We start from the raw sequence: 115,343 nt of genomic DNA, 5'->3' as shown, positions 1-115,343 counted from the left end.
CCACGAAAATAACCGACTCAAGGAAAGTGTTATCGCGAATTAGGTCTGCCTCAGGCGACAATTGAAGCGTAACTTTCTCAGTTGGAACTTTCTGTAGATCACTCGGGTTTGATACGCGAAAAGGTTTGTACTGAACGTCTTGTCTTGGTGATGGATCAAGAATTTCGCGTGAACGAAACCATGGAAGATTGCGCCCAACCTTATAATCCAATGGGATATCGCAAAACCACATAATCTGAGCATCTTCATTGAGCTTTTTGGCGATCTTGGAGGTGCGAGTCGCAATCTCAATTTTGTCACCCTTGGTCAAAACTTGCCCACGTCCAGATAGGGATTTAATGCTGCGATAGTCCCACTTTCCGCCATCGACCTCTATCAGGAAAGAGGGCTTAAAAGTGGTTTTTGTTTGAACAACCTTGTTTTGTGTAACATTGACCTCATAGGTGTCGACAGAAAGCACTTGCATGCCATCAGGCAAACCCCAAAGCGCATCAACGATCACTACTGGATTCCCGGGCTTTGCATATGCCCATGCCGAAGCCTTTGCAGGAAGGAAGGCGTGGAAAAGAAAAATAAACTTTTCCCTTTCAACGCCCTGTTTCTCAAACTGTGAAATAGTTCTGCTGCACCACCTTATAGCGTCTTCAGCGCCTATTGTATCCGTACGAGGAAGATTAAATTTCCCGGTATTGTCTTTGATGCAATCTGTTCTGACAACGAGGCGGTTTCCCGTAAGCGCCTTCATCTCAGTAACCAATTTGTCGAGTTCTTTTTTATTTCTTATTGCAGAAACAACTCTCATTGGCTCAAGGGGGTAAATCCGTGGTGGTTGTATACCATCGTCTTCAAAATCAAAATCAGACAGATTCTTTAGCTTTGGCCATTTTGTCCTCGAACCAATCGTATATGGTCGAATGTCGTTAGCGGCCTCCAAGTTTAAATCGGCAGGAGCTTTCAACTTAAGGTCCTTTTTGGGATCAAGTCCAATATCCAATTGAGGCCACTCGAAATCGATCTGCATCAGGAAAAGCGTGCTTTCGTGCACGAGCCACTCGAGGTGGCAGCGCTCCGCAAACTCACCCACGAGGAAATGACCGACGGATCTCAAAGGTTGATGAGGGATTTGACTGCCGCATTTCAGAGGGATGGTTGGATCAGGTGACGTCGTAAATTTTGAGTTGATTCCTTTGGAGGGTGCCCATTGCGGTAGCTCTAACTCGTATGACCACTGGTTAATTGTTGGGCTAACGCGATGTTCGTTTGAAAGATGCCCTGCGTAGTCGGCCTTGACATACTTTTGCACGACAATGCCGAGATCAGCTTCACCATCAACGGTACTAGCATCTTCATAGAGTTTCCCAAGCTCATTGATGAGATTTAGAAAGTTCCATCCGCTCTTCAAAATGCGAGATCTAAATTTTCCTCTATCTTGCAGGGTTTCAGAGCTGCCACTGGAGCGAAGTATAACAGCTTCGAACGAACGCAACTCTAACCAAGAGCGTAGTTTCTTTATCTCTGAATTTGAGCCGAGATCGGCCCTGTTTCGCCATGATTTGTGAACTTCTATTGAAAGGGCTGTAAAATCTAGTCGCCAGGCTGGAGGTAAGAACGCCAATCCGGCGGCTTTCACTCCATACTTCTTTGTAATTTTGGAATGTGACTTGAAGTTTTTTTCACTTGGCGGCGTCGGGTCGATCAGCATTGTTAACTTTTATCCAGAGTGCCGAATACATTCTTCGCAAGATTTTGAAGCGCGGCCAAAATATTGTCTGAGAAGTAGCCGAAAACAAAACCGAAACCCAATAGCACGTAGTAGTCATCGAAGCTCTCATTCCTCAAGAATGGTATAACGCCAGAGGTTAAAAGAAAACCTGTGAAGAGTGAGACCATTGCTGAATTGAGTGGCACAATAATCCGCCACAGACACCTATCTACATTCCAAATGCCCTTTGCTACCGAGTGATACATCCACTTGAGGTCGAATACCGTACCCCCAACAAAACCAGCGAGTGCCAGTGCGACCCATTTGGCCTTATCTTCAGCAACATGGACGCCAAACAATGAACTGTAGATAAAACCTTCCCGTGTATTTTCTTCAGGTTTTTCGATGACGGCTTCGATCAGGAAATAACTGGCGGTCATCAGGTAAAGAATGAGCAGTAAAAATTCCACGATAATCTGGAACCAAGCGCGTCCCTGATAACGTGAATTCCATTCTCCGGTGTTTCGCCCATCGTCGTAGTCTGGCAGATCTTCGTCTTCGTCAGCCATTTGCACCTACGGCTTTTATTGTAACTGCAACGTTATCAATGAAGTCATTGGACCTGTAATCCCATTGATCGCTATTCCCAGTTTCACGAGCGATGATTTTTCTAAAGAACTGCGAACTTGGGCAATCAATCTCTTTGTATGCGGCGGTATCACCGGACGATACAAACCAATATTCGCTTTCTGCAAGATCAGCTCGAGGAATTCTGTCTGCGACCGGATACTTCCATCCGCCCGGCGACTCAGCTTGCGCAGCTTGTAAAAGATCAAAGCCCATCGGAGCAATGTGAAGGTGCGCCTGATCGACGCCGCATGAAACTGGCGAGCCTTTCAATCCACCATGCTCGAAAGAGTACGCCTTTCCAAACTTCGCCTCAATTTTACAGGTTATGCGGGTTACCAGATCCTTCAATTCAGCAAACATGGATTGCGGCACGTCTGCCATGCGCGGTGTCGGAAACTTCGGCACAATAAGCACCCATCCAGGGACAATTGATCCCTTTGTTGGAAGAACAGCGAAATTCTGCGTCTCTTCAATGGTTGTGTCATAGAGTGCAGTTGTCGATCTCTGCCCCGGCAGAAAGAGCCAATGAAAATTGTGACCTTGGTCAGGTTGTGTGTCCATGAGGGCCAATGCTGTCATATCTTGAGGTTATTTGATCGAACCATACCACATATCGGTAGGTTGTGATAGCTTGCTCGAAGCTCACACGTAGGAACGAAATACCAGCAAATTTCCTTTGTATCAACCTGCTATGTTGAGAAGTGGAGGTCCGTACTGTGCAGCGATGAATCGCCCCGGCCTCACCGGAGACTTATGGCTTCATTTCACGCGACCATATCGCCATTACTTCACATGTTGTGCACAAGCGACTGCACCAAGGCTAAGAACGCTCGACTCTCATCCCCGGCGGCCCTTATCGTGCCTTGGGGAATCAAAAATGATCGATCAGGAAGAAATCAAAGCGAATGCGATTAAATTCGATATTCATCATTCGAATGTCGAGCGAGACTACGTTTTCGGATGGCTGCTCAAGTCCATTTTTGAGAACGATTATCTACGGTCGAGGCTCGTATTCAAAGGTGGCAACTGCCTGCGCAAAGCCTTCTATCCAGACACCCGCTTTTCAGCCGACCTCGATTTTTCGGTCAGCGACGCCATAGACGCCGAGAAAATGGGAGAACAGATTAATGGTGCCTGCCGGAAAGCCCAAGCCTCCTGCGGCGTCGAATTCCGGATTGACCGCAACACTTTCACGGCGGGGCCTGTGGTGGACAGCGCCCGACGTTCATACAAGGGCCGCGTGTATTTCACCGACTTCTTTGGCAACCAAGACGATTTGACGATCAGCGTTAAATTGGACGTGACGGACTTTGACCGCCTCCATCTTCCCGCTTCCAAGCGTCAGCTTATCCACCCTTACTCGGATGCCTCCGCCTGTAGTGTGGAACTGAATTGCATGGCGCTGGAGGAGGTCGTCGCCAACAAGCTAAAATGCCTGATGCAACGCAGGCACTCACACGACCTTTTCGATCTCGTGTACTCGACCTTCATCGACCGCTCAATCGAGCTGGATCGCGGTTTGGTCCTGCGCACCTTTCTGAACAAAACTATTTTCAGCGCCAGCCCTGGCGCGGCCAAGGGCATTTTGCTCGGCATTCCGATGGCCTTCTTCGCCGGTGTTTGGGAGAAATATATTCGTTGCCCTAAATCGACCCGCTTCAGCTTCGACCGGGCTGTGGAAGGGTTCAAAGACAGCATTGAACACCTGTTCGACGGCGTGAGCGGCGGTGGTTGGGGCGAGCAGCTCTATTTCGGTGGAGAGCATCGGCACATGATCCTGGAAGCAGGAGCCGAGCGCAGGCTGATGAAGCTCACCTATCACGGAGTTGAACGGATCATCGAGCCGTACTCACTCGCCTACAAGCAAGCGGCAGGGAAACCCGCGCGCGAATATTTCTACGCTTATGATACAACAGGCGGACAAAGCAGAGGGCCGAGCATCAAGGCATTTCTCAACACGGGCGTTGAGGCGCTGTCGCTCACCGACGAAAAATTCGAGCCGCGCTATGAAATCGAGCTTTCTAAAGCTGGAGAAGAGGCAAGGAATGCCTATTTTGGCAAAGACTTCAGCGCGGCACAGGCTGGAGGCACTGCTCGCTCCCCCAAGACGCGTATCGGAAGAATGCCAAAGGCGACGGTGTTCCGAGGCTATGAGAAGACTTACAAGGTTCAATGCCCGTACTGCCAAAAGACGTTTACGCGTAAAACGCAATCGCTTGACCTGAACGAGCACAAGTCGCCAGACGGGTATCAATGCGGCGGGCGGCGCGGCTTTCGAGTTTTCTGAGCTCTGACTTTCCCGCCCAAAGATCCACAAAGCGGCCAATGTGACGTGCAGGCATCCGTGCTCGCCACACATTGACCGAATGGCCGCTCCGGGGTGGTGCGTGGCCTGGGCGTCAAACGAGCGCACTATTCACTTACCATAAGATCACTTATGGTTTCGGGGCGATCTGCCATCCGCAAAGACGCCGCGCAGCTCTCGGTGAACTGATCTACCCTCGAATGAGCATTGCGCCCCGCGGGACGTGGACGTTGCACGAGCCGGGGGGCGGCTGGTGCCCAGCTGGTCGATCAGGGTACCAGATGCGGCACCCGCCCGGCGGAGGGTAGTGTCCGGCCGGGATATCTGCCCCGCGATAGCGCCGCACAGTTTCGCGACTTCGGCTGTATGGTTCCGGCAGGAACTCGTTTATCACCCCGTTGACCGCTCCGCGCAGGATGCGGTCTTCGGTTCTCTCATCGGCGAACACCGACCCTCCGGCGAGCAGCGAAATGGCCAACGTGGTGCACACCCGCAGTTTCCGACATCCCTTGAACATGGTGACCTCCCACTCAGCTCTGCTGGCACGGCTCAAGGATAATCGAATAACGTCCGTGACGCCACGCGCGTTCCGAAGGCGCGCCGACGGCGGCCGGATCTTGCCCATGAATGTCGTCCAAGGGCTCGATCCGGCCAACCGTGGTCCACGGTCACCAAGCCGCCGAAACAAGTATGAAGGCACCCCAGATCATGAGGCCGCCTCCAGCCAGCTTGGCGATGCGGTCACCAAACGGTGTTAGCTTCTCAATAGCAACGAAGGCGGCAAGACCCACGATCCAGTAGAGGTTCATGATCCCGCCCACGAAGAGCAGCGCCATTAAGAACCAGCAGCACCCAAGACAATACAACCCGTGTTCAAGGCCCATTCTGAAAGCCCCGACTGCGCCGGATCGCCTCCTCATTGTGATGAACCTGGCGGGTGAGCGGCAGTGGTCGAGACACGCTTGCTTGAGGGACGAAAACTGAAAGAGGCCCGCCAGAATAAGGACAATCGCGCCTGGCACAGTATCTGTCAGCGTCATCATCGTGGCGGAGACGATGCCCATCGCTTCGAGCGCCCACTGGGATCCAGCAGCGACGAGACTGAAAGCGGCCCAAGTTGAAAGATAACCGACCAGGAAAATTGCAGAAATCAGGGGGACGCGGTCAGCATCGGAGCCCCGCCGCAGAAGTGCCGAATACAGGAGCACTGTAGGTGAGACGCTGGGCAGCATCATCGCGACCATCATCACCCACCACATGAAGAAGATGAGGATGGCATACCCCAGCGACCAAGCCCCTGGAGCGTGTGACCCAGGCATATCTCGCATACCGCGCATGGCAGTCATCTGGAACGCGCTCATGCTCATCCCGACGCCAAAAAACGTGTAAAGGGCGGCGAGGAGGAACAAGACCCCTATAAGCGACACTAGGACGGCTCTGTCGCGCCGTAGCAAGCGCTCGGTGACACCCGAAATGTTCATGGCATCGAACGGCTGTTACGCCGCTTCGAGAACACCCTGGCCGGACAGGTGGATTTCGACCATGTGAACATGGGTGTCCAAGTTGTTCTTGAGGTCGATCTTTCCGCTGGTCCTGGTCGTTCCCTTTGCCATCTCCGCAACGCGGAACTCGAAGCCATTAGGCAGGTTTATCCGCGCCCTATGCTCAGCTCCGGTGATAGGGTTGGTGATCGGAGTAGCCTCTGTCTCGAAGACATCGCTCACCCTTGCGCGGCCCTTGCGCGTCTCCATGTCCATCTCGATCTCGATGGGTTTGTAGAGCGTTTCTAACTTGTTTGGGGACATCGCGGAGAATACCCACCACATCGTGGCCATATCCTCTGTGTCCTCTCCGGTCATGATCTTGTAGAGCGCCTCGCGTTGCTCGGCCGTTGCGCCCTCATCAATCACGATTTGCATGGTTCCCTGCCCCTCGTGGATCGGACCCGGCCAATGCACCACCAAGGCCGAGCGAGTTCCGCTCAGGTCAACGTTGCCGTAGTGGCCGGAGTCGAACTCGAACGCCGCAACGGCCTCGCAGTTGCCTTGCGTCGGTAGCGCCATGAACTGGCAGGGGCATCCGGTTGCGCAGTTGCAGTTGGCAAGTTCACGGCCATGAAGTTCCCATAGTGTCATCTTGGTCTCCCCCGGTTTGACGTCTGTGAGGGTGTTAACATAACACAGAATGGGCCGCCGCGCGACCGACCATATTGTTCCTTCAGACGTCACGACTGGGCGCGATCGGGTCATCCGAAGGCGGATCGGGCCCGCTTCGCACCGGCAGCAACGGCTGTCATTCGATCTCGAAAAGGGTCCCACTTCTTCTTACAAATTCACTCCGTCCAGAATCTCCAGGCCTTTGATTTCAAAGGCCGCAGCAGGGATATGGGACGGCAAGGAAGAACCGGGCGGCTTGGGTCCCGGTTCCGGACGCCTTCAGCCCCGTCTCACGGCCTCTTGAACGCCGCTTTCAAAGCCCGTTAAACCCTATTTTAATGGGGTTTGGTGCGTTTCGGCCTTCGGCGTGCCCGAACGCCTGAAAATGCTGTCCCCCCGCCATTCTCGGCCCGATTTAATGTTCCACTGCAAACTTCGCGCAGACACCTTGGAATCGCTCAGCAATCGCGAAATCCTCCTTATTTCATTGCCTCATTCGGCGTCTTCCCGGCTCATTTTGGGTCTTCCGAAATCACTGCAATAATGAATGTCATCCAACAGTTGTTGTAGCGTGACATTCTATTTTGCAGTGAATTACACTGTATATTGCAGCAACCGATTTTTGAAACTGCGGGTCAGGGGGCAGTCGAAACTGACCTCTCCATTACGTCGCTGAACCAGATTGCATGAGCGTGAAAATGCTGCCGTTCGAGCCTGGCGCAGAAAACGGCTGGATTAAGCCCAAAATGTCTGATGCTGCATTAAGAGCGAATGTCCGGTCTTGGAGCTTCAATTTTTCGGAAGGCGTTCTGATAGGTTTAGACCACCTTCGATGACGCCCCAAAGGCATCGACCGGATCCTATAGGAACGAAATGGACGCTTCATCCGACCGTTCGGCGAGCGCGGGCTCGACCAATCGCTGCTCCGACATCGTCTGCCTGAGCGGAATTCACAGTTCTCACATATCCCTCGATTCCATCGAGAACGTAATCGTTTTCGAAATTTAGCGCGATTTGATTGTAGAATTCCTGAATTCTGTCCGGAGTGATGACCAGCTTGCCTCTCGAGAGACGTATATTGAACGAGACGATTTCAGTCTCTGCCAAGGTCATCTTGTCCTCCGACACTGGAAAGCCACAAGATCGAAAGCATTCGACAAGCTCGTTCGATAGAGCCAATAGAGCGTCCCTGTCGTTCGCATGTGAGAGTATTATGTCATCGACGTAGACGCTGACACGGAACTCTTTCGGGATCTTTCTCAAGAACGCTCCGCACGGCGACCAGTCGAGACACAGGGACGCCAGCACGGGCGATTGTGTAAAACCATATGGCAGGGAAAACCCGTCTTCAGTCTTGACGACTGAATGCGCCGCAGCCTCGTTCGCATCATCAAACGAAAAACCAATCCTCTTCAAAGACTTGATAATTCTGTTTTTCCGGATGCGGTAGAAAAACCGGTTTATGTCCAAATGAGATAAATAGGAATTATCGAGATGGCGCGCGATTGCTGAGACGTGACCGCCGTTCCGGTGATGGAAAAAAATCCTAGGCGGGGTCCAGAGAGAGTATATGCGCCTCGTAAGATCAAGCCCCATATTCCGAAATGCTGGAGCCTGATGATACGCAAACTTATTATCCCCGAGTGGGATTTTATGGATGTAGTTTTTCACTACGGAAAAGCCGGTAGTTAAGTGCTAGGCCCACGAGAGCGTAGACTGTCTGGCCCAACTTAATGAGCACGAGAGCAGTCAACGCAATTTCGCGGACCAGGCGGACATAAAGCGTAGTTTTCTTCATGATCGTCTCCTCACTCCCGGCAACCCAGCGAACACCATTGCGCCCAGCCTTAACCAATTTCAGGGATCCCCAGCATCACGCCAAGATTATCCCGATGTATGTCGATGTGTAACACAATGTATGGCACACAGAGCAACCGAGGAGACCCCTTAAGCCGAGATCAAGATTAACCTAGGATAGTGTGACCGCATCTTCAAGCTCTGCGTGCCATCACGGGACGCGAGGTGAACCGGATTTTTCAGAACGGATTATAGGCGTTTCGCGACTACAGCCTCTCGGAAAGGGCAGAGCTTCGGCACGCCCTGACAAACGGCAGCTTCGTCCGCACTACCGACCTTCCTTCAGCGTGCAGCGAAAGTCCGCAAGGTATCAAAACTGACTGCCCTTCGACTGCACGGCTGGCCGGTTTTTCAACGACCGTTAAACACCCCGTTAAACACCCCCCCTCAACTCCCCCCGAAACTCGAGATCAGGAGCTCGCCGCGCTGGCCCCGGCTGTCGTTCTTTGTGCCGATGGTGTAGGTGGTGGAAACCTCTTCCATGTGGAACCCGGAAAAGACCTGGCGGATCTGGGGCACGTCGTTGATCGACAGGATCGCCTTGCCCCTGATCCGCGCCATCAGCGTCGCCAGCCGCTCGAAGTCCGCGCGCGCGAACATGGCCTTGCCGTAGTCGTTCTCGCTGCCCCAATAGGGCGGGTCGAGGTAGAAGAGCGTGCCGGGGCCAGCGCGGCGAGCTCCTGATCTCGAGTTTCGGCGGGAGTTGAGGGGGGGTGTTTAACGGGGTGTTTAAGGGCGCGCGAAAACCCGCAGTTTCAAAAATCGGTTGCTGCAATATACAGTGTAATTCACTGCAAAATAGAATGTCACGCTACACACGCTACAAAGTTTGTAAACCTACACCGGCCTTTGCAATAGTTCTGAAATGATCCATAATTAAACATACGTTCAATTCGACGAACAGGAGTCGCCCGATGGATTTTGCCCTCACCGAGGAACAGACCGCCATTTTCGACATGGCCCATGCCTTCGGGCAGGACAGGATTGCGCCGCATGCCCGTGAGTGGGAGCGCGCGGGCACGATCCCAAAGGATCTGTGGCCCGAGATCGCGGCGCTCGGTTTTGGCGGGCTCTACGTCAGCGAAGCGGCGGGCGGGTCGGGCCTGACCCGGCTCGACGCCACGCTGGTGTTCGAGGCGCTCAGCATGGCCTGCCCCTCGGTGGCGGCGTTCCTGTCGATCCACAACATGTGCGCCAAGATGATCGACAAATTCGGCAGCGCAGAGATGAAGGCGCGCGTCCTGCCCCGCGCCATGACGATGGAAACCGTGCTCTCCTATTGCCTGACGGAACCGGGATCGGGTTCTGACGCCGCCGCCCTCAAGACCCGCGCCGAGCGCACCAACGAGGGCTACACGCTCAACGGCACCAAGGCGTTCATCTCGGGCGGCGGTTATTCGGATGCCTATGTGGTCATGGTCCGCACCGGCGAGGATGGTCCCAGGGGCATCTCGACCGTCTATGTCGAGAGCGGCACGCCTGGCCTCAGCTATGGCGGGCTGGAGGATAAAATGGGCTGGCGCAGCCAGCCGACGCGACAGGTGCAGTTTGACAATTGCAACATTTCCGCCGCCGATCTGGTCGGTGAAGAGGGCAAGGGTTTCACATATGCGATGAACGGTCTGGATGGCGGCCGCCTCAACATCGCCGCCTGTTCGCTGGGCGCGGCGCAGCAGGGATTGAACATGACCCTGCAATACATGTCCGAGCGCCGCGCCTTCGGCAAACCCATCGACCAGTTTCAGGCGCTGCAGTTCCGCCTCGCCGACATGGAGATCGAATTGCAGGCCGCGCGCACCTTTCTGCGGCAGGCGGCGTGGAAACTGGACAACGATGCCCCCGACGCCACCAAGTTCTGCGCCATGGCCAAGAAATTCGTGACCGAGACCGGCAGCCGCGTGGTCAACCAATGCCTGCAACTGCACGGCGGCTACGGCTATCTGGCGGATTACGGCATCGAGAAACTGGTGCGCGACCTGCGGGTGCATGAAATACTTGAGGGCACCAACGAGATCATGCGCCTGATCGTCGCCCGGCAGATGCTGGCGAACGCATGAGCACCGACATCCATATCCGCAAGGAGGGCCGCGCCGGGCGCATCACCCTCGACCGGCCCAAGGCGCTCAACGCGCTGTCCTACGACATGTGCGCCGCCATCGAAACCGCTCTCGACGACTGGCGCGGCGATGATGCCGTGGCCCTCGTGCTGATCGACGCGACCGGTGACAAGGCATTCTGCGCGGGCGGCGACATCCAGCAACTGTACGATACCGGTCGCGCCGGGGATTTCGCCTATGGTCAGCGATTCTGGGCCGACGAATACCGGCTCAATGCCAAGATCGCCGAATATCCCAAGCCCCGGGTCGCACTGATGCAGGGCTTTGTCATGGGGGGCGGCGTCGGGATCGCCTGCCACGGCTCGCACCGCATCGCCTGCGAAAGCACGCAAATTGCCATGCCCGAATGCGGCATCGGCCTCGTGCCGGATGTGGGCGGCTCGCTGCTGCTGGCGCGGGCACCGGGACGGTTGGGCGAATACTTGGGCAGCACCGGCGCGCGCATGGGGCCGGATGACGCGATTCATGCGGGTTTTGCAGATGCTTACGTGCCGCAATCAAAGTGGCCCGCGCTGACCGCCGCCCTTGTTGAAACCGGCGATCCGGGCGTCATCGCCGCGCAGACCGAAACGCCCCCGACAGGCGTGCTGAGGGAACTCGCCCCACGGATCGACGCGCTTTTCGCCGGCGAGACCCTGCGCGACATCGTCAACGCCCTACGCGTCGCGGACAGCGATTTCGCCCGCGACACGCTGAGGACCCTGCGCCGCAATTCGCCCCTGTCGATGGCCTGCGCGATCGAGATGGTCCACCGCCTGCGCGGACCCGCCGCCGATATCCGCCGCGCCCTTGGCGTCGAATACCGTTTCACCTATCGTGCCATGGAACACGGCGACTTTCTCGAAGGGATCCGCGCCGCGATCATCGACAAGGACAGAAACCCACAATGGAAACATGGGCTTGACAACCTGCCGGACATCACCGTCTCGCAGATGCTGCGCCCTCTGGGCCAGAACGCCCTGACGCTGGAGGAGGCATGACAATGAAAATCGGATTTATCGGGCTGGGCAACATGGGCGCGCCGATGGCCACCAACCTGGCCCGCGCGGGCCATGACGTGACCGGCTTTGACATGGCCGAGGTCGCCGTCGAGGGCGTGACCATGGCTCCGAGCGCGGCAGAGGCGGCCAAAGGTGCCGCGGTCGTCATCACCATGCTGCCCAATGGCGCGATCCTGCGCAAGGTGGCGGATCAGGTGATCCCCGTGATGAACAAGGGGGCGGTGCTGCTCGATTGCTCCACCGTCGATGTCACCAGCGCCCGGGACGTGGCCGCACAGGCGCAGGCGGCGGATCTGCTGGCGCTCGATGCGCCGGTGTCCGGCGGCGTCGGCGGCGCGACCGCGGGCACGCTCACCTTCATGGTGGGCGGCGACAGCGCGGGTTTCGACATCGCCAGACCGCTGTTCGACATCATGGGCCAAAAGGCGGTGCATTGCGGTCCCTCCGGCAATGGCCAGGCGGCCAAGATCTGCAACAACATGATCCTTGGCGTGACCATGATCGCCACCTGCGAGGCCTTTGCCCTGGCCGACAAGCTGGGGCTGGACCGTCAGGCGATGTTCGATGTGGTCTCCACCTCCTCGGGCTATTCATGGTCGATGAACGCCTATTGCCCGGCGCCGGGCGTCGGCCCCAAATCCCCGGCCGACAACGATTACAAACCCGGTTTTGCCGCCGATCTCATGCTCAAGGATCTGCGCCTCTCGCAACAGGCCGCCGAGGCGGCGGATGCCGACACGCCGATGGGCCGCGCGGCCTGTGATCTCTACGCGCGGTTCGTGGAGCAAGAGGACGGGGCGGGGCGCGATTTCTCGGCCATGCTGCCCCGGTTCGAGAGGCGCGGACGCGGCTGACGGAGAACGGGAAAAGGTCAGATCAGGAGTCGCTGGACGTTCCGGACCCCGAGGGAGGAGCAGACAGGACTCAGGCGGCAGACGTCTGATGCCCGCCACCCCCGCCGGGCACAGCAGAAGGGGTTGCGACCTCTCCCGGATGACATGTCATGGCAGTCATGTACCAAGAGCCGAACCAAAAGGTCCGGTCAGGATTCGCCGACCGTCGCAGATACCGGGAACGGAGCAGACGGCACTCAAAACCGCAGACCCCAACGTACCCCCCTACCAAGCATGGCGGGACGGTTATGACCTGTCATGAAAGACATGTCTTGGACGACATGTCATGACAGGCATGTGCCAGGGGCCGAACCAAAATATCCGGTCAGGATTCGCTGGACGGTCCGGGGGGCAAGCGGAAAAGGGCAGCACTCAAGCGGTGAACTTCTGGCGAGTCACTTCCCTGTCGGGCATGGCGGGGCGGCTATGACCTCCCCCCGATGACATGTCTTACATGACACGTCATGGCAGGCGGGTGCCAAGGATCGGGGCAGAAAGATCCCGACAAGCAACCAGCCCTCAAACGCCAGACTTCCAACACCCCTGCCCTCCATGAGGGGACCGGGGTTTGTCGGCGATGACAGGGCAGCGCATCACGCCACCCTGCCGGGGCAATCGGCCCTGCCGGATCGCGGATCAGTTCGCCTTGGGCAGGATCACCCGGTCGACCACATGGATCACGCCGTTGGACTGTTTCACATCGGCGATGGTGACATTGATCACCTGCCCGCGCTCATCCTCCAGCATGATCTTGTCACCCTTGTAGGTGGCCTTGAGCATGCAGCCACCCAGGGTCGGCACCACATGCATGCCGCCGTCATCGTCGATCATGCCCTTGATCGCCGCAGCCATCGCATCGGCACCGACGACGTGGCAGGTCAGGATCTGGGTCAGCTGTGCCTTGGCCTTGGGCTCGAGCAGCGCCTCGACCGCACCCTCATTGAGCATGCCAAAGGCCGCGTCGGTGGGCGCAAAGACGGTAAACGGCCCCTCGCCCTGCAACGTCTCGACAAGCCCCGCCGCCTTGACCGCCGCAACCAGCGTTTCGTGATCGGCGGAATTGACGGCGTTCTCGATGATATTCTTGTCCGCGAACATCGGCGCGCCGCCGACCATCGGGTTTTCGTTGGCGGCATAGGCGACCGCCGCGCTCAGGCCCAGTGCGGCGGTTGTGGCGAAAAATCTGTTGCGTGTCATGTCATGTCTCCTGTCAGGATTTTTTGCGCCCGTGGCCCTCCCGGCCTCGGGTCACAGGAAGACACGCCGCCACACCCCAATTAGTTTCACGGGAATTTTCCGCCTCAGATCCCGCGCACCGGCCCGGCGGCCAGCACTGCCCCGGTCGGCGCGCCGGTGGGCGAGCCGCCGGACGGCTCGTCCGAGATCGCCAGAACCGCACCGTCCACCCGGTCGCGCAGCGCCTCGGGTACGTCCAGCACCCCGCGCGCCTCCTCCGGCAGAACCCCCAGCGAGACCGGCGCCGCCTCACCGGCGATCAGCCACAGTTCCAGCGCCCGGCCCGGCGCCGCCGCCCCGGTCTCGCGTGCAACAAACAGCGTCCCGGTCGCGTCGTCATAGACCGCCTGCACGACCAGGCTGCCGTCCTCGGCGGCCAGATCCGCCAGATAGGGCGCGTCAACCGGCGCGACCGGGGCCTGCGGCCTGAATATCCCCAGACCAAAGACCAGCACCAGTGCCGCGACCCCCGCCGACACACCGCCCCACAGCCAGCCATGACCCGGCAGCCCCGTGCGCCTGCGTGCCGCACCAAACAGCTGCCCTTCGATCCCGGCCCAGACCCGTGCGGGCGGTTGCTGCGGCGCGATATCGCCGGTCATCGCGGCGAAATCCTCGGCCCATGCCGCATAGGCGTCGCGCAACTCGGGCTCGCGCACCAGCCGCGCCTCGAACGCCGCCGCCGCCTCTGGCGACAGCAACCCGAGGGCATATTCCCCCGCGAGGATCCGATCCTCGTCCCGGTCTGGCTGGTCCTGATCGCTCATCGCGTCAGACACTCCCTCAGTTTCAGCAGGCTGCGGCGCAGCCAGGTTCGCATCGTATTGAGCGGCACATCGAAACGCGCCGCAAGCTCGGCATAGGTCTCACCCTCCAGATAGGCCCGCCGGATCGCCTCGGCATGCGTCGCCGCCAGTTCGGCCAGACATGTCGCCAGCCGCGCCCGTTCCGAGGCCGCGATGGCCATGGCCTCAGGCCCCGCACCCGGATCGGCGATCCGCTCTTGCAACTCCGCTGGGCTGTCGGCCCGGCGCAGCTTGCGCAGCCGGTCCACGGCGGCATTGCGGGCAATGGTGATCAGCCAGGTCATCGGACTCAGGCCATTGACATTGTATCTGGCGGCATTGTGCCAGATCTTGACATAGATTTCCTGCAACACCTCTTCGGCCTCTGCGCGATCCCCCAAGACACGCAGCGCAACGCCAAAGAGTTTCGCCGAGGTGGCGGCATACAGAGCCCGAAACGCGGCCCGGTCCCCCGTACCCACCCGCAGAATAAGCGTTTCAATATCGTCGCGCGTTGTCATAGAGCCGCCGGGATCCTGTTTAACGCATACCCTAGCACAAGACAGCGATATGACCAGTCTCGCGCAGCTTTAAGGCCAGCCCATTCTTGCCCTTCCCCTTGCCCTTGAGCACGATATGTTGCACGACAGGCGCGATAACGACCCGATGGAAGGACCAAGGCGCAATGGCTGACGGAATGATGGACATCAACGCGAAACCGACCGAGGAAATCTCCGTCCGCGAAACCTTTGGCATAGACACCGACATGATCGTCAAGGGCTTTGCCTCCCGCACAGAACGCGTGCCGGAACTGGACAGCACCTATAAATTCGACCCCGACACGACGCTGGCCATCCTCGCGGGCTTTTCGCATAACCGCCGGGTGATGATCCAGGGCTATCACGGCACCGGCAAATCCACCCACATCGAACAGGTAGCGGTGCGCCTCAACTGGCCCTGCGTGCGCGTCAACCTCGACAGCCACATCAGCCGGATCGACCTGATCGGCAAGGACGCGATCAAGCTGCGCGACGGCAAGCAGGTGACCGAATTTCACGAGGGCATCCTGCCCTGGGCGCTGCGCAACCCCACGGCCATCGTGTTCGACGAATACGACGCGGGCCGCGCCGATGTGATGTTCGTGATCCAGCGCGTGCTCGAGGCGGACGGCAAGCTGACGCTCTTGGACCAGAACGAGGTGATCACCCCCAACCCCTATTTCCGCCTGTTCGCCACCGCCAACACCGTGGGTCTGGGTGACACGACCGGCCTCTATCACGGCACCCAGCAGATCAACCAGGGCCAGATGGACCGCTGGTCGCTGGTGGCGACGCTGAATTACCTCAGTCACGACGCGGAAACCGCCATCGTGCTGTCCAAGAACCCGCTCTACAACACCGCCGACGGGCGCAAGACGATCAGCCGCATGGTGACCGTTGCGGACCTCTCGCGCACCGCCTTCATGAACGGCGAACTCTCGACCGTCATGAGCCCCCGCACCGTGATCGCCTGGGCGCAAAACGCCACCATCTTCCGCAACGTGGGCTATGCCTTCCGGCTGACCTTCCTCAACAAGTGTGACGAGTTGGAACGCCAGACCGTCGCCGAATTCTACCAGCGCTGCTTTGACGAGGAACTGCCGGAAAGTGCTGCGAATGTGAGCGTGCGGTGAGCGTCAGGGGGCAGCTAGACCTCCGGCTTGAGCCTCGCCTCAAGCATTTCGACGCGCGTATCGAGATCGTGGGAATGACCGGCCATCAGCGTCATGATGTGGGCCACGCCGTCGATTCTGGCATCCACCTCGTCAAAGCGCGCGTCAACCCCGTCAAAACGCCCGGAAATCGCGTCGAAACCTTCCTGCATCTCGCGCCGCATCTCCTGCAACAGCTTGATCGTGTGGTTGTCCGGGGTGCCAGCCATGCGGTGTCTCCTGTTGACCTCAAGATATGCCCACCTCCGCATCATTGCAAATCCAAGGTTAAGAAACCGATAACCGCTTGCCTTGCCCGACCCATTGCCACAGGCTCTTGCCCATGACCAAACCCACCGACAACCCCGCCGATCCGTTCAAGAAGGCGCTCGCCAACGCCACCAAGGTGATGGCGGACGATTCCGACCTGACGATCAGCTATTCGGTGGACCCCAGCGGCATCTCGGGCGACAGCATCCGCCTGCCGCAGGTCTCCCGCCGGATGACCCGCGAAGAGGTGCTGCTCGCGCGCGGCACGGCGGATGCGCTGGCGCTGCGCCACAAATTCCACGACGCCGCCACCCATGCCCGCTACGCCCCGCCGGGCGAGATGGCGCGCGATCTCTACGAGGCGATGGAAACCGCGCGCTGCGAGGCGGTGGGCGCGCGCGACATGCCCGGAACCGCAACCAACATCGACGCGCGCATCGCGCAGGATGCCAGCCGTCTGGGCTATGAACAGATCACCTCCAGCGCCGACGCCCCCCTGCCCGCCGCCGCCGGCTATCTCATCCGCCACCTCGCCACCGGGCGCGACATGCCCAAGGGCGCACAGAACGTCATGGACCTCTGGCGCGGCTTCATCGAGGAACAGGCCGGCGGCACGCTCGAAAACCTGCAGGATACCCTCGCCGACCAGACCGCCTTTGCCAAATTCGCCCGCCGGATCATCGAGGATCTGGGCTATGGCGACCAGCTTGGCGACGATCCCGACAGCATGGACGACGAACAGGAGGACAACGCCGAAGAGGCGGGCGAGGAACAGGACGATCCCGACAGCAGCGGTCAGGACGACAGCGACGAGAACGAGGCCGAGGCCGAGGCCGATCCCGAACGCTCCCAGGACGAACAGCAGGACGCGGCCCAGGCCCAGGTCAGCATGGAGGACATGTCCGACGAGGACATGGAGAATGAGACCGAACTGCCCGAAGGCGAGGCCCCGCTCGAGCCGCCCGCGCCCCAGCCGATTTCCGACGCCGATCCCAATTACACCGTCTACAGCGCCGATTTCGACGAGGAAATCCGCGCCGAGGAACTCGCCGACCCGATCGAATTGGAACGCCTGCGCGCCTATCTCGACCAGCAGCTCGAACCCCTCAAGGGCGCGGTCTCGCGCCTCGCCAACAAGCTGCAACGCCGCCTTCAGGCACAGCAGAGCCGAAGCTGGGAATTCGACCGCGAAGAGGGCATTCTGGATGCGGGCCGCCTCGCGCGGGTCGTCGCCAACCCCACCACGCCACTCAGCTTCAAGGTGGAAAAGGACACCGAATTCCGCGATACGGTGGTGACGCTGCTCCTCGACAATTCCGGCTCCATGCGCGGTCGCCCCATCTCCATCGCCGCCATCTGCGCCGACGTTCTGGCCCGCACGCTGGAACGCTGCTCGGTCAAGGTGGAAATCCTCGGCTTCACCACCCGCGCCTGGAAAGGCGGGCAGAGCCGCGAGAAATGGCTGGCCGAGGGCCGCCCGCAACTGCCCGGCCGCCTCAACGACCTGCGCCACATCGTCTACAAATCCGCCGACGCGCCCATGCGCCGGACCCGCGACAATCTGGGACTGATGATGAAAGAGGGGCTGCTCAAGGAAAACATCGACGGCGAGGCGCTGGAATGGGCGCATCGCCGCATGGTCATGCGCAAGGAGGCCCGCAAGATCCTCATGGTGATCTCCGACGGTGCCCCGGTCGATGACAGCACGCTCAGCGTCAATCCGGCCAATTACCTCGAAAAACACCTGCGCGACGTGATCGCCATGGTCGAGCGCCGCCGCCAGGTGGAATTGCTGGCCATCGGCATCGGCCATGACGTCACGCGCTATTACGACCGCGCCGTGACCATCACCGACGCCGACCAACTGGCCGGTGCGATGACCGAACAGCTTGCTGCGCTCTTCGACAGCGACCCGCGCGCCCGCGCCCGCGTCATGGGCATCCGCCGCGCCAGTTGACCCGCGGGGCAGGCCGCGCTTTCATCTGGCCCGAAATACCTCGGGGGAGTCGCCGCTTGCGGCGACGGGGGCAGCGCCCCCATCCCGACCGCCCCACAGGAGACAGCATGTTTCAGTCCTTCACCGAGACCGCCCGCCCCGATCAGGGCCCGCCCCGCCTGGAACGGCTGCGCCGTGCCATGGCCGATGCCGGGATGGCAGGCTGGCTGGTGCCGCGCGCCGACGCGCATCAGGGCGAATATGTCGCGCCCTGCGACAATCGGCTGGCATGGCTCACCGGCTTTACCGGCTCGGCCGGGTTCTGCGCGGTGCTGGCGGATGCGGCGGGGGTCTTCGTCGACGGGCGCTACCGGGTGCAGGCCAGGGCGCAGGTGGATACGGATCACTTCACCCCCGTCGACTGGCCCGAAACCCGGCTTGGCGACTGGCTCAGGCGTCACCTTCCGGCCGGTGGAGAGGTCGGCTTTGATCCGTGGCTCTATACCCCCGAACAGATCGACAGCCTCGAAAGCGCACTCGTCGGCAGCCCGATCCGCCTGACGCCCGCCGACAATCTCATCGACAGGATCTGGCCCGACCGCCCCGCCCCGCCGCAGGGGCGGATCAGCCCCTGGCCCGACAGCCTCGCCGGGGCCTCGCATGCGCAAAAGCGCGACCGCCTCGCCGAAACCCTGCACGAGGCGGGCCAGCGGGCGGCGGTGATCACCCTGACCGATTCCATCGCCTGGCTGCTCAACATCCGCGGCCGCGACATCCCGCGAAACCCGGTGGCGCAGGGCTTTGCCATCCTGCACGATGACGGGCGCGTGGCGCTGTTTACCGACCCGGCCAAACTCGATGGTACCGCCCGCGCCCATCTGGGCAATGACGTGACCCTTGCCCCGCCCGCCGATTTCGGCACAGCGCTCGACACGCTCGACGGCCCGGTGCGGCTGGACAAGGCGACCCTGCCGCTCTGGGTGGTGCAGCGGCTGGATGCGGTGGGCATCCCGCGCGTCTGGGGCGAGGATCCCTGCATCCTGCCCAAGGCGCGCAAGACGGACCCCGAGATTGCCGCCACCCGCGCCGCCCATCTGCGCGACGGCGCGGCGATCTGCGAATTCCTGGCGTGGTTCGACGATCAGCCACCCGGCACGCTGACGGAAATCGACGTGGTGCGACGACTCGAAGCCTGCCGCGCCGCCACCGGCGGGCTGATCGACATCAGCTTCGACACCATCGCAGGCTCTGGCCCCAACGGCGCACTGCCGCATTACCGGGTGAGCGAGGCCAGCAACCGCACCCTCGCCGAAGGCGATCTTCTGGTGCTCGACAGCGGCGGGCAGTATCTCGACGGCACCACCGACATCACCCGCACGCTGCCCGTGGGCACGCCCGGCCCGGATGAACGCGCCGCCTTTACCCGCGTGCTGCAAGGCATGATCGCGATCTCGCGCCTGCGCTTTCCAAAGGGTCTTGCGGGGCGCGACCTTGATGCCATCGCGCGTTATCCCCTCTGGCTCGCCGATCAGGACTATGCCCATGGCACCGGCCACGGTGTCGGCGTACATCTGTGCGTGCACGAAGGCCCGCAGCGGCTCTCACGCCTCAGCGAGGTTCCGCTGGAACCGGGCATGATCCTGTCGAACGAGCCGGGCTATTACCGCGAGGGCGCCTTTGGCATCCGCATCGAGAACCTGATCGTGGTGTGCGACGCCATCCCCCTGCCCGGCGGTGACGAGACCGGAAAACTCTGCTTCGAGACGCTCACCTTCGCGCCCATCGACCGCCGGCTGATCGACGCGGCGCGGCTTGCCCCGCCCGAGCGCGACTGGCTCGACCGCTATCACGCCACCTGCCGCGACAAAATCGGGCCTCTGCTTTCCGGCCCGGCCCGGCTATGGTTGGACAAGGTGACGCAGCCGCTCTGACATATTCCTGTCAGGATACTGCGTCAGATCAGAACACAAGACGAAACGAGAGGGATGGATGATGGCGAGAATCACGATACGCAAGGCCCAGGGCACATGGACGGTGCGCGCCGGCGGGGCCGTTCTGGCCGAGAGCCGCAACGCGCTGGAACTGACCGAGGGCGATTATCCCTTCGTGATCTATTTCCCGCGCGAGGATATCGCCATGGCCTTTCTCGATGAGAGCCCGCAATCCAGTCACTGCCCCCACAAGGGCGATGCGCGATATTATTCCATCGTGACCAAGAGCCAGACACTCGAAAATGCAGCCTGGAGTTACGCGGCCCCCAAACAGGCGGTGGCCGGGATCAGGGACCACATCGCCTTTTACGCCAGCGACAACGTTACGGTAGAGCGGGTCTGAACCACCCGCCCGCGGCGCGCCCGCTCAGCTGTGCTCTTCCTCCGACACCGCTGCCAATGCGCGGTTATAGGCCTTGAGCGCATCGACATGAAACAGCGCGCCCTGCAATTCGGGCGGCTGATCCCCACCCGAGAGCGTCACCACCGGCAGGAACGGCGCGCCCGCGCGCTCGAAAACCGGCATCGCCGCCTCCAGCGTGGCGCTCGAATCGAGATATACGCCCTGCTCGATCAGCGACCAGCATTCTTCCTCGCGCGCGGCGCGCTCGTGATCGGGCGGGCGCATCAGCTTGGAAACCCGGAACATGCCCAGCAGATAATCCTGCGGCCCCGCCACCAGGCGGATCCCCCGCCGCATCAACTGCGCCAGAAAGAACGAGCGTTTCACCAGACGCGACCCCAGCGCCGTGGACATCGACACCGCCACCATCACCGCCAGCCCGGTCTGCCAGTCGCCGGTCAGTTCAAACACGATGAGCGTGGTCGAAATGGGCGCCCCCAGCACCGCCGCCGCGACCGCTCCCATGCCGGCCAGCGCATAGATCGTATCCGCCCCCGACACATCCGGAAACACCGCCGTCGCCACATAACCAAAGGCCAGCCCGGTCAGCGCACCGACCATCAGCGAGGGCGAGAACACGCCACCGCCCATCCGCCCGCCGATGGTGATCGCCACCGCCACCACCTTGAGCACGGCGAACACCACCGCCTCATGCCAGAGCAACTGCCCGGTCAGCGCCGCCGAGGTGGTCTCGTACCCCACGCCGATGATATGCGGGAACCAGATCGCGATGATCCCCAGCAACAGCCCCGCCCCGACCGGGCGCAGCCAGCGCGGCAGGTGCAACTGCACCTGCATGTGCCCCGCCACGTCCTCGGCCAGGAAAATCGCCCGCATCAGCGCCGCCGCCACCACGCCGCAGATCAGCCCGAGGATCAGAAAGGCCGGCAATTCCACGTAGAACTCCAGCGCGCTCGCAACCGGCAGGCTGAACTCGGTCACATCGCCGAATTCCAGCCGGTTGATCACCGTGCCGGCCACGCTCGCGATCACGATGGGCGCAAAGGCATGCACCGCGAAATGTCTCAGCACCACCTCCAGCGCAAAGAGCGCCCCGGCAATCGGCGCGTTGAACGAGGCCGAGACCGCCGCCGCCACCGCGCAGCCCAGCAGATCCCGCCCGGTCACCCCGTCGGCATTGATCTTGTCACTGACCCAGCTTGAAATCACCCCCGCCAGATGCACCACCGGCCCTTCACGCCCCGACGAGCCGCCCGAGCCCAGCGTGATCAGTGAGGCGGCGGCCGAGGCCAGCCCCTCGCGCCGCTCGACCCGCCCCTCATAGAGCGCCGCCCCCTCGATCACATCGGCGACCGCGCGCACCCGCCCGTCGGGCGTGAAGTGATGCAGGATCAGACCCACCACCAGACCGCCCGCCACCGGCACCAGCAGGATCCAGTACCACGGCAGGCTTTCGGCCAGACTATGCAGCTGTGCCACATCCTCGGTGCCATAGAGCACCCCCTGCAAGGACGTGATTCCCTTGCGAAAGAGCAGCGCCGCAAACCCCGCCGCGATCCCGATCAGCAGCGCGATCACCCAGAACTGGAACTGGCTCGGGCCGCGCTTGCGCAGCACCGCCCAGCCTTCGCGCAGGCCTTCCGCGGCGCTCGCGCGCATCTGGCCGAAAAAAGACTGTTCGTCTGCCTGCATCAACCTGTCAATCCTGGCGGCACCGCTATTTCGCATTCCGGCCGCTTGGCTTAGGGTGACCCCACACTCACGGATGAAAGTTTCCACATGGACACTCAGAACGCTATCGCCGAACTCCTTTCCTCTCTAGGCCAACGGGTAACGCGGTCCAAGTCCGATCTGGACCTGCACGCCCGCAGCGAGTCACATTTTTCCGCCGCGCCGCCCGATGCGGTGGTCTATCCCGAAACCACCGCAGAGGTGGCGCAGATCGTGGCGACCTGCGCGCGCCACCGCGTGCCGGTGGTGGGCTGGGGCACCGGCACCTCGCTCGAGGGTCAGGCGCAGGCGTTTCAGGGCGGCATCGTGGTCGATTTCTCGCGCATGAACCGTATCCTGAACGTCGCGCAGCAGGACATGACCGTGACCCTGCAACCGGGCGTCACCCGCGAGGCGCTGAACGACGAACTGCGCGCCACCGGCCTCTTCTTTCCGGTCGATCCGGGGGCCAATGCCTCGATCGGCGGCATGACCTCGACCCGCGCCAGCGGCACCACCGCCGTGCGCTACGGCACCATGCGCGACAACGTGCTGGCGCTCGAGGTCGTCACCGCCTCGGGCGAGGTGATCCGCACCGGCACACAGGCGCGCAAATCCTCCTCGGGCTACGACCTCACCGGACTGTTCGTGGGGGCCGAGGGCACGCTTGGCCTGATCACCGAACTTACCCTGCGCCTCCATGGCCAGCCCGAGGCGATCTCGGCCGCCGTCTGCGCCTTCGAGACGGTGGGCGATGCGGTGGCCTGCGTGATCGACACCATCCAATGCGGCGTGCCGATGGCCCGGATCGAACTGATGGACGTGGACAGCGTGCGCGCGGTCAACGCCTATGCCGGGATGAAACTGCCCGAGAAACCGCATCTGCTGCTCGAATTTCACGGCAGCCCCGCCGGCGTGACCGAACAGGCCGAGAGCTTTGGCGCGATTGCCGCCGATCACGCCGCCTCCGGCTTTGACTGGGCCACCAGGACAGAGGACCGCACCGCGCTCTGGACCATGCGCCACAATGCCTATTACGCCATCCTCGCCGCACGCCCCGGCGCGCGCGCCATTGTCACGGATATCTGCGTGCCGATCTCAAGGCTGGCGCAGGCGATCGAGGAAACCCGCACCGATCTGGCAGAGGCGGGCGTCGACGGGCCGATCCTCGGCCATGTCGGCGACGGCAATTTCCACGCCGTCCTGCTGGTCGATGACTCCGACCCCGCCGAGATCGAACGCGCCAAGGCCGCCTCCGACCGAATGGTCGCGCGATCCCTGGCGCTTGGCGGCACGGCGACGGGCGAACATGGCATCGGCGTGGGCAAACTCGATTACATGCAGCGCGAACACGGGGCTGGCTGGGCAGTCATGGGCGCGATCAAGCAGGCGCTCGACCCCGACAACATCATGAACCCCGGCAAACTGGTCCCGCCGCGCAACTGATCCCCCGCTTTCATCCGGCCCCAAAATGCCCGGCCTTATGTATCAGGCGCACCAACATCGTAACGGCGCGGATTCCGCATGTGAACCATGATGTTGTTTATGCAGAGCAAATCCGTGGACAGGGCCTTGCCGATAGTGAGCGCCAGAAGGCCGGAGATAGACGACACCATTGCCCGCACGCGCTGTAGGCAATGTCTGGCCAGGCTGCGGAAATGGGATTGGCGGGACGCTTTAAAATGACTTTGGAAGGCCAGCCTGTTTCAGGGTCTCGTTCGCTGTGTGCCTGGATTTGCTTCCATGATCGACCGTGAAATGGCGGCATGAAATTGGACTGTACCAGATCGCATGATCACCTTTTCCAGGGCGCACAAAATAGCAGCCGGCTTCCAACAGGAGTTTTACAAGTTCCTTATAGAAATCGGCCAATTGTCAGTGACATGGATTGGGAATAAGCGCCAGTTGATCTGACGTTATATGGACGGGTATCTCCGGCATTGATGTGTCTCCATCAAAGCCATTCAACTCGACAAGATCACCCACAGCGCCCAGAATTTTCTTTCTAAGCGCCTCAAAATTTTCAGCTTCGACAGCTAAACCAGCTATATCTGTGCTGGTCGCCACCCAAACCTGGGCCTCTTCGTCCCATTCTGCTCGCACGGTGATTGACACGTTTTTCATGTGCCCTCCTATGGAGATATGTTCCAGGACATATCTGGTACTTCTCTAATATGTCGTTAATGGGACGCGTGACAATAGCATATCTCACGCCCCCCCGCCGCCAATACCCTTTCCGGTTCCGGCTGACAGCCGCGCCCATCGCGTTCGCCACCAGACGGTTCGCGATAGCCAAGGCGGCGACCTGGCCTTCAAACTACCCCACGTGGTTCGCATACTGCCGCAGGTATCGCGGGCTGGTGCGTTCGATTCATCCGGCCTGACCAAGCCTCGGGGGCGCCGCCGCGCAGCGCACGACGGGGGCAGCGCCCCCTACCCCACCATCAGCGCCTCGGCGGCGGCGCGGGCCTCGGGGGTGATCCGCTCGCCCGACAGCATCCGCGCAATCTCGTCCACCCGGTCCGGCCCCCGCATGGGCCGCACGGTCGAGAGCGTCGCCTCGGCCTCGATCCGCTTTTCCACCCGCCAGTGATGCGCACCGCGTGCCGCCACCTGCGGCGAATGCGTCACCACCAGCACCTGCCCCCCCGCCGCCAGCTGCGCCAGCCTGCGCCCCACGGCATCCGCCGTAGCCCCGCCGACACCGCGGTCGATCTCGTCAAAGATCATCGTCAGACCGCTATCCGTCCCGGTCAGACAGACCTTGAGCGCCAGCAGGAACCGGCTCAACTCCCCGCCCGAGGCAATGCGGTTGAGCGGACCCGCGGGCGCGCCGGGATTGGTGGCGACGGTGAAACTCACCTCGTCATGCCCGCCCGGCCCCGGTTCGGCGGGGCGGATGCCGGTGGAAAACACCGCCCGCTCCATCCTGAGCGGGGCCAGTTCCGCCATCACCGCATTGTCAAGCCGCCCTGCCGCCTGCGCCCGCGCGGCGCTCAGCGCCCCGGCTGCCGCGGCATATTCACTCTCGGCCGCCTCCAGCGCCTGCCGCCGCGCGCGGAGATCCGCATCGCCCGCCTCCAGCGCCGCGATCTGCCCGCGCAGCCCCTCGGCAAAACCGCCCAGATCATCCGGCAGCACCCCGTGCTTGCGCGCCAGCCCCCGGATCGCAAACAGCCGCTCCTCGATGATCTCCAGCTCCAGCGGGTTGAAACTCAGCGCTTCCAGACAGCGATCGACACCGCGCCCGGCCTCGTCCAGTTCGACCAGCGCCCGGCCAAGCGCCGCAACCGGCTCGTCAAGCTGCCCCTCGGCCTTGTCCGCCACCCCCTCCAGCCAGCGCAGCGCATCACCCGCCGCCCCTTCGGCCCCCTGCGCTCCGATCGCCTGCGCCGCGCGGGCGATATCCTCGCGGATACGCTCGGCGGCCTGCATCAGACGCCGCCTTGTGTCCAGCTCCGCCTCCTCGCCGGGCTGCGGGTCCAGCGCATCCAGCTCCGCCACCGCGTGCCGCAGGAAATCCTCCTCGGCGCGCACCGCCGCCAGCGCCGCCTCGGCCTCGGCCAGCGCCTTGCGCCGCGCCGCCAGATCGCGCCAGGCCGCACGCACCGCATCCCGCATCCCGCCCAGATCGCCATAGGCATCCAGCATCTCGCGGTGCCCCTTGGGATCCAGCAGTCCGCGATCGTCCTGCTGCCCGTGCAACTCGACCAGCACCTCCGACAACTGCCGCAACACCTCGCCAGAGGCGCGCCGGTCATTGACCCAGGCGGTCTTGCGCCCGTCCACGGTATTGACCCGCCGCAGGATCAACTCGTCCCCCTCCGGCAGACCGGCCGCGCGCAAAACCTCGCGCGCCGGATGCCCCGTGGCCAGTTCGAACGCCGCCACCACCTCGCCCTGATCGGCCCCCTGCCGCACCAGATCGGCCCGCCCGCGCCAGCCCAGCACGAAACCCAGTGAATCCAGAAGAATGGATTTGCCCGCCCCGGTCTCGCCGGTCAGCACATTCAGGCCCGGCTGGAATTCCAGCTCCAGCCGGTCGATGATCAGCATGTCCCGGATTTCAAGCGCGCGCAGCATCAAGCCAACCCGTAGGGTGGGGTTTCACCCCACCATCCCCTATAGCCAGCGACCCTGAACAGTCTGACGGTAAACCTGCCGCAGCCAGTTGTCGCCCGCCGCCTCCAGCGTCAGCCCGCGCCCGGTCAACAGCTTGTAGCTGTCCTCGTACCAGTCGGTGCCACGGAAATTGTGCCCCAGAATCGCCCCCGCCGTGCGCGCCTCATCGGTCAGACCCAGCGACAGATAGGCCTCGACCAGACGGTGCAGCGCCTCGGCGGTGTGGGTCGTGGTCTGGAAATCCTCGACCACCACGCGGAAACGGTTGATCGCCGCCGGGAAATGGTCGCGCCTGAGGTAATAGCGCCCGATCTCCATCTCCTTCGACGCCAGATGGTCAAAGGCCAGATCGAACTTGAGAATGGCGGGATTCGCATACTCACTGTCGGGATAGCGCTCGATCACCTCGCGCAGCGCCTGCAACGCCTGAAACGTCAGCCCCTGATCGCGTCCGACCTCGTCGATCTGATCGTAATAGCTCAGCGCCAGCAGATACTGCGCATAGGCCGCATCCTCGTCAGCGGGATAAAAGTCGATAAAGCGTTGCGCCGCCGCGCGGCTTTCCTCATAGGACTTGTCCTGATGATGCGCAAAGGCCTGCATGATCACCGCGCGCTTGGCCAGTTCCGAATAGGGATAGAGCCGCTCGACCTCGGCAAAACTCTGGGCCGCCAGCTTGGGATTGCGCCGCGCCAGATCGTATTCCGCACGCTCGAAAATCTGCTGCGCGGTGTAATTCTCATAATTGACCGTGCCACGCTCGACGCTTTGCCTGTTGCCGCATCCGGCGACAGCCAATGCCACGACAACAGCGCCGACCAGCCTGGCCCGGGACTTGCCGATTCTCATGCGCGATCTCACCCCAAGTTACGTAAACGCGGGGACGCCGCCCCCGTCATCGCCATGGTCCTAGCACAGAAATTTCCGGTGCAAAACGTCTTTGGCACATTTCCCGGTGGCCGGATCAGGCAACCCTGGGAATTTCCGCCCGATGCACCCCGGCGCCGGGCAACCGCGCGGCGGTCTCGGGATCGCATTCGATGATTTCATAGGCCGAAGGATCGGCAAACAGCGCCCGCAAAAGATCATTTGTCAGGGCATGTCCGGCGCGTACCCCCTGATAGTGACCGAGAATCGGCAACCCGGCCAGCCCCAGATCGCCCAGCGCATCCAGCATCTTGTGGCGCACCGCCTCATCGGCATGGCGCAGTCCGCCGGGGCTCAGCACCTTTTCACCATCCACGACGACCGCGTTCTCCAGCGTCCCGCCAAGCGCAAGACCATTGGCGCGCATGTCATCCACATCCGCCTTGCGGCAGAAGGTCCGGCAATTCGACAATTCGCGCACGAAACTGCCGTTGGACATGTTGAGAATTTTTTTCTGCACCCCGATGGCGGCATCCTCGAATTCGATGGCGAACTCGATCCGCAGCGTCTCGTCCGGCGTCAGCCGCGCATGGGATTGCCCCTTGCGCACCTCGATCGGCCGCAGCACCCGCAGCGCGCGCACCGGCCTGCCCTGCCCGCGCGTGCCCTTGGCCAGGATGCCCTCCACGAACGGCACCGCGCTACCATCGAGAATCGGCACTTCGGGCCCGTCCACCTCGACAATCGCATTATGCACACCACAGCCTACCAGCGCGGCCATCACATGCTCGACGGTGCCGACCGACACGCCCGCGGCATTCACCAGCCGCGTGCAGAGCGGCGATTGCTCGACCCTGTCCCAGAGCGCAGGGATGACATTGTCGCGATCCGTCACATCGACGCGGCAAAACGCGATCCCCGCCCCGGCCTCTGCCGGGCGGATGGTCAGCCGGGCAACAGCGCCCGAGTGCAGGCCAACGCCGTCAAAACACACCGGATATGTGATGGTTCTCTGCAAACTTGCTTCCTGCCCTCGGAATGTTCACGCGCGTGACACAGACTGGGTGTAACGACCCGACATACACTTATTGTTAACTGGCCCTGATGTAAAAGCCGGGGCAGGAATGCTCAACTCAATCTTTGCAACCGATTGAAACATCGGCCCGCATGTCATGCGCGGTTTTTTGCCGAAACAGTTTTTGTGAGCTCAACCCATTGTTTCCCAAAAACAAAGGCCGCCACAAGGACGGCCTTTCCATGTCCATGTCCCAGAGAGATCAGTTCGCCTGACGGCGGAGGAACGCCGGAATCTCGATCTGTTCCTCGTCGTCATGCGCATGCGCCGGGGCCTGTTTCGACTGCGCGGCCTGCACCGGAGGCTGCTGCCGCACGGGGCGGGCAGCCGGGCGCTCGGCTTCAGCCGCGCCATGGCCGGTCATCCGGTTGATCAGCGAATTGATGCCAAAGCGCGGGCGATCATCGGTCATCGGCTGCGCGCGTTCCGCAGACTCCGGGCGGCGTTGCTGCGGCTGCGCAGGCACCCGGCCTACGGCGGCCTGCAGGCGCTGCAATGTTTCCGGCGAGGGCGTGCCCGGCGCGGGCGCACGCGGCGCGACAAAGCTTTCAAGCGTATCTTCTTCCTCGACATAGGCCGAGGCGGGCTCGAACTCTTCGACCCTGGGTTGATAGGCCGGTGGCGGCAGGTCGTCTGCAGCAGCCTCCTCGCCCTCAAACGCAAATCCCCGCCGGTCGGCGTCGTCATCCCGCACCGTATCCATCTCTTCAAAGAGCGACGGCTCCGGCTGCGCAGCCGCGACAGCGGCGGGCGCCTTGCGCTCTTCTGCAACCGGGGCAGCGTGCTGCAACGGCTGCGCCATCGACCGGCGCGGTACCGGGATCTCTCCCGCACCCTCGCTTGCGTCGATGCCGGTTGCCACGACACTCACCCGCATCGCGCCTTCCATCGCCGGGTCCAGCGTGCTGCCGACGATGATATTGGCGTCCGGGTCCACTTCCTCGCGGATGCGGTTGGCCGCCTCGTCCAGCTCGAACAGCGTCAGGTCATGCCCGCCGGTGATGTTGATCAGCACGCCCTTGGCGCCGCGCAGGCTGATTTCATCCAGGAGCGGGTTGGCAATCGCCTTCTCGGCGGCCTGAATGGCGCGATCCTCGCCACTGTCCTCGCCTGTGCCCATCATCGCCTTGCCCATCTCGTCCATGACGGCGCGCACATCGGCGAAATCCAGGTTGATCAGCCCCGGACGCACCATCAGGTCCGTCACGCCCTTGACACCCTGATAGAGCACATCGTCGGCCATGCTGAACGCCTCGGTAAAGGTGGTCTTTTCATTGGCCAGGCGAAACAGGTTCTGGTTGGGAATGATGATCAGCGTATCGACCATCTTCTGCAGCGCCTCGACGCCTTCCTCGGCCTGACGCATCCGTTTGGCGCCCTCGAACTGGAACGGCTTGGTCACGACCCCCACGGTCAGCACGCCCAGCTCCCGCGCCGCCTGCGCGATGATCGGCGCTGCCCCGGTGCCGGTCCCGCCGCCCATGCCCGCGGTGATGAAACACATATGCGCGCCCGCCAGATGATCGACGATCTGCTCGATGCTTTCCTCGGCCGCCGCCGCGCCGACAGCCGCGCGCGCACCCGCGCCCAGGCCCTCGGTGACCTTGACGCCCAGCTGGATGCGGTTCTCGGCCAGGCTCTGCCCCAAGGCCTGCGCATCGGTGTTGGCCACCACGAAATCCACACCGTCGAGCCGTTTCTCGATCATGTTGTTGACGGCATTGCCACCCGCCCCGCCAACACCGAAGACGGTGATCCGAGGCTTGAGGTCGTCATGTCCGGGAATTGAGAGATTCAATGTCATCGATCTGTCCGCCTGCTGTTGCGCCCACATTCGCGAGCCATTTTCCGCCTGATTTGTACCGATCTTACCGATGGTAAAGCCGATCGTCACCAAAAAAACACCGTTTGACCACTATATATGGCCAGATTTTCACCAGTATTCGCGGGATTTCGCCGATGACGCCACATCTTGCGGTCACCAGTTATCCCGAAACCACTTGACAGCGCGCCTGAGCGACCGCGCCGGATAGCGATCCGAAGGAATCTCGAAGTCCCACCACTCGTCCTGCGGATTCGCCGCAAACAGACACATGCCGACCGCGCTGGCGAAACCCGCCCCGGTCGCGGCCTGCGGCAATCCATGCACCCGCAAGGGACGACCCAGCCGGACCTGCTGTCCCAGGATCTTGCTCGCCAGCCCGTCAAGACCGGGAATCTGGCTGCCGCCGCCGGTCAGCACGATCTGCTGGCTGGGCAGATGATCGAACCCGGCGGCATCCAGCCGCGCGCGCACCTCCTCGAGGATTTCCTCGACGCGCGGGCGCATGATCCCGATCAGTTCCGCTCGGCTCACCTTGCGCCGGTCATGCTCGAAATCGCCGGTCTCGCCGCCGATCTCGATCATCTCGCGGTCGTCCATGCCGGTGGCCACCACACCGCCGTAAAAGGTCTTGATCCGCTCGGCGGTCGCGGCGGGCACCTGCAATCCCATCGAGATGTCGTTGGTCACATGCTCGCCACCCATGCGAACGGAATCCGCATAGATCATGTGCTTCTTGATAAAGATCGAAACGCCGGAGGTGCCACCGCCAAGATCGATGCAGGCGGCGCCCAGTTCTTGCTCGTCCTCGACCAGTGCCGCGATGCCGCTGACATAGGCAGAGCTGGCAACCCCCGCCAGTTCCAGATCGCAGCGCTTGACGCAATGGGCGAGGTTCTGGATCGCCACCGCGTCCACCGTCAGCATATGCATGTCGGTGGACAGAACCTGCCCCATCTGCCCGCGCGGATCAATCAGACCTGACCGGTGATCGAGCGTGAAATTCACCGGCTGCGCATGCAGCACCTCGCGCCCCTCGCCGTAATCGGGCACATCGCAGGCGCTCAGCACGCGGCTGACATCCTGCTCGCTGACCGTATGCCCCGCCAGTTCGACCTGACCGGCCAGCCCATAGCTGCGCGGCTCGGCCCCCGAGAAACAGGCAATCACATGATCGACGCGGATATTGGCCATCTTCTGCGCCGCCTGCACCGCCGTGCGAATGGCGCGCTCGGTCTCGGCCATCGCGTCGATCTCGCCAAACCGCACCCCGCGCGAGCGGGTGGTGGCGGCCCCGATCACGCGAAACCCCGCCTGCCCCGCCATCCGGCCTATCCCCTCGGCCTCGTTGAGCCGCGCGCTGCCGTCAAAGCGCAGCACCAGACAGGCGATCTTCGAGGTGCCCACATCCAGCACCGCCACCACGCCGCGCTGCATCGCCGCCCGCCGCATGTTGCGCATCGCCCGCTGGGATTCGTACAGTTCGATCATCGCTTCACTCTGCCCCCAAGGTCATGTTCGTGATCCGCCACCACTCTTCCATGGCATGTTCATTCAGCCGGATCGTCGGGCGGGCAGAGATGCGCATGTCGACCGCCGCCACGTCACGCTCCAGAATTTCCTGCGCCGCATTCAGCACGATCACCCGCTCCAGCGCGCGCACCGGCTCGGTCTCGGGCAACAGGATCCGCCTGCCATCGCCCAGCACCAGATCCCACCGCCGCTCACCCATCCGCACCAACCCGCGCAATTCGCGTCCCAGAGGGGCCGCCGCCTGCAATATCTCCAGCGCCTCGGCCACCCGCTGATCCGCGCCCTCGCCCGTCAGAACCGGCAGGTCGGCACGCGCCGCGCGATTTGCGGCCGCGCCGATGATCTCGCCCTCGATGTCGACCACGTTCAGCCCCTCGCGCGTCCGCCAGAGCGCCACCGGCACCCGTTCCGTGATTTCGGCGACCAGCACGCCGCCCTGCCGGATGCGCACCGTCGCGCGCGCCACGGCGGGCAAGCCCTCGATCATCACCCGGATCCCGTCGAGATCGAGATCGAAAGAACTTGCCGGCAGGTCATAGGGAAAGATCTCGCGGATATCCTCCTGCACGCCGGGGCTCGCCCCCTCGACCGCCAGCAGGTTGACCATGAATTCGGGCCGGGTCTCGATCTGGCGGCGGAACTCGGCGATTTGCCCGACCAGCGCGTCACGCCGCACCTGATCCGCCAGATATCCCGCGCACAGCCCCACCACGGCCAGCACCGGCAGCCCGACCCGGATGAGACGGCGATAAAGCGGCGTCAGCATCCAGCGGTGCAGCCGGTAACTCAACCGCGAGGGCGCGGGATCGGCACGCGGGATCATCGGTCGCATGAGGCATCCTCCACCATCCAGCGGCAAAGTTCGGGGAAACTGATCCCCACCGCCTGCGCCTGTTCGGGGCTGAGCGAGGTGGGCGTCATCCCCGGCTGGGTGTTGGTCTCCAGCAGGATCAGCCCCGCCAGCCCCCGCGCCTCGTCCCAGCGAAAATCGGTGCGGCTCACGCCACGACATCCCAGCACCCGGTGCGCCCGCAGCGCATAATCCATGCAGGCATCGAAAATCTCCTGCGGCAGATCGGCAGGGACCACATGACGCGATCCGCCGGGCTTGTACTTGGCGTCATAGTCATACCAGCCCTCGGTCAGGATATCGGTCACCGTCAGGCTGCGGTCGCCCATCACCGTCGTCGTCAGCTCGCGCCCCGGCGCATAGGTCTCGACCATGACGACATCGGGCATCTCGTCGGCCAGCGCGGGCGGCGCGTTCGCCGCCTCATGCACCAGGTAGACCCCGACCGAAGATCCCTCGTTATACGGCTTGACCACATAGGGCGGCGGCATCACGTGGCGCGCGCGCACCTCGTCGCGCCGCGCCAGCACGCTCTCCACCACCGGCAGACCGGCGGCGCGATAGGCCGCCTTGGTGCGCTCCTTGTCCATCGCCAGCGCCGAGGACAGCACGCCCGAATGGGTATAGGGCAGGCGCAGCCATTCCAGCATCCCCTGCACACAGCCATCCTCGCCCCAGCGGCCATGCAGGGCATTGAACACCACATCGGGCTGAATATCGGTCAGACGCACACACAGGTCCGTCGAGGCGTCCACCTCGACCACCTCAAACCCTGCCTCCCTCAATGCGGCGGCGCATCCGCGTCCTGACGACAGCGACACCTCGCGCTCCGCCGAGGGGCCACCCATGATCACCGCCACTTTCGGGGTTGCTCTGCTCGAACCAACCACCTCGTGCCTCAATGTCCCGGGCCTGTTTCGGCCCTGTTATCGTTGTCTTAGTTCTGGTCTGCCTGTGGGCTTGCGCCCGGGGCCGTTTCGCCGACCCTCATGATTTCCCACTGTAACTCTATTCCACTGTGTTGGAAAACCCTTTTTCGCACCTCCTCGCCCAATCCTTCCAGATCGGCGGCACTCGCCCCGCCGGTGTTGATCAGGAAATTCGGATGCTTCTCGCTCATCTGCGCGGCCCCGCGCCGCGCGCCGCGCAGACCCGCCTCGTCGATCACCTTCCACGCCTTGAGATCATGCACGTCATCGGCGCGCCCCGTGCTGCTGAACCCGGCAGGGTTGCGGAACGTGCTGCCCGCGCTGCGCTCGCGCGTGGGCTGCGTCTCGTCGCGCTTCTGCAACTGCGCGGCCATCCGCTCCTCCAGCGCCTCGGGATCGCCCGACACCCCATCGAACGTCGCCTCGACGATCACCCAGCCCTCGGGCAGATCGCTGTGCCGATAGGCGAAATTCAGCTCTTCGCGCCCCAGCGTCACCACCTCGCCGCCCCGCGTCACCGCCCGAGCGCTCACCAGATGATCCGCCACATAGCTGCCATAACAGCCCGCGTTCATCCGCACCGCCCCGCCAATCGCGCCCGGAATCGTGCGCAGGAATGTCAGGTCAACGCCCCCCGCCGCCGCCCGTCGCGCCACATGCGCGTCAAGGGCTGCGGCCCCCGCGATCACCCGGTTGCCCTCGACCCGGATCGCGTTGAACCCGCGCCCCAGCCGGATCACCACGGCCCGCAACCCGCCATCGCGCACGATGAGATTGCTGCCCACCCCCAGGGCAAAGACCTCGACCGCCGGATCGAGCGCCGCCAGAAACCCCGCCAGATCGTCGATATCCGCCGGCTGAAACAACCAGTCCGCAGGCCCGCCCACGCGCAGCCACGTGAGATCGGCAAGCGGTCGGTCAGGCGTCAGCGCGCCACGCGGTGTCGGCAGGTCGGTCATGCCAGTGCTTTTGCCCTGCGGCACAAGCAAGGTAAAGCCTGAACCGCCCCGTAGGCCGGGCTTCAGCCCGGCACTCCCCCTCACACCCCCAGGTAGCGATCCCGCACCCCGGCATCCAGCCCCTGAAACGCGCCCTCCCACACGGTGCGCCCCTTTTCCAGGATCACCGCCCGGTCCGCCACCTGCCCGAGCTCGCGCAGCGACTTGTCCACCACGATGAGCGACAGCCCGGCCTCCGCCTTGAGCCGCGCCAGCGCCGCCCAGATCTCGTGGCGCACCACCGGGGCCAGCCCCTCGGTCGCCTCGTCAAGGATCAGCAGCCGCGGGTTGGTCATCAGCGCCCGCCCGATCGCCAGCATCTGCTGCTCGCCGCCCGATAGCGTCGCCGCCCCCTGCCCCAGCCGCTCGCCCAGACGCGGGAAAAGCGCCGTTACCGCCGCCAGATCCCAATCGCCGGGCCGCGCCGCCGCGATCAGGTTCTCGCGGACGCTGAGATTTGCGAAACAGCGCCGCCCCTCGGGCACCAGCCCCAGCCCCAGCCGCGCCGCGCGATAACTCGGCAGCGGGCCAATATCCTGCCCGTCGAACGTGACCGTGCCGCCGCGATGCCGCAACAGGCGGCAGATCACCTTGATCGTGGTCGATTTGCCCATTCCGTTGCGCCCCATCAGCGCCAGAACCTCGCCTTCGTCCAGGCTCAGATCGACGTCGAACAGCGCCTGCGACGGCCCGTAAAAGGCGCTGATATCGTGCAGCGTCAGCAGGCTCATGGCAGCGCCTCGTCGCCCAGATAGGCCTCGCGCACCCGCGCATCGCGGCGGATCGCATCCGGCGCGCCGGTAGCAATCACCCGGCCATAGACCAGCACGCTCACCCGGTCGGCCAGCGCAAAGACCGCATCCATGTCATGCTCGACCAGCAGGATCGGCGCATGCTGCCGCAACCCGTCCAGAAACCGCGTCATCCGCGCCGATCCCTCGGCCCCCAGCCCGGCCATCGGCTCGTCCATCAGGAACGCCTTGGGGGCCTGCGTCAGCGCCACCGCCACCTCCAGTTGCCGCCGCTGCCCGTGCGACAGATCGCCCACCCGATGCGCCGCCACGTCCCAGAGCCCGACCCGGTCCAGCGCCTCGCGCGCCACCGCGCGCAGCGCGGAATCGCGCATCACGTCGCGGAAAAACCGCATCACCCGGCCGCGCGCCCCCAGCGCCCCCAGCACCGCGTTCTGCAACACCGTCATCTCCATCGCCAGCGACGAAATCTGAAACGTCCGCGCCAGCCCCGCCCGCGCCCGCGCGGCGGTATCCAGCGCCGTCACATCATGCCCGTCGAACCAGACGCTGCCTGCATCGGGTCGCAAACTCCCCGCGATCTGCCCGATCAGCGTCGATTTGCCCGCCCCGTTCGGACCGATCAGCGCGTGGATTTCGCCCCGCCGCAGCGTCAGGCTCACCTCCTCGCAGGCCGTTACCGCCCCGAACCGCTTGGTGATCCCGCGAATATCCAGCAACACCTCAGTCACGCCGCACCTCGCGCCCCACGACCAGACCGATGATCCCGCCCCGCGCAAACAGCACGACCCCCAGCAGCACGGCGCCCAGCCAGATATGCCAGAACTCGCTCAATCCGCCCAGAAAATGCTCCAGCAGGACAAACACCGCCGCCCCCACCACCGGCCCGTAGAGCCGCGCCACACCGCCCAGGATCACAAAGACGATGATCTCGCCGCTGGTCTGCCAGCTGAACATCACCGGGCTCACGAACCGGTTGAGATCGGCAAAAAGCGCCCCCGCCAGCCCGGTGATCATCCCCGAGAGCACAAAGGCCACCAGCCGCAGCCGATAGGGCGCGATCCCCACCGCCTCGACCCGCGCCGCATTCTGCCGCGCCGCCACCAGCGCCAGCCCAAAGGCCGAGCGCATCAGCCGCGCCATCGCCCAGAGCGCCAGCGCGAGGATAGCGTAACACAGCGCGAAAAACTGGATCGGATCCAGCGTATTCAGCCCCGGAAACCCGTTGCGCACATAGATCGACAGCCCGTCCTCGCCACCATAGGCGGGCCAACTGATCGCGAAGTAATAGAACATCTGCCCAAAGGCCAATGTGATCATGATGAAATAGACACCCGAGGTCCGCAACGAGAGCGCTCCGATCGCCAGCGCCGCCAGCCCGCTCGCGCCCATCGCCACCAGCCAGATCACCGGCATGGATTTGGTGCCCTCGATCAGCACCGGCCAGTCCGTCAGCGGCGTATAGCTCTGCGCATGGCTGGCCAGAACCCCCATCGCATAACCGCCGATGCCGAAAAACACCGCATGGCCCAGACTGACCAGCCCCCCCAGCCCCAGCGCCAGGTTAAGTCCGACCCCGGCCAGCGCCAGGATCGCCAGCCGCGTCGCCAGCGTGATCGTGAACGGCTCGTCCGCCACCCACGCCCAGAGCGGCACCGCCGCCAGCGCCAGCAGCACACAAGCGTTGAGCAGGGTCTCGGCGCGCATCTCAGGCCACCCCATAGAGGCCACGGGGCCGAAAGATCAGCACCAGCGCCATCAGGATATAGATCGCCATCGACGCCAGCGCCGATCCCACCGCCGTGGCCGCCGCAGGCGCCATCACCTGCGCAAAGGCAACGGGCAGCAGGAACCGCCCCATCGTATCGGTCAGCCCCACCAGCAGCGCCCCCACCAGCGCCCCCTTGATGGATCCGATGCCGCCAATCACGATGACGACAAAGGCCAGGATCAGCACCGGCTCGCCCATGCCCACCTGCACCGACTGAATCGCCCCGATCAGCGCCCCCGCCAGCCCCGCGAGCGCCGCGCCCAGCGCGAACACCACCGTGTAGAGCGCCGCGATATTGACACCCAGCGCGCCGATCATCTCGCGGTCCGCCTCGCCTGCGCGGATCTGAATCCCGATCCGGGTGCGCGCAATCAGCGCGAACAGCCCCGCCGCCACAATCAACCCCGCCACGATGATCGCAAGGCGGTAGAGCGGATACTGAATCCCTCCCGGCAGGCGCACCGGCCCCGACAGATAGGGCGGGATTTCCAGAAACAGCGGAAACGACCCGAACACCCAGCGCGTGCCCTCCGAAAACATCAGGATCAGCGCAAAGGTCGCCAGCACCTGATCCAGATGGTCCCGCGCATACAGCCTGCGGATCACCACGACCTCGACCAGCGCCCCCGCCGCCGCCGCCGCCGCCAGTGCGGCGATCAGCGCCAGCACGAACGACCCCGTCAGCCCCGCGACCCATGCGGCGGCAAAGGCCCCGATCATGTAGAGCGAGCCATGCGCCAGGTTGATCAGGCCCATGACCCCGAAAATCAGCGTCAGGCCCGCCGCCATCAGGAACAGCATGACGCCGAACTGCAAACCGTTCAGCATCTGTTCGATAAACAGGATCAGGGACATATGAGGGTCATCAGCGGCCGGGCCATGCGACAGGCCCGGCCAGTGATCCTACATCTTGCATTCGCCCACATAGGCGTCGACATGATCCTTCAATGCCACGCCGATGATCTTGTTGGTGTAAATGTCGCCTTCCTTGATCACCTCGCGCACATAGATGTCCTGGATCGGGTGATGGTTCGCCCCGAATGCGAAATCGCCGCGCGTGCTGTCGAAATCGGCGGCCCTCAGCGCCTCGCGGAACGCATCGGCGTCCGACGGCTCTGCCACCTCCAGCGCGCTCAGCAGCAGGTTCGCCGTGTCAAACCCCTGGCTTGCATAGAGCGAGGGCAGACGCCCGTATTTCTCCTGAAAACTGGCGACAAAGGCGACATTGGCCGGGTTGTCGATATCCTTGGACCATTGGCTCGTGTTGACCACCCCCAGCGCCGCATCGCCCACCGCCTGCAGGATGCCCTGATCGAAACTGAAGGCGGGGCCGACGACCGGCAGCCCGACACCGCTGTCGGCATATTGCTTGAGGAACGAAATCCCCATGCCGCCCGGCAGGAAGAAGAACACGGAGTCCGCCCCGCTGGCGCGGATCTGCGCGATCTCGGCGGCGTAATCGGTCTGACCCAGCTGCGTATAGATCTCGCCCGCCAGATCCCCCTTGAAGAACCGCTTGTAACCCGTCAGCGCATCCTGACCCGCCGGATAGTTGGGCGCGAGGATAAAGCTGTTCTTGTAGCCCGCATCATTGGCATAGGCGCCGGCCGCCTCGTGCAGGTTGTCGTTCTGCCAGGCGACGTTGAAATAGTTGGGATGACAGCCCTGCCCCGCCAGCGCCGACGGCCCGGCATTGGGCGAGAGATAGAACTTGCCCTGCGCTACCGCGCCCGGCACCACCGCCATCGCGAGGTTGGACCAGATGATGCCGGTCATCACATCGACCTTCTCTGACTGGATCATCTTGTCCGACAGTTGCACCGCGATATCGGGTTTTTGCTGATCGTCCTCGATCACCACCGTGACATCGGTGCGCCCCGACTGCTCCAGCGCCAGCATGAAACCGTCGCGCACGTCGATGCCCAGACCCGCACCGCCACCTGACAGGGTGGTGATCATGCCCACCTTGATCTCGGCCTGCGCACCAACCGCCGCAAGGCTCAGCGCACCCGCCATCGCCAATGTTCTGACTATCATTCCTTGTCTCCCTGATTTCGGGCGGTTTTCTCCAGCCCGGTTTATCCCTTGTCCCCCAGCGGACGACCGACAATCCATCCCACAGCTTTGCCAAAAGGTCCAGACGTCAGCGCCATGCCGCCCGCGTCTCATGAGTCGGCATGGCGCGCCATGAAACGCGCGGTCTCCGCCGCCTCCGGCGCATGGCCAGAGAAGGTCTCGACATAGGCGGGCATGCGCGCGATGCGAATGTCACGCGGTTCCGCCACCATCATCGAGATATAGCCGATCTGCGTGTAATAGAGCGTCAGCGCGCGGGTCTCGGCGTGCCCGGACGCATAGCCGAATCGCTCGAACATCTCGCGGATGGCGGCGATCCGCGCCTCGTCGGTGCGTTGCAGCTTGGCCTTGACCGCACCGTCGCCCAGCGCCCAGTTGCGGATCGCGAAATCCAGCCGGGAATCGAACAGTTCTCGCGTCAGCCAGCAATCGAAGACATTGTAGATCGCCTCGTTGATCGTCTCGGCATAGGCGCGGGTGCGGGCGACCAGATTGCCGGTGTTCTTCGCCTCCCACTTGTCCAGCAGGGCCGCCAGCAGCGCCTCACGATCCTTGAAATGCCAGTAAAAACTCGTGCGCGACAGGCCCAGCGCCTGCGCCAGCGGCATCACCTTGACCGCGTCCACACCTGCGGTGACCAGCACCTCGTAGGCGGCATTCAGCCACAGATCCTCGGATCCGCGGGCGGCGGGATCGGCGGCGGATTTCGGGCGCGGGGCGGTCTGTGCGTCTGTCATGACGCGATCTTAGCGGGTCTCAACAGCCTTGGCAAATATCTTGACATATTAGTTGATTTTATCGACACTAGTGTCAATAACCATCGCCGGACGCCACCCGGCCCCGCTCAGGACATGGCCAATGCCCCACGCCGCCCCCGCCGAACTCCCCGCCTCGATCACCCGCCGCGCCCGCGCCGGACGCACCGCCATGCAGGCGCGCCGGGGCGCATCCTCGGGCCGCGATGCAAACCCGCTGCATGTGCCCTACATCACGCGGGGCATCCCCACCCATGACCTGCTCTCGGACGAGGCGCTGGACGGCATCATCGCCACCGCCGACCGCATCCTTGCCGAAATCGGCATCGAATTCCGCGAAGACCCCGAAACCGTGCGCCTCTTCCAACAGGCGGGCGGCAAGGCGCGCGACCTGGGCGACGACCGCTGGAACCTGACGTTCGAGCCGGGACTGATCCGCGGCCTTCTGGCCACCGCCCCCGCCGAATTCACCCAGCACGCCCGCAACCCCGCCAGATCCGTCCGCATCGGCGGGCGCTCGATGGTCTTTGCCCCGGCCTATGGCTCGCCCTTCGTGATGGATCTCGACAAGGGACGCCGCTACGGCACCATCGAGGATTTCCGCAACCTCGTGAAACTGGCGCAATCCTCACCCTGGCTGCACCATTCGGGCGGCACGATCTGCGAACCCACCGACGTGCCGGTGAACAAGCGCCATCTCGACATGGTTCATGCCCATATCCGCTATTCCGACCGGGCCTTTCTTGGCTCGATCACCGCGCCGGAACGCGCCGAGGATTCCATCGAAATGTGCCGCATCCTCTTTGGCGCGGATTTCGTGGACCGAAACTGTGTCATCATGGGCAATTTCAACTCGACCTCGCCGCTGGTCTGGGACGGCGTCAGCACCCGCGGCATCCGCGCCTATGCCGCGGCAAACCAGGGCTCGATCCACCTGCCCTTTCTTCTGGGCGGCGCGGTGTCGCCGCTGACCATGCCGGGGGCCATCGCGCAGTGCCTCGCGGAATCCATGGTGGGCTGCGCGCTCACCCAACTGGTGCGCCCCGGCGCGCCCGCGATCCTCGGCAGCTTCCTGTCGTCGATGTCGCTGCGCACCGGCTCGCCCACCTTCGGCACGCCCGAACCGGCGCTCGGCTCTCTGGTGATGGGACAGATCGCGCGGCGGCTGAACATGCCGCTGCGCTGCGCGGGCAATTTCTCGACCTCCAAGCTGCCGGATGCACAGGCGATGACCCAGAGCATGATGTCGATGATGTCCGCCGTGAACTGCGGCGCGAATTTCATCTTGCATTCCGCCGGGTTTCTCGATGGTCTGCTGTCCATGTCCTACGAGAAGATGATGCTCGACATGGATCTCTGCGGCGCGCTGCACGCCTGGCTCAGGGGGCTTGAGGTCAACGAGGATACGCTCGCCTTCGAGGCCCTCGCCGAAAAGGGGCCGGGCGAGCATCTCTTCGGCTGCGCCCATACCCTGCGGCATTACCAGACCGCCTATTGGGACAGCGCGCTCGATGACAACGACACCCATGAGACCTGGTCAGAGGCGGGCGGCGTCGATGCCATGACCCGCGCCAACCGCGCCTGGAAAGAGACCCTCGCCACCTATGAGGCCCCGCCGCTCGACCCCGCCATCGACGGGGCGCTCTGCGATTTCATCGCCCGGCGCAAGGCCGCGATGCCCGATGCGTGGTATTGAAACGAACCTGACGAAAGGCCCCGCAATGTCGCGTGACCCGCTGCTGCAATCCTATCAACTCAAACACCTGACGCTGAAAAACCGGATCATGACCACCAGCCATGAACCGGCCTACCCCGAGGACGGCCTGCCCACCGACCGCTACCGCGCCTATCACGTCGAGCGGGCAAGGGGCGGTGTCGCGCTCACCATGACGGCGGGGTCAGCGGTGGTCAGCCGCGACAGCCCGCCCGCCTTCAACAACATCCTCGCCTACCGCGACGAGGTGGTGCCGTGGCTGCGCAAACTGGCCGACGAATGTCACGCCCACGGCTGCGCGGTGATGATCCAGCTCACCCACCTGGGCTGGCGCACCGGCTGGAACAAGGGCGACTGGCTACCCTCCCTCGCCCCCTCCGCCCTGCGCGAACCCGCGCACAAGGCCTTCCCCAAGGTGATGGAGGACTGGGACATCGCCCGGATCATCGCCGACTACGCCGATGCCGCCGAACGGATGCAGGCCGCAGGGCTGGACGGGATAGAGCTTGAGGCCTACGGCCACCTGATGGATGCCTTCTGGTCGCCGCGCCAGAACACGCTGGACGGGCCATATAACGGCGATCTCGACGCGCGGATGAAATTCTCGCTCGACGTGCTCCGCGTCATCCGCGCCCGCACCGGCCCCGATTTCATCGTCGGCCTGCGCTACACCGCCGACGATCTGGCGGTGAACGGCATCACCTCCGACGATGGCATCGCCATCGGCAAACGCCTGCGCGCGAGCGGCATGGTCGATTTCCTCAACGTGATCCGAGGCCGCGTCGATACCGACGCCACGCTCACCGACGTGATCCCGGTGCAGGGCATGAAATCCGCCCCGCATCTCGATTTCGCGGGCCGCATCCGCGCCGAGGTGGGCCTGCCCACCTTTCACGCCGCGCGCATCCCCGATGTCGCCACCGCCCGCCACGCCGTCGCCACCGGCCAGCTCGACATGGTCGGCATGACCCGCGCCCACATGGCCGAGCCGCATATCGTGCGCAAGATCACCGAGGGCCGCGAGCACGAGATCCGCCCCTGCGTCGGCGCCACCTACTGCCTCGACCGCATCTATCAGGGCGGCGAGGCGCTGTGCATCCACAACGCCGCCACCGGGCGCGAACTCAGCATGCCGCATGTCATCCCCGCCGCCGCCACGCCGCGCCGCGTCACCATCGTCGGCGCGGGACCGGGCGGGCTCGAGGCCGCGCGCGTCGCCGCGGAACGCGGCCATCAGGTGACGGTGTTCGAGGCCGCCGATCAGCCCGGCGGCCAGGTTCGCCTGACGGCGCAGAGCAAGCGGCGCTCGGAAATGATCGGCATCATCGACTGGCGCATGGCGCAATGCGCCGCGCGCGACGTGGAATTCCGCTTCAACACCTTCGCCGAGGCCGGGGATATCACCGCCCTCTCGTCTGACGTGGTGATCGTCGCCACCGGCGGGCTGCCGCAACAGGATATACTGACCGAGGGCAACGCCCTGACCGTCACCGCCTGGGACATCCTCACCGGCGACGCCAGACCGGGGCGCGAGGTGCTGCTCTTCGACGACGCGGGCGACCATCCCGCCATGCAGGCGGCTGAGGTGCTGGCCAACACAGGTGCAGAGGTCGAGATCATGACCCCCGACCGCACCTTCGCGCCCGATGTGATGGGCATGAACCTCGTCCCCTACATGCGCAGCCTGCAAGACAAATCCGTGACCATGACCGTCGCCCGCCGCCTGCTTCGGGTGACGCGCGCGGGCAACCGCCTGCGCGCCACCATCGGCACCGATTATTCCGATCACAGCTATGAAAAGGAATACGATCAGATCGTCGTCAACCACGGCACCCTGCCGCTCGACGATCTCTATTTCGAACTGAAACCACACTCTAAAAACCTGGGCGAGGTGGATCACGCCGCGCTGATCCATGGCCGCCCGCAGGCGATCGCCCGCAACCCCGACGCAACCTTCCAGCTCTTCCGCATCGGCGACGCGGTTTCCGCCCGCAACACCCACGCCGCGATCTATGACGCGCTGCGCCTCGTCAAGGATCTCTGAGGTGACGGATTTCCCCCACATCTTCCGCCCCGCCACGCTCGCCGGTCACACCCTGCGCAACCGCATCGTGTTCGGCGCGCACACCACCAACATGGCCGAGGACGGCCTGCCCGGCGCGCGCCACATCGCCTATTACACCGAGCGCGCGATGGGGGGGGCTGCGATGATCGTGGTCGAACCGATGCCGGTCCACCCCTCCGCCGTGCTCACACGGGGCAATTTCCGCCATTCCAGCGATGACGTGATCCCGCATTTCGCGCGGCTGACCAAGGCGGTCAAATCGCATGGCGCGGTCGTGCTGCAACAACTCTATCACGTCGGCGCGCACGGCGATCAGGACAACAGCTGGCACGCCGCATGGTCGCCCTCGGGCGGACCCAGCTGGCACGACAGCGACGGCAGCCACGAAATGACCCTGGCCGAGATCGAGGAAATCATCGACAGCTTCGTCGCCGCCGCGATCCGCTGCCAGAAGGCGGGATTCCACGGGGTCGAGGTCTGGGCCGCCTATCACGGCCTGCTCGACCAGTTCTGGACACCGCTGTCCAACACCCGCAACGATGACTGGGGCGGCAGCCTTGAAAACCGCACGCGGCTCTCGCGCGAGATCCTGCGCCGCATCCGCGCCGCCTGCGGGCCGGATTTCATCATTGGCCTCGCGGTCAGCGACGGATCAGGCGTCGAGGCGGCGCTCAGCCTTGACGAATTGCAGGAAATCGTCGCCCTGCACGATACCGAGCGCCTGATGGACTACGTCACCTGCGGCTCGGGCAGCTATTTCGATTTCCACCCGCTGATGCCCACCTTTCTCTATCCCGAGAAACTCGGCGTCGATCTTGCCCAGCGCCTCAAATCCGTGGTCAGCCACGCCCTCGTCACCGCCGAGAGCCATATCCGCACCCCCGAGAACGCCAATGCCGTGCTGGGCGCGCAACAGGCCGACATGGTGTCGATCGTGCGCGGCCAGATCGCCGATCCGCATCTGGTGGCCAAGGCCGGGGCGGGCCGGGCCGAGGATGTGCGCGGCTGCATCTCCTGCAATCAGCAATGCTGGGGACGGCGCAGCCGGGACTACTGGATTTCCTGCCTGATCAACCCCTCGGTCGGCTGGGAGCATCAATGGGGCGGCGACCGCTTCACCCCGGCGGATCGGCCGCAGAATATCCTCGTCATCGGCGCTGGCCCGGCGGGGCTCGAATCCGCGCGCGCCGCCGCCGAACGCGGCCACCGCGTCACCCTGCACGAGGCAGCACCCCGGATCGGCGGACAGCTCCGCCTGGCCGGGCTGCAACCCCGCCGCGCGCAGATCCTCGACCTGCTGACATGGTATGAACGACAGCTTGCGCACCTCGGTGTGACCCTGCACTGCAACAGCTATCTCGACGCCCCGGACATCGCCGCCATCGCCGCCGATCACGTGATCCTCGCCACCGGCTCGCTGCCCACTGGCACCGGGTTTCAAAAGGCCCTGCCGCACCTGCCCGAACTGCCGGGCCTCGACGGCAATGTCTGGCAGGTCGAGGATGTAATGGGCCGCGCCGCCCGTCTCGGGCAACGGGTGATCGTGCTCGACGAGGGCGGCAACTGGCGCGGCGGCGGCACCGCCTGGCACCTGGCCGAGACCGGCCACGCGGTCACCATCGTCACCCCCCACGCCATGATCGGGCGCGAACTCGAACGCTCCGCCGCCGATCTGCCGCTGCGCCGCCGCCTCGCCGCGCTCGGCACCCGCTTTGTCATCGAAAGCGCCGTCGCGAGCTGGCAGAACGGCGGCGCCGAGGTGGTGAACCTGCTCACTGGCGAGACCTCGCATATCGCCGCCGACAGCCTCGTTCTGGCCACCACCAACCGCGCCGACATGACGCTGTTTCACGACCTCGCCCGGCACGGCATCGCCGCGCATCTGATCGGCGACGCCCATGCCCCGCGCCTCGCCGCACAGGCGTTTCACGACGGGCGCAACCTTGCGCTGCGCCTGTAACAGCGGCCTGCGGATCCGGCGTCAATTTACTTGCCAGCCACTCCATCGCCCACTACGCTCCGCGATCGGGGATGCAAGGATGCGCAGACCGGGCCGGACCTCCGGCGACCGGCGTAACGCCAGATGCCACAATGGAATTTCTCGAATTTACTCACAATCCGTGGCTGGTGGCCGCCTCGCTCAGCATTTCGCTGGTGGCGGCCTTTACCGGGTTTTCCCTGACCCGTGGCATCGCCGCCCAGCCCGTCGCCCTGCGTAAACTTTCCGTGACCATGGCCGCGATCGCACTTGGCGGCGGCATCTGGTCGATGCACTTCGTGGCCATGCTCGGGCTACAACTGCCAATCCCGATCTATTACGACGCGGCGATCACGCTCGGCTCGGCGCTCGTCGCGATCCTGATGGTGGGCATCGCCCTGCTGATCCTGCATTTTCATCGCCGCACCGCGCTTACTCTGACGCTTGCGGGCACGATCACCGGGCTGGGCATCGTCGCCATGCACTACCTCGGCATGACCGGGCTGCAACTGTGCCGCGCGGTCTATACCCTGCCCGGCGTCATCTTTGCCGTGCTCGCCGCCTGCCTGCTCAGCATCGCCGCGATCTGGGTCGCCTATGGCCAGCGCAATCCGCGCAACATCCTCATGGGCACCCTGGCCTTTGGCTTCGCCGTGTTTCTCGTGCATTTCGCCGCCATTTCCGGCACCCGTTTCGTCCGCGTCGCCCCCCTGCAGGACATCGGCCCGCTGCTCAGCAACGAGGTTCTCGCCCTCGGCGTGCTGATCAGCAGTTTCGTGCTCTGCGGCGCGTTCCTTCTGACCAGCGTCAACTTTCTGTCCACCCCCCCGGTGCCCGCCCCTTCCGTGCCCCCGCGCCTGCTGCGCATCCCCTATGAGCAGAACGGCCAGACCCATTTCATCGACGCCCGCGACGTGGCGTTCCTGCGCGCCGAGGGCCATTACACCCTGCTCTATACCGGCAGGCAAAAACATTTCTGCACATGGTCGATCACCGAGGCGGAAAGACGCCTCGCCCCCGACCCTTTCGTCAAGTCCCACCGCAGCTACCTGATCAATCCCGATCACGTCGTCCTCTTCGAGCGGCGCAAGGACAACGGCATCTGCCATTTCCACCTGGGCGGACAGGACATCGCCACCCCGGTCAGCCGCTCACGCCTGCCCGCGCTGCGCGAGGTGCTCGGACTCTCCTGAGCGACGCAAGGCGGCGCCGGCCCGGACCGCCCCGTCAAACGCTCGCAACTCGTGCAGCTATTTCGCAATTCGTGCAAATCCCGCCAGCGTTCACGACATGTGACAGGACATCCGGGCATCAACGCGCCCAATTCCCGGATCAGGACCATAACACCCGGTCCCGTCTTTGGGAGGAGACAACATGATACCAGCCGCGTTCGAGTATCACCGCCCCGGTGATCTGCCCTCTGCCCTCGCGCTCCTGCAACAGCATGGCGACGAGGCCCGCGTGATCGCGGGCGGCCACAGCCTCATCCCGATGATGAAGCTGCGCATGGCCGAGGTGCCGCATCTCATCGACCTTCAGGCCATCGACGCGCTGCGCGGCATCCGCATCGACGGCACCCGCATCACGCTCGGCGCGATGGTCACACAACATGAGCTGATCGCGCATGAGGGCCTCGCCCGCGTGGCCCCGATCCTGCGCGAGGCAGCCCTGCAGATCGCCGATCCGCAGGTGCGCTACATGGGCACCATCGGCGGCAATGTCGCCAATGGCGATCCGGGCAACGACATGCCCGGCCTCATGCAATGCCTCGACGCCACCTTTCACGTCACCGGCCCCGGGGGCGAGCGTGCGATCCCCGCCCGCAGCTTTTATGAAAGCGCCTATATGACCGCCCGCGAAGAGGATGAAATCCTCACCGCCGTCAGCTTTGACGCGCCCACCGGCGGGCAGGCCTATGAGAAACAGAAACGCAAGATCGGCGATTACGCCACCGCCGCCGCCGCCGTCATCCTGACCCGCAGTGGCGCGACCTGCACCCATGCCTCCATCGCCATGACCAACCTCTCGGACGTGCCGGTCTGGTCCGAGGCCGCCGGTGCGGCGCTCACCGGCACCCCCTGCGACGAAGCGGCCATGCTCAATGCCATCGCCGCCATGCTCGCCGATATCGACCCCGCCGGGGACAATCGCGGCCCCGTGGAATTCAAGCGCCACACGGCGGGCATCATCCTCGCCCGCGCCATCGCCCGCGCCTGGTCGCGCGCCTGAGAAAGACCCGGACATGACCCAGAAAATGCAGATCACCCTCACCGTCAACGGCACCCGCCACGAGATCCTCGCCGAACCGCGCGAACTCCTGATCCACGTCCTGCGCGAACGCCTCAACATCACCGGCCCGCATATCGGCTGCGAAACCTCGCATTGCGGCGCCTGCACCGTCACCATGGGCAATCGCTCGGTCAAATCCTGCACGGTGTTCGCCGCACAGGCCGACGGGGCCGAGATCACCACAATCGAGGGGCTGGGCACGCCCGACGCGCTCCACCCGCTGCAAGAGGCGTTCCGCGAACATCACGGACTGCAATGCGGCTTCTGCACGCCGGGCATGATCACCCGCGCCGCACAACTGCTCAGGGAAAACCCGAACCCGACCGAGGAAGAGGTGCGTTTCGGCATGTCCGGCAACCTCTGCCGCTGCACCGGATACCAGAACATCGTCAAGGCCGTGCTCGCCGCCGCCGCCACGATCAATTCCGCCAAGGAGGCCGCGCAATGAACGACCTGACCCCGGACCGCGACGACCGCACCGCGAAACTCAAGGGTATCGGCTGCGCCCGCAAACGCGTCGAGGATGCGCGCTTTACCCAGGGCAAGGGCAACTATGTCGATGACATCAAGCTGCCCGGCATGCTCTTTGGCGATTTCGTGCGCTCGCCCTATGCCCATGCCCGCGTCAAATCCATCGACACCTCCGCCGCCCTCGCCCTTGACGGCGTGGTGGCGGTGCTGACCGCCAGGGATCTAGAACCGCTGGGCCTGCACTGGATGCCCACGCTCGCCGGTGACAAACAGATGGTGCTGGCCGACGGCAAGGTGCTCTTTCAGGGGCAGGAGGTGGCCTTTGTCGTCGCCCGCGACCGTTACGTGGCCGCCGATGCCGTCGAACTCGTCGCGGTAGAATACGAGGAACTCCCCGTCCTCACCAACCCGTTCGAGGCGATGCAGTCCGATATCGTGCTGCGCGAGGATCTGACGCCCGGCACCGACGGCGCGCATGGCCCCCGCCGCCACCACAACCACATTTTTCTCTGGGAAGAGGGCGACAGGACCGCCACCGAACAGGTGATCGCATCGGCCGATGTGGTGGCCGAGGAAATGGTCTATTACCACCGCACCCACCCCTGCCCGCTGGAAACCTGTGGCTGCGTCGCCTCGATGGACAAGGTGAATGGCAAGCTGACCGTCTATGGCACCTTTCAGGCCCCGCATGTGGTGCGCACCGTCGCCTCGCTCCTGTCGGGGATCGAGGAACGCAACATCCGCATCGTCAGCCCCGACATCGGCGGCGGCTTCGGCAACAAGGTGGGCGTCTATCCGGGCTATGTCTGCTCTATCGTCGCCAGCATCGTGACCGGCGTGCCGGTCAAATGGGTCGAGGACCGGATGGACAACCTGATGGCCACCGCCTTTGCCCGCGATTACTGGATGAAGGGCAGGATCGCCGCCACCAAGGAGGGCAGGATCACCGGCCTCTGGTGCCACGTCACCGCCGATCACGGCGCCTTCGACGCCTGCGCCGACCCTACCAGGTTTCCGGCCGGGTTCTTTCACATCTGCACCGGCAGCTACGACATCCCCGTGGCCTATGTGGGCGTCGATGGCGTCTATACCAACAAGGCCCCCGGCGGCGTCGCCTATCGCTGCTCCTTCCGGGTGACCGAGGCCGCCTATTTCATCGAACGCATGATCGAGGTGCTGGCCATTGAGCTGAACATGGACGCGGCAGAACTGCGCCGCATCAACTTCATCCGCGCGGATCAATTCCCTTATCACTCGGCGCTTGGCTGGGAATACGACTCGGGCGATTATCACACCGCCTGGGACAAGGCGCTCAAGGCCGTGGATTACGCCGGGCTGCGCCGCGAACAGGCCGAACGCCTCGCGGCCTTCAAACGCGGCGAAACCCGCAAACTGATCGGCATCGGCCTCACCCATTTCACCGAAATCGTCGGCGCAGGCCCGGTCAAGAACTGCGACATCCTCGGCATGGGCATGTTCGACAGTTGCGAAATCCGCATCCACCCCACCGGCAGCGCCATCGCCCGCCTTGGCACGATCAGCCAGGGCCAGGGCCACGCCACCACCTTCGCGCAGATCCTCGCCAGCGAAATCGGCATCCCGGCGGACAGCATCACCATCGAGGAAGGCGACACCGACACCGCCCCTTACGGCCTTGGCACCTATGGCAGCCGCTCGACCCCCGTGGCCGGCGCCGCCACCGCCATGGCAGGCCGCAAGATCCGCGCCAAGGCGCAGATGATCGCGGCCTACCTTCTGGAGGTCCACGACGATGACGTCGAATTCGACATCGACCGCTTCACCGTCAAGGGCGCGCCGGAACGGTTCAAGACCATGGCCGAAATCGCCTATGCCGCCTACAATCAGGCCATTCCCGGCATCGAGCCGGGGCTGGAGGCAGTCAGCTATTACGACCCGCCCAACATGACCTATCCCTTCGGCGCCTATATCTGCGTCATGGAAATCGACGTCGACACCGGCGAAACGCAAATCCGCCAGTTCTACGCGCTCGACGACTGCGGCACCCGGATCAACCCGATGGTGATCGAGGGACAGGTACACGGCGGCCTGACCGAGGCGCTCGCCATCGCCATGGGGCAAGAGATCGCCTATGACGAAATGGGCAACATGAAGACCGCAACACTGATGGATTTCTTCATGCCCACCGCCTGGGAAACGCCGCATTACACCACCGACCACACCGAAACCCCCTCGCCCCACCATCCCATCGGGGCCAAGGGCGTCGGCGAAAGCCCGAATGTCGGCGGCGTGCCTGCCTTTTCCAACGCGGTGCATGACGCGCTGCGCCCCTTTGGCCTGCGCCACACCCACATGCCGCACGACCACTGGCGGATCTGGAAGGCCGCGCATGACCTTGGGCTGCACGGCTGAGGGACGCGCCGGGGCTCCGCCCCGGACCCCGGGGTATTTTCCCCAGGAAGAAACAGGAAGAGTGCATGCAAGGCTGGCGCGATCTGCAACGGGGCATGGCGGAACACGGCTATATCGCCGGGGACGATCTGGCCATGGCGCTGCATATCGCGCTGTCGCTGGAGCGGCCCCTGCTGCTCGAAGGGGCGGCGGGCGTCGGCAAGACCGAGGTGGCGCGCGTGCTCGCCGCGCTCAAATCCGCGCGGCTCATCCGGCTGCAATGCTACGAAGGGCTGGACGCGGCGCAGGCGATCTATGAATGGAACTACCCCCGCCAGTTGCTCGCCATCCGCGCCGCCGCCGAGGGCGGCGAAACCGGACCCGGCGTCGAGGCGCGGATATTCTCGGACGAATACCTGCTCGAACGCCCGCTGTTGCAGGCAATCCGGCAGACGGAACCGCCGGTGCTGCTGATCGACGAAATCGACCGCGCCGACGAGGAATTCGAGGCCTATCTGCTTGAAATCCTGTCAGACTTCCAGATTTCCATTCCCGAACTTGGCACCATCACCGCCACCACCCGCCCCATGGTGATCCTCACCGCCAACGGCACCCGCGATCTGTCGGACGCGCTGCGCAGGCGGTGCATTTACGCCCATGTCGATTACCCCGAGCGCGACGCGGAACTGGCGATCCTGCACGCCCGCGCCGCGCAGATCGAAACACAACTGGCCCGGCAGATCATCGCCTTCGTGCAGGCCCTGCGCCGCGAGGATCTGGAAAAGACCCCCGGCATCGCCGAAACGCTCGACTTCGCCGCCGCGCTCGCCGGTCTCGGGATCAACGACCTGACCGACGATCCCACGGCACTTCAGGCGGCGCTCGCCACCCTGCTCAAGACCCAAACCGACCGCGCCAATATCACCACCGAAGTGGCGCAGCGCCTCGCGGGACGCGCCGCATGAGCCGCGTCACCCGCTTTGCCGCCCGCGATCCGGGCCCTGCCGCGCGCGTCGCCGGGTTCATTGCGCATCTGCGCGGCAATGGACTCCGGCTTGGCGTGGGCGAGACAGAGACCGCGCTCGCCGCCCTCACCCATATCACCGCCTGTGACGCGGATGAGACGCGCCGCGCCCTCAAATCCGTCTGCGCCGGCAATGCCGAAGAGTCTGCACGCTTTGACGACCTCTTTGACAGCTACTGGCTGAACGCCGGGCGCGTGCGGGAAAGATCCGCACCAGACCGCCATAAAAACGCCGACCACTCCCGCAATACCCGCGCCGCCATTGGCGAGAGCAGCTCCGCGCGCGGACAGATCCACGCCCCCGACGATGGCGCGGGCGCGGCCAATGGCGACGGCACCGGGCAACTCATCGCCTCGCGCAGCACCAGCCTCATGCAGCACGACATGCGCAAACTGGTCAGCCCGCAGGACATCGCCCAGGCCGAATCCATCGCCCGCCGCCTCGCGCAGGCCATCGCCGACCGCCGCTCGCGCCGCCGCCGCGCCGCGCGCAGGGGCGACCGGCTGCATTTCCGCCGCCTCATCCGTCAGAGCCTCTCGACCGGCGGCGAACCGCTGCGCCTGCCGCGCAAGCGCCGCCCGGACCGGACCGCGCGGATCACGGCGCTGTGCGATGTGTCGGGCTCGATGACGATCTATGCGCGCATCTTTCTGGCCTTTCTCGCGGGTCTCATCCGCGCCGATGACGCCACCGAGGCCTGGCTCTTTCAAACCCGCCTTGTCCACATCTCGGACGCGCTGCGCGATCCCGATCCGCTGCGCGCGCTGAACCGCCTCACGCTGCTGGCCGAGGGCTTTGGCGGCGGCTCGAAAATCGGCGCCTCGCTTGATCGCTTCGTGCGCGGGCCTGCCCGCCAAAGCGTCAATTCCCGCTCCGTGGTCCTCATCCTGTCGGACGGATACGACACCGACCCGCCCGAAATACTGGCCGATGCGCTGGTCCGCCTGCACCGGCGCGGGTGCCGGATCGTCTGGCTCAACCCCCTGAAAGGATGGAAGGATTACGCCCCCATAACCGCCGCCATGGCCGCCGCCCTGCCGCATCTCGATCTCTTTGCCGCCGCCACGACACTGGCCGATCTCGCCGCGCTCGCGCCGGAACTGGAGCATCTCTGACATGCCCTCCGACACCCTCGACGCCGCCATCCGCCGCCTCGGCGACGCGCGTCAGCCCTATGCGCTGGCCACCGTGATCCGCACCGTCGGGACCACCTCGGCCAAACCCGGCGCGCGCGCGCTGCTGCTCGATGACGGCACCATCGCCGAGGGCTGGATCGGCGGCGGATGCGTGCATGCGGCCATGGCCCGCGCCGCGCGCGCGGCACTTGCCGACGGCGAGCCGCGCCTGATCTCCCTGCAACCCGACGAGGAACTGTCAGCACGCGGCCTCAGCCCCGGACAAACCCACGAGGGGCGCGACATCGCCCGCAACGGCTGTCCCAGCAAGGGCGCGATGGAGATTTTCGTGGAACCCGTCCTGCCCCGACCCGAACTGGTGATCTTCGGCGCATCGCCCGTCGCCCGCGCGCTGGAAACGCTTGCCGCGCCCTTCGGCCTTGACATCACCGCAACCGACAGCGCCACCGCCCTGCCCGCGCCGACCACCCGTCGCATGGTCGTGGTCGCAACCCAGGGCAGGGGCGATCTCGACGCCCTGCGCGCGGCCCTCGACAGCGGCGCGGACTACATCGGCTTTGTCGCCAGCCGCCGCAAGTTCGCCGCGCTCTGCGCCCGGCTGGACAACGCGGAGCCAGAGGCGCTGGCGCGCGTCCACTCCCCCGCGGGCCTCGCCATAGACGCCGTGACACCGCAGGAAATCGCGCTCTCGATCCTCGCCCAGATCGTCCAGACCCGCCGCAGCGGTCAGCGGCGGACCTGAAGCAATTTCAGAAAAAGTTGATAGACTTTTTCGGTTCGAAATTGCGCCAAATCAGAAAGTCAGCCCTCGCCCGCCCCCGGCCCGCTCTGGACAAAGTTGACGATGATCGAACCGCCCTCGTCAGCATCCACATAGACCACCTGCCGCGGTATCCGCACCACCGGGCGCTTGTCCCCGTCACCCGCGGCCCAGACGCGATCCGTCAGCATGCAACCCGCCTCCTGCCCGGCGTAATCCGCCATCGGCGGCACCTCCGGCATGAAATTCAGGCCCCGCACCAGCGCCTGCCCGTCCAGATAGACCGATCCAGATCCCAGAACCTTCGGCTCGACGCCGTTGGTCAGCACCGATTGCTGACGGCTCTGCGCCCAGACCCCGCAAACCATGGTCTGCCCGGAATGTTCGCGGACCTCGGCCGCCACCGTGATCCCGCCACCGCTGTCATAGCTGCCGCCAGACAGCACCGGATTGTCCAGCCGCGCCACCGCCTGCGGTTCCAGCCCGGCGCAGGCCGCCAGCACCAGGCCGGACAGGATCAGAGCATGTTTCATCGCGCACCCCCTCGACAACAATCCATGTCCCATAGATAGCACCATGCCGCGCCATTGCCAGCCCGGTCAGGCGCGCGCCGCCACCGCCGCGGTCTCCTTCAGCAACTCGGGATACCATTTCTCCAGCGTCGGCAGAAACGCCTCGCGGATGCGCGCCACCTGCGCGGGCGTCAGATCCTCGCGCCAGACCCCGGCCTGCCCCTTGGCGAAAAACGCCTGCATCCCCTGCGGACGCTCCAGAAAACCCAGAGTTTCCTCCTGCTTCTTCATCGCCTCGAAACTCGTGGCCTTGATCGCGCGCGCCAGCTTCGGCCCGTCCACCTTGACGCGCAGGAATTTCTCCAGCAGCCCGCGCATCGCCTTGCCGGGGTTCTTCAACAGATCCTCGTAGCGCACCACGTGATGCGGCAGGCCGGGCGCATTCGTCCAGACATGGATGTGATCGTCCCAGCGCCCCAAGAGATCGACGATCCCGCTCGGCGTGCCGGTAATCGTGTCGGGATTGCACATCTGCGCGATCGCCGTGTCCAGATCGCAATTCTGATGCCGGGCAAACGACGGGGCCAGATCGAACGGGTTGCGGATGATATAGATCGCCGCCGCCGTCACCTCGGGCGGGATCACGTCCTGATCGAAAATGCGGATCGTCTGGCAATGCGTCTTGACGAAATGATGATCCGGTTTTGAGGCCGCGATCAGCCTCAGCGCCCGCCCGCGCACCCTGATCCAGTCCTCCAGACCCGTGCCGCGAAACGGCCCGCCATTGGCCGCGTCAAAGAAATCCTGCCGCGTGTCGCCGGTGGTGAACTGCCGCAGGTTGTTGATGTCGGGCGCCTGCCCGGCGGGCATGAAATAATGCGCCAGCAGGCTGCGCATCCAGGTGTTGCCCGACTTGGGATAGCTTGCCAGCCAGATGATCCGCCGCAGATCGCTCATTCCAGATACCCGTATCGCTTCATCGTCTCGCCCATCTTGTCGCGGATCATGTCCGCCAGCACCGGGTCGAGATCGGTTTTCCACTGATCCTTCTGCCCCTTGCGAAAGAATTTCTCGCTCTGTTCGGGGCGCTCGATGAACCCTTGGGTCTCTTCCTGCTTCGACAGCTCGTCAAAGCTGGAAAACCGGATCGCGCGGTCCAGCCGTTCGCTGTCCAGCGGCACGCCGACCAGATCGAGAACCCTGGCGAAATGCGTCTGCGGATCGTCCAGCAGATCCTCGTAGCGCACGATCAGCCGTTTCCACGGCGCATAGGTCATCCAGGTTTTCACATGATTGTCCCAGGAACTCAGGTATTGCGCCACCGTCGTCTCGGTCGGCAGGTTGCCGTTGTCGGGATGACAGATCTTCTGCGCCGCGTCTTCATGGGTGATGCCGTAATGCCGGGCATAGGACAGCACCATGTCCAGCGGATTGCGGATGATGTAGATGGCCGAGCGCGTATAGCGGTCCGGGATCAACGTCACGCCCTCGGGGGCCACCCGCGCGTTGTGCGTCTTGACGAAATTCACATCCGCATTGTTTGCGACGATGCCGCGCAACACGCCCTCGCGCAGCCGCAGGGCCAGCGACAGGTCATGCGGGTCGATCGCCCGCCCGGCGACGCGGTTGTAGATCTTGACGATGGCGTCGCCCATGGCGAACTTGTGCGCCTGGTTGATCGGCACGGGTTTATCCGCGTTCATCAGGTAATTGGCCAGGAACAGCCGCGTCCAGGTGTTGCCCGATTTCGGATAAGAGGCCAGCCAGATGATACTGCGTTTCATGTCACGGAGAGGCCCGGAAAATTTCAGATGTCCGCAGACATAGAAAAGGCGGGGGGAAATGTCACCCCCCGCCTCATTTTCTTCAACCGGTCGCTTAGAACGACAGGCCGATCGAGGTGCCGATCACGGTGCCTTCGGTCGAGGTGTTGGCATTATTGTTACCCAAACCGTCGACAAAGGTAGCACCCGCGTTGGCATTCACAGTGCCTTCGATATAGGCGGCATAGACGCCCCAGCGTACACCGGCGCCCAGCGTGCGGCTGGCAACCAGTTGATAGGCTTCGTACTCGGCCTTGTCGCCGTTTCCTACGCCTTTGTACTCACCCTGATAGGTGTCGAAACCGATGGCCCAGGGGCCGGCGATGTCATAGGTCGCACCCAGGCTCCAGCCTTCGGAGTCGAATGCACGCAGACCGCCGTTGTCGTTCTCGGCATAGGAGCCACCAAAGGTGAACCCGGCCACGCCAATGGTACCACCGATTGCCCAGACTTCCGGATCGCTGGTGCCTGCAAGGCCAGTGTCGTTGCTGGCGGTGCCCCAACGGGCCGACAGTGCCAGATCAACACCGTTGAACGACTGGCTGTAGTTCACACCGATGTCAAAGATGTCGTTGGTGCCGACGTTGCGGTTCACACCAAAGTTGTTGCCGGCGTTCACGCCCGAACCACCACCGGTGTTGCTCGACGCGGCATAGGACACACCAACGGTCAGACCGTTGAACGACGGGGTGTAGTAGCTGATGCGCGGAACGTCGTTGTTGGCCAGAACCTCGGTGTAGGACGAAATGCCTGCATCGCGGAACAGCCAGGGCAGGTTGCCGCCGGCGCCGGTCGAGATCGGAACAAAGCCCGAGATCGAGGGCGAGTTGATGCCGATGCCGCCACCGACCTGCGGTGCGGCAACGCTCAGCTTGTAACCGGCCGAGTTTTCGTTGCCCAGCTCGATCTTGCCCAGCGTGTCGCCCTTGATGAACATGAAGGATTCATCGACGATTGCGCCGCCGTTGGTTTTGGCTTCGTACTGAACGTCCACACCAAAGGTCAGGCCGTTGTCCAGCGTGATCGAGGGAAGAAAGTGGATTTCAGCGTTGGTGTAGACGTCGACGCCGTCGAAGTCCGCGCCAGCCTGTGCAGCGGTGCTCGAGCTGTGATCAACATAACCAACGTGGCTGTTGTGGAACCCGCCCCATTTCATGTTCCATTCCTGGGCCGATGCCGGTGCGACCATTGCGCAGCCGAGTGCGATTGCGCTGGTGCAAAGAAGTTGCTTTTTCAAGGGTGTCCCTCCTCATAAGCAGGTTTATTCATAACCGCCGCACCAGTCATTGGACACGGCTTGGATGATGAAATGCGCCAATCCCCCCCCGAGTGTCAACGCGGCCCCCCGCCCCCGCGCCCTTCCCGCCGGGAATGTGGCGCATAAACCACACACCTCCGGCACAGGCGCGCCGAAACCCAAGGATACAAGGTTTTCATCTGGTTTTCCTGGTCCGCACCGGGCCGAAAACCCGCGCGCCTTGGCGCTGACCGACTCACCCGCGCACCGGGGTGCGGACATGCAAAGGGCGGGGAATCACACCCCCGCCCCCGGTTTCTCAGGCGTCGGTCAGAACGACAGGTTGACCGACGTTCCGATCAGCGTGCCCTCGACCGATGTGTTCGGGTTGCCGAAGGTGCCCCCGGCATCCGCATTCACCGAGCCTTCGGCATGGACCGCATAGATCGACCAGCTGACGCCCGGCCCGATCTCGCGGTTGCCGATGATCTGATAGGCCTCGTATTCGGCCTTGTCGCCCGCGCCCGCGCCCGTGCCCTTCATCTCGCCCTGATAGGTGTCGATGCCGATGCTCCACGGACCCGGAATATCGTAGGTCGCGCCAAGCGCCCAGCCTTCCTCGTCGGGAATCAGGTTGCCGTTGTCGTTCTCCTGATAGGAGCCGCCAAAGGTGAACCCGGCCACCCCGATGGTTGCGCCGATGTTCCACACCTCGGGATCGCTGGTCCCGGCGATGCCGGTATCGTTGCTCGCCGTGCCCCAGCGCGCCGCCGCGTTGATGTCGACACCGTTGAACGACTGGCTGTAGGCCACCGCGATGTCAAAGATGTCGTTGACGCCGGCATTGCGGTTCACACCAAAGTTGTTGCCGGCATTCACGCCGCCACCCAGGATGTTGTCCGCCGCCGCATAGGACACCCCGAGGGTCAGACCGTTGAACGACGGGGTATAGTAGCTGATCCGCGCAACGTCGTCGTTGCCCAGCACCTCGGTATAGGCCGAGATCCCCGCCTGACGGAAATTCCACGGCAGGTTGCCACCGGCGGAAATCGAGATCGGAATGAAACCCGACAGCGACGGCGAGTTGATCCAGATGCTGCCGTCAAGCTGCGGCGCGCTGACCATCATGTTGTAGCCGACCGAGTTCGCGTTGCCGAGAACGATCCTGCCCAGCGTGTCGCTGGAAATCGTCATGTAGGATTCATCGACGGTCCCGCCGCCGTTGGTGGTCGATTCGTACTCTACGGTCACACCAAAGGTCATGCCGTTGTCGAGCGTGATCGACGGGGTAAAGTGGATCTCGGCTTCGGTGTAGACATCGACGCCGTCAAAATCGGCCCCTGCGTGGGCCGCGGTATTCGTGCTTACATCGACGAGACCGACATGGCTGGTGTGGTATCCGCCCCATGTCATGTCCCAATCCTGGGCCAGGGCCGGTGCGCCCATGGCGACGACGCCGATGGCGATCGCGCTGGTGCTCAGAAGTTGCTTTTTCAAGGGTGTCTCTCCACAAGCGGGATAGTGTCTATCCGGTTGCGCCGCCCCAGTCTCTGGATTCGGCTCGCGTATCAGATGCTCCCATCTCCCGGACCTGTCAACGCGCCCCTTGATCCCGCGCGCGCGTGTCCGGCAATGTGACGCTTTTGCGACACAGCGGCGGGCCGCGTCAGCCCCGGCGGCCGCCTGACGCCCCGGTGGACCCGGCTCACCCCTCGCGCCCCGGCCCCGCCTGCCAGTTTTCCACCCGGTCCACCACCTGCCGGTACCACAGATTCGCCGCCCGCAGGAAATGCGGCCGCTCACCGGGATGCAGCCAGCTCCGGCTCAGCGTGGTGGCGGCATAGGCGGTCTGCCCGCGCGCGTCGCCCATCGCCCGATAGGCCGCCTTCGATCCCAGCCACGGCGCCATCACCGTGCCGGACCCCGAGAACCCCATCGCGTAATGCAGCCCCTCGTGCTGCCCCACATAGGGCATGTGCGAAAACGTGTACCCGGTATAGCCCCGCCACGAATGGCTCAGCCGCGTGCCCGCCAGTTCCGGCCAGATCCCCAGCATGGTGCGGTATAGCTGTTCGGCGGCGCGTTCCGGCCCCACCTCCGCCATCGACGCCCGCCCGCCAAAGATCACCCGCCTGCCATCCGGCGAAATGCGGAAATAGCTGTGCCGCGCCCGCGTCTCAACCATCATCCGCCGCCCCGGCGCGATATGCCCGATCAGGTTGGCGGGCAGTTCCTCGGTCGCGATGATATAGGACGGCAACGGAAAGACCCGCGCCATATGCCAGCGAAACGGGCGGCTGGTATAGCCATTGGTGGCCAGCACGATCCTTTCCGCGCGAATCGGCCCCTTGGCGGTCTGCACATCATAATGCCCGCCCGCCCGGCTGAACGCCGTGACCCCTGCATGCCCCACCACCGGCACGCCCCGCCCCCGCACCGCGCGCAAGAGGCCCTGATGAAACTTCGCCGGATGAATCGCGCAATGCTCCGGGAACAGCAGCCCGCCGTGATATTTTTCGGTCGCGATCTCCTGCCCCAGATCCGCGCGCTCGACGATTCGCGCCTCGACCTCGGATTTTTCGGCGATCGTCCGCGCCAGATGTTTCTGTGTCTCGAAATGCGCGGGCGTATAGGCCAGCTGAATCCGCCCGGTCTGTTGCAGGTCACAGTCGATCCCCTCGCGCGCGATCAGATCCTTCGCCCAGTCCAGCGCCGGCTTCGCCTCGGCAAAGAGCGCATCCGCCGTCTCTGCCCCGAATCGCGCGTTCAGCGCCTCCCAGCCCAGCCGCGGATGCGCCCCGAACATCCCCCCGTTGCGGGTCGAGGCCCCGTGCCCCGGCTCGCCCGCATCCACAACCACCACCCGCGCGCCGCAGTCATGCGCCGCCAGCGCCGCCGACAGCCCGGCATACCCCGCCCCGATCACCAGCAGATCGCAGGTCTCGGGCAGGCCCTCGCCCGCCTCCGGCGCGTCCAGCGCCGACCACCAGTAGGGGGTGCCAAGGTCAGCCTCGGGGGCCCATTCGATCCGCATGATTCTCTCCTGATCTCACGCCTCGCGGGCGGCTTCATCTCTGTGTATAAAAGGCGCGTACGCGATGCGCGCCATGTACATTCAGAATCGCAGCGAAAGACAAGACATGCCGCCATCCAGCCTGGCACATTCACTGTTGTTGATCTGCACGACCTCATGGCCTTCGGCGTCCAGCATCTCTGCGGTGCGCGGGAAACCTGCCGCCATGATGACAAGATTATTAAATCGAATACAATTGCTTGCCGCCTCTTCTTCATCTGGCGTGCAGAGCAGGCGATAGCCCTCGAAACACCCCGACGCCGCCAGCCGCCGCGTGCTCAGGATCGTCTCGGGGTCGATCAGCCCGCAATCCGTCTTGAAATGCAGCACCCCCTCCGGGGTCTCCACCAGCCGCAGGGAATATCCATATTCTGAAACAATATCAGATAGTTGCGACACTCCCTCTGAGTTCGTCCGGGCCGACAACCCCACCAGAATCTCGCGCCCCGTCACCAGAATATCGCCTCCCTCGATCGTCCCCGGCGCGGTGATTTCCCGTATATTCTCGCCATAAAACGCTTCTATGGCAGGCCGTATTTCAGCCACCTCACCCTGCCGCGTCGGCGCGCCGGGTCGCATGGCAATCGCGAGCTTTGGCAGACAAAGCATTGTATCTTCTACAAAAACTGAATCTGGATAGGTCTCCAGCGCGGGCAGTTCCACCACCTCCGCCCCGGTGCTGCGCAACGCCGCCACATAGGCGGCATGATCCTCCAGCATCCGCCCCAGATCCGGCATGCCTATATCCTCGGCCCGCAACCCGTCCACGATGCTCCTGCCCGGTTTCCGGGTGATCGCACGGCGAAATTCATGTGTATTGTTCATGGTTTATCCTGTTGTTTTTTATATATTTATGCGGTTCTGACTTGCCTTGTACCGGCATGCGCGACCATGCGGTCAATAGCCTGGGCAAAGGGCGCATCCTCCACCGTCAGCGCCACCCTGACCCAGTTGTCCATCGTCGCGCCAAAGGATGCCCCCGGCATGACGGCAACACCTTTTTTCTCAAGCAAATCAAACGCATATGCGTCGCCGTTCATCTCCGTCGCCGCCACATCAACCATCGCGAACATTCCCGCCTCTGGCCGATGCACCATCAACGCCGTCTCCCGCCCCAACCGATCCGCCAACAACTTGGCCCGCGCCGCAAACCGCCCCCGCATCCCCGCCGCCACAGTCGATCCCTCGCGCACCGCCTGCTCGGTCATGTCTGCGATAAATGGTTGATTTCCAAACAACATTGTCTCAGACAAGGCCAGCAAAGAGCCGGTGAACTCCAGCGATCCCACGCACCATCCGCTGCGAAATCCCGGCGCGGCATGGCTCTTGGAAATCGACGAAACCGCCACCACGCGCTCGGCCAGATCGGGATGCGAGAGCGGCGAAACGAACTCGGATCCGTCAAAAACCAGCTCCTCGTAAACCTCGTCCGAGATGATCCACAGATCATGTTCCACCGCCAGCCGCCCCAGCGCGGCAATATCCTCGCGGGTCAGAATCGCCCCTGTTGGATTATGCGGCGTCGTCAATAAAATCGCGTGTGTTCTGCTGGTTACAAGGCGTTCTGCATCCTCTGCCAGCATCCTGAATCCATTTTCAGGCCGCAACGGTACCGGCACGACATCCGCCCCGGTGGCACGGATCACCCCCTCATAGGTGGCATACATCGGATCCCCCACCAGCACCTCGCAACCCGCCTCCGACACCGCCATCATCACCGCATAAAGCGCGGTCTGCGTCCCCGGAAAGCACATCACCTGATCGGGATGAAACACCCGCCCCCGCGTCGCGCTGTAACGTTCCGCCAACGCCCGCCGCAACCCCGGCTCGCCACGCCCGTCGGAATACCCCGTCCGCCCCGCCTGCATCGCCGCAAAGGCCGCTTCTTTCAGGCGCTCCGGGGTTGGCACATCCGGCTCGCCGATGGTCAGCCGGATCACGTCCCGGCCCTCGCGCGCCATCGCCTTGGCTCGCGCATGAACCTCCCACTTGGCACCACCCAGGCCCGCAAGTCGTTCTTTAATAGACGAAAATTTCATATCTGCTCGCCTCTCTCCAAATTCAACCCCAGGATCGCGCCAACCGACTTCAGCGCGATCCCCGGCAACTCCCCAGCCTCGAACGCCTCTGGCAACGCGCCCCCTTCCAGCCACAGCCCGTCAATCACGGCATTGCAGGCAATCGCCAATCGCCGCGCCTGCCCGGTCCCGATCACGCGCCCCGCTTCCTCCAGCGCTGCGACGATCAACGTCTCCAGCCGGTCTCGGAATTCGTGATAGGTGCGCGCATGCACCTCGCGCATCCGCTCGTCCTGCCGCACATGGTTGAGAAACCCCGCCCACAGGCCGACCGAGGCCGCATCAACCACCGGCGGCGTCACCGAGGCCACCACCAGCGCCACCAGTCGCGTCCGAGCGTTGCCTCCGCGCTCCACAGTTGCAAAGGTCTGTTCCGTCAGCCCCGCCATATGCTCCAGATAGGCCGCCAGAACGAGATCCTCCTTGGTCGAAAAATAATGCCGGATCAGGCCCTGCGTCACCTCCGCCCTCTCGGCGATCGCGCGCACTGTAGCCCCGCGCACGCCCTCTTCGGCGATCAGGTCCAACGTCGCCCGCACCAGCGCCGATCTTCGCAGGTCGGCGCCCTCGCGCCTGAATTTCCGACGTCCGCCCGTCACATGCTTCTCCATCGTCGGAGGCCATAAATTATACGCTTGCATAATTACCTGACTTCCGCCTTACTACAAGCGCGAAAAGCGTCCTTGCCGGAGACATGCCCCGTGACAGCGGAATCCCGACAGCCCCCCGCGCCCGCCCCGGCGGAAACGGCGATCATTGTCGAGAACCTGCACAAGTCTTTTGGCTCGCTCGAAGTACTCAGGGGCGTGTCGCTAACCGCGCGCAAGGGCGATGTCGTGGCGATCATCGGCGGCTCCGGTTCGGGCAAGTCCACCATGCTGCGCTGTATCAACTTCCTTGAGACACCCACATCCGGGCGAATCGTGGTGAACGACGAAGAAATCGCCATACGCCCCGACGGCCGCCCCGCGAACCGTCGCCAGATCGAGCGTATTCGTACCCGATTGGGCATGGTGTTTCAGGCCTTCAATCTCTGGACACACCGCACCTTGCTGGAAAATGTGATCGAAGTCCCGGTGCATGTTCTCAAAACCCCAAGGACACAGGCCATCGCCCGCGCCCTCGCATTACTCGACCGGGTCGGTCTTGCGGACAAGGCCGACACTTTTCCCGCCTTTCTGTCGGGTGGCCAGCAACAGCGTGCAGCCATCGCGCGCGCCTTGGCCGTTGACCCCACCGTGATGCTCTTTGACGAACCTACCAGCGCGCTCGATCCCGAACTTGTCGGCGAGGTGCTGAGCGTGATCCGCGATCTCGCCGCCGAGGGGCGCACCATGCTGATCGTCACGCATGAGATGAAATTCGCCCGCGAGGTGGCCGATCATGTGGTCTACCTTCATCAGGGGCGGATTGAGGAAGAGGGCCCGCCAGAACGCGTATTTGGTGCGCCGCAATCGGCCCGCCTCAGGCAATTTCTGCAAACCGTCGGTTAAGGCGGGACGGCAGGATACCAAGAACCAACAAGGGAGACTGACCATGACACTGAAATCCATACTCACCGCCACAACCTTGGCCTCACTCGGCACCGGACTTGCGGCCCAGGAGGTAAAGATCGGCATTGCGGCCGAACCTTACCCGCCGTTCGCCTCGCTCGATTCCTCGGGCACATGGGTCGGCTGGGAGATCGAAGTGATCGACGCGGTCTGCGCCGCCGCCGGGCTTGACTGCGTTTTGACACCGGTCGCCTGGGACGGCATCATCCCCTCGCTTACCGGACAGCAGATCGACGCTATCATGGCCTCGATGTCAATCACCGAAGATCGTCTGAAAACCATCGACTTTTCGGACCCATACTATAACACCCCCGCGGTAATCGTGGCCGACAAGGCGCTCGATATCGACGCCTCGCCCGAGAGCCTGGCCGGCAAGGTGATCGGCGTACAGGCCTCGACCATCCACCAGAGCTATGCGCAGGCATATTTCACGGGTGCCGCCGAGATTCGCATCTACCAGACCCAGGACGAGGCTAACCAGGATCTCTTTGCCGGTCGGATCGACGCAACCCAGGCCGACAGCATTGCCATGGCCGATTTCGTGGCCAGCGACGCAGGCCAGTGCTGCGAGATCAAGGGCAATGTCGCCAATGACGAATCGATCCTCGGGCGCGGCGTGGGCGCGGGCGTGCGCAAGGGTGACGATGCGCTGCGCGCGGCGCTGAACAAGGGTATCGCCACGATCCTCGCCGATGGCACCCACGAGGCGATCACCGCGCGCTATTTCGACACCAGCATCTACGCGGAATAATCACTCGTGGTCGAGGCGCTGCTCGACACGCTCGGGCTGACGAAAACCGTCGAGCTTTTGTCGCTCCAGCCTCCGGGCTGGGGCGGCAACCTCTTGCGTGGGCTGGCGAATTCGCTGCAGATCGCATTCGGAGCCTTTGGCTTTGGCCTGCTGATCGGGCTGGGAGGCGCCTATGGCAAACTCTACGGCGGACCTATCCTGCGCGACCTGCTGACGATATACACCACCGTGATCCGCGCTGTGCCGGAACTGGTGCTTATCCTCATTCTCTATTACGTGGGCACCGACCTGATCAATCAGGCCGCCAGCGCCATGGGCTATGGCCGAGTCGAGATCAGCGGTGTCGCGGCGGGCATCTGGGTTCTGGGCGTGGTGCAGGGCGCCTATGCAACCGAGGTGCTGCGCGGAGCCATTCAGGCCATTCCATCCGGCCAGCTTGAAGCCGCGCGCGCCTTTGGCATGCCGCCGCTGATGACATTGCGGCGCGTGACCATACCGGCGATGATGGGTTTTGCCACACCCGGCCTCGCCAATCTCTGGCTCATCGCCACAAAGGACACGGCGTTGCTGGCCATCGTGGGATTCAGCGAACTGACACTCGAAACCCGGCAGGCGGCGGCCAGCACGCGCGCCTATTTCACCTTCTTTCTTGCCGCAGGCGCGCTCTATCTCATCGTCACGCTGTTTTCGGGCGTGATCTTCGGACGGATCGAGAAATGGGCGCGGCGCGGTCAGCCTTCGCTGCGTGAGGGCAACGGATGACCGGCTGGCGCGCACTCTTGCTGCCACACAGGCTGTTGCTCATGGCGCTGTTCGCCGGGTTCGTGATCTGGTGCGCGCTTTCGCTTCGCTGGGACTGGCTGCCTGATTACCTGCCGCTGGCGGTCGAGGGGTTGTGGCGCACAATCTGGATCCTGGCCGTCACCTGTATCCTTGGCTTTCTGCTCGCCATTCCGCTCGGCCTCGCTCAGGCGGTGGGGCCGTGGTATCTGGCCGCGCCGGCGCGCGCGTTCTGCACGATCATCCGGGGCACGCCGCTGCTTTTGCAGATATGGCTGCTCTATTACGGTTTCGGCTCGCTCTTTCCGCAATTCCCGTGGATCCGCGCCTCTGAACTCTGGCCTTACCTGCGTCAGGCCTGGCCCTACGCCGTGCTCGCACTCACGCTCTCCTATGCGGGCTATGAGGGCGAGGTCATGCGCGGCGCCTTTTCATCCGTCAACAAGGGACAGCTTGAGGCTGCGCGCGCCTTTGGCATGCCGCGCCGCATGATCTTTCGCCGGGTCTGGCTGCCGCAGGCCATTCGCAACGTGCTGCCCACGCTGGGCGGCGAGACCATCCTGCAACTCAAGGCGACACCACTGGTGGCCACGATCACGGTGATCGAAATCTATGCCGTGTCCAGCCGTGTGCGGGCCGATACCTTTATCGTCTATGAGCCGTTGTTGCTGCTGGCACTGGTCTACATGATCATCGCCGGGATCATCGCACTGATCTTCGGACGTATCGAAAGCCGCGTGCCCAACCGGCGCCAAGGCTGAGCGCGCCGTCAGCCCATCTCGGCTAACCGCGCCACATAGCGCGCCAGCGTGTCGATCTCCAGGTTCACCAGATCGCCAGGCGCGACCCCGCCCCAGGTGGTAACCTGTTTGGTGTGCGGGATGAAGTTGACACCGAAATCGCATCCCTCCACCTCGTTGACCGTAAGCGAGGTGCCGTTGAGGGCCACCGATCCCTTGGGCGCGATGAACCGCGCAAGCGCGTCGGGCGCGCGCAGCGTGACGCGCGTGCTGTCGCCCTCCTCGCGTAGCTCCACCACCTCGGCCAGCCCATCGACATGGCCCGACACGATGTGCCCGCCCAATTCGTCGCCCACCCTGAGCGCCCTTTCCAGATTGACGCGCTTTGCTGCACGCCAGCCTGACAGGTTGGTTTTCGATATCGTCTCGGCCGAGACATCCACCTCGAACCAGTCGGACCCGAGTGCGACAACGGTCAGGCACACCCCATCACAGGCGATCGAGGCACCAATGTCGATATGCCCCGTCTCATAGCCCGTGCCGATGCGCGCCCGCAGGTCGCCACGCTGCGTGATTGCCCGGATTTCCCCCACATCGGTTATGATGCCCGTGAACATCGCCTGATCTCCTTTCGGTCTGTCAACCGACCTAGCCCCCCCCGGATGCCGAAGCAAGCGAGGCAGTGTAATACGGGCTTAATTTTTCCGGCGCATGGGGCTAAGTAGGTTCAGGCAGTTCGAGGGATAGGTTGAAATCATGGCAGCCCTGACCGGCAAGGGCCGGGTGTTCCTGTTTCTTCAGGGACCACACGGCCCGTTTTTCCACAGGCTCGGGCAGATGCTGCACCGGTCGGGCGCAGATGTCTGGCGCGTGGGTTTCAATGCGGGCGATCAGGCGTTCTGGCCCGAGCGCCAGAGCTACATCCCCTTTCTGGAAGAGCCGGACGCCTGGCCGCAGGTCCTGCGCCGCATCATCGTCGCAAAACATGTCACCGACATCGTCCTTTACGGCGATACCCGCGCCCGGCATGCCGAGGCCACAGCCATCGCACGAACCGCGGGACTGACCGTGCATGTTTTCGAGGAAGGGTATCTGCGCCCCTATTGGGTCACCTACGAACGTGGCGGCAGCAATGGCCATTCGCGTCTGATGCGGATGAGCGTGGCAGAAATGCGCGCGGCACTGGACAACGCCGATACCGAAAGCGCTCTGCCGCCGGCAAGCTGGGGGGACATGCGCCAGCATGTCTTTTACGGCGCGGTGTATCATGGCTTCGTGCTCTTCCTGAACCGGCGCTACCGCCATTTCCGCCCGCATCGCGCACTCAGCGTGGGAGAGGAGTTCAAGCTCTATCTCAAGCGCCTGTTGCTGATGCCCTTGCAGGCCATTGAGCGACGTATCGCCACCTGGCGCGTGCGCACTGGCGGCTTTCCCTATCACATTGCGCTGCTGCAACTGGAACACGATGCCTCGTTTCAGGCGCATTCGCCGTTTTCCACCATGACCGAGTTCCTCGAGACGCTGATCGACGGCTTTGCGCGCGGCGCACCACCACACCACCACCTGGTGATCAAGGCGCACCCGCTGGAAGACGGTCGCGCGCCGATCCGCGCGGATCTGCGTCGGCTGATCCGCAAGCACGACCTCAGAGGGCGGGTGCATTACCTGCGCGGCGGCAAGCTGGCACGGCTTCTCGACGAGGCGCGCAGCGCCGTCACCGTCAATTCAACTGCCGCACAGCAGGTGCTCTGGCGGGGCATTCCACTGCGGATATTCGGACAGGCGGTCTATGCCAAACCCGAATTCGTATCGACCAGACCGTTGGCCGAATTCTTTGCCGGGGCAGATCGCCCTGACCGCCGCGCCTATGCGATTTACCGGCGCTATCTTCTGGAAACCAGCCAGATTCCGGGCGGTTTCTATTCGGCGCAGGGTCGCCGTCAGTTGCTGCGCAAAGCAGTCGACATGATGCTTGCCACCCAGGATCCCTACGACGCCCTCAGGCCCGGCACCGCGGCGCAATGGCAACACCTGCGCCTCATTCCCTGAGGGTCGGCAATGCGGTAACTGGATTTTCATTTGCCTCTCAGATAGATGTGAAATTTAAGACCGTGTTAAAAAGGTCGAGGAGGCAGGTTAGTGACATCTGGAAACTTTCGATGGGCAAGGCTCATCGTGTCCATTGTGCTTTTTTCGATGCTTGCGGCATGCGCATTGCCGCGATCCGGCCCGAACAAGGCAGAGATTTACGCCAGCTCGGTACAGAACCAGGGCGATGCATTTGTCGTGTCGGTCAATGATCGCGTGACGCGCGCGACGGCGGTGCAGCCTGCGCTTGGCTTTGCGGATGAGTTCAGAGATGCCGGAATGATCGGATCCGACACAATCAATGCGGGGGACAGGCTGGGCCTGACCGTCTGGGAGAACGTGGACGACGGCCTGCTTTCCAGCGGTCCGGTCAAGCAGACCATTCTTCAGGAAGTTCAGGTTGATGGCACGGGTTTCATCTTTGTGCCCTATGCCGGACGGATCCGCGCCGCCGGTAACACGCCCGAGGCACTGCGCCGGATCATCACCGCCAAGCTGGAAGAGCAGACGCCGGACCCTCAGGTCGAGGTCCGCCGCATTGCCGGGGATGGTTCGACTGTGTCGGTCAGCGGATCGGTGGGTGCACAGGGCATCTATCCTATCGAGGCCCCGACGCGCACGCTCTCGGCCATGATCGCCCGCGCCGGCGGTATCGCGATCGAACCCGAAATCGCCCAGATCACCCTGATCCGGGGCGGCCAGCGCAGCAAGGTCTGGTTCCAGGATCTGTTCAGATATCCAGAGTTCGACGTGGCGCTGCGCGGCGGAGACCGTATCCTGATCGAGGCTGACACACGCGCATTTACCGTGCTCGGCGCCACCGGAGGACAATCCCGCGTAACGTTCAACACTCAAAGCCTCTCGGTAGTCGAAGCGCTGGCGCAGGTAGGCGGGCTCAGCACCAATGCCGCCGACCCCAGCGGCGTGTTCGTTCTGCGCAACGAGCCGCAAGAGATCGCCAACCAGGTGCTTGGTCGCGCCGATCTGGTCGGCGATCAGCGCATGGTCTACGTGTTGGATCTGACCGCGCCCACCGGATTGTTCCTGGCCAGGGATTTCGCGATCCGCGATGCCGATACGATCTACGTCACCGAGGCCCCGTTCACACAATGGTCCAAGATCGTCGGCGCACTCACCGGCTCGCTGGCCGCAGTTGGCTCTGTCGGCACATCGGCCTCGACGCTGCAAGGCGATTTTTGACGCCCTGTCCAGAGGTTGATCCCGCCGGGCGTACAGCGCCTCGACGGGTTTTCCATTTCAATGCCGGATTTCTTTGGCAGCGGCGTGTTCGTCGTATCCTGTCGCTTGCCGGTCACGATCTGCGGCCTGGGCGTCCAACTCCCGACGACCTGATCGCCGTCTGGGGCAAGAGTCGCTACGCCGCACGCGGCGAAGCTGTGGCAGAACGCACCGGGGCAGGCCTTCTTCGCATCGAAGACGCATTTCTGCGGTCACTTCATCCGGGGCGCAGCGGCACACCGCCGCTTGGGTTGGTGATGGATCGGCGCGGCATCTATTTCGACAGCAGCGGCCCGTCCGATCTGGAACATATCCTCGCCACCCATCCGCTCGACGACACCGCGCTGATGAACCGTGCGCGTGGCTGTCTCGCCCAGATGCAGGAGGCGCATCTATCGAAATATACCGCCTTCGATCCGGGTCGCCCCTGCCCTGAACCGGGTTATGTTCTGGTCATCGACCAGACCCGCGGCGACGCCTCGATCACGCATGGCGGGGCGGACGCCAACACGTTCCGCGAGATGCTCTATTGGGCGCAAGAGGAACACCCCGCCGCACGCATCCTGATCAAAACTCATCCCGAGACCGATCAGGGCCACCGCCCGGGATATTTTTCTGCCTCCGATCAGACGGATCGTATCACGCTTTTTTCCGATCCGGTCAGCCCCTGGGTGTTGATGGAGGGGGCCATCGCGGTCTATACCGTGACCTCGCAACTGGGATTCGAGGCGATCTTTGCCGGGCACCGTCCGCAGGTCTTTGGCCAGCCTTTCTATGCGGGTTGGGGCCTGACCGAGGACCGTCATCCCCTGCCCATGCCGCGCCGCAATCGCCGCCTGAGCCGCGCCCAGATGTTTGCCGCCGCGATGATCCTCTATCCGACATGGTATGATCCATACCATGACCGGCTCTGCGATCTGGAAACCGCGATCGCCACCCTCGCCGCGCAAAGCCGCGCCTGGCGCGAGGACCGTCTGGGTTGGGCGGCATATGGTATGCGGCTGTGGAAGCGTGCGCCGCTGCAAAGCTTCTTCGGCCTGCATCGCAAGGTGATCTTTCCCGGATCTTCGACCCCGCCCGACCGTCCCGCGATGGTCTGGGCCTCGCAGGTCATAAACACCCCGGCGACGGCCTGCCGTGTCGAGGACGGCTTTTTGCGCTCGCGCGGCCTTGGGGCTGACCTGGTGCCGCCGTTGTCGCTGGTCTGCGACGATCTGGGGATCTACTACGATCCGACGCGCGAAAGCCGCCTTGAGCGGCTGATCGCGCAGCGCGCCTCGCTTCGTCCGGACCAGAGCGCCCGCGCCGAGGCCCTTGTCGGGATGCTCGTCCGGGACGGTCTGAGCAAATATAATCTTGGGCGGGCCGCCCCTGATCTGCCCTGCGGCCATCGCATCCTTGTGCCGGGGCAGGTCGAGGATGACGCCTCGATCCGGCTTGGCGCGGGCGGTGACATCATCACCAACCTGGCCCTGCTGCAACGGGTGCGCAGCGAGAATCCGAACGCGGTGATCCTCTACAAGCCTCACCCGGATGTGGAGGCCGGGCTGCGCCCCGGCGATATCGCCGCCGACGCGCTCAAGGATCTTGCCGACCTGACCCTCACGGGTACCGACCCCGCCCGCCTGCTGACGCAGGTGCAGGAAGTCTGGACAATGACCTCGCTTCTGGGGTTCGAGGCGCTGTTGCGCGGTATTCGGGTCACCACCACAGGCGCACCTTTCTATGCCGGTTGGGGGCTGACCCGCGACCTTGGGGATATCCCTGCCCGCCGCAACGCTCGTCCGACGCTCGCGGGCCTCGTGCATGCCACGTTGATCGACTATCCGCGCTATTTTGATCCCGCCACCGGGCAGCCCTGCCCGGTCGAGGTGGTCGCGCACCGCATCGCCCACGGCCTATTGCACCAACCCGGTCCGGCGAACCGTCTGCTCGCCAGGCTACAGGGGGCATTCGCCACATATGCGTATCTCTGGCGCTGAGGTTCTCGACCGCGCATCCCGAGGGCAGACCTGTAATCCACCCGCCCAGGTCAAGTTCGGAATATGACAAGCACAATGCCGCGCTGTTACAGGCCCAGCCTTGCCATCACTATATCGTTGACCGCCTTTGGATTCGCCTTGCCGCCGGTGGACTTCATCACCTGCCCGACAAACCAGCCCGCGAGTTTGGGATTGGCTTGCGCCTTTTCCACCTGCGCGGGGTTGGCGGCGATGATCTCGGCCACGGCCTGCTCAATGGCGCCAGTGTCCGTGACCTGTTTCATGCCGCGTTCTTCGACGATCCGCTCGGGATCGCCACCTGTCGTATAGACGATCTCGAAGAGATCCTTGGCAATCTTGCCCGAAATGGCATCGGATTTGATCAGCCGCACGATGGCGGCAAGCTGGGCAGGGCTGACGGGGCTTTCCTCGATCGAGTGATCTTCTTTCTTCAAGCGGCCAAAGAGTTCGTTTATCACCCAGTTCGCCGCCAGCTTGCCATCGCCTGCGCCTGCGGCCACCTCTTCGAAATAGGCGGCATTAGCCAGATCGGCGGTCAGCACGCTGGCGTCATATTCGCTGAGACCGAATTCCAGGACGAACCGCGCCTTCTTTGCATCGGGCAGTTCGGGCAGGTTGACCGCAATCTCATCGATCCATGACTGTTCGATTTCCAGTGGCAGAAGATCAGGATCAGGGAAATAGCGGTAATCATGCGCCTCTTCCTTGGATCGCATGGAACGGGTCTCGTTCCTGTCGGGATCATAGAGCCGGGTCTCCTGCACGACCTCGCCACCAGCCTCGACTATAGCGATCTGACGGCGGGCCTCATATTCGATGGCCGCTTGAATGAAACGCATGGAGTTCATGTTCTTGATCTCGCAGCGAGTGCCCAGATGCGAGAAATCCTGGCTTTCCATATATTTCTCATACTGACCCGGACGGCAGATTGATACGTTGACGTCTGCGCGCAGATTGCCATTCTGCATGTTGCCATCGCAGGTGCCCAGATAGCGCAGGATCTGGCGCAGCTTGGTCACATAGGCGGCGGCCTCTTCCGGGCCACGAATATCGGGACGGCTCACGATCTCCATGAGGCACACGCCGGTGCGGTTGAGATCTACAAAGGACATGGCAGGGTCCATGTCGTGAATCGACTTGCCCGCGTCCTGCTCCATGTGAATGCGCTCGATGCGCACCTTGCGCGCCACTCCGGGGCTCATGTCGACGAGGATTTCACCCTCGCCCACCAGCGGGTGATAGAGTTGACTGATCTGATAGCCCTGCGGAAGATCGGGGTAAAAGTAATTCTTGCGGTCAAAGGCCGACCAGAGGTTGATCCTGGCCTTGAGTCCCAGCCCGGTGCGCACCGCTTGCTCGACGCAGAATTCGTTGATGACCGGCAGCATGCCGGGCATCGCGGCATCGACGAAGGAGACGTTGGAATTGGGTTCGGCCCCGAATTTGGTCGAGGCCCCGGAAAACAGCTTGGCGTTCGATGCGACCTGGGCGTGCACCTCCATTCCGATCACCAGTTCCCAGTCATGTTTCGCCCCGGCGATCACCTTGGGTTTCGGGGTCTCATAGATCAAGTCCAGCATCATGATGCTCCGGGAATTATCAACGCCCGCGTTCTACGCGGCAGGCACGGGCGGGGCAAGATCGAAAGCCGCGCGCTAAGACCGGATATCGAAATGCGTGGCACCTATGGGGGCTGCGACGTTCACTGTCACCTCTCGGACGATGGCGGCCGGCGGACCGCGATGCAGCGCGGTCACCATGTCGTCAACATCCGCAGACGGTCCTTCGAGATGCGCGCTGACGGAGCCGTCGGCCTCGTTGCGCACCCAGCCTGCAAGGCCGCGCCCCTGCGCCTCGACCCGTGCCCAGACGCGGAACGATACGCCCTGCACCCGACCGCTGACCTGTGCGTGGATGGCTTTGGTATCGGGCATGGGGCCGTCCTTTCGGGAGTGTGCGGCTTTTGTTCGCTCCTGTTGCCAGTCTATCACAGCAAGACCTTCGATGCCGAGAGGGATTGCAGCGTCGCCAGGCACTATCCTACCTTGACCACCCTGCCATTCCCATACATATGCCAAGGCCATGACAGACCTCGCTCATATCCGTAATTTCTCGATCGTGGCGCATATCGACCACGGCAAATCCACGCTTGCCGACCGGCTGATCCAGTCGACCGGGACGGTGCAGGATCGGGACATGAAAGAGCAGATGCTCGACGCCATGGATATCGAGCGCGAGCGCGGCATCACGATCAAGGCCAATACGGTTCGCATCGACTATACCGCGCAAAACGGCGAAAAGTACGTGCTCAATCTCATCGACACGCCGGGGCATGTGGACTTTGCCTATGAGGTCAGCCGCTCGATGCGCGCGGTCGAGGGCAGTCTCCTGGTCGTCGACAGCACGCAGGGCGTCGAGGCGCAGACGCTGGCCAATGTCTACCAAGCGATTGATGCGGGCCACGAACTGGTACCTATCCTCAACAAGATCGACCTGCCCGCCAGCGAATGCGACCGCGTGGCCGAGCAGATCGAGGATGTCATCGGGATCGACGCGAGCGGCGCGATCCGGGTGTCGGCCAAGACCGGCGTGGGCATTCCCGAGACGCTGGAGGCCATCGTGCATCACCTGCCGCCGCCGCGGGGCGACGAGCGCGCGCCTCTCAAGGCGATGCTGGTCGACAGCTGGTATGACGCCTATCTGGGCGTGGTCGTTCTGGTGCGCATCATGGACGGGCGGATGAGGCGCGGCGACCGAATCCGCATGATCCAGACCGGCGCCACCTATAATGTCGAGCGCATTGGCGTCTTTCGCCCCCAGATGGAAAAGGTCGAGAGCCTCGGGCCCGGCGAGATCGGTTTCATCACCGCCTCGATCAAGCAGGTGCGCGACACCAAAGTGGGCGACACGATCACACATGAGAAACGGCCCTGCGAGAAACCCTTGCCCGGGTTCAAACCCTCCGTCCCGGTCGTGTTCTGCGGCCTCTTTCCGGTTGATTCAGCCGAATTCGAGGACCTGCGCGACGCCATCGAGAAACTGGCGCTGAATGACGCCTCATTCAGTTACGAAATGGAAACCTCGGCGGCGCTTGGCTTTGGCTTCCGCTGCGGATTTTTGGGGTTGCTGCATCTCGAGGTGATCCGCGACCGAATCGAACGGGAATACGATATCGAATTGATCACCACCGCGCCCTCGGTGGTCTATCACCTCTTCATGAAGGATGGCACGCGGCGCGATCTGCACAACCCCGCCGATATGCCCGACCTCACCTATGTGGACCATATCGAGGAGCCGCGGATCAAGGCGACCATTCTGGTGCCCGACGACTACCTCGGCGATGTGCTGAAACTTTGTCAGGACCGCCGCGGCATTCAGTTGGACCTGACCTATGCCGGATCTCGCGCCATGGTTGTCTATGACCTGCCGCTCAACGAGGTGGTGTTCGATTTCTACGACCGGCTGAAATCGGTGACCAAGGGCTATGCCTCCTTCGATTATCATCTCGAGGGCTATCGCGAGGACAATCTGGTCAAGATGCAGGTGCTGGTGAATGACGAACCGGTCGATGCGCTCTCGATGATGGTTCACCGCGACCGGGCCGAGACGCGCGGGCGGGCGATGTGCGAGAAGCTGAAGGATCTGATACCCCGCCACATGTTCAAGATCCCAATCCAGGCGGCTATCGGCGGCAAGGTGATCGCGCGCGAAACGCTCTCGGCGCTCAGGAAGGACGTGACCGCCAAATGCTATGGCGGCGATGCCACGCGCAAGAAGAAGTTGCTGGAAAAGCAGAAGGCAGGCAAGAAGAAGATGCGCCAGTTCGGCAAGGTCGATATCCCGCAGGAGGCGTTCATTTCGGCGTTGAAGATGGACTCGTAAGAGTTCATGTCGCTACCCGAATGTCATCCCTGCGCACGCAAGTTTGGATCTCCGACCACAGTCGCGATTTCACCTCGACCGCACGACAGGTTTCACGAGATGCCCGCCTCTGCGGGCATGGCGGACAACCTGTGATCGACAGTTGTTGCCTTGGCTCAGTGACCAAACGGACCCTGCCAGCTGTCAACTGAAAATCGTCGTGCTGATCCCGCGCATCGGTGCATCGGCACCCGCCATATGGCTCCGGCAATCCCCCGCTCATTCGTTTCACCTGCCTCTCGACATTCCCCTGCGTCATCCTATCTGAGCCTCACGCAACAACAGGAGGACCACATCATGAAATACCTCACCCTCGCCGCCGCTCTGTTTCTCGCCGCCCCGGCAATCGCGGGCCAATGCCCGGCAGATATGGCGAAAATCGACGCAGCACTTGAAAGCGCGAGCCTGTCAGAGGCCGATATGGCCAAGGTCAAGGAACTGCGCGCGCTCGGCGAAGAGCAGCACGAGGCCGGCGATCATGCCGCTTCGGTGGCGACCCTGGCTGAAGCCAAGGAGATGCTTGGCGTGAACTGACCATGAGATGCGGGGCGGGCTGCAGTGCCCGCCCCGTTTGCGCCCTGCCCCTCCAGCGATCACTTATCCCCCGGTCAAGCCTGCCTAAACAAAGCACAATCCGCGCTTATCCACACAAAATCCCCCAAGAATATAAACATGTTATCCCCACAAAAATTGCACGCGACGACATTTTTCTGTTGCGGGAATCATACGGTTTTGTGACGGTCTGATTAACCGCAGCGGTTCTCACGATCCGACGCGGGGACGCAAAGGCCCCTCGGGACCGGCGCGAATGGATACGGGGGGCCTTGCGCCTTAACGACCATTCGTAAGGGTTCAGGCGGTTGCGGCGGAGCAGGTTCTTTCGGGAACCCTTCGTTTCATCCTCCGGGTCGATGCAGGTCATGACGGGCCTTGCCCGCTATGATTGTCATGGTGCCTCAGGGGATCGTGGCAGCTACGGATGGTGACATTCGTGGAACGTTTCGGGCGGCAACGTCCGGAACCGCCGCAGGTTCGTCGGGACAGGCGGCAAACTGGACCAGGGTCTTTCGGGACCGGACGTTCAGCGAGGCGTCAGGGTGTGGCACCGATCTTCGGACACGGGCCGCAATGCGAAGACCGCGTCTGAGCACCTGGCGCCTTTTCATTTTCTCAAAACGAACAGGGTCCGCAGCATGGAAATGCCCCGGACCCCGCCGTCAGTAGATGCGACCGCGTCTATTGCACCTGTACGTGAAATCATACAGGCTCTGTGGCCCCCGATCAACCATATCTCGGGGGTCGTTAGTCATTTTTCACAAGATTTCTGCAAGATGGCCACATATGGGGGGAATGCCCCCTCACACCTTGGTGGCCGAGACATCGGGCGTGATCGCGCGGCGTTTGAGCACCGACTCGCGCCAGCTGATGAAACTCACCGCACCGACGATTACCGTGCCGCCCAGGATCACGAACAGATCCACCCCCTCGCCAAAGACCAGCGCGCCCAGCAGTACCGCCCACACGAGTTGCAGAAAGGTCACCGGCTGCGTCACCGCGAGAGGCGCTGCGCGAAACGCGAGCGTCATTGTATAGTGCCCGCCCGTCGCCAGACAAGCCACCGCAAAGAGGATCGCCAGTTCGCCCCATGTCGGCGTTACCCAGACCGCCGCCGCCAGCGGCGCCAGCCCCAGCGTCACCGTAATCGACAACATCGCCACCACGACACCCGCGCTGCACCGCGCCGACACGACCTTGGCCAAAAGGTACGAACCGCCGAAAAACACCGCTGTGAACAGCATTGCAAGATGCCCCGGCCCAACCTCGCGAAATCCGGGCCGCAGGATGATCAGTGCGCCCAGCAGCGCCACCGCAACCGCGATCACCCGCCGCGCCGCCAACCTCTCGCCCAGAAACACGGCCGCTCCGATGGTCACGTAGATCGGCGCCAGATAATTCATCGCCGTCACGTCGGCGATGGGGATGCGCGCCATGGCAAAGAACCAGAGTGCCACACCCGCAGTGTGCAACACCCCGCGCGCGCCGAAGAACGCCCAAATGCGTCCCTCCAGCCGCAGACGCCAGAGCGGGCCAAGCATCGGCAGCAGAAACACCAGCCCCATCGCATAACGCAGGAACGCCGCCTGCGAGGCGGGCACCCGCGTGCCCAGAATCTTGACCAGCGCCGTCACCCCCACAAAGAGGATCCCCGTTACCACCATCCAGAAGATGCCCCAGCCGGGGTGCAAGGCCGCTTCGGGCCTGATGTCCTGTTCCACTCGCATGGTGGCATTAATTCATGGCGCGCGCATCCTGTCGAGCACGCCATGCGGCTTTTTCATGCACGGCACGCAACCCCCCGTCCCGCCCCAAGCATGGCTTAGGGTAGCGGAATGAACTCCGCATCATCGCCTGGTGGCAACTGGAACCGCCCCTGCGCCCAGTCTCCCGCCGCCCAGTCGGCCTTGGCCGCCTCGATCCGCTCCCGGCTTGAGGCCACGAAGTTCCACCAGATGTAGCGCGGCCCGTTCAACGTCTCGCCGCCCAGCACCACCAGTCGCGCGCCCTGCGACCCTGCGCGCAGGCTGATCGCATCGCCGGGACGAAAGACCATCATCCGCCCCGCCTCGAAGCTCTGCCCAGCCGCCTTGATCTCGCCCGCCACGACATAGACACCGCGATCCTCGTGATCATCCGGCAGTGGCAGCGCCGAACCCGCTTCCAGCGCCACATCGGCGTAGAACATATCGGTAAAGGTGCTGACCGGCGTCGTCTCGCCCCAGCCCCGCCCCATGATCAACCGCAGCCGGGCGCCCCCCTCTTCCAGTACCGGCAATGCAGCGCTCGAGTGGTGTTCGAAAGACGCCTGCCGATCTTCGTCGCGTTCCGGCAGCGCCACCCATGTCTGAATACCGAAGAGTCGGCTCTCGCCCCGACGGGTGGCTTCGCTCGTGCGCTCGGAATGGGTCACGCCGCGCCCCGCCACCATCCAGTTGACCGCACCGGGATAGATCATCTGGTCGGTGCCCAGACTGTCGCGGTGCTGAAACTCTCCCTCGAACAGATAGGTGACGGTGCCGAGCCCGATATGCGGATGCGGCCGCACATCGATGCCTTGCCCGGTCAGGAACTCCGCCGGCCCCATCTGATCGAAGAATATGAACGGGCCCACCATCTGACGACGGGGCGCAGGCAGCGCGCGCCGCACCTCGAACCCGCCGATATCGCGGGCGCGTGGCACGATTACCGTCTCGATGCTGTCCAGATCGCCCGCCTCGGGGCATTGAGGTTCCAATGTCGGGTTCCAGCTCATCTTGCGACTCCTCCGCTGCGTCGGAATCATCCTAACACAGTCGCGCCACGCGCCTTAGCCCTGCAGCCGCACATCCGCTGTGCAACGCGTCAGCCCAGCAAAAGACCTGCCGCGATGGACCACATCACGCCGCCCACTCCGGCGTCCAGCATCCGCCAGCTTGTCGGTCGGCGAAAGAGCGGGGCCAGCAATCGCGCCCCATACCCCAGCGAAAAGAAAAACACGAAACTCGCCGCCACCGCACCTGTGGCAAAGCCTAGCCTGTCCTCATATTGCGCCGAAACGGATCCCAGCAGAACCACGGTATCGAGATAGACATGCGGGTTGAGCCATGTCAGCGCGAGGCTTGTCAGCACTGCTCGTCGCATACTGCCTGTGCCGGCCCCCGCCTCAAGCACCGAGCCGCCGCGCCACGCCGCCCGGAAACTCCGTGCACCGTAGAGAATCAGGAATGCCGCGCCGCCATAGCGCATCGCCGGTTCCAGTCCCGGCACCAATTCGGCCAACGCGCCAAAGCCCGCCACCCCTGCCGACACGAGCAACGCATCCGACAGCGCACAGACCAGCACCACGGCCAGCACATGCTCGCGCCTGAGTCCCTGACGCAGGACAAATGCATTCTGCGCGCCGATTGCCAGGATGAGGGAAAACCCTAGAGCGAACCCCGCCAATATTGCCTGCATCCGACACTCCAGTTAGACCGGCAAAAGCCACAGCCATTCGGCGGATGCAAGCGTGTCGCGGCAGGTATGATGCAGATATCGAACCATCGGCATGTCAGAGCGCCAGATAGCCAATGCCTGCAAAGGTCAGGGCCACACCGATCCACTGCCCCCCGCGCATGCGTTCCTTGAACAGAATACTGGCGAGGACGATGGTAATAACACCAAAGGTTGCCGCTGCGACCGCCGCGAATTCGGGATTTGGCAAGGGCGCCGCGACCATGATCGCACCGAGGGCCACCGCATCAAGTACACCCATCGCCACCAGCAGCGGCAACTGCCGAACGATGCCGCGTGCACCTGCCCGTCCGATCATCGCCAGTGGCAGTACAAGCACCAATGCGGCCGCCCGTGTTGACATGAGAACAGGCAGATCGGCCCCGGCGCGTGCCGCATATTGCCCGACGGCGAATGTCCCGGCAAAACCGATCGCGCTCAGGATCGCCCAGATTATCGCGGTGCCGCGTGATCCGTTGCTCTCGCCCTCGCGGATCAGTGCTGCAACGATACCGATACCCATGACCACCGCGAGCGCCGCCATCCATTGCCCGCCGGTCACCGGCGCACCACCCAGCCCGGCCAATGCCATGGTCAGGACCGGATAGGCCCCCACCACCGGCGCCACAAGTCGCACCGGCCCGATCTCGAATGCCTTGTAGAGACCAAATCCGGCAAGGCCGAAAAAAACACCCGACAGTACGGCCAGACCGTAGGCCGCCGCAGTCATTGCCCGCCAGTCACCAAGCCAGACCGCCACCGGCAAGACCAGCGCCGCACCCACCGCCAGTACTGTTGCCAAAGCCGAAAGAATACTTGTCCGCTGGCTGACATGGCGCACACAAAGATCGTGCAGACCCCAGGCAAAAGCCGCGACAAGGCCCAGACCGAGCGCGCTCATACAATACGTCCTGCTGCGTACAGCGGCTTGCCGACAGGCAGCGTGCAGGACCGCGTATTGCAGCGCCGGATCCGATCTCTCTGGCGTCGGATAACTGTCATCTCACTCATGTTCCCTTGCCGCACGTGCTGAGTTGCGGTATTCTCGATATTAAACAAATATTCCACCTATGCAAATACGGTCATGTGAGGCCCGCCATGCTTGACGATCCATATCCCCGTGTTATTTCCGGTCCGCCAAGACCCAGTCGCATCATCGAGCCGCGCATCTTTTCGCTGCCGCCAGGAACCGAAAACTATGTGGTCCGGGGCGCAGGCGCAATCCTCGTTCCGGTGCAGGCGGGCGATCAGTTGAGCATCCGCAATGACGAGGGAGGCCAGCCCTGCGAGGTTGTCGCGGCCGACGCCAGAGGTCGGATCGACGCTGGTATTCTGGGCCAGCGCGCGAACTGCGATGCAGATGGTCTCAAGGACTTGCTTGCAGGCGGCGACGGGTCTCTGCGTGGATTGCGCATGGGTCTGGAGGCACGCAAGATCAACCTCGCCACGGCAGGCGGCATCGCCTTCTTCGAGACCACAACCCCGGCAGGGACCGAAGAAACCTTGCGGGCAGAACGTGACGGCATCGTCATCATTGCGGCCCCCGGCGGTGTCATGGACCATGAAAGACAGGACACTGCAACGCCGCTCACAGTACTGATCCGGCGCGCTCTGCTCCGGTCTCCGGCACGGTTCGAACTGCCCGACCCGCTGGCCGATCCCCTAGCTGACCTGCGTGTGCATTCGGCGACCGCCAAGGCCTATTTCGTCAAGGCGGGCGACTACATCCAGATCATCGACGTGGATGGCCGCCAATGCACGGATTTCCAATGCTTTGCTGCCCGCAAGCTCGACAAGGGCATCGAACATGCGCTTGATGTGACCACGACGCGCTCGCTCATGGGGCATGCCTATCCAATGCCTGGGCTTCACTCGAAATATTACGATCAGGACATGTTGCCGCTGCTTGAGGTAGTGCAGGACACTTGCGGTCGCCACGATGCCTTTGCCCTCGCCTGCGCACCCAAATATTATGATGATATTGGCTATCCCGGTCACGTGAACTGCACCGAGAATTTCAATGGTGCACTTGCACCGCACGGTGTAACGGCGCGCCCGGGGTGGATGGCGATCAACTTTTTCTTCAACACCGGAATAGACGAGCATGGCGTGATGTTCACTGATGAGCCGTGGTCGCGCCCAGGGGACTACGTCCTGCTGCGTGCGCTGACCGATCTGGTCTGCGTCAGTTCCGCCTGTCCCGATGATACCACTGCCGCGAATGGCTGGAATCCCACCGACATTCACATCCGCACCTATAGCGGCAAGGAAAAGTTTTCGCGTGCCGTTGCCATACGCGCCACCCCCGATTCGGAGCCAAGGATGACCAAGGAAACCGGCTTTCATGCCAGCTTTGCCAGACACACCGGCCATTTCGTGGAATATAACGGATACTGGCTGGCAAGCAGTTTTGCCAAAACCGGTGCGATCGACGAATACTGGGCCTGTCGTCAGAAATCGGTCATCATGGACCTGTCGCCGCTGCGCAAGTTCGAGATCACCGGCCCCGATGCCGAAGCGCTCTGCCAGTACATCTTTACCCGCGATATCAAGAAGCTGCCGGTCGGCGGCGTTGTCTACACGGCGATGTGCTACCCGCATGGCGGAATGATCGACGACGGCACCGTATTCCGCCTGGGCCGCGATAATTTCCGCTGGATCGGCGGCAGCGATTTTGGCGGCGAATGGATACGTGAACAGGCTGCGGCGCTTGACCTCAAGGTGCTGGTGCGCTCCTCGAGCGACCAGTTGCACAATGTCGCGGTGCAAGGTCCCGAAAGCCGCGATCTTCTGCGCAAGATCATCTGGACCGCCCCGCACAACCCCGATTTCGATCAACTGGACTGGTTCCGGTTCACACCTGCACGGCTGCACGGCGATCAGGGGGTCCCGATCGTCGTCTCGCGCACTGGTTACACCGGAGAACTGGGTTATGAGGTGATGTGCCATCCCAAACATTGCTCGCAGGTCTTTGACGCGATCTGGGAGGCGGGCCAGGACCACGGCCTCAAACCCTTTGGCCTTGAAGCGCTCGACATGGTCCGGATCGAGGCCGGCCTGATCTTTGCAGGCTATGATTTCAACGATCAAACCGATCCGTTCGAAGCAGGCATAGGTTTTACCGTACCGCTCAAATCGAAAGAGGATGATTTCATCGGCCGCGATGCGCTGATTCGGCGCAAGGAGCATCCGATGCGCAGGCTGGTCGGGCTCGATATCGAGGCCAGTGTCGCCGTCGGTCACGGCGATCCGATCCATGTGGGTCGTGCGCAGGTGGGTGAGGTCACATCGTCCGTGCGCTCACCGCTTCTGGGCAAGACCATCGCGCTGGCGCGGCTCGATGTCGCCTATGCGGAGGTAGGAACTCGGGTCGAGATCGGCAAACTGGACGGGCAGCAAAAGCGTCTGCCCGCGCAGGTCGTCCCCTTTGCACATTACGACCCGAAGAAGGAACGTCCCCGGTCGTGATCCGAGACAGATCAAGGGGCCGCACACGGCCATGACAGTTCCTTGTTCAACGAAAGGACTGCGATGTCACACCGCATGATTGATGTGCTTGACGGCGAAGACGCGGTCCGTTCACTGGTCGAGCGCTTCTACGATCTGATCGAAACCCTGCCCGAAGGCGAAAACCTGCGTCGTCTGCACAGGCGCGGTCAAGGGATCGACACCGCCCGCACAGAGCAGTTCAACTTCCTCACCGGCTTTCTCGGCGGGCGGCGCTATTACGAGGAAAAGCACGGACACATGGACCTGCGTCTTATGCACGCCCATGTGCCGATTTCGCTGGTGGATACTGAGACCTGGCTGGCCCTCATGGATCGCGCGCTTGCCGACCTCGGCCACACTGGCCCCGAGATCGATACACTTCGACGGACCTTGCGGCGCGTCGCGCTACGCCTGGTCAACGATCTGGGCGAATGGGGCACGCCAGCAAAACGCCCCAGCCCATGAAAAACCCCACCACGTCATCGCGCAGCGGGGTCTGATTGTGCTCGGTTTGGGGGATCAGATATCGAGCGTGTGGTCTCTTTCCCATCTGCTGAAATGCGAGACAAAGGAATTCCACTCCTGATGCTTGAGCTTGAGATATGCCGCAGAGAATTCTGCGCCCATCGCCTGTTTCAGACTGGTATCCTTGTCGAATTCGCGCAGCGCGTCGAGCATGTTGAGCGGCAGCTTGGGCGCTCCGCGCACCTTGTGGCCCTCGGCATACATGTCGATGTCATAACGTTTGCCGGGATCGGCCTTGCTGCGGATGCCATCAAGGCCCGCCGCGATGATCACGGCCTGCAGCAGATAGGGATTCGCAGCACCGTCCGGAAGGCGCAGCTCAAACCGACCGGGGCCGGGCACACGCACCATATGTGTGCGGTTGTTGCCCGTCCATGTCACCGAGTTGGGAGCCCAGGTGGCCCCTGACATGGTGCGCGGCGCGTTGATCCGTTTGTAGCTGTTGACCGTCGGGTTGGTGATCGCCGCCAGCGCGCTTGCATGTTTCATGATACCGCCCAGGAAATGCTTGCCCTGTTCGGACAGGCCCAGTTCCCCGGTTGGGCCTGCGCTCTTTTCCTTGGCTGCAAACACATTCTTGCGGGCCTTGTCGCCGGCCGCGTCCCAGACCGATATATGCGCGTGACACCCATTTCCGGTCAACCCCTCGATCGGTTTGGGCATGAAGGTCGCGCGGTAGCCGTGTTTTTCGGCTACCGATTTTGTCATGAACTTGAAGAAAGAATGCTTGTCCGCCGTCGCCATCGCATCGTCAAATGCCCAGTTCATCTCGAACTGGCCATTCGCGTCTTCGTGGTCGTTCTGATAAGGTTCCCAACCCATCTCCAGCATGTAGTCGCAGATCTCGCGCACGACATCATAGCGGCGCATGACTGCCTGCTGGTCGTAACAGGGTTTGGCAGCGGTGTCGAACTCGTCCGAAATACGGCTGCCATCCGCGCTCAGCAGAAAGAACTCCGCCTCGATGCCGGTCTTGACATGCAGCCCCTCCTTTGCTGCTTCATCGATCAGGCGCGCCAGCACGTTGCGCGGGGCTTGTGCCAGGCTTTTCCCGTCCATCACGCAGTTGGCGGCGACCCAGGCGACATCGCGCTGCCACGGCAATTGTATGACCGCAGAAGGATCGGGGACGGCAAGCATGTCAGGGTGTGCGGGTGTCAGATCGAGATGCGTGGCAAACCCGGCAAATCCCGCTCCGTTCTCCTGCATTTCGGCAATAGCCTGCGCCGGAACCAGCTTGGCACGTTGACCACCGAAAAGGTCGGTGTAGGAAATCATGAAATACTTGACGTTGTTCTTTTTCGCGTATGCCGCCAGATCGGTTGCCATGGTTTTTGCTCTGTCCCTGTTGTCGTGTCTTTGATGAAACCCGGCACCGCGAGGCTGCGGTGCCGGGCCGTGTCCGTTAATAGCCAGAGCCCGGTTTGCCCGGATACCAGCTGGTTCCCGCAAGCGGAATCCGCGCCATGGCCGCCGCCTCCATGGTCAGCGCGCACAGATCCTCTGGTTCAAGGTTGTGCAGATGGTTCTTGCCGCAGGCCCGTGCGATGGTCTGCGCCTCCAGTGTCATGACCTTGAGATAGTTGTTCAGACGCCGCCCTCCCTCGATCGGGTCGAAGCGCGCCATCAACTCGGGATCCTGCGTCGTGATGCCTGCCGGATCACGGCCCTCGTGCCAGTCGTCATAGGCACCTGCAGTAGTACCAAGCGCCTGATATTCAGCCTCGAAACGCGGATCGTTGTCACCCAGCGCGATCAGCGCCGCGGTGCCGATTGCAACTGCGTCCGCACCAAGCGCCAGCGCCTTGGCGGTATCAGCCCCGTTGCGGATACCTCCCGACACGATCAGTTGGACCTCGCGGTGCAGTCCCATATCCTCAAGCGCGCGCACCGCCTCACGGATACAGGCCAGAATCGGTTGCCCCACATGCTCGATGAACACGTCCTGCGTTGCCGCCGTACCGCCCTGCATCCCGTCGAGCACAACCACATCCGCCCCCGCCTTGACTGCGAGAGTGGTGTCGAAATAGGGCCGCGCGCCACCGATCTTGACATAGATCGGTTTTTCCCACGCGGTGATCTCGCGCAGTTCGAGGATCTTGATCTCCAGATCGTCGGGACCGGTCCAGTCCGGGTGGCGGCAGGCAGAGCGCTGGTCGATCCCCTTGGGCAGGTTGCGCATCTCGGCAACGCGGTCGCTGATCTTCTGACCCAGCAGCATACCGCCGCCGCCCGGTTTTGCCCCCTGCCCGACCACAACCTCGATCGCATCACAACGCCGCAGATCATCGGGGTTCATGCCATAGCGCGAGGGAAGATACTGATAAACCAGCGTCTTGGAATGTCCGCGCTCCTCTTCGGTCATGCCGCCGTCTCCTGTGGTGGTCGAGGTGCCCGCCATCGACGCGCCACGCCCGAGCGCCTCTTTCGCAGGCCCCGAAAGCGCACCAAAGCTCATGCCGGCAATGGTGACCGGAATATCCAGCGTGATCGGTTTTTTCGCATAGCGGGTGCCCAGCGTTACCTTGGTCTCGCAGCGTTCGCGGTACCCCTCGAGCGGATAACGCGAGATCGACGCACCCAGAAACAGCAGATCCTCGAAATGCGGCACACGCCGTTTCGCACCGCCGCCGCGAATATCGTAGATGCCGGTGGCTGCGGCGCGCCGTATTTCAGCGTTGACGGCCTGAGTGAACGTTGCCGACTGCACTGGTATGGTGCGTGGGATGGCGGCGTGCTTGTCGTCTTTCATATCCATCTCCTAATACGATCCAGCATTGTCGATCTTGAAGGTATAAAGCTGCCGGGCCGAGCCGTAGCGCCGGAATTCCTCGGGTTTTGCATCGCATCCCGCCTTGTCCAGCAGGTCGCGCAAAATCTGGATATGCTCGGGGCGCATTTCCTTTTCGACGCAGTCGGCGCCCAGAGATTTCACTGACCCGCGCACAAAGAGGCGCGCCTCGTAGATCGAATCGCCCAGCGCGTCTCCGGCGTCGCCGCAGACGACAAGGTTGCCGGACTGCGCCATGAAGGCAGACATGTGCCCGATGTTACCATGCACGACGATGTCGATCCCCTTCATCGAAATCCCGCAGCGCGAACTGGCGTTTCCCTTGATCACCAGCAATCCGCCGCGCCCGGTGGCACCTGCGTACTGGCTGGCGTCACCATCGACGATGACGGTTCCCGACATCATGTTTTCGGCCACGCCCGGCCCCGCCGAGCCCTTGATGTGAATCGTCGCCTGCTTGTTCATCCCGGCGCAGTAATAGCCGGTCGAGCCCTTCACGGTCACGTCGATCGGCGCGTCGAGACCTACGGCGATGGCATGGCTGCCTTTCGGGTTCTCGATCTCCCATGAGGTCTGGTTGGTGTCTTTCGCCTGTGCCTGAAGGACTGCGTTCATGCTGCGCAGGCCCTCGGCCTCAAGATTTATTGTCTGCATGTCAGTGATTCCAGAAGTAAACGGTTGCAGGCTCGGGCTCCCACACGCGGGCGGTGTCAATGCCCGGCAGGTTGACCAGCGCCCTGTATTCCGACCCGAACGCGACATACTGATCGGTTTCGGCCATGACCGCCGGCTTGCAGGCAATCGGATCGCGAACCACGCCAAAGCCGTCCTTGGTGCCGACGACGAATGTAAAAAAACCGTCGAGATCCTCGAGACTACTTTCCAGCGCCTCGCCCAGCGTCGCGCCGTGCTGCATCTTCCAGGACAGGTAAGCGGCACCGACCTCGGTGTCGTTCTCGGTCTCGATGCGCACACCTTCGCGTTTCAGACGCCGCCGCAGGGAGTTGTGATTGGACAGCGACCCGTTGTGAACGAGGCACTGGTCTGTCCCGGTCGAAAAAGGGTGCGCACCCAGCGTCGTGACCGCGGATTCCGTTGCCATGCGGGTATGACCAATACCGTGGGTGCCGGACATCTTTGACAGATCAAACCGCGCGGCAACGTCCTTGGGCAGGCCCACCTCCTTGTAGATCTCTATAGTATCGCCCGCGCTCATCACGCGCACGCCGGGCCGCAGATCACCCAGAGCCGCGCGCGCGGCATCCACTGCCGCATGCTCCATTTCAAGAACCGCATGCGTGTCCTTGCGGCGCAGCGTGACCGCGCTGCCGATGCGCTCCGCCAGCACGGCATCAAGCCCCGCGAAATCCTTGTCTGGCGCGTCCGACTGAACCGTCAGCTTGCTCATGTTATCGGCGTCACTGCCGTAGATCGCGATGCCCGCGCTGTCGGGCCCCCGATCCGTCATGGTTATGAGCATCTCGGTCAACATCGCGCCCAGTTTGGGCTCCAGCGATTTATCCTTGAGAAACAGTCCTACGATCCCGCACATCTGTTCGTTTCCTTTGTGAATGTTGCTTGAGTCGGAGGCTATCATCAAAGCAGAAAGACATCAACTATGAAGAAACTTATTTTCATTTAAGGCAAACGGGGCGCGCACATTGCCCGCCCCGTCCCGTGGCGCCTAGTAGCGTTCGAGAGCCTTGGCTACCTTTTCGGCATCGCCAATATGTTTGGCCTTTTCCAGGTGCGCGCCCTCCCTCACGAACTGGATGCGATGAAAGAAGAGCCAGAAGGCGACACCAAGAATGACCATCAGCACTTCGTATCCCTGGAAGGGATAAACCGGCCCAACATCCGCCAGGTCGACGGCCCAGCTTTCATATCCTATCGTAGACATATCATTTGCTCCTTCAGCTTGCTTTGGTACGCAAGGCCAGTTCGGCCTTGTCGGCTTCGATGATGCTTGCCTTGGCGTCCTCGTAGGCATGGTGCTCGGCGTAATCGAGGCCCTGCAATTCCACCTCTTCGGGGATGCGCAGCACACCTGCGGCGGCCTGCATCTTGGACACGATCCAGGCTGGAACAAAACCCAGCACAAAGAACATGATCACCGCGCCCAACGTCTGGCCGACAGGGTTGATCGCCGCATAGCCTTCGAACGGCGACGACGGCACTCCCCAGAGCAGGAAGCCCGAGATCACCAGACCGACGAAGCCGGCATAACCATGCACGGCGACCGCTCCCACCGCATCGTCAAGTTTGAAACGGCGTTCGACCCAGAAATGAAGCTTGTAGACGATCACGACACCAGCCGCACCGACCAGCATCGCCTGAACCGGATGATAGAGGTCATTGCCCGCCGAGGCGGTGATGATCCCGGCCAGACCACCCGAGAACGTCCAGAACGCATCGCCCTTGGACACGACATAGGCCGCCATCAGACCACCCGACAAAGACATCAGGAAGTTGAAGGTGATTGCCGACAGCGAGGTGGGCGCAAGATAGATGTTTGTCGCGGTCCATGTCGTCCCGACGATTTCACCACCGATAACCTCTGGCGCGATCAGCGGCACGTTGCAGGCCGCGTAGAATCCCCAGAACCCGGTATAGATCAGGAAAAGCCCGATGGTCAGAAGCCAAGGATTGTGCGGCGGGATATCACGCGGCGTGCCATCGGCGGAAAATTTACCGATGCGCGGTCCCAGTACGACGAGCACACCGAGCGCATAACCACCGGCGATACCGTGTATAACACCCGAAGCATAGGCATCATGGTAGCCTAGGTATTTGACCATCCAGCCATCGTAATGCCAGCCCCAGGCCGCGTCGATGATCCAGAACACCGAGCCGATGAGAACTGCATGCACCCAGAGCGCGCTTGAACGGATCCTTTCGATCACGGACCCAGACACGATCGACGCCGCCGTCCAGGAAAACAGCAGGAACGCCGCCCAGAACACACCGGTGATACGGTCCGAGAGGTTGGTGGCCATGGTCTCTGACCACGGCAGGTTGGCTGCACCCATCTCGTGATTCAGGCCGCCGAAAAGAGGAAATGCCGGAAAGGCCCAGTAGATCCACCATCCGAAGAAGAAGAATGTCACCGTGACCAGTGGAATGATCATGATGTTCTTCATCAGCGTATGCATATGATTGCGTCGGCGGCTTGCGCCGACTTCGTACATGCAGAACCCCACATGAATGAGAAACATGAAAACCACCGTCACCCAGTAATAAAACTCGGTGAATATCGTGGTTAATGCGTTCAGGTTACCGTCCACTTTACTGTCTCCCTTATTGCTGTTTGTGATTTGTTTTTACCCATCAGAATAATTATTTCTTTAGAGGATTACTCTGGTCGCCGTCTGTCAACTGTTTTGTGTATCTGCCCTGTGCATTCCATCTGCATCAACGCATCTCGACCCCGATTCGACAGAAGGTTGCTTGAGTCCTTCACATGCCGCAGACGCGGGCAACGTCGCGCTCCTGGTTCGCATCACGTCTCTCAATCGCACTTTTTTGCCTGTTAGGAATTTTTTTTTCTTTAGACTTGCTTTTGGCGAGCGGTTTCGTTCAACTGTTTTCAGCAATTTCGGGGCGACCGCCCTCAATCCGATAGAATTACACAAACAGGGAGTACGACATGACCGCATCATGGAGATTTTCGGTTCTCGCCGACCGCCACCGCGCCATGGGGTCGAAACTTGAGGATTGGTCCGGTATGGGAACTGCCTGGTCCTATGACAAGGATCAGGAAGAGGAATACCTGGCGATTCGCACCAAGGCGGGATTCATGGATGTGTCCGGCCTGAAGAAGGTGCATGTCATCGGCCCGCATGCCTATCACGTCATCGACCGCGCCACCACGCGCAACGCGGACAAGATCAAGCCGGGACGCAGCTCTTATGCCTGCATGCTTAACGACGACGGAAAATTCATCGACGACTGCGTGATCTACCGCACCGGACCGAACAGCTACATGGTCGTGCACGGATCCGGTCAGGGGCACGAACAACTGACAATGGCTGCGACGGGCCGCGATGTAGATATCCGCTTCGATGACAACCTGCACGACATTTCATTGCAGGGGCCACTCGCCGTCGATTTTCTCGAAAAACAGGGCGTGCCCGGCATCCGTGACCTTCCCTATTTTGCCCATATGCAAACCATGCTCTGGGGTAAACCGATCATGCTGTCGCGCACCGGTTACACCGGTGAGCGCGGCTACGAGATTTTTTGCCGCGCCCAGGATGCGGTCGAAATCTGGGATACGCTCGTTGAAAAGGGCGTGCCGATGGGCATCATCCCGACGCGCTTTACCACCCTCGACTGGCTGCGTACCGAAAGCTATCTGCTGTTCTTTCCCTTCGACAACTCTGACATGTATCCGTTCGAGAACGAAAAGCATGGCGATACGCTGTGGGAGCTGGGACTCGATTTCACCGTATCGCCGGGCAAGACCGGCTTTCGCGGGTCAGAGGAACATTACCGCCTCAAGGGCAAGGAGAGATTCAAGATCTACGGCGTCAAGCTGGAGGGCACCGAACCCGCGCAGGAAGGCGCGCCGCTGATCAGGGACGGCAAACAGGTTGGCGTCGTGACGATCGGCATGTATTCCTCACTCAACAAGCATAATGTGGGGATTGCCCGGATGCCGGTCGACTGCGCCGTCGACGGTACGAAAATGACCGTCAGGAACGGCGCCAAGGACATTCCGTGCGTCGCCCATTCCCTACCCTTCTACGACCCGGAGAAAAAGCGCCGGACCGCCAAGGGCTGATGCATGTCGCGCCGCGCACCGCCCAAGATCCTGACCCGGAACATATACATGTCTGATTTCAAATTTCCCCCCTCGATCAAGAGCCGCCCGGTCTATGGCGTGCTTGAGCCGCGTCCGGGAAAATCGCATCTGATGATCGCCGACGCAGAAGGCGCAGAAGCGCTGCTTCGGCTTGCTTCGGAGAACCCAGAGATTTTTTCCGGGGCACACATCATCTATATTCCCAAGGATACCGGCGAGACCTTTGTCGAACGGCTGCGCGCCGCCGCACCGGCAATCCTGCACGTCAGCCCCTCCTATGCCGCCTGCCTGCCGCGCCTCCGCCGGGTTCTGTCGGACGCGCATATGGGACTTCAGGTCTATCTTGCGGGCACCGAAGGTCTGATGGGACAGGCGATGGTCGAGGCAACAAACGCGGGCATTCCGCACAGCGCAATCCAGACCGAACATCGCGGATCGGTCGCACGACGGATGCAATGCGTGCATTGCAAGGGCATCACCGAGGATGTGATGACCGATCCGTTCGTCTGTTCGCATTGCGGGCTGACGCTTTTCGTGCGTGATCACTACTCGCGCCGCCTTGCTGCCTTTCAGGGGGTGTGCATCGACGCCGAGGAGCCAGGCAACATTCCCGCCCCGGTGGAGCTTTACAAATGAGCGCTGGAACCGAAAAAATCGACGTCATCGTTTCTGATATCGTCAAGGTGAACGATCTTGTGACGCGGTTCGAATTCAGACGCAGCGATGGTGGTCTCTTACCTACCTTTTCGGGTGGCGCACACACGGTCGTCGAGATGAAGGACGGCGACATCACGCGCCTGAACCCCTATTCGCTGATGTCGGATCCGATGGATCAGACCGCCTACACCATTTCCGTACGCCGTGATGACGCGGGACGAGGCGGATCGCTCTTCATGCATCAACAGGTAAAAAAGGGCGACCGGATGGTGATCAGCTATCCCGTCAACCTCTTTTCCCTCGATCTGCGGGCGCGCAAGCACCTGATGCTGGCCGGGGGGATCGGCATTACGCCATTTCTGGCGCAGATCAAGCAACTGTCGCGCAGCAACGGGCATTTCGAACTGCATTATGCCTGCCGCACAGCCGCGCTTGGATCCTATGTCGACGAGCTAACGTCGGGCCACCCCAATGCCGTTCATATCTATTACGACGACCGCCAACAGGTGATCGACCTCGAACGCCTGCTCGATGGTCAGCCTCTTGGCACGCATGTCTATGTCTGCGGCCCCAAAGGCATGATCGAGTGGGTCCGAAAGACCGCAGCCGATATGGGCTGGCCGCGTGAGGCGGTCCACTACGAGGAATTCCTCGCGCCGCAATCCGGCAAGCCGTTTGAGGTCTATCTGAAACGATCCGGCAAGCGTATCAAGGTCGGTGAACACGAAAGCCTGCTTGAGGCGATCGAGCGCGCCGGTGTAGATGCCCCCTATCTCTGCCGTGGCGGGGCCTGCGGGCAATGCGAAACCGACGTTCTCGAACATGATGGCGAATTCGTGCATCGCGATCACTGGCTTGAGGATGCAGACCGCGCCAGCGGTTGCAAAATCATGCCCTGCGTCAGCCGTTTCGAAGGCCGCACGCTTGTTCTCGACCGCTAGGACAGGAGAGACAGATGACCATCCAGTTCAACGATGAAACCTTCCGCGACGATTATACCTTTCGCAATTCACCCTGGGCCATCAAACGCTTTCCGTTTCCGTTTCACGAAGACAGTTACATGTATTCGGTCAACATGGAGCGGCACAGGGGCGGGCCAAAGGGATCCGTCTATGAAAAACGCTTCGATGTCGACGAGCATTACCTCTCCGAGATGAGGGATCGCGCGCTGGTGCTGGCCGAAGATCCGCTGCGCTGCCAGTCACTGCCACATATGACACTTGCGGGGTGGGATCTGCTCGAACTCATCATGGTCGCAAAGTCCGAAGATTATCCCGACCTCTTCGAGCTGCACCGCAACGGCAATGCCTGGCGCTGGGTGAACAAGCCGATGGGCATCGACCACAGCTTTACCTTTCTCGACGACGCAACCCTGCCCCATGGCCCGATGGAATACATCACCCGTCAGACCCAGGGCGATTTCGCGGTGCTCGACCAGCGCGACGACAACCTGTGGATGGATGCCGGCATGGTCACCACGCAGGCAGACTGGAGCCTTGATTTCGACATCGGCATGAATTTTTTCGAATGGCACGCACCAGTGCCGCTCGCCCATGAGATGGGGGTATTCCAGCGCGCGCTGAAATTCCTGCTGAACGTCCAGCAGGGCAGCCCAGCACGACGGCTGAACTGGACGATGACCGTCAATCCCCTGCTCGACACAAGCCCCGAGAACTATCACAAATGGGGCATCCAGAAGACCGAACTCACCCCCGAGAATGTCGGTGCAAAGCAGCATCTCAGGGTCGAATTGCAGACCTTCTTCCGCCTGCCCCGCTCGAACGCACTGGTTTTCCCGATCCGTTGCTATCTGATCGCCCTGCAGGATGTGGTGAGCGTCCCGAAATGGGGCCGTCGCCTGCACCGGGTGATACGCGACCTGCCGGTCGAACTGGCGACCTACAAGGGATTTGTCCGCAACCGGCCGTTGATCGTCGAGTATCTGTCGCAGTTCGACGATGGTCTGCCCACGTCCGACGGTGTCTGGCCCGATCTCGAAACCGAACCGCCACTCCGGAGTGGTTAGGTGTTTTGCGGATAACAGATGATGGAGAGATATCGCGCGGGCAGTTTGCGCAGAATCTCGGGGCCATGCGGGGCGTCGGCGTCGAAAAACAGTGTGTCACCGGGCTTGAGCGGATAGAGACTGTCCGAATGGCGATAGTCAATCTCACCCTCGAGCATGTAGATGGTTTCGATACCGCCATGCTGAAAGGTCGGAAAAACATCCGACTCCGTAGTCAGCGTGATCAGGTAGGGTTCGACCATTACACCGCTCGCATTGGCGCCTATATGGCCCAGAAGATTGTATTGATGACCCGCCCGCGTGCCTTCGCGTTCGATTTCGACACCTTGGCCAGCCTTGGTGTGCATCGCGCCGCGATGTTCCTCGAAACGCCGAAAGAACGAGGTGATCGGCACGCTCAGCGCATGCGCCAGCGTCTGCAAGGTGGTCAGCGAGGGCGAGGTATTGCCATTCTCGATCTTGGACAGCATGCCGATCGACAATCCGGTGAGCGTGGCGAGATCCGCAACCGTAATTCCCTGTTGCCGCCGAAAGGCGCGGACTTCGCGTCCGATAGCGACTTCAAGGACTTTCTCGCGCTCCTCGCGAACTTTGTGTGGATCCTGCTTCAGTGTTGCCACGGTGTCTTTCCGGTTCAGTCTGGTCTGGTGCTTCGTCAAGCTTCTGTCTCCGTTCAGGGTAAAAACGCCACATGTCAAGCGTGTCACCATCCGGGCAATCCGCAATGGCGCGACGCCGGACTTTCAGATTATTCATAGAAGTATAATAATGCGAACTGAAAATAAAAATATGCATCTTGGATTTCTGATCTTTCCGGGTTTTCCTATGGCCTGCTTGACCTCCATGATCGAACCGCTGCGCGCGGCCAATGAGATATCGGACACGCAGACCTTTACCTGGACGCTGATTTCGGAAACCGGCGCGCCCGTAGATGCGAGCGCAAAGGTCGCATTCTTTCCCTCAGTCGCGCTGTCAACCGCGCCAGAGATGGATTTCGTGTTCCTGCTGAGCTCGCCAATGGGCCGCTTTGCCGACCCTCGGCACGGCAATGCGGCGCTGCGCGCGTGGGCACGCCACGGCACGATCATGGGCGGGATCAGCGGTGGCGTCTTTCCCCTCGCCCGTGCCGGCCTGCTTGACGGGCACACCTGCTCTGTCCACTGGTGCTATGATGCGGCTTTTCGCGATGAATTTCCCCAGATCGCGGCCACGGATGAGGTCATCATGCGCGACCGCCGGATTTATACTGCCTCGGGGTCGGGGGCAGCCTTTGATCTTGCCCTCTTGCTGATTGAGCGCGAGTTGGGTCCTGGCATCATGACCGAGGTCGCCTGCTGGTTTCAGCATCCGATGGTGCGCGCAGAAGGCGTGCGCCAGCGGGTGCCCACCGTATCGGCCAACGCAACGGATGACATGCTGCCCGAAGCTGTGGCAAAGGCCGTAGCCATCCTTGCCGAAAATATCGAAGAACCGCTGGCGATGGTCGAGGTCGCCGACCGGGTCGGGATCTCGCCGCGTCAGCTGGAGCGCCATTTCAAACGCGCTACCGGCAAGAGCCCGTCGCTCTACTATCGCGGATTGCGCATGGCTGCCGCACGCCAGCTTGTGATGTATTCCAATCGAACCATGACCGATATCGCACTGGCCTGCGGCTATGCGAACGCCGCCTCCCTAAACCAGTATTACCGAGAGACATATGGCCTGTCTCCTGCAGAGGACCGGCGCAAGATCAACATGTTCCGGGTACGCGACAACACATCCGTGCCCTCGCTCTGATGGTTCAGAGTGCCGAGCTCATCGCCGTCAAAAGCGCGTGATGCAGAGAACCCGCCGAGGATCGCGGCCCAATCACCGAAATATGCCCGCCCGCCGTCCGGCAAAGCACGAAACAGCCCATATGCTCGATTGCAGTGCGGCTGGCTGATCCAGGTGCCGCCGTCGCCAGATCCAGATTGCACAGCCGCTCGAACACCGCGCCCAGGCCCTCGCCCTCGATGTCGAAGCGGCACCAGCCATCGCTCTGCTCGGTCACGCTGGCGGTGTCGCCCATCACCTCCTTGACCGCGCGCGCGAGGTCTTGGTGGGCCTCATAAGGTGCCTCGACCATCCACTGATCGGGCGCGGTCCAGAACGCGCTCACCTCCGGCCCCGCAACCATGCCGCCCGGTCCGGGCAGTTCAACACCGAGAAGCGTTGCCAGCGCCACGCGGCAGGCATCCTCTTGCCCCAGACGCGCCGTCACCGAAGCCAGCGCCCAATCCGGAACCTCGGTCAGCGTAACCGCGCCCACACAATCCAGTCGCGCTGCGTTCGCCCCCAACGAGGTGATTGCTACCAAGTCATGCACGAAGCCGCTCCCCCTCTGGGTCAATGAAATGCGCGCTCACCACTTCGACATCGACATTGAGGCCGGTCAGCGGGCTCACAGCCTCGATCACCTCGCCCTTGCGCGCCGCGCCATTCCTGAGAAAGGCCAGACCGATCGAATGTCCGAGATTTGGCGAATAGGCGGCAGAGGTGATATATCCCTGATCGTTGGCGGCATTGGCGACCGTGCCCTTGGTCATCAGATGTGCCCCTGCCAGCACGCGCTGCGTCGCATCTACGGGCCGCAATCCGACCAGCGTCAGCGTATCCGGCTCGCTCAGCCCTTCGCGCTCTGACAGGACAGATCCGATACTGTCCTTGGTCTTTGACACCATCTGCGCCATCCCGAGATTGCGCGCCGTGGTCGTACCGTTCAGCTCGTTGCCCGCCGCGTGACCCTTTTCGATCCGCATCACGCCCAGCGCCTCGGTCCCATAGGCAACCACGTCGAATTCTTCGCCTGCTGCCATCAGCCGCCGGATCATGGCATCGCCATAACGCGTCGGCACTGCGATTTCATAGGCCAGTTCGCCCGAGAACGATATACGGAACAGGCGTGCCCGCAGCCCGCCGCACACCGTGATCTCGCCACAGGCCATGAAGGGAAACGCCTCGTTGGACAGGTCAAACGCCGGGTCCACCACCTTTTGCAGCAGTCTACGCGAATTCGGTCCGGCGACCGAAAACTGCGCCCAGGATTCGGTCGTCGAGATGAGTTGCACATCCATGTCCGGCCACAGGCACTGTCGCGCGAATTCCATGTGCCGGTAGACGTTGACGGCGTTGGCGGTGGTCGTGGTCACGACGAAATGATCCTCGGCCAGCCGGGCAGCGGTACCGTCATCCATCGCAATCCCGTCCTCGCGCAGCATGAGGCCATAGCGGACCTTGCCCACCGCCAGCTTTGCAAATCCGTTGGCATAGATCCGGTTTAGAAACGCCGCCGCATCACCCCCCTGCACGTCGATCTTGCCCAGCGTCGTCACGTCGCAGATGCCGACGCTGCGGCGGGTCGCCAGCACCTCGCGGTCCACGCTCTCGCGCCAATGAGTCTCGCCCGGCCTCGGGAACCACTGCGCGCGCAGCCACATGCCGACCTCGACAAAGACCGCACCCTGCTCTTGGGCCCATTTGTGGCTGGGGGTCTTGCGCACCGGCCGGAAATCCTTGCCGCGCGAACGTCCGGCCAGCACGCCCAATGCCACCGGCGTATAAGGCGGGCGAAAGATCGTGGTGCCGGTCTTGGCGATCGTCTGTCCGGTCAGTTCGGCCATGACCGCAAGTCCGCCCAGATTGGACGTCTTGCCCTGATCGGTTGCCATGCCAAGGGTCGTATAGCGTTTGAGATGCTCGACCGAGCGGAAATTCTCCTGATGCGCCAGTTTCACATCCTTGACGGTCACATCGTTCTGCTGATCCAGCCAGGCGCGCCCTTTGCCCTCGGCCACATGCCAGAAGGGCGTGATCGACACCGGCGCATCCTCGGTCGCGGGCTGCGGCAACGCACGGGCTCTGATGCCCAGGTCGCGCAGTGCAGCAGCAGCAGCCTTGGACCCGGACGAAAGCGCCGACGCAGTGCTGAATAGCCCTGTAGCCGCCCCGGCGACGCTCAGGCCCGCGGGACCGTCCGGGCCGGGCACGAAGGCCGCGATATCCTCACGCCATTCGGGGCGACCGCGTTTATGACAGGTGAGATGAACATTGGGGTTCCAGCCGCCCGACACCCCGAGCGCGCCACAGTTGATGCGCCGGATCTCGCCCGAGGCAAGGCGCACCTCGACACCGCGTATTCCCAGTCTGCCCTGCGTGCCGACGACCTGCGCCCCGGCGAGCAGTTCGTAATCGGCAATCGGCTTTGCCTGCGCGCGGATGTCCACCACCGCAGCCACATGCACACCTCTGGCAAGGAGATCTGCGGCGCTGCGATGCGCATCATCGTTATTGCCAAATATCACCACATCTCGCGCGGGCGTCACCGCCCAGCGATTGACATAGGCGCGCAACGCACCCGCCAGCATGATGCCCGGTCGGTCATTGTCAGAAAAGGCGATCGGCCGTTCGATAGCACCCGCGCAGAGCAGCGCCCGCCGTGAGGTGATCCGCCACAGAATCTGACGCGGCTTGCCCTCGGGGGGGACTGCCAGATGGTCGCTTACCCGCTCGACCGCACCGTAAATGCCATGATCGAAGGCCCCTATCACGGTGGTGCGCATCATCACTCGAACATTCGGCATCTGCGCCAGTTCCGCCACGATCGTTCCCGCCCAGTCGCCCCCGGATTGTTCCCCGACACTGATCGTTTCGGTATTGAGCCGCCCGCCCAGCAGAAAATCCTCGTCGGCCAGAATAACCCGTGCCCCTGCGCGCCCCGCGGTCAGCGCCGCCGACAGGCCCGCAGGTCCCGCGCCGATAACCAGCAGATCGCAATGCAGAAATCCCTTGTCATAGCAATCAGGATCCGGCTCGAACGAGATCGAACCCAATCCCGCCGCCCGTCGGATCATCGGCTCATAAAGTTTTTCCCAGAAGGCGGCAGGCCACATGAAGGTCTTGTAATAGAAGCCTGCTGTCAGAAAGGCGCTGAATCTGTCGTTGATCGCCATCGCATCGAAGGCCAGCGAGGGCCAACGGTTCTGGCTCTTTGCCTCCAGCCCGTCGAAAAGCTCGGCTGTAGTGGCGCGGGTGTTGGGTTCCTGACGCGCGCCGCCGCGCAATTCGACCAGCGCATTCGGTTCTTCGCTGCCCGCCGACAGCACACCGCGCGGGCGATGATACTTAAACGACCGGCCCATCAGCCGCACGCCATTGGCCAAAAGCGCCGAGGCGAGTGTATCTCCACCATGGCCCTGATAGCGCTTGCCATCAAAGGTAAAGTTCAGCACCTGCGCCCGGTCGATCCGGCCAGCCGTCAGGCGATTGCTCTGCGTCATTTGCTGCGCCCCTTTGCCCGGGCCACGTCGCGGGCCAGATCTACATGCGTGATTTCATGTGTCAGCGTGTTGCGCGTGACCACCAGCCAGCTGCGATCGCCCTGCTCATGAAACCACAGTTCACGATGTTCCCCCGCAGGGTTGTCGCGCAAATAGAGATATTCGTAGAACTGACGATGCGCATCTTCGGCCTGCCAGTCGGGCCGCTCGATCAGCGCGGCGTCGCCCAGATAGGTGAATTCCTGCGCGTCGCGCGGCCCCAGAAGCGGATGATTGATGATCATGTCCCGAGTCTCTCAATGCAGATTGGGCTGCGCGCCCATGCCTTTTTCGTCGATCATCCGGCCCTTTTCGAACCGGTCGAAGCGATAGGCGGTGGCCACCGGATGCGGGGCGTCGGTGGCCAGAAGATGCGCAAAGCACCAGCCCGAGGCAGGCGTCGCCTTGAACCCGCCATAGCACCAGCCGCCGTTGAAATAGAGCCCCTCGATATGTGTGCGGTCGATGATCGGCGAGCCGTCCATCGACATGTCCATGATCCCGCCCCACATCCGAAGCAATCGCACCCGCCCCAGACCGGGGAACAGCGCCATGCCGCCCTCGGCGACATCCTCGACCACCGGCAGGTTGCCACGCTGCGCATAGGAATTGTAACCGTCGATGTCGCCGCCAAAGACCAGCCCGCCCTTGTCCGACTGGCTGCAATAGAAATGCCCCGCGCCAAAGGTGATGACCCCCGGCAGCACCGGCTTCAGACCTTCGGAGACAAAGGCCTGAAGCACATGGCTCTCGATTGGCAGACGCATGCCCGCCTTCGCCATCAGCCGTCCCGACGATCCCGCCACGGCACAGCCGACCTTTTTCGCGGCAATGAAACCGCGACTGGTCTCGACCCCCTTGCAAACGCCGTTCTCGATGCGAAACCCCGTGACTTCGCAATTCTGGATGATATCGACACCGCGCTGATCGGCGCCGCGCGCATAGCCCCAGGCCACCGCGTCATGGCGCACGGTGCCGCCGCGATGCTGCGCCAGCCCGCCCTTGATCGGAAACCGCGCATCGTTGAAATTCAGAAACGGATAGCGTTTGCGGATCTGCTCGACACTAAGCAGTTCGGCATCGGCGCCATTCAGGATCATCCCATTGCCGCGCCGGGTGAAGGCGTCGCGCTGCGCATCCGTATGGATGAGGTTCAGGATGCCGCGCTGGCTGACCATCGCATTGTAGTTGAAATCCTGCTCCAGCCCTTCCCAGAGCTTGAGCGAGAATTCATAGAACGGCTCATTTCCATCAAGCAGGTAGTTCGAGCGGATGATCGTGGTGTTGCGCCCCACATTGCCGCCACCGATCCAGCCCTTTTCCAGCACCGCGATGCGCGTGCCACCGAACTCTTTGGCTAGATAGTAAGCGGTGGCCAATCCATGCCCGCCGCCGCCGATGATAATGACGTCATATTCCGCCTGCGGCGCCGGATCGCGCCAGGCCGGTGTCCATCCCCGATGGCCGGTCAGGGCCTCCTTGATCACCTTGAATCCGGAATAGCGCATGGCCAGAGACTCCTTTGCAGGACCTTATCCCAAATTTACCCGATCCTGGCCCTGTCGAAATCGGACAGGAACGATCGGGAAAGCGACAACCTTGAAAAATTCCGCGCGGCGGGCAGAGACGACGACACCCCACTCTAACACCCTGTGATTACGTCTTTTTCTGCATTGCCCCAGAAACCGCGCCTCAATCCGGGCGACGATTGCACCACGCGGACGCCGGGACATGACGCAAATGCCCCGGTCAGGCGCGGTCGATGATCAAAAGACAGGCCCCCAGAATCTGCCGCGTCCCGTCATGCACACTCGGCTTTTCGCCGCGCCAGCGCGCGGCATGGCGATGCCCGGCCCCGTTCGGAGCGGTGAGTGTGCGCAGCGTCTCTTGGGTCTCTTCGACGATGCGGCCGATCCGTAGGCGCAGATTGCCGTGATAGGTGTCGCGGTGCAGCGCCTCCATGCGCAGATGAAACAGCGAACTGCGCGCGCGCGGGCGGATCTCCATCGCTGCGATCCGGTCCTGCGCACCGCGCCAGATCGTGAGCGCGGCGCGCTGATGCCGCTCGGCGCGGTCGAACCGCCCCCCTGCTGACCCGGCAATGGCAAGATTGGCATGTGCCGTCGCGCGCCGCAGATCCGATCTGGCGAAAGCAACCCGGGCCAGCAGATAGGCCTGCCGGAATCCGCGCAGAGCCCGCCCATGGCGCCCGGCCTCCCAATCGCCGAGCGCCGCCTCGGTGAGCCGCTCCCAGACCAGATCGGCGCGCGACCAGCCCGCCGCGCGGGCGATCCGCATCTCGCTGTCGCCTGCGTCAAAGCCCCAGATACGCGGCGCGAACATGTTCGTTATCGTGAAGCTCATGCGCAGGCCCCTCCAGAGCCATGTTCCCGGTTTCCAGCACATAGGCCATATCTGCCAGTTCAAGCGCCAGTTCGGCGTTCTGCTCGACCAGCACGACCGACAGGCCACGCGCGTTGATTTCCTCGATGATCTGCGCGATCTCCTCGACGATAACCGGGGCGAGACCCATCGACGGCTCGTCCATCAGCAGGACGCGCGGATCCGACATCAGCGCCCGCCCGATCGCCAGCATCTGCTGTTCGCCACCCGACATCGTCTGCGCCCGCTGGCCACGGCGTTCCTTGAGACGTGGAAATCGGGCAAAGACATCGGCCAGATCCTTTTCGACCGCCGCATGGTCACGCCGCAGGAACGCACCGGTGCGCAGGTTCTCCTCAACCGTCATATTGGGAAAGATTCGCCGCCCCTCTGGCACATGGGCGATACCATGCGCGACGATCTTGTCCGCCGACAGCCCGTCGATTCGCTTGCCCAGAAACCGGATCTCGCCGGATTTGAGCGGCACCATCCCCGACAAGGCGCGCAGCGTGGTGGTCTTGCCCGCACCGTTGCCGCCGATGATGGTGACGATCTTGCCCTCCGGCACGCGGATCGTGATGTCGCGGATCGCCGACACCTTGCCATAAGACACGCAGATGCGCTCTGCCTCAAGCAACATGGCGCGCGCCTCCCAGATAGGCCTCGATCACCGCCGGATGGTTGCGGATCTCCGCGGGGCCACCTTCGGCGAGAAACTTGCCAAAGCTCATGCAGGTGATGGTGTCGCACAACCCCATGATCGCCTGCATGTCGTGCTCGACCAGAAGAAGGGTAATGCCGTTGTCGCGCAGGGCCCGCATCAGCCCCATCATTCGCCGGGTTTCCTCGGGGTTCATGCCGGTAAAGGGCTCGTCGAGCAGGATCACATCGGGATGCGACGCATAGGCCACCGCCATCCCGAGGGCGCGCTGATGGCCATGCGAGAGGTCTCCGGCGCGTTCCTGCGCAAGATGCTCAAGGCCAAAGAACTCCAGCGCCTCGCGCGCCCGAGCTTCGGCACCGATCCGATCTTCCTTGTCCCAACCGATGATCGCCGCAAATATATTGGGTCGAAACGGCATATGCGTGCCCACGAGGGCGTTTTCCAGCACCGTCAACTCGGCGAAGAGCGTTGAATGCTGAAAGGTCCGCACCACACCGCGCCGCGCCACCTCATGCGTCTTGAGACCGGAAATATCCTCGCCGCGCAACAGCACCTTGCCGCTGGTCGGTTTGTAGAATCCCGAGATCATGTTGAACGTCGTCGTCTTGCCCGCACCATTCGGCCCAATCAATCCGTGGATCTGGCCGTGCTCGACCGTAAAGCTCAGATTGTCCACCGCCAACAGCCCGCCAAAGCGCATGGTCAGGCCTCTGATTTCCAGAAACTTGGTCATTCAGCCACCTTTTCGCGTGGGGCCGCAACAGGCGTGCGGCGGGTCAGTCTCTGAACAATACTTTCCAAACCCTTCGGCATGAACAGGATCGACAGGATCATGATCGCGCCATAGATCAGCGGGCGCATCTGTTCAAAGCCAAGTTCGCGCAGCACGATCTCGTTCAGGATGGTAAGCACGACACAACCCAGAATAGGACCGTAGAACGTCGCAGTGCCGCCGACGATTGCCCATGTCAGAACAAAGACCATGACCTCGACATCGAAACTGTTTGGGTTGATTGTGCCTACATAATGCGCCAGCAGCGCGCCGCTCAATCCCGCAAAACCGCTGGCGATGGAAAAGGCCAGCGTGCGGTAAGCGCGCAGATTGACCCCCGATGCCTCGGCCAGTTTGTCCTGCCAGTGTACCGCGTGAAACGTCAGGCCGACCGGACTTCGCTCGATCCGCCACAGGATCCACAGGCAGAACACCACTACCGCGCCGGACATGTAATAGTAACTGATCGGTTCGAAAAAATCGAACTCGTAGACTCCGATGCTGAAATCCGGCATCGGCTCGATTCCTTTAATCCCCTTGGCACCACCGAACGGATCGCGAAACCGTTTCCAGAGCAGGCGGATGATCTCACCCGCCGCGAAACTGCCAATCAGGAAATAGAATCCCTTCATCCGAAACAGCGGAAAACTGAGCAGCACGGCAAGAAGCGCCGATGTCATGCCGCCCAGAAGCATCGCAAATGGCACGTAAATGCCTAGGTTCTTGCTGAAAAGCGCCGAAGCATAGGCCCCGACGCCCATGATCACCACATGCCCCAGAGACCATTCGCCGGTCAGCGTGAGCAGGCGATAAGAGGCGACCAGAAGCACGTTGATCACCAGAAACACAAGGATTTCCTGCTGCGAAAAGCTGAGAGCGTGCGGCAAGGCAACGAGACCGATCAGGCCAAGCGCGAAGAAGAGGATTCTAGGCACGGTCCGCACTCCCGAAAAGGCCGGTGGGCCTGACAATCAGGACGAGCAGCATCAGCGACAAGCCAACGATATCGGCGATCACCCCGTCATAAAGAGTGGTCACAAACGTGTGGACAAACGCATAGACCACCGAGGCAATTACCGCCCCTTCGAGCGAACCGACGCCACCCACGATGATCACGATAAAGGCGGTCACGATCACCGAGTGACCCATATGCGGATTGACCGATACCAGCGGTGCAGTGAGCGCGCCCGCGACCCCGGCCAGCGCCGCCCCGATGAACATGGCGATGCGGGCGGTCTGAGTGATCGAAATACCCTGAAGCGCAGCCGCCTCGGGATCCTGAGCCGAGGCGCGCAGCGCCCAGCCGAAACGCGTGCGTTTGAGGAAATACCACAGGCCAGTGAGCAGCAGGACTGCCGCGACAATCACATAGAGCCGAGCAAGCGGCAGGCGCACCTTGTCCGAAAAGGCGATCACCTCCTGCGTCACGGGCGGCACATGCTCCATGCGCACACCAAACCCCAGCACCGCTAGCGCCTGAAGGATCATCAAAAGGCCGATCGAGGCGACCAGCCCGCCCAGGGGATTATCCTTGAGCGGGCGAAAGAGCGTACGCTCCATGACTAGGCCAAGCAGGCCCACGAACAAGAGTCCCGCCGCCACGGCCATCAGAAAAGGCAGCTGCATGTCGGCATAAAGCGCGACAACCGCATAGGCCCCGAGCATGAACAACTCGCCATGGGCAAAGTTTATCACCCCCATCACGCCGAAAATCAGCACGAGGCCAACGGCGATCAGGGAAATGTAACTCGCTGCATACACGGCATTGAGGCTGGTTTGCGCCAGAAGATCCAGCATGGTCTATGTCTTTCCGGATGTCAGGGGAAAGAGCGCGGGTATCAACCGCGCTGGTTCCACATCTGATCGTAGGCCGTCATGTGCTTGATCAACAAATCGCCATGTTTGGCATACCATGCCGGGATTGATCTGAATTCCTTGATCGTCGCCTTGCCGTCCTCGATCGCGACAACCGGCCAGTCGCCAACCAGTGCGTTGTCGATGCCAAAGAGTTCGGTACCCCACCAGTCTGCCGTGCCAAAGGCGTGCTCTCCCTTGCCGCCTTCCTTCATTGCTGCGGCCACCGCATCGGGATCGGCCGAGCCGGCCTTTTCGGCGGCGGCTTTCCACAGATCCATGATCGACGCGTATTCCCAGCTGACCGCGCCCCACTGCCCCGGATGCCGCTTGTTGTATTCAGCATAAAACCCGTTCGGATCGACAAAGTTTATGTGATCTGCATTCAACGCCGGGTCGTCGAAATCCGGGAACTGGAATACAAAGCCTTCCATGAATTCTCTAGAAGTCTTGGCGATGATCTGGTCATAGAAATCCGCAGTGCAGGAAATGATCTGGCCCTTGTAGCCTTGCTGGAACAGTTGCTCGCAGATCGGGTGCACGTAATCCGAATAGCAGGTGTCCAGACACACGATGTCGGGGCTTTTCGAAATCAGGCGCGTGACAACTGGTGCAAAATCGGTTGTCGCCGGGTCAAAGAGCAGCGGGTCGTCCTGCATCTCGATACCTGCTGCCTCGAACGCGGCAAGATAGGTCGCGATCGACGGCAGGCCGAGGGCATCGTCCTGCGCGCAGATTACGGCAGTCTGCAGTTCAGGCCGGTTTTCGGCCAGCCATTCGACGCCGGTGACATTGTAGATCGGATGCACCTCGGCGGGTGCGATCAGCGTCGTCGTGTCGGGCGATAGATCCGACGGCAGAAGGGTCGAGAACAGCATCCCCGTCCTGTCCGCAACCGGCTGCACGCCTGGCCAAGTATCACCGCCCAGCATCATTATGAAACTTGCGCCATCCTCGCGGATGAGCTTGGTCGCCCCGGTGCGTGCCTTGGCCGGATCGTATTCATTGTCATAGGACACGAATTCGACCTGGTAGCTGCCATCGGCAAGCTTTATGCCGCCAGCCGCATTTATCCGCTCTGCCCAGATCATGCAACCATCGAGGCCGGGTTTGCCCCATGCTGCGACCGGGCCGGTCAGCGGCGCGAGAAAACCGATCCTGATGGTGTTGCCCTGCGCCGCCGCGAACCGAGGCAATCCGGCGCTGACCGCGGTCACGGCGGTGGATTTGAGGAATGTCCTGCGCGTAAATCTGGAAATCATTGTCGTCTCCCGTGTTGGCCCGCCTGTTTCGCGACGGTCTTTGCAAAAACCAGTTTCATGCCAATTTCGGCCGGAAAAGGTGACTCTAAGAGAACGCTAACCGATTCAGTGTTTCCCGCAAAGAAAATTTCTTTATTTTGGTTGTTAATATTGGACCAGTTTTCCAACCAAAGTCCCGAAAACCTTCCCTCCACGTCGGAAAATCAAATTTTATCAGATGCTTAGCAGAACGCCCAAAGATCCGACAGATCAGACCGGTTCCATACCAATTCGGAAACACCATGCCTGAGTCCATGAAAGCGGGATACCGAACCGGGTCACTATCAGGAAAATTGCGCCTGCGTCCGTCACTGCGTATAAACATTCTACCCACTTTGCATGAACGGCACCCTGAATGAACGACACCCTCACCAATCAGCTTTTGTCCGGTCAATCCGTCGGCGCGACGGTCCAAGTGGTGATCGACGCACTGTTTGCCCGCATCCGATCCGAGGAGTATCCCGCCGATACCCGCCTGCCCTCGGAGCGTACCCTCGCGTCAGAGCTCGGCGTGTCGCGCAATACTGTGCGCGAAGCGCTCGACGTACTGGAGAATCGAGAGATCATCCGTCGCCGGGCCGGCAGTGGCAGTTTCGTCACCTACCGTTCCGCCCCAGATCGTAATGGTACGGACAGCACCGTCGCCGAACGCACCAGCCCGCTTGACCACCTCGTGATGCGCGGTATCCTCGAACCCGAAATGGTGCGGCTGGCGGTGATCAACATGACCCCGCGCGATCTCGAGGATCTGAGCAAGACCATCACTCACATTGAAAGCGTGCGTACCGAAATATCGGACTTTGTCAGATACGAAGAAGAGCTTTACCGCAAGATTGCACAGGGCACCCGGAACCCTCTGCTCGCCTCCTGCTATGATCTGGTCATCGACGCCTGCCAGCAGAGCTTTCGGGCTCCGCTGATGCGTCGCCACCTGACCCCAAAGCGCATCCAGGATTACCAACAGCGTTACAACACACTCTTCAATGCGATCGCCGCGCGTGACGTGGAGGCGGCGGTCGAATTCATCAAACTGCATCTGGTCGAGGAACAGAAGCTACTTCTCCAGGACGGCTAGACAGGCACCGACCGCGCGTTCAGCGACAGACCCGATCCGGCAGCGGCGCGCTGATGCCATAATTGCTCGAGCGCGGACATTTCAGCCCTCAACAACGCCTCGTGGCGGGAGAGCCAGTCCGGGATAGAGCCAAACTCGACGATCCGCGCCTTGCCGTTCTGGATGGTGACCACCGGCCAGTCACCCACCAGCGCGTTTGCGATGCCAAACATTTCCTCACCCCACCAACGCGCCGCACCAAAGGCATGCGTGACCTCCCCGATCTGTTTCATCGCCGCCAGTACAGACAAGGTATTGACGTTTCCCGCCTTCTCCACCGCTGCATGCCAGATATCGAGGATCGCCGCATACTCCCAGCTTACCGCGCTCCAGCTGTCGGGAAAGCGGCGATTGTATTCGGCAAAAAACACATGTGGCTGATTGAAAAAGAACGCCTTGCGACGCAGCTTGGGATCGTCGAAATCCGGAAACTGAAAAGTGGCCCCCTCCATGAACGCGACCGAGGTGCGCGCCACGAGGCGATCGTAATTGTCCATCGTGCAGGACAGGATCGCGCCAGTATAGCCTTGTGCATGGGCATATTCGGTCATGGCATGCACCATCGGCGCATAACTCGTGCACCAGCACAGCAGATCCGGCCCGGCATCCAGCATCGGCTGCACCAATGATGCCGCATCCGTCACATCGGGGTCATAACGGATTTCCTTGACCACCTCGAATCCCGTCGCGTTGAACGCCGCGCGGTAGGTGGCCAGCGACGGTGTGCCAAGCGCATCAGTCTGGCTGCACATCGCCACCTTGCGAAGGTCCGGCCGATTGCGTGCCAACCAGTCGACGCCCGTCACGTTGTAGATGGGGTGCAACTCGCTTGGTGCGATCAGATAGGGCGTGTCTGGCGACAGATCGCTTGGCAACAGGGTCGAGGTCAGAACCTTGTGCGCGGTCAGATAGTCACGCACCGGCGTGAACGTGTCGCCGCCCAGCATCATCATCAAGGCAACGCCGTGGGTCCGCACCAGATGCTCGGCCCCTGCCACCGCCCGCGCGCCATCATAGCCGCAGTCGTATTCGTGAATGCAGACTGGATAGCGACGACCCTGGATGAGCAACCCGCCCGAGCGGTTCAACCAATCCTCCCAGATTCGGCAGCCATTCAGCCCCGGCAGCCCCCAAGACTGCACCGGCCCGCTCAACGGCGCAAGAAAGCCGATATTGATTGGCTTGACCATGCCCACACGCATCCGTGGCAGGATGCTGGTGACCGCAAGCTTATGGGCAAAACTCGAATTGTGCATGCCACCAGATGTAGCAGCAATTTTCGGCAATAGCAGAGCGAATCCAACCGGGCATGCAGAAAATTAGTTTCACGTTATGAAAATTGGTTGACAGATTGGTCTGCCAAATGACTATCTGGACCAGACCAATAAGGAACCAGATGCTACATCTGGTTCAGTCAACGAGGGAGTTTACAATGACCAGGAAACGGATAGCCATCATCGGGGCCGGCCCTTCGGGCCTTGCGCAATTGCGGGCATTCCAGTCCGCCGCCCAGAAGGGCGAGGCCATACCTGATATCGTCTGCTTCGAAAAACAGGCAAACTGGGGTGGCCTTTGGAATTACACATGGCGCACAGGGCTGGATGAGAACGGCGAGCCGGTACATTGCTCGATGTACCGCTATTTGTGGTCTAACGGCCCCAAGGAGGGTCTCGAATTTGCCGATTACTCGTTCGAGGAACATTTTGGCAAGCAGATCGCGTCCTACCCGCCGCGCGCCGTGCTCTTCGACTATATCGAAGGCCGCGTACTCAAGGCCGGGGTGCGTGACTGGATCCGCTTCAACTCGGTGGTGCGCTGGGTCGAGTATGACGAAAAGAGCCGCCTTTTCAGCGTGACCATCCACGACCATGAAAAGGATCGCACCTATACCGAGCAATTCGACCACGTAATCGTTGCTTCGGGCCATTTCTCGACTCCGAACGTTCCCTTCTACGAAGGCTTCGATACCTTCAACGGTCGCGTCCTGCATGCGCATGATTTCCGCGACGCGCGCGAGTTCAAGGACAAGGACATCCTGATCCTCGGCTCGTCCTATTCGGCAGAGGATATTGGTTCCCAATGCTGGAAGTATGGCTGCAAATCCGTCACCGTTGCCTATCGCAACGCACCGATGGGCTTTGCCTGGCCCGACAACTGGCAAGAGGTTCCCGCATTGGTGCGCGTGGAGGGCAAGACCGCCTATTTCAAGGATGGATCGAGTCGCGAGGTCGATGCAATCATCCTGTGCACCGGCTACAAGCATTTCTTCAACTTCCTCCCGGATGACCTTCGCCTCAAAACCACCAACCGTCTGGCCACCAGCGATCTCTACAAAGGTGTCGTGTGGGTCAACAATCCCAGGCTCTTTTACCTCGGGATGCAGGATCAGTGGTTTACCTTCAACATGTTCGACGCGCAGGCGTGGTGGGTTCGCGATGCGATCATGGGCAAGATCGCGATTCCCGACCGCGAAACAATGCTGGCCGACGTGAAAGAACGTCAGGACCGCGAGGATGCGGGCGAGGATGCGAAATACGCGATCCAGTATCAGGGGGATTACGTTCAGGAACTGATCGACGAAACCGATTATCCCAGTTTCGACGTCGCCGGAGCCTGCGAGGCCTTCTTTGAGTGGAAATACCACAAGATCAAGGACATCATGGGCTTTCGCGACAATTCCTACAAATCGGTCATCACCGGCACGATGGCCCCCGTACATCATACGCCCTGGAAAGATGCGCTTGACGACACGATGGAGGCATATCTGCGCAACTGACGAATGAATGCCGCCCAACCAACCGCGACCTCGCGGCGGCGCGGTTGGTTGATCCCGCTGGCGTCAGTGCGAATGAGCTATGTTTGCGCGCACGCTCCTTGCCACTTCGCCTCTGAAGCGGTGATGCGAGGAAACCGTCGGAATCGGGTTGTCGCGGACCGTCGCCACCGTATATTACCTCCAATCAACTGAGACGGTCTGAAAATGTGCCCCTACGTGGCGCAAGGGCCGAGGCAGCCTGCAGAGACGGGAAACGGGGGGTAAGACATCCATGGACACCGCCGGAGGATTTTTGCCGATCATCGCGGCGCTACCATTTCTCGGCGCGCTCCTGCCGGGACTGATGATTCAGGCGGGGCGCAACACCTGCACGGCTTTCACCGCCGCCCCCACGATCCTCGCATTGGTCCTTCTGATGATCTGCGCACCCGCAGTCATGCGCGGCGAAGTGCTGCTGTTCAGACTCGACTGGCTGCCCGGTCTCGGTCTCAATGTCAATTTCATGCTCGACGGACTGGGCCTGCTTTTTGCCGGGCTGATCCTGGGTATCGGTTTGCTGATCATTCTCTATGCGCGCTTCTATCTCTCGCGCGAGGATCCGATGGGGCAGTTCTATGCTTACCTGCTGCTCTTTCAGGGTGCGATGGTGGGGATCGTCCTGTCCGACAACATCCTGCTTTTGCTGATCTTCTGGGAACTGACCTCGCTATCGTCCTTTCTGCTGATCGGGTATTGGAAACACCTGCCCGAAGGGCGGCAGGGCGCGCGCATGGCGCTGACCGTCACCGGCATGGGGGGGCTTGCGATGATCGCGGGCATGCTGATCCTGGGTCAGATTGCAGGCAGCTATGACCTGAACGTGATCCTGACGCAGAAGGACGCAATTCAGGCCAGCCCGATGTATCTGCCCGCGCTACTGCTGATCCTGGCGGGATGCTTTACCAAATCGGCGCAGTTCCCGTTCCATTTCTGGCTGCCACATGCGATGGCGGCCCCGACGCCCGTGTCGGCCTATCTTCACTCGGCCACGATGGTAAAGGCGGGACTGTTCCTGATGGCGCGGATGTGGCCGGTCCTGTCGGGCACGCCGGAATGGTTCTATATCGTCGCGACCACGGGGCTGATCACCATGGTCATCGGTGCGAAAATCGCGCTCTTCAAGGATGACCTCAAGGCGCTGCTGGCCTTTTCCACGGTTAGCCACCTGGGTCTCATCACCATGCTTCTCGGCTTTGGCACCAAGATGGCGGCGGTGGCGGCAGTGTTTCACATCATCAACCACGCCACGTTCAAGGCCGCGCTCTTCATGACCGCAGGCATCGTCGATCACGAGGCGCACAGCCGCGATATCAAGCGCCTGGGGGGGCTGCGCCGGCTGATGCCCGTCACGTTCGGGATCGCCACCATTGCGGCCCTGTCGATGGCGGGCGTCATTCCTCTCAACGGGTTCCTGTCCAAGGAAATGATGCTGGAAGAGGCGTCTCATACGGTCTGGTGGGGCAATCCCTGGCTGGTGCCCGCGCTGGCCGCGCTGGGCGCGCTTTTTTCGGTCGCCTATTCGTTGCGCTATATCGTCCACGTGTTCCTCGGCCCGGTACGCGACGACTATCCCGCGCACCCGCATGATCCCGGTTTCGGCATGTGGGCGGCCCCGGCGTTTCTCGTGGTACTTGTGGTGGTGATCGGCATCGCCCCGTTCCTGGCCGAACCGCTGGTCAAGGTCACTGCTGGGGCGGTGACGGGGGGCAGGCTGCCCGATTTTCACCTCAAGATCTGGCACGGGCTGACCCCGGCGCTTTACATGTCGGGTGCCGCATTGCTGGGCGGCGCAATCCTGCTGGCGCTGCACGCGCCCCTGATGCGGTTCTGGCTGGCCACGCCGCGCCCCGAGGCCAAGGTGATGTTTGACGCCGTCGCCGACGCGGCAACCCGGGCGAGCGCCGCCCTGACCGACGGGGTCCATAATGGCGCCCTGACGCGCAATGCCGCGGTTTTATCGGTGTTTGTGTTGGTGGCCGGCTGGCTGGCTTGGTCTGGCGGCAGCGCCCTGCCTCCAACCCGCGAAGCGCTGCCCGTAACCGCCCTGCCCGCAATTGGCTGGCTCTTGCTGGTGCTGGCCACGATCAGCCTGGTAGCCTTTCACCGCAACAGATTTCTCGCGTTGGTGCTGATGGGGATCGTCGGTCTCATGGTATCGCTCGGCTTTGTCTATTTCTCGGCGCCTGACCTTGCGCTGACGCAGATCTCGGTCGAGGTCGTGACAATCATCCTGCTTCTGCTCGCGCTGAACTTCCTGCCGCGCACGACGCCCGCCGAAAGCAGCCCGGCGCGCCGGATGCGCGATGCGGTGATTGCGGTCACAGGTGGCGTCGCTGTCACCGGGTTGACCTACGCCATCCTGATCCGCGATTTCACCTTTGAAAGCATTTCCGCCTATCACCTCGCCAATTCCTACAAGGGCGGCGGCGGCACCAATGTGGTCAACGTGATCCTCGTGGATTTCCGGGGCTTTGACACCTATGGCGAAATCATCGTGCTGGGGATCGCCGCGCTGGTGATCTATGCGCTGACCGAAACGGTCCTCAAGGGATCGGGCGGTCGCTGGCTGGCCAATTGGGACCGTAATGCCCGCCCCGAAGCAGGCGACCGTCACCCGCTGATGATGGTGGTGGCCACACGCATGATGATGCCCATCGCGCTGATGGTCGGGGCCTATATCTTCTTGCGCGGTCACAATGAACCCGGCGGCGGTTTCATCGCCGGGCTTATCGTGGCGATCGCGTTCCTCATGCAATACATGGCTTCGGGATTTGCCTGGGCCGAGGCGCGGCAGCGGGTGACATATCATGCGACCATCGGCGTCGGTGTTCTGGTCGCCTCTGTGACCGGCATCGGTGCCTGGCTGGCGGATCGACCATTCCTGACATCGGATTACGGCTATCTGCATTTCCCCCCGATCGAGGAATTCGAATGGGCCACGGCGATTGCCTTTGACATTGGTGTGTTCCTGACCGTGGTCGGTGCCGTGATGCTGGCGCTCAACAGCCTGTCGAACATGGCGCGACGCACGGGCGAGACGGTCAACGTTTTCCCGATGGATATCAACCCGGCCCGTGTGACTGCGGAGAATCAGGACGAGGGGGGCAAGTGACGTGGAACTGCTGACGGCAAGCGCAATCGGCCTTTTGACAGCCGCCGGGCTCTATCTGGTGCTGCGGTTGCGCAGCTTTCCCGTGATCATCGGGATTTCGCTGCTGACCTATGCGGTGAACCTGTTTCTCTTTGCCAGCGGACGGCTGGCTATCAACATGCCCCCGGTCCTGCGCAAGGGGGTGGAGATCTACACCGACCCGCTACCGCAGGCTCTGGTGCTGACGGCTATCGTGATTTCCTTCGGGATGACAGCGGTGGTGGTGATCCTCGCGCTTGGCTCTTACCTGTCATCACGCAACGACAGCGTCAATATCGGCCCCAAGGCACCGCCAGACGAGCAGGAGAACGAGGCATGAGTCACTGGATCATTGCCCCGGTCGTCCTGCCCGCCGTTCTGGCGGCGATCCTGACCCTGTCGATGCGCCATCACCCGGCGCTGCAGCGCGTGTTCTCGCTGGCGGGCTCAGGCGCGGTTCTGGCAATCGCGATCAGCCTCATGACCCATGCCGCAACCGGCGCGATCGAGGTCTATGAACTGGGCAACTGGCCCGCGCCATTCGGCATCGTACTGGTGCTGGACCGGTTGTCTGCGCTGATGGTGCTGCTGACGGCCGTGCTGGCGATCATCATCCTGCTTTATGCCGTTGGCACCGGCTGGGATCAGCGCGGTAACAGTTTTCACGCGCTCTTTCAGTTCCAGCTGATGGGAATTTTCGGGGCTTTCCTGACCGGTGATGCGTTCAACCTCTTCGTCTTTTTCGAGGTGCTGCTTATCGCGTCCTACGGCCTGATGATCCATGCAGGCGGGCGACGCAGGTTCCGGGCGGGCGTTCAATATGTGATCTACAATCTGCTTGGATCTACGCTGTTTCTCTTTGCCCTCGGCACGCTCTATGCGGTAACCGGCACGCTCAACATGGCAGATCTTGCGCAGCGCGCCGCAGAGGTTCCACCAGAGGACAGCGGGCTGTTGCGCGTGGGGGCGATGCTGCTCTTTCTGGTCTTTGCCATCAAGGCCGCACTCTTGCCCCTGCATTTCTGGCTGCCCGAAACCTATGCCGAGGCTCCGGCGCCGGTCGCCGCCCTTTTTGCCATCATGACCAAGGTTGGGGCCTATGCGATCCTGCGCATGTATACGCTGGTCTTTGGCCCTGATCTTGCAACAACCGCCAATCTAATTGACCAGATCCTGCTCTATGGCGCGCTGCTCACGCTGGCGGTGGGGATGATCGGCATTCTCGGGGCGAAACGCCTGGGGCGGCTCGCGGCCTTTGCCGCCATTGCCTCGATGGGCACGTTGCTGATTGCACTCTCGGGCTTTACGGTCGCCACCACATCGGCTGCGATCTATTACTTGGTGCATTCGACGCTGGCGGGTGCGCTCCTGTTTATCGTGGTCGATCTGGTGCGCGAACAGCGCGGCGAAATTGCGGGCGCGCTGCGCCCCGGCCCGCAACTGGCGCAGCACGGCCTCATTACCGCGCTCTTTTTCGGCGCCGCGATCGCTACGGCGGGCATGCCTCCGCTATCGGGGTTCATCGGCAAACTGCTGATCCTTGATGCGGTCCGCGACATGTCCGAGGTCTGGCTTGTCTGGTCGGTGATCCTGATCACCTCGCTGGTGGCCATGCTGGGCTTTGCACAGGCGGGCAGCGTGATCTTCTGGAAGACAGAGACACCAGAGCCTGCCCCCGACGAGACGGAACCGACACACACCGCCCCACCGCAACCCACTCTGCCAGTGGTGGCTTGCTTTGCGATGCTGGCGAGCCTCGTCGCGCTTTCGGTATTCGCAGGGTCCGCCATGGGCTATATCGAGGCCACGGCGGACCAATTGCACGATCCCGCGAACTATATCAGCACCGTGCTTC

General features: G+C 62.4%; 101 protein-coding genes and 1 pseudogene (2 of these 102 only partly in view). 40 read left to right on the top strand and 62 right to left on the bottom strand.

Annotated features, from left to right (window positions below; all coding sequences use genetic code 11):
* The 3 genes in view from BSG08_RS01095 to BSG08_RS19195 are tightly spaced (at most 2 nt apart) and all read right to left on the bottom strand, a layout consistent with a single transcriptional unit that may run on beyond the window.
* A protein-coding gene (locus BSG08_RS01095; protein WP_139274523.1) for a nucleoside triphosphate pyrophosphohydrolase crosses the window boundary here: on the bottom strand, positions 1-1,702 show its 5' portion. It extends 701 nt beyond the left edge of the window; only the first 1,702 of its 2,403 coding nucleotides appear in the window; its start codon is at positions 1,700-1,702; its stop codon lies off the left edge, out of view.
* Between the two features lie 2 nt (positions 1,703-1,704).
* The gene (locus tag BSG08_RS01090) at positions 1,705-2,271 is read right to left on the bottom strand and encodes a hypothetical protein (protein WP_093030702.1); all 567 of its coding nucleotides are present in this window, start codon (positions 2,269-2,271) and stop codon (positions 1,705-1,707) included.
* Positions 2,264-2,893, bottom strand: a complete 630-nt coding sequence (locus tag BSG08_RS19195) for an HIT domain-containing protein (protein WP_139274522.1) — start codon at positions 2,891-2,893, stop codon at positions 2,264-2,266. Before BSG08_RS19195 ends, BSG08_RS01090 begins: the two co-directional genes overlap by 8 nt.
* 316 nt (positions 2,894-3,209) lie before the next feature.
* On the opposite strand from BSG08_RS19195, the gene BSG08_RS01085 reads away from it, so the two are divergent.
* Positions 3,210-4,619, top strand: a complete 1,410-nt coding sequence (locus tag BSG08_RS01085; RefSeq protein ID WP_175544654.1) for a nucleotidyl transferase AbiEii/AbiGii toxin family protein — start codon at positions 3,210-3,212, stop codon at positions 4,617-4,619.
* A 686-nt stretch (positions 4,620-5,305) separates the two neighbouring features.
* Here the strand turns inward: BSG08_RS01085 and BSG08_RS01075 are convergent.
* The 4 genes and pseudogenes from BSG08_RS01075 to BSG08_RS01060 form a co-directional block, all read right to left on the bottom strand.
* Complete coding sequence (locus BSG08_RS01075) at positions 5,306-6,046, bottom strand: DUF2182 domain-containing protein (protein ID WP_245770568.1); 741 nt, start codon at positions 6,044-6,046, stop codon at positions 5,306-5,308.
* An 87-nt stretch (positions 6,047-6,133) separates the two neighbouring features.
* On the bottom strand, positions 6,134-6,772 hold the full coding sequence (locus BSG08_RS01070) for a DUF1326 domain-containing protein (protein WP_093030690.1): 639 nt from the start codon (positions 6,770-6,772) through the stop codon (positions 6,134-6,136).
* A gap of 903 nt (positions 6,773-7,675) precedes the next feature.
* The gene (locus tag BSG08_RS01065; RefSeq protein ID WP_093030687.1) at positions 7,676-8,389 is read right to left on the bottom strand and encodes a reverse transcriptase domain-containing protein; all 714 of its coding nucleotides are present in this window, start codon (positions 8,387-8,389) and stop codon (positions 7,676-7,678) included.
* Positions 8,390-9,037: 648 nt separating this feature from the next.
* A pseudogene (locus tag BSG08_RS01060) lies at positions 9,038-9,304 on the bottom strand (DNA adenine methylase); the annotation flags it as partial.
* Between the two features lie 260 nt (positions 9,305-9,564).
* Here BSG08_RS01060 and BSG08_RS01055 point away from each other — a divergent pair.
* Genes BSG08_RS01055 through mmsB form a run of 3 tightly spaced genes read left to right on the top strand, consistent with a single transcriptional unit; the run spans position 9,565 to position 12,622 of the window.
* The gene (locus tag BSG08_RS01055) at positions 9,565-10,707 is read left to right on the top strand and encodes an acyl-CoA dehydrogenase family protein (RefSeq protein WP_093030684.1); all 1,143 of its coding nucleotides are present in this window, start codon (positions 9,565-9,567) and stop codon (positions 10,705-10,707) included.
* Positions 10,704-11,747, top strand: a complete 1,044-nt coding sequence (locus BSG08_RS01050) for an enoyl-CoA hydratase/isomerase family protein (RefSeq protein WP_093030681.1) — start codon at positions 10,704-10,706, stop codon at positions 11,745-11,747. The genes BSG08_RS01055 and BSG08_RS01050 overlap by 4 nt, the downstream gene beginning before the upstream one ends.
* Positions 11,748-11,749: 2 nt before the next feature.
* The gene (gene mmsB, locus BSG08_RS01045; RefSeq protein ID WP_093030679.1) at positions 11,750-12,622 is read left to right on the top strand and encodes a 3-hydroxyisobutyrate dehydrogenase; all 873 of its coding nucleotides are present in this window, start codon (positions 11,750-11,752) and stop codon (positions 12,620-12,622) included.
* 675 nt (positions 12,623-13,297) lie between these two features.
* Here the strand turns inward: mmsB and BSG08_RS01040 are convergent.
* The 3 genes from BSG08_RS01040 to BSG08_RS01030 all read right to left on the bottom strand — a co-directional run bounded on the left by BSG08_RS01040 (position 13,298) and on the right by BSG08_RS01030 (position 15,203).
* Entirely contained in the window at positions 13,298-13,858 is a 561-nt protein-coding gene (locus BSG08_RS01040; protein WP_093030676.1) for a fasciclin domain-containing protein, read from the bottom strand.
* Positions 13,859-13,962: 104 nt separating this feature from the next.
* Positions 13,963-14,664 (bottom strand): anti-sigma factor, encoded by a 702-nt coding sequence (locus BSG08_RS01035; protein WP_093030673.1) that lies wholly within the window; start codon positions 14,662-14,664, stop codon positions 13,963-13,965.
* Positions 14,661-15,203 (bottom strand): sigma-70 family RNA polymerase sigma factor, encoded by a 543-nt coding sequence (locus tag BSG08_RS01030; RefSeq protein ID WP_093030670.1) that lies wholly within the window; start codon positions 15,201-15,203, stop codon positions 14,661-14,663. The genes BSG08_RS01035 and BSG08_RS01030 overlap by 4 nt, the downstream gene beginning before the upstream one ends.
* A 164-nt stretch (positions 15,204-15,367) precedes the next feature.
* On the opposite strand from BSG08_RS01030, the gene cobS reads away from it, so the two are divergent.
* A complete protein-coding gene (gene cobS, locus BSG08_RS01025) occupies positions 15,368-16,354 on the top strand; it encodes a cobaltochelatase subunit CobS (RefSeq protein ID WP_093030667.1) in 987 nt (328 codons plus the stop codon).
* A 14-nt stretch (positions 16,355-16,368) separates the two neighbouring features.
* On the opposite strand, the gene BSG08_RS01020 is transcribed toward cobS, so the two are convergent.
* On the bottom strand, positions 16,369-16,602 hold the full coding sequence (locus BSG08_RS01020) for a hypothetical protein (RefSeq protein ID WP_093030664.1): 234 nt from the start codon (positions 16,600-16,602) through the stop codon (positions 16,369-16,371).
* A 113-nt stretch (positions 16,603-16,715) separates the two neighbouring features.
* Here BSG08_RS01020 and cobT point away from each other — a divergent pair, with 113 nt between their 5' ends.
* From cobT to BSG08_RS01005, 3 genes are all read left to right on the top strand, one after another.
* Positions 16,716-18,599 (top strand): cobaltochelatase subunit CobT, encoded by a 1,884-nt coding sequence (gene cobT / locus BSG08_RS01015; RefSeq protein ID WP_093030661.1) that lies wholly within the window; start codon positions 16,716-16,718, stop codon positions 18,597-18,599.
* A gap of 107 nt (positions 18,600-18,706) precedes the next feature.
* Positions 18,707-20,509: an aminopeptidase P family protein gene (locus BSG08_RS01010; protein WP_093030658.1), complete on the top strand. Its 1,803-nt coding sequence runs from the start codon at positions 18,707-18,709 to the stop codon at positions 20,507-20,509.
* Between the two features lie 61 nt (positions 20,510-20,570).
* Positions 20,571-20,912, top strand: a complete 342-nt coding sequence (locus BSG08_RS01005; protein WP_093031923.1) for a DUF427 domain-containing protein — start codon at positions 20,571-20,573, stop codon at positions 20,910-20,912.
* 24 nt (positions 20,913-20,936) lie between these two features.
* Here the strand turns inward: BSG08_RS01005 and BSG08_RS01000 are convergent, their stop codons facing one another.
* Positions 20,937-22,625, bottom strand: a complete 1,689-nt coding sequence (locus BSG08_RS01000) for a chloride channel protein (RefSeq protein ID WP_093030655.1) — start codon at positions 22,623-22,625, stop codon at positions 20,937-20,939.
* An 87-nt stretch (positions 22,626-22,712) separates the two neighbouring features.
* On the opposite strand from BSG08_RS01000, the gene BSG08_RS00995 reads away from it, so the two are divergent.
* On the top strand, positions 22,713-24,089 hold the full coding sequence (locus BSG08_RS00995; RefSeq protein ID WP_093030653.1) for an FAD-binding oxidoreductase: 1,377 nt from the start codon (positions 22,713-22,715) through the stop codon (positions 24,087-24,089).
* A 231-nt stretch (positions 24,090-24,320) separates the two neighbouring features.
* On the opposite strand, the gene BSG08_RS00990 is transcribed toward BSG08_RS00995, so the two are convergent.
* The 16 genes from BSG08_RS00990 to BSG08_RS00915 all read right to left on the bottom strand — a co-directional run bounded on the left by BSG08_RS00990 (position 24,321) and on the right by BSG08_RS00915 (position 40,175).
* The gene (locus tag BSG08_RS00990; protein WP_093030650.1) at positions 24,321-24,515 is read right to left on the bottom strand and encodes a type II toxin-antitoxin system HicA family toxin; all 195 of its coding nucleotides are present in this window, start codon (positions 24,513-24,515) and stop codon (positions 24,321-24,323) included.
* A 3-nt stretch (positions 24,516-24,518) separates the two neighbouring features.
* Positions 24,519-24,767, bottom strand: a complete 249-nt coding sequence (locus tag BSG08_RS00985) for a DUF1902 domain-containing protein (protein WP_093030647.1) — start codon at positions 24,765-24,767, stop codon at positions 24,519-24,521.
* A gap of 309 nt (positions 24,768-25,076) precedes the next feature.
* Positions 25,077-26,726: a DNA repair protein RecN gene (gene recN / locus BSG08_RS00980; RefSeq protein ID WP_093030644.1), complete on the bottom strand. Its 1,650-nt coding sequence runs from the start codon at positions 26,724-26,726 to the stop codon at positions 25,077-25,079.
* A 39-nt stretch (positions 26,727-26,765) separates the two neighbouring features.
* Complete coding sequence (locus tag BSG08_RS00975; RefSeq protein ID WP_093030641.1) at positions 26,766-27,614, bottom strand: outer membrane protein assembly factor BamD; 849 nt, start codon at positions 27,612-27,614, stop codon at positions 26,766-26,768.
* 115 nt (positions 27,615-27,729) lie between these two features.
* On the bottom strand, positions 27,730-28,650 hold the full coding sequence (gene lpxC, locus BSG08_RS00970; RefSeq protein WP_093030638.1) for a UDP-3-O-acyl-N-acetylglucosamine deacetylase: 921 nt from the start codon (positions 28,648-28,650) through the stop codon (positions 27,730-27,732).
* Between the two features lie 259 nt (positions 28,651-28,909).
* Positions 28,910-30,511 carry a cell division protein FtsZ gene (gene ftsZ / locus BSG08_RS00965; RefSeq protein WP_093031921.1) on the bottom strand — a complete coding sequence of 534 codons (1,602 nt, stop codon included), beginning with the start codon at positions 30,509-30,511 and terminating at the stop codon, positions 28,910-28,912.
* A 174-nt stretch (positions 30,512-30,685) separates the two neighbouring features.
* A complete protein-coding gene (gene ftsA, locus BSG08_RS00960; RefSeq protein ID WP_093030635.1) occupies positions 30,686-32,020 on the bottom strand; it encodes a cell division protein FtsA in 1,335 nt (444 codons plus the stop codon).
* 4 nt (positions 32,021-32,024) lie between these two features.
* Positions 32,025-32,894, bottom strand: coding sequence for a cell division protein FtsQ/DivIB (locus BSG08_RS00955; RefSeq protein WP_093030632.1), 870 nt, complete (start codon positions 32,892-32,894; stop codon positions 32,025-32,027).
* Complete coding sequence (locus BSG08_RS00950; protein ID WP_245770584.1) at positions 32,882-33,760, bottom strand: D-alanine--D-alanine ligase; 879 nt, start codon at positions 33,758-33,760, stop codon at positions 32,882-32,884. Before BSG08_RS00950 ends, BSG08_RS00955 begins: the two co-directional genes overlap by 13 nt.
* Before the next feature lie 89 nt (positions 33,761-33,849).
* Complete coding sequence (gene murB / locus BSG08_RS00945) at positions 33,850-34,800, bottom strand: UDP-N-acetylmuramate dehydrogenase (RefSeq protein ID WP_093030624.1); 951 nt, start codon at positions 34,798-34,800, stop codon at positions 33,850-33,852.
* A gap of 80 nt (positions 34,801-34,880) precedes the next feature.
* Entirely contained in the window at positions 34,881-35,570 is a 690-nt protein-coding gene (locus BSG08_RS00940) for an ABC transporter ATP-binding protein (protein ID WP_093030621.1), read from the bottom strand.
* Positions 35,567-36,322, bottom strand: a complete 756-nt coding sequence (locus BSG08_RS00935) for an ABC transporter ATP-binding protein (protein WP_093030618.1) — start codon at positions 36,320-36,322, stop codon at positions 35,567-35,569. Before BSG08_RS00935 ends, BSG08_RS00940 begins: the two co-directional genes overlap by 4 nt.
* Entirely contained in the window at positions 36,315-37,298 is a 984-nt protein-coding gene (locus BSG08_RS00930) for a branched-chain amino acid ABC transporter permease (protein ID WP_093031918.1), read from the bottom strand. Before BSG08_RS00930 ends, BSG08_RS00935 begins: the two co-directional genes overlap by 8 nt.
* 1 nt (position 37,299) lies before the next feature.
* Positions 37,300-38,217 carry a branched-chain amino acid ABC transporter permease gene (locus BSG08_RS00925; RefSeq protein WP_093030615.1) on the bottom strand — a complete coding sequence of 306 codons (918 nt, stop codon included), beginning with the start codon at positions 38,215-38,217 and terminating at the stop codon, positions 37,300-37,302.
* Positions 38,218-38,265: 48 nt separating this feature from the next.
* Positions 38,266-39,399, bottom strand: coding sequence for an ABC transporter substrate-binding protein (locus BSG08_RS00920; protein WP_093030612.1), 1,134 nt, complete (start codon positions 39,397-39,399; stop codon positions 38,266-38,268).
* A gap of 128 nt (positions 39,400-39,527) precedes the next feature.
* Complete coding sequence (locus BSG08_RS00915; protein ID WP_093030609.1) at positions 39,528-40,175, bottom strand: TetR/AcrR family transcriptional regulator; 648 nt, start codon at positions 40,173-40,175, stop codon at positions 39,528-39,530.
* A 190-nt stretch (positions 40,176-40,365) separates the two neighbouring features.
* Between BSG08_RS00915 and BSG08_RS00910 the strand changes: the two genes are divergently transcribed.
* The 10 genes from BSG08_RS00910 to BSG08_RS00865 all read left to right on the top strand — a co-directional run bounded on the left by BSG08_RS00910 (position 40,366) and on the right by BSG08_RS00865 (position 53,983).
* Entirely contained in the window at positions 40,366-41,889 is a 1,524-nt protein-coding gene (locus tag BSG08_RS00910; protein ID WP_093031915.1) for a trimethylamine methyltransferase family protein, read from the top strand.
* A 25-nt stretch (positions 41,890-41,914) separates the two neighbouring features.
* Complete coding sequence (locus BSG08_RS00905) at positions 41,915-43,951, top strand: NADH:flavin oxidoreductase (protein WP_093030606.1); 2,037 nt, start codon at positions 41,915-41,917, stop codon at positions 43,949-43,951.
* A gap of 1 nt (position 43,952) precedes the next feature.
* Positions 43,953-45,932 carry an oxidoreductase gene (locus tag BSG08_RS00900; RefSeq protein WP_093030603.1) on the top strand — a complete coding sequence of 660 codons (1,980 nt, stop codon included), beginning with the start codon at positions 43,953-43,955 and terminating at the stop codon, positions 45,930-45,932.
* Between the two features lie 131 nt (positions 45,933-46,063).
* A complete protein-coding gene (locus BSG08_RS00895; RefSeq protein ID WP_093030600.1) occupies positions 46,064-47,143 on the top strand; it encodes an MHYT domain-containing protein in 1,080 nt (359 codons plus the stop codon).
* A gap of 181 nt (positions 47,144-47,324) precedes the next feature.
* Entirely contained in the window at positions 47,325-48,179 is an 855-nt protein-coding gene (locus tag BSG08_RS00890) for an FAD binding domain-containing protein (RefSeq protein WP_093030597.1), read from the top strand.
* Between the two features lie 13 nt (positions 48,180-48,192).
* Positions 48,193-48,687, top strand: a complete 495-nt coding sequence (locus tag BSG08_RS00885; RefSeq protein ID WP_093030594.1) for a (2Fe-2S)-binding protein — start codon at positions 48,193-48,195, stop codon at positions 48,685-48,687.
* Positions 48,684-51,101, top strand: coding sequence for an aerobic carbon-monoxide dehydrogenase large subunit (locus BSG08_RS00880; RefSeq protein ID WP_093030591.1), 2,418 nt, complete (start codon positions 48,684-48,686; stop codon positions 51,099-51,101). Before BSG08_RS00885 ends, BSG08_RS00880 begins: the two co-directional genes overlap by 4 nt.
* A gap of 65 nt (positions 51,102-51,166) precedes the next feature.
* Entirely contained in the window at positions 51,167-52,045 is an 879-nt protein-coding gene (locus BSG08_RS00875; protein ID WP_093030588.1) for an AAA family ATPase, read from the top strand.
* On the top strand, positions 52,042-53,220 hold the full coding sequence (locus BSG08_RS00870; RefSeq protein ID WP_093030585.1) for a vWA domain-containing protein: 1,179 nt from the start codon (positions 52,042-52,044) through the stop codon (positions 53,218-53,220). The genes BSG08_RS00875 and BSG08_RS00870 overlap by 4 nt, the downstream gene beginning before the upstream one ends.
* Position 53,221: 1 nt before the next feature.
* Positions 53,222-53,983 carry an XdhC family protein gene (locus tag BSG08_RS00865; RefSeq protein WP_093030583.1) on the top strand — a complete coding sequence of 254 codons (762 nt, stop codon included), beginning with the start codon at positions 53,222-53,224 and terminating at the stop codon, positions 53,981-53,983.
* Between the two features lie 59 nt (positions 53,984-54,042).
* Here BSG08_RS00865 and BSG08_RS00860 read toward each other — a convergent pair whose 3' ends face one another.
* From BSG08_RS00860 to BSG08_RS00820, 9 genes are all read right to left on the bottom strand, one after another.
* On the bottom strand, positions 54,043-54,534 hold the full coding sequence (locus BSG08_RS00860) for a hypothetical protein (RefSeq protein WP_093030580.1): 492 nt from the start codon (positions 54,532-54,534) through the stop codon (positions 54,043-54,045).
* Between the two features lie 66 nt (positions 54,535-54,600).
* Positions 54,601-55,470: a sulfotransferase domain-containing protein gene (locus tag BSG08_RS00855; protein WP_093030577.1), complete on the bottom strand. Its 870-nt coding sequence runs from the start codon at positions 55,468-55,470 to the stop codon at positions 54,601-54,603.
* Positions 55,467-56,297 carry a sulfotransferase domain-containing protein gene (locus BSG08_RS00850; protein WP_093030574.1) on the bottom strand — a complete coding sequence of 277 codons (831 nt, stop codon included), beginning with the start codon at positions 56,295-56,297 and terminating at the stop codon, positions 55,467-55,469. Before BSG08_RS00850 ends, BSG08_RS00855 begins: the two co-directional genes overlap by 4 nt.
* Positions 56,298-56,391: 94 nt before the next feature.
* Positions 56,392-57,573, bottom strand: a complete 1,182-nt coding sequence (locus BSG08_RS00845) for a porin (RefSeq protein ID WP_245770567.1) — start codon at positions 57,571-57,573, stop codon at positions 56,392-56,394.
* 330 nt (positions 57,574-57,903) lie between these two features.
* Positions 57,904-59,070 (bottom strand): porin, encoded by a 1,167-nt coding sequence (locus tag BSG08_RS00840; protein WP_245770566.1) that lies wholly within the window; start codon positions 59,068-59,070, stop codon positions 57,904-57,906.
* Positions 59,071-59,278: 208 nt separating this feature from the next.
* Positions 59,279-60,607: an NAD(P)/FAD-dependent oxidoreductase gene (locus tag BSG08_RS00835; RefSeq protein WP_093030571.1), complete on the bottom strand. Its 1,329-nt coding sequence runs from the start codon at positions 60,605-60,607 to the stop codon at positions 59,279-59,281.
* Between the two features lie 81 nt (positions 60,608-60,688).
* Positions 60,689-61,471, bottom strand: a complete 783-nt coding sequence (locus tag BSG08_RS00830; protein WP_093030569.1) for a dimethylarginine dimethylaminohydrolase family protein — start codon at positions 61,469-61,471, stop codon at positions 60,689-60,691.
* Positions 61,472-61,497: 26 nt separating this feature from the next.
* Positions 61,498-62,685: a pyridoxal phosphate-dependent aminotransferase gene (locus BSG08_RS00825; RefSeq protein WP_093030566.1), complete on the bottom strand. Its 1,188-nt coding sequence runs from the start codon at positions 62,683-62,685 to the stop codon at positions 61,498-61,500.
* The gene (locus tag BSG08_RS00820; RefSeq protein ID WP_093030563.1) at positions 62,682-63,335 is read right to left on the bottom strand and encodes a TetR family transcriptional regulator C-terminal domain-containing protein; all 654 of its coding nucleotides are present in this window, start codon (positions 63,333-63,335) and stop codon (positions 62,682-62,684) included. The genes BSG08_RS00825 and BSG08_RS00820 overlap by 4 nt, the downstream gene beginning before the upstream one ends.
* A gap of 90 nt (positions 63,336-63,425) precedes the next feature.
* On the opposite strand from BSG08_RS00820, the gene BSG08_RS00815 reads away from it, so the two are divergent.
* The 4 genes from BSG08_RS00815 to BSG08_RS00800 are packed head-to-tail and all read left to right on the top strand — an operon-like array spanning position 63,426 to position 66,569.
* Positions 63,426-64,217: an ABC transporter ATP-binding protein gene (locus tag BSG08_RS00815; protein ID WP_093030560.1), complete on the top strand. Its 792-nt coding sequence runs from the start codon at positions 63,426-63,428 to the stop codon at positions 64,215-64,217.
* A gap of 43 nt (positions 64,218-64,260) precedes the next feature.
* The gene (locus BSG08_RS00810) at positions 64,261-65,028 is read left to right on the top strand and encodes a transporter substrate-binding domain-containing protein (RefSeq protein ID WP_093030557.1); all 768 of its coding nucleotides are present in this window, start codon (positions 64,261-64,263) and stop codon (positions 65,026-65,028) included.
* Positions 65,029-65,034: 6 nt separating this feature from the next.
* Positions 65,035-65,790 carry an ABC transporter permease gene (locus BSG08_RS00805; protein ID WP_093030554.1) on the top strand — a complete coding sequence of 252 codons (756 nt, stop codon included), beginning with the start codon at positions 65,035-65,037 and terminating at the stop codon, positions 65,788-65,790.
* Complete coding sequence (locus tag BSG08_RS00800) at positions 65,787-66,569, top strand: ABC transporter permease (protein ID WP_093030551.1); 783 nt, start codon at positions 65,787-65,789, stop codon at positions 66,567-66,569. Before BSG08_RS00805 ends, BSG08_RS00800 begins: the two co-directional genes overlap by 4 nt.
* A gap of 8 nt (positions 66,570-66,577) precedes the next feature.
* On the opposite strand, the gene BSG08_RS00795 is transcribed toward BSG08_RS00800, so the two are convergent.
* On the bottom strand, positions 66,578-67,165 hold the full coding sequence (locus tag BSG08_RS00795) for a riboflavin synthase (RefSeq protein ID WP_093030548.1): 588 nt from the start codon (positions 67,163-67,165) through the stop codon (positions 66,578-66,580).
* Positions 67,166-67,304: 139 nt separating this feature from the next.
* On the opposite strand from BSG08_RS00795, the gene BSG08_RS00790 reads away from it, so the two are divergent.
* The 3 genes from BSG08_RS00790 to BSG08_RS00780 all read left to right on the top strand — a co-directional run bounded on the left by BSG08_RS00790 (position 67,305) and on the right by BSG08_RS00780 (position 71,857).
* Positions 67,305-68,597, top strand: coding sequence for a capsule biosynthesis protein (locus BSG08_RS00790; protein ID WP_093030545.1), 1,293 nt, complete (start codon positions 67,305-67,307; stop codon positions 68,595-68,597).
* A 147-nt stretch (positions 68,598-68,744) separates the two neighbouring features.
* Entirely contained in the window at positions 68,745-69,836 is a 1,092-nt protein-coding gene (locus tag BSG08_RS00785) for a polysaccharide biosynthesis/export family protein (RefSeq protein WP_093031872.1), read from the top strand.
* Positions 69,833-71,857, top strand: a complete 2,025-nt coding sequence (locus tag BSG08_RS00780; protein WP_245770565.1) for a capsular polysaccharide biosynthesis protein — start codon at positions 69,833-69,835, stop codon at positions 71,855-71,857. The genes BSG08_RS00785 and BSG08_RS00780 overlap by 4 nt, the downstream gene beginning before the upstream one ends.
* An 86-nt stretch (positions 71,858-71,943) precedes the next feature.
* Here the strand turns inward: BSG08_RS00780 and gatB are convergent, their stop codons facing one another.
* Positions 71,944-73,458: an Asp-tRNA(Asn)/Glu-tRNA(Gln) amidotransferase subunit GatB gene (gene gatB, locus BSG08_RS00775; protein WP_093031869.1), complete on the bottom strand. Its 1,515-nt coding sequence runs from the start codon at positions 73,456-73,458 to the stop codon at positions 71,944-71,946.
* Positions 73,459-73,533: 75 nt separating this feature from the next.
* On the bottom strand, positions 73,534-73,812 hold the full coding sequence (locus BSG08_RS00770; protein WP_093030539.1) for an acylphosphatase: 279 nt from the start codon (positions 73,810-73,812) through the stop codon (positions 73,534-73,536).
* 148 nt (positions 73,813-73,960) lie between these two features.
* Between BSG08_RS00770 and lepA the strand changes: the two genes are divergently transcribed.
* On the top strand, positions 73,961-75,760 hold the full coding sequence (gene lepA / locus BSG08_RS00765; protein WP_093030536.1) for a translation elongation factor 4: 1,800 nt from the start codon (positions 73,961-73,963) through the stop codon (positions 75,758-75,760).
* A 336-nt stretch (positions 75,761-76,096) separates the two neighbouring features.
* Positions 76,097-76,333, top strand: coding sequence for a hypothetical protein (locus tag BSG08_RS00760; protein ID WP_093030533.1), 237 nt, complete (start codon positions 76,097-76,099; stop codon positions 76,331-76,333).
* Between the two features lie 824 nt (positions 76,334-77,157).
* Here BSG08_RS00760 and BSG08_RS00755 read toward each other — a convergent pair.
* The 4 genes from BSG08_RS00755 to BSG08_RS00740 form a co-directional block, all read right to left on the bottom strand.
* Positions 77,158-78,081 carry a DMT family transporter gene (locus tag BSG08_RS00755; protein WP_093030530.1) on the bottom strand — a complete coding sequence of 308 codons (924 nt, stop codon included), beginning with the start codon at positions 78,079-78,081 and terminating at the stop codon, positions 77,158-77,160.
* 95 nt (positions 78,082-78,176) lie between these two features.
* Positions 78,177-79,109: a pirin family protein gene (locus BSG08_RS00750; RefSeq protein WP_093030527.1), complete on the bottom strand. Its 933-nt coding sequence runs from the start codon at positions 79,107-79,109 to the stop codon at positions 78,177-78,179.
* A gap of 89 nt (positions 79,110-79,198) precedes the next feature.
* On the bottom strand, positions 79,199-79,792 hold the full coding sequence (locus tag BSG08_RS00745; protein ID WP_093030524.1) for a LysE/ArgO family amino acid transporter: 594 nt from the start codon (positions 79,790-79,792) through the stop codon (positions 79,199-79,201).
* A 94-nt stretch (positions 79,793-79,886) separates the two neighbouring features.
* On the bottom strand, positions 79,887-80,729 hold the full coding sequence (locus tag BSG08_RS00740; RefSeq protein WP_093030521.1) for a DMT family transporter: 843 nt from the start codon (positions 80,727-80,729) through the stop codon (positions 79,887-79,889).
* 197 nt (positions 80,730-80,926) lie between these two features.
* On the opposite strand from BSG08_RS00740, the gene BSG08_RS00735 reads away from it, so the two are divergent.
* Positions 80,927-83,296, top strand: coding sequence for a trimethylamine N-oxide demethylase (locus BSG08_RS00735; RefSeq protein ID WP_093030519.1), 2,370 nt, complete (start codon positions 80,927-80,929; stop codon positions 83,294-83,296).
* A gap of 63 nt (positions 83,297-83,359) precedes the next feature.
* Positions 83,360-83,782, top strand: coding sequence for a group II truncated hemoglobin (locus BSG08_RS00730; RefSeq protein ID WP_093030516.1), 423 nt, complete (start codon positions 83,360-83,362; stop codon positions 83,780-83,782).
* Positions 83,783-83,836: 54 nt separating this feature from the next.
* Here BSG08_RS00730 and glnT read toward each other — a convergent pair whose 3' ends face one another.
* From glnT to BSG08_RS00700, 6 genes are all read right to left on the bottom strand, one after another.
* Positions 83,837-85,171 (bottom strand): type III glutamate--ammonia ligase, encoded by a 1,335-nt coding sequence (gene glnT / locus BSG08_RS00725; RefSeq protein ID WP_093030513.1) that lies wholly within the window; start codon positions 85,169-85,171, stop codon positions 83,837-83,839.
* Between the two features lie 76 nt (positions 85,172-85,247).
* The gene (locus BSG08_RS00720; protein ID WP_093030511.1) at positions 85,248-86,594 is read right to left on the bottom strand and encodes an FMN-binding glutamate synthase family protein; all 1,347 of its coding nucleotides are present in this window, start codon (positions 86,592-86,594) and stop codon (positions 85,248-85,250) included.
* Positions 86,595-86,603: 9 nt separating this feature from the next.
* Positions 86,604-87,287: a GltB/FmdC/FwdC-like GXGXG domain-containing protein gene (locus BSG08_RS00715; protein ID WP_093030508.1), complete on the bottom strand. Its 684-nt coding sequence runs from the start codon at positions 87,285-87,287 to the stop codon at positions 86,604-86,606.
* 1 nt (position 87,288) lies between these two features.
* The gene (locus BSG08_RS00710) at positions 87,289-88,185 is read right to left on the bottom strand and encodes a class II glutamine amidotransferase (protein ID WP_093030505.1); all 897 of its coding nucleotides are present in this window, start codon (positions 88,183-88,185) and stop codon (positions 87,289-87,291) included.
* Between the two features lie 132 nt (positions 88,186-88,317).
* The gene (locus BSG08_RS00705) at positions 88,318-88,533 is read right to left on the bottom strand and encodes a hypothetical protein (RefSeq protein WP_093030502.1); all 216 of its coding nucleotides are present in this window, start codon (positions 88,531-88,533) and stop codon (positions 88,318-88,320) included.
* Positions 88,534-88,546: 13 nt separating this feature from the next.
* Positions 88,547-89,917 carry an ammonium transporter gene (locus BSG08_RS00700; RefSeq protein WP_093030499.1) on the bottom strand — a complete coding sequence of 457 codons (1,371 nt, stop codon included), beginning with the start codon at positions 89,915-89,917 and terminating at the stop codon, positions 88,547-88,549.
* A gap of 362 nt (positions 89,918-90,279) precedes the next feature.
* On the opposite strand from BSG08_RS00700, the gene BSG08_RS00695 reads away from it, so the two are divergent.
* Genes BSG08_RS00695 through BSG08_RS00680 form a run of 4 tightly spaced genes read left to right on the top strand, consistent with a single transcriptional unit; the run spans position 90,280 to position 94,120 of the window.
* A complete protein-coding gene (locus tag BSG08_RS00695) occupies positions 90,280-91,416 on the top strand; it encodes an aminomethyl transferase family protein (protein WP_093030496.1) in 1,137 nt (378 codons plus the stop codon).
* A gap of 48 nt (positions 91,417-91,464) precedes the next feature.
* A complete protein-coding gene (gene dmmA / locus BSG08_RS00690; protein ID WP_093031866.1) occupies positions 91,465-92,073 on the top strand; it encodes a dimethylamine monooxygenase subunit DmmA in 609 nt (202 codons plus the stop codon).
* Positions 92,070-93,035, top strand: a complete 966-nt coding sequence (locus BSG08_RS00685) for a PDR/VanB family oxidoreductase (RefSeq protein ID WP_093030493.1) — start codon at positions 92,070-92,072, stop codon at positions 93,033-93,035. Before dmmA ends, BSG08_RS00685 begins: the two co-directional genes overlap by 4 nt.
* A 14-nt stretch (positions 93,036-93,049) precedes the next feature.
* Positions 93,050-94,120 (top strand): heme-dependent oxidative N-demethylase family protein, encoded by a 1,071-nt coding sequence (locus BSG08_RS00680; protein WP_093030490.1) that lies wholly within the window; start codon positions 93,050-93,052, stop codon positions 94,118-94,120.
* On the opposite strand, the gene BSG08_RS00675 is transcribed toward BSG08_RS00680, so the two are convergent.
* Positions 94,117-94,740 carry a helix-turn-helix domain-containing protein gene (locus tag BSG08_RS00675; RefSeq protein ID WP_245770564.1) on the bottom strand — a complete coding sequence of 208 codons (624 nt, stop codon included), beginning with the start codon at positions 94,738-94,740 and terminating at the stop codon, positions 94,117-94,119. The two genes, BSG08_RS00680 and BSG08_RS00675, sit on opposite strands and share 4 nt — an antisense overlap.
* 205 nt (positions 94,741-94,945) lie before the next feature.
* Between BSG08_RS00675 and BSG08_RS00670 the strand changes: the two genes are divergently transcribed.
* Positions 94,946-95,896: a GlxA family transcriptional regulator gene (locus BSG08_RS00670; protein WP_245770563.1), complete on the top strand. Its 951-nt coding sequence runs from the start codon at positions 94,946-94,948 to the stop codon at positions 95,894-95,896.
* Positions 95,897-95,900: 4 nt separating this feature from the next.
* On the opposite strand, the gene BSG08_RS00665 is transcribed toward BSG08_RS00670, so the two are convergent.
* The 10 genes from BSG08_RS00665 to BSG08_RS00620 all read right to left on the bottom strand — a co-directional run bounded on the left by BSG08_RS00665 (position 95,901) and on the right by BSG08_RS00620 (position 106,390).
* A complete protein-coding gene (locus BSG08_RS00665; protein ID WP_093030481.1) occupies positions 95,901-96,467 on the bottom strand; it encodes a sarcosine oxidase subunit gamma in 567 nt (188 codons plus the stop codon).
* Positions 96,460-99,417: a sarcosine oxidase subunit alpha family protein gene (locus BSG08_RS00660; RefSeq protein ID WP_093030477.1), complete on the bottom strand. Its 2,958-nt coding sequence runs from the start codon at positions 99,415-99,417 to the stop codon at positions 96,460-96,462. Before BSG08_RS00660 ends, BSG08_RS00665 begins: the two co-directional genes overlap by 8 nt.
* The gene (locus BSG08_RS00655) at positions 99,414-99,701 is read right to left on the bottom strand and encodes a sarcosine oxidase subunit delta (protein WP_093030474.1); all 288 of its coding nucleotides are present in this window, start codon (positions 99,699-99,701) and stop codon (positions 99,414-99,416) included. Before BSG08_RS00655 ends, BSG08_RS00660 begins: the two co-directional genes overlap by 4 nt.
* Before the next feature lie 12 nt (positions 99,702-99,713).
* Positions 99,714-100,964: a sarcosine oxidase subunit beta family protein gene (locus tag BSG08_RS00650; RefSeq protein ID WP_093030471.1), complete on the bottom strand. Its 1,251-nt coding sequence runs from the start codon at positions 100,962-100,964 to the stop codon at positions 99,714-99,716.
* 241 nt (positions 100,965-101,205) lie between these two features.
* A complete protein-coding gene (locus BSG08_RS00645; protein ID WP_245770562.1) occupies positions 101,206-101,820 on the bottom strand; it encodes a tetratricopeptide repeat-containing protein in 615 nt (204 codons plus the stop codon).
* Positions 101,771-102,478 carry an ABC transporter ATP-binding protein gene (locus tag BSG08_RS00640; RefSeq protein WP_093030465.1) on the bottom strand — a complete coding sequence of 236 codons (708 nt, stop codon included), beginning with the start codon at positions 102,476-102,478 and terminating at the stop codon, positions 101,771-101,773. Before BSG08_RS00640 ends, BSG08_RS00645 begins: the two co-directional genes overlap by 50 nt.
* Entirely contained in the window at positions 102,468-103,235 is a 768-nt protein-coding gene (locus tag BSG08_RS00635) for an ABC transporter ATP-binding protein (protein ID WP_093030462.1), read from the bottom strand. Before BSG08_RS00635 ends, BSG08_RS00640 begins: the two co-directional genes overlap by 11 nt.
* A complete protein-coding gene (locus BSG08_RS00630; RefSeq protein ID WP_093031863.1) occupies positions 103,232-104,209 on the bottom strand; it encodes a branched-chain amino acid ABC transporter permease in 978 nt (325 codons plus the stop codon). Before BSG08_RS00630 ends, BSG08_RS00635 begins: the two co-directional genes overlap by 4 nt.
* On the bottom strand, positions 104,202-105,071 hold the full coding sequence (locus BSG08_RS00625; RefSeq protein ID WP_093030459.1) for a branched-chain amino acid ABC transporter permease: 870 nt from the start codon (positions 105,069-105,071) through the stop codon (positions 104,202-104,204). Before BSG08_RS00625 ends, BSG08_RS00630 begins: the two co-directional genes overlap by 8 nt.
* Before the next feature lie 41 nt (positions 105,072-105,112).
* Positions 105,113-106,390, bottom strand: a complete 1,278-nt coding sequence (locus tag BSG08_RS00620; protein ID WP_093030456.1) for an ABC transporter substrate-binding protein — start codon at positions 106,388-106,390, stop codon at positions 105,113-105,115.
* A gap of 394 nt (positions 106,391-106,784) precedes the next feature.
* On the opposite strand from BSG08_RS00620, the gene BSG08_RS00615 reads away from it, so the two are divergent.
* Positions 106,785-107,504, top strand: coding sequence for a FadR/GntR family transcriptional regulator (locus BSG08_RS00615; RefSeq protein WP_093030453.1), 720 nt, complete (start codon positions 106,785-106,787; stop codon positions 107,502-107,504).
* Here BSG08_RS00615 and BSG08_RS00610 read toward each other — a convergent pair.
* A complete protein-coding gene (locus tag BSG08_RS00610; protein WP_093030450.1) occupies positions 107,501-108,799 on the bottom strand; it encodes an ABC transporter substrate-binding protein in 1,299 nt (432 codons plus the stop codon). The two genes, BSG08_RS00615 and BSG08_RS00610, sit on opposite strands and share 4 nt — an antisense overlap.
* A gap of 176 nt (positions 108,800-108,975) precedes the next feature.
* Here BSG08_RS00610 and BSG08_RS00605 point away from each other — a divergent pair, with 176 nt between their 5' ends.
* The 4 genes from BSG08_RS00605 to BSG08_RS00590 all read left to right on the top strand — a co-directional run.
* Positions 108,976-110,319 carry an NAD(P)-binding domain-containing protein gene (locus BSG08_RS00605; RefSeq protein ID WP_093030447.1) on the top strand — a complete coding sequence of 448 codons (1,344 nt, stop codon included), beginning with the start codon at positions 108,976-108,978 and terminating at the stop codon, positions 110,317-110,319.
* A 271-nt stretch (positions 110,320-110,590) separates the two neighbouring features.
* A complete protein-coding gene (locus BSG08_RS00600) occupies positions 110,591-113,470 on the top strand; it encodes a monovalent cation/H+ antiporter subunit A (RefSeq protein WP_093030444.1) in 2,880 nt (959 codons plus the stop codon).
* A gap of 1 nt (position 113,471) precedes the next feature.
* On the top strand, positions 113,472-113,828 hold the full coding sequence (locus tag BSG08_RS00595; RefSeq protein ID WP_093030441.1) for a Na+/H+ antiporter subunit C: 357 nt from the start codon (positions 113,472-113,474) through the stop codon (positions 113,826-113,828).
* On the top strand, positions 113,825-115,343 hold the 5' portion of the coding sequence (locus tag BSG08_RS00590) for a monovalent cation/H+ antiporter subunit D (RefSeq protein WP_093030438.1). Its footprint extends 11 nt past the window's final position; only the first 1,519 of its 1,530 coding nucleotides appear in the window; it begins with the start codon at positions 113,825-113,827; its stop codon lies off the right edge, out of view. The genes BSG08_RS00595 and BSG08_RS00590 overlap by 4 nt, the downstream gene beginning before the upstream one ends.

The organism is Roseovarius azorensis, from assembly GCF_900109455.1.
In the GTDB taxonomy this organism is placed as follows: domain Bacteria; phylum Pseudomonadota; class Alphaproteobacteria; order Rhodobacterales; family Rhodobacteraceae; genus Roseovarius; species Roseovarius azorensis.
The sequence above is the reverse complement of the archived record's forward strand: the minus strand, read 5'-3'. Positions and strand labels throughout refer to the sequence as shown.

What these genes read in the sequence shown, in the direction of transcription:
- BSG08_RS01090 (WP_093030702.1), bottom strand. Translation starts at nt 2,271, where the DNA reads ATGGCTGACGAAGACGAAGATCTGCCAGACTACGACGATGGGCGAAAC.
- BSG08_RS19195 (WP_139274522.1), bottom strand. Translation starts at nt 2,893, where the DNA reads ATGGACACACAACCTGACCAAGGTCACAATTTTCATTGGCTCTTTCTG.
- BSG08_RS01085 (WP_175544654.1), top strand. Translation starts at nt 3,210, where the DNA reads ATGATCGATCAGGAAGAAATCAAAGCGAATGCGATTAAATTCGATATT.
- BSG08_RS01070 (WP_093030690.1), bottom strand. Translation starts at nt 6,772, where the DNA reads ATGACACTATGGGAACTTCATGGCCGTGAACTTGCCAACTGCAACTGC.
- BSG08_RS01065 (WP_093030687.1), bottom strand. Translation starts at nt 8,389, where the DNA reads ATGGGGCTTGATCTTACGAGGCGCATATACTCTCTCTGGACCCCGCCT.
- BSG08_RS01055 (WP_093030684.1), top strand. Translation starts at nt 9,565, where the DNA reads ATGGATTTTGCCCTCACCGAGGAACAGACCGCCATTTTCGACATGGCC.
- BSG08_RS01050 (WP_093030681.1), top strand. Translation starts at nt 10,704, where the DNA reads ATGAGCACCGACATCCATATCCGCAAGGAGGGCCGCGCCGGGCGCATC.
- mmsB (WP_093030679.1), top strand. Translation starts at nt 11,750, where the DNA reads ATGAAAATCGGATTTATCGGGCTGGGCAACATGGGCGCGCCGATGGCC.
- BSG08_RS01040 (WP_093030676.1), bottom strand. Translation starts at nt 13,858, where the DNA reads ATGACACGCAACAGATTTTTCGCCACAACCGCCGCACTGGGCCTGAGC.
- BSG08_RS01035 (WP_093030673.1), bottom strand. Translation starts at nt 14,664, where the DNA reads ATGAGCGATCAGGACCAGCCAGACCGGGACGAGGATCGGATCCTCGCG.
- BSG08_RS01030 (WP_093030670.1), bottom strand. Translation starts at nt 15,203, where the DNA reads ATGACAACGCGCGACGATATTGAAACGCTTATTCTGCGGGTGGGTACG.
- cobS (WP_093030667.1), top strand. Translation starts at nt 15,368, where the DNA reads ATGGCTGACGGAATGATGGACATCAACGCGAAACCGACCGAGGAAATC.
- BSG08_RS01020 (WP_093030664.1), bottom strand. Translation starts at nt 16,602, where the DNA reads ATGGCTGGCACCCCGGACAACCACACGATCAAGCTGTTGCAGGAGATG.
- cobT (WP_093030661.1), top strand. Translation starts at nt 16,716, where the DNA reads ATGACCAAACCCACCGACAACCCCGCCGATCCGTTCAAGAAGGCGCTC.
- BSG08_RS01010 (WP_093030658.1), top strand. Translation starts at nt 18,707, where the DNA reads ATGTTTCAGTCCTTCACCGAGACCGCCCGCCCCGATCAGGGCCCGCCC.
- BSG08_RS01005 (WP_093031923.1), top strand. Translation starts at nt 20,571, where the DNA reads ATGGCGAGAATCACGATACGCAAGGCCCAGGGCACATGGACGGTGCGC.
- BSG08_RS01000 (WP_093030655.1), bottom strand. Translation starts at nt 22,625, where the DNA reads ATGCAGGCAGACGAACAGTCTTTTTTCGGCCAGATGCGCGCGAGCGCC.
- BSG08_RS00995 (WP_093030653.1), top strand. Translation starts at nt 22,713, where the DNA reads ATGGACACTCAGAACGCTATCGCCGAACTCCTTTCCTCTCTAGGCCAA.
- BSG08_RS00985 (WP_093030647.1), bottom strand. Translation starts at nt 24,767, where the DNA reads ATGAAAAACGTGTCAATCACCGTGCGAGCAGAATGGGACGAAGAGGCC.
- recN (WP_093030644.1), bottom strand. Translation starts at nt 26,726, where the DNA reads ATGCTGCGCGCGCTTGAAATCCGGGACATGCTGATCATCGACCGGCTG.
- BSG08_RS00975 (WP_093030641.1), bottom strand. Translation starts at nt 27,614, where the DNA reads ATGAGAATCGGCAAGTCCCGGGCCAGGCTGGTCGGCGCTGTTGTCGTG.
- ftsZ (WP_093031921.1), bottom strand. Translation starts at nt 30,511, where the DNA reads ATGACATTGAATCTCTCAATTCCCGGACATGACGACCTCAAGCCTCGG.
- ftsA (WP_093030635.1), bottom strand. Translation starts at nt 32,020, where the DNA reads ATGATCGAACTGTACGAATCCCAGCGGGCGATGCGCAACATGCGGCGG.
- BSG08_RS00955 (WP_093030632.1), bottom strand. Translation starts at nt 32,894, where the DNA reads ATGCGACCGATGATCCCGCGTGCCGATCCCGCGCCCTCGCGGTTGAGT.
- BSG08_RS00950 (WP_245770584.1), bottom strand. Translation starts at nt 33,760, where the DNA reads ATGGGTGGCCCCTCGGCGGAGCGCGAGGTGTCGCTGTCGTCAGGACGC.
- murB (WP_093030624.1), bottom strand. Translation starts at nt 34,800, where the DNA reads ATGACCGACCTGCCGACACCGCGTGGCGCGCTGACGCCTGACCGACCG.
- BSG08_RS00940 (WP_093030621.1), bottom strand. Translation starts at nt 35,570, where the DNA reads ATGAGCCTGCTGACGCTGCACGATATCAGCGCCTTTTACGGGCCGTCG.
- BSG08_RS00930 (WP_093031918.1), bottom strand. Translation starts at nt 37,298, where the DNA reads ATGCGCGCCGAGACCCTGCTCAACGCTTGTGTGCTGCTGGCGCTGGCG.
- BSG08_RS00925 (WP_093030615.1), bottom strand. Translation starts at nt 38,217, where the DNA reads ATGTCCCTGATCCTGTTTATCGAACAGATGCTGAACGGTTTGCAGTTC.
- BSG08_RS00920 (WP_093030612.1), bottom strand. Translation starts at nt 39,399, where the DNA reads ATGATAGTCAGAACATTGGCGATGGCGGGTGCGCTGAGCCTTGCGGCG.
- BSG08_RS00915 (WP_093030609.1), bottom strand. Translation starts at nt 40,175, where the DNA reads ATGACAGACGCACAGACCGCCCCGCGCCCGAAATCCGCCGCCGATCCC.
- BSG08_RS00910 (WP_093031915.1), top strand. Translation starts at nt 40,366, where the DNA reads ATGCAGGCGCGCCGGGGCGCATCCTCGGGCCGCGATGCAAACCCGCTG.
- BSG08_RS00905 (WP_093030606.1), top strand. Translation starts at nt 41,915, where the DNA reads ATGTCGCGTGACCCGCTGCTGCAATCCTATCAACTCAAACACCTGACG.
- BSG08_RS00895 (WP_093030600.1), top strand. Translation starts at nt 46,064, where the DNA reads ATGGAATTTCTCGAATTTACTCACAATCCGTGGCTGGTGGCCGCCTCG.
- BSG08_RS00890 (WP_093030597.1), top strand. Translation starts at nt 47,325, where the DNA reads ATGATACCAGCCGCGTTCGAGTATCACCGCCCCGGTGATCTGCCCTCT.
- BSG08_RS00885 (WP_093030594.1), top strand. Translation starts at nt 48,193, where the DNA reads ATGACCCAGAAAATGCAGATCACCCTCACCGTCAACGGCACCCGCCAC.
- BSG08_RS00880 (WP_093030591.1), top strand. Translation starts at nt 48,684, where the DNA reads ATGAACGACCTGACCCCGGACCGCGACGACCGCACCGCGAAACTCAAG.
- BSG08_RS00875 (WP_093030588.1), top strand. Translation starts at nt 51,167, where the DNA reads ATGCAAGGCTGGCGCGATCTGCAACGGGGCATGGCGGAACACGGCTAT.
- BSG08_RS00870 (WP_093030585.1), top strand. Translation starts at nt 52,042, where the DNA reads ATGAGCCGCGTCACCCGCTTTGCCGCCCGCGATCCGGGCCCTGCCGCG.
- BSG08_RS00865 (WP_093030583.1), top strand. Translation starts at nt 53,222, where the DNA reads ATGCCCTCCGACACCCTCGACGCCGCCATCCGCCGCCTCGGCGACGCG.
- BSG08_RS00860 (WP_093030580.1), bottom strand. Translation starts at nt 54,534, where the DNA reads ATGAAACATGCTCTGATCCTGTCCGGCCTGGTGCTGGCGGCCTGCGCC.
- BSG08_RS00855 (WP_093030577.1), bottom strand. Translation starts at nt 55,470, where the DNA reads ATGAGCGATCTGCGGCGGATCATCTGGCTGGCAAGCTATCCCAAGTCG.
- BSG08_RS00850 (WP_093030574.1), bottom strand. Translation starts at nt 56,297, where the DNA reads ATGAAACGCAGTATCATCTGGCTGGCCTCTTATCCGAAATCGGGCAAC.
- BSG08_RS00835 (WP_093030571.1), bottom strand. Translation starts at nt 60,607, where the DNA reads ATGCGGATCGAATGGGCCCCCGAGGCTGACCTTGGCACCCCCTACTGG.
- BSG08_RS00830 (WP_093030569.1), bottom strand. Translation starts at nt 61,471, where the DNA reads ATGAACAATACACATGAATTTCGCCGTGCGATCACCCGGAAACCGGGC.
- BSG08_RS00825 (WP_093030566.1), bottom strand. Translation starts at nt 62,685, where the DNA reads ATGAAATTTTCGTCTATTAAAGAACGACTTGCGGGCCTGGGTGGTGCC.
- BSG08_RS00820 (WP_093030563.1), bottom strand. Translation starts at nt 63,335, where the DNA reads ATGGAGAAGCATGTGACGGGCGGACGTCGGAAATTCAGGCGCGAGGGC.
- BSG08_RS00810 (WP_093030557.1), top strand. Translation starts at nt 64,261, where the DNA reads ATGACACTGAAATCCATACTCACCGCCACAACCTTGGCCTCACTCGGC.
- BSG08_RS00800 (WP_093030551.1), top strand. Translation starts at nt 65,787, where the DNA reads ATGACCGGCTGGCGCGCACTCTTGCTGCCACACAGGCTGTTGCTCATG.
- BSG08_RS00795 (WP_093030548.1), bottom strand. Translation starts at nt 67,165, where the DNA reads ATGTTCACGGGCATCATAACCGATGTGGGGGAAATCCGGGCAATCACG.
- BSG08_RS00790 (WP_093030545.1), top strand. Translation starts at nt 67,305, where the DNA reads ATGGCAGCCCTGACCGGCAAGGGCCGGGTGTTCCTGTTTCTTCAGGGA.
- BSG08_RS00785 (WP_093031872.1), top strand. Translation starts at nt 68,745, where the DNA reads ATGCTTGCGGCATGCGCATTGCCGCGATCCGGCCCGAACAAGGCAGAG.
- gatB (WP_093031869.1), bottom strand. Translation starts at nt 73,458, where the DNA reads ATGCTGGACTTGATCTATGAGACCCCGAAACCCAAGGTGATCGCCGGG.
- BSG08_RS00770 (WP_093030539.1), bottom strand. Translation starts at nt 73,812, where the DNA reads ATGCCCGATACCAAAGCCATCCACGCACAGGTCAGCGGTCGGGTGCAG.
- lepA (WP_093030536.1), top strand. Translation starts at nt 73,961, where the DNA reads ATGACAGACCTCGCTCATATCCGTAATTTCTCGATCGTGGCGCATATC.
- BSG08_RS00760 (WP_093030533.1), top strand. Translation starts at nt 76,097, where the DNA reads ATGAAATACCTCACCCTCGCCGCCGCTCTGTTTCTCGCCGCCCCGGCA.
- BSG08_RS00755 (WP_093030530.1), bottom strand. Translation starts at nt 78,081, where the DNA reads ATGCGAGTGGAACAGGACATCAGGCCCGAAGCGGCCTTGCACCCCGGC.
- BSG08_RS00750 (WP_093030527.1), bottom strand. Translation starts at nt 79,109, where the DNA reads ATGAGCTGGAACCCGACATTGGAACCTCAATGCCCCGAGGCGGGCGAT.
- BSG08_RS00745 (WP_093030524.1), bottom strand. Translation starts at nt 79,792, where the DNA reads ATGCAGGCAATATTGGCGGGGTTCGCTCTAGGGTTTTCCCTCATCCTG.
- BSG08_RS00740 (WP_093030521.1), bottom strand. Translation starts at nt 80,729, where the DNA reads ATGAGCGCGCTCGGTCTGGGCCTTGTCGCGGCTTTTGCCTGGGGTCTG.
- BSG08_RS00735 (WP_093030519.1), top strand. Translation starts at nt 80,927, where the DNA reads ATGCTTGACGATCCATATCCCCGTGTTATTTCCGGTCCGCCAAGACCC.
- BSG08_RS00730 (WP_093030516.1), top strand. Translation starts at nt 83,360, where the DNA reads ATGTCACACCGCATGATTGATGTGCTTGACGGCGAAGACGCGGTCCGT.
- glnT (WP_093030513.1), bottom strand. Translation starts at nt 85,171, where the DNA reads ATGGCAACCGATCTGGCGGCATACGCGAAAAAGAACAACGTCAAGTAT.
- BSG08_RS00720 (WP_093030511.1), bottom strand. Translation starts at nt 86,594, where the DNA reads ATGAAAGACGACAAGCACGCCGCCATCCCACGCACCATACCAGTGCAG.
- BSG08_RS00715 (WP_093030508.1), bottom strand. Translation starts at nt 87,287, where the DNA reads ATGCAGACAATAAATCTTGAGGCCGAGGGCCTGCGCAGCATGAACGCA.
- BSG08_RS00710 (WP_093030505.1), bottom strand. Translation starts at nt 88,185, where the DNA reads ATGTGCGGGATCGTAGGACTGTTTCTCAAGGATAAATCGCTGGAGCCC.
- BSG08_RS00705 (WP_093030502.1), bottom strand. Translation starts at nt 88,533, where the DNA reads ATGTCTACGATAGGATATGAAAGCTGGGCCGTCGACCTGGCGGATGTT.
- BSG08_RS00695 (WP_093030496.1), top strand. Translation starts at nt 90,280, where the DNA reads ATGACCGCATCATGGAGATTTTCGGTTCTCGCCGACCGCCACCGCGCC.
- dmmA (WP_093031866.1), top strand. Translation starts at nt 91,465, where the DNA reads ATGTCTGATTTCAAATTTCCCCCCTCGATCAAGAGCCGCCCGGTCTAT.
- BSG08_RS00685 (WP_093030493.1), top strand. Translation starts at nt 92,070, where the DNA reads ATGAGCGCTGGAACCGAAAAAATCGACGTCATCGTTTCTGATATCGTC.
- BSG08_RS00680 (WP_093030490.1), top strand. Translation starts at nt 93,050, where the DNA reads ATGACCATCCAGTTCAACGATGAAACCTTCCGCGACGATTATACCTTT.
- BSG08_RS00670 (WP_245770563.1), top strand. Translation starts at nt 94,946, where the DNA reads ATGGCCTGCTTGACCTCCATGATCGAACCGCTGCGCGCGGCCAATGAG.
- BSG08_RS00660 (WP_093030477.1), bottom strand. Translation starts at nt 99,417, where the DNA reads ATGACGCAGAGCAATCGCCTGACGGCTGGCCGGATCGACCGGGCGCAG.
- BSG08_RS00655 (WP_093030474.1), bottom strand. Translation starts at nt 99,701, where the DNA reads ATGATCATCAATCATCCGCTTCTGGGGCCGCGCGACGCGCAGGAATTC.
- BSG08_RS00650 (WP_093030471.1), bottom strand. Translation starts at nt 100,964, where the DNA reads ATGCGCTATTCCGGATTCAAGGTGATCAAGGAGGCCCTGACCGGCCAT.
- BSG08_RS00645 (WP_245770562.1), bottom strand. Translation starts at nt 101,820, where the DNA reads ATGAGCTTCACGATAACGAACATGTTCGCGCCGCGTATCTGGGGCTTT.
- BSG08_RS00640 (WP_093030465.1), bottom strand. Translation starts at nt 102,478, where the DNA reads ATGTTGCTTGAGGCAGAGCGCATCTGCGTGTCTTATGGCAAGGTGTCG.
- BSG08_RS00635 (WP_093030462.1), bottom strand. Translation starts at nt 103,235, where the DNA reads ATGACCAAGTTTCTGGAAATCAGAGGCCTGACCATGCGCTTTGGCGGG.
- BSG08_RS00625 (WP_093030459.1), bottom strand. Translation starts at nt 105,071, where the DNA reads ATGCTGGATCTTCTGGCGCAAACCAGCCTCAATGCCGTGTATGCAGCG.
- BSG08_RS00620 (WP_093030456.1), bottom strand. Translation starts at nt 106,390, where the DNA reads ATGATTTCCAGATTTACGCGCAGGACATTCCTCAAATCCACCGCCGTG.
- BSG08_RS00615 (WP_093030453.1), top strand. Translation starts at nt 106,785, where the DNA reads ATGAACGACACCCTCACCAATCAGCTTTTGTCCGGTCAATCCGTCGGC.
- BSG08_RS00610 (WP_093030450.1), bottom strand. Translation starts at nt 108,799, where the DNA reads ATGCACAATTCGAGTTTTGCCCATAAGCTTGCGGTCACCAGCATCCTG.
- BSG08_RS00605 (WP_093030447.1), top strand. Translation starts at nt 108,976, where the DNA reads ATGACCAGGAAACGGATAGCCATCATCGGGGCCGGCCCTTCGGGCCTT.
- BSG08_RS00600 (WP_093030444.1), top strand. Translation starts at nt 110,591, where the DNA reads ATGGACACCGCCGGAGGATTTTTGCCGATCATCGCGGCGCTACCATTT.